Genomic DNA, 101,967 nt, shown 5'->3' on the forward strand with positions numbered 1-101,967 from the left:
CCCTTCTTCCAGGTCCGGTCGGCGTTCTCCTTCTCCGAGTGGGCGGTGACCAGGGTGGCGTCCAGATCGACCACCAGCGGATCGTCGCCCGACACCCCGGCGTGCGGGGCGTGCGTGCCAGCCAGCTCCCACACCCGGGCCCGGGCCGCCGCCCGGGCAGCGTCGAGCGCCTTCAGCGTCTTCTCCACATCGATGGCCAGCCGGTCGACCGTGCGAGACACCGTCGGATCCGAGGCCACCAGACCGAACACGGCCGGCTCGGCGCGCAGCAACGACACGTCCGCGAGGCAGTCCCCACCCAACGCCAGCGACAACGCCAGATCGCACAGCATCTTGCCCGGWTCGTGCACCGCCCGGCCAGGCCGCCACGGCGCCAACGCCACCGACAGCGTCTGCCCCAGCCCGCTGGCCCGGACCGTCTCGGTCAGCAGCAGCCCACCCGCCTGCGACACAACGCCACGCCCGGCGGCGTCCACGCGGACAGACGGATACACAGCGGTAGTCTTCACCGCGAAGGTGCTCCTTGGTTCGGTTGGATTCAGGCCCTCAGCAAGCCCGATCCTCCCAGCTCAGGAGCACTTTCCTCTTTCCGGCACCCCAACAGACGATCACCCCGGTGAAAGCCCGAGGCTAGCCGAAGGCGCGCACCGCGTCGTACATCACCTGGGCGGCGCGCTGGCACGGCATCATCACCCCGAACCAGTCCACCTGCGGCTCGCCCGCCGTCCCGCAGGTCGCGCGCAGGTCGGCGAGGAACTGGTTGTCGACAGCGAGCCGGCGCTGCTGGGTGGGATCGACCCGCGGGCCGTTCAGGTAGTTGCGGTAGCCGAAGTCGTGGCGCAGGCAGGCGTCGGCGAACAGGGCGTCCACCGCGGGCGGTGTCGGCCCGCTGCACCCGTCGGTCGTCCACACCAGGTCACCGTCCGGCGGGTCGGCGGCCCGGTCCCGCCAGACGACGGTGAAGTCCGCCAACGGGAGCCCGTACACGCTGGGAACGTCGACGTCGGGCACCTCCCCGCCGGGTGCCTCGTGAACGTCGGCGTCGCCGCCGGTGACGAACACGGCGCCACCCTGGAAGTAGCTGACGCTGTCCGCACCGACGGCGGGGCGCGGGTCGAGCAGCGGGTATCCGAGGGGACCGTCTCCCCCACCGGCGTCCTCCCAGGCGTCGGCGGCGGGCGCCGCCACGACGCGGGTGCCGGTCGACGGGCTGGCGGCCACCGCACCGTGCTCGAAGCGCTGGGAGGTGCCGCCGCCGGCCGCCGTCGCCCCGTCGACGGGACGGCCCAGCGCACCGGTCGGGCCGCCGGCCTGGGCGTACCGCTCGTAGATCGGCCCGCACACGTCGAAGCCGCCGACCCGGTGGCAGTCAGCCCGCGCCGCGGTTCCCGCGGGGGCCACCTCGGGCGACGCGGCGCCCGAGGGCTGCGGCGACGGACCGGCCGGCAGGCCGCCGCCGGCCGCCGGCGGTCCGCCACCACTCGACGACCCGACCTGCCCGGAGGGTCCGCCCGGGGCGGTCGGGGCGGTCGGGCCGCCGACCTGATCGATCGCCTCCGACCCGGCGAGTGTCAGCGCAGGGTTCGGCTCCGCGCCCGCGACCGGACCGGCGCCGGGCTGGCAGCCGGCGGTCAGCAGCGCGAGCGCCGTCGCGAGCGCCAGTGTGGTGACAGCAGCAGGACGGTGCGCCAGCAGAACCCAGGCGCTGGGGCCCCGACGGTCCGACATGATCTGGTTCCTCTCGACCAGTCGAACCTAGGCCAGGACGAGACCACCCGAAGCCTGCTCTGCTGTGCGATACCCGACCTGTCGGCTGTCGCACAGCCTGCGGTCCGGTGGTCCGACTCTCAGGCGGGCGCGGGCGCAGTGTCAGCTGCTCGTCCCGTCGGCGCAGACATGCTGGCGGTTGACCTCGAAATCGGTGCCGCCGGCATTGATCCGGACGAAGGCGTAGCAGCTGAGCGGCTGGGTGGGGTTGGTGCTCAGGTTGACGGGTTCGATCAGCCCACCCGCGTCGTAGGCGGACACCTTGCGCAGGGCCTGGATGAAACCGTCCCTGGTCGGGCACGCACCGGCCAGGTCGAGCCCACGCAGGAACATGTCGGTGTAGATGTAGGCCTGCAGGGCGAACTGCTGGTCCGGGTGGACGATCTCCGGTGCGAAGCGGGCCATGGCGGTGCGGTAACGGTCGAGAGCGGTGCCGCCGGCTTCGAAGGGGCGGGTGTACACGGGGAACGAGACTCCGGCGAGCGCCGTACCCAGGATGGGCAGCAGACTTTGGTCGTACCCGGCGAACGAGACGGTGGGTGCGAGTCCCAGATTCGCCGCCTGGGCGGCCTGCACGATCCGCGCGAGATCGTCGGGCGTCGTGAAGCTGACCAGCGAGTCGGCGCCGGCGGACGCCAGCTGCTGGACGACCCCGCTCGGGCTGTCGGTGCTCGCGAAGGGAATGGTGTCGGTCAGCACAAGTCCGACCGACTCGAAGGCGGCCCGGTATCGCCCGAGGTTCTCCGTCACGGCGGCCGACGTCCCGGTGGCGACGATGCCGACCTTCCTGCCGCCGCTGGCCCGGACATACTGGCCCACGGTCACCGGAGACGCCTCGTACATGTTGGAGAACATGTTGGGGAACCGGCTCCAGGACGGCAGCCCGAAGCCGACGACGGGCACTCCCTCGGCCGCCAGGGCCGGCAGTGAATCACCGACGCCGGTGCTGACCAGCATGACGCCGAGGACACCTCCGCCCCGGATGAGATCCTCGGTGACACGCGCGTTCTGCGAGGGTGAGCTCGCGTCGTCATGCCACTCGTAGGAGATCGTCCGGCCGTGCACGCCCCCCTCCTCGTTGGCCAGCCCGATCCTGGCGGCGGCGCCGGAGCGGGCCGAGGAGAACGTCGCGCTGCCCACGCCGGTATCAGAGAGCACCATGCCGAGATTCACCTTGTCGGGTGTCACCCCGGGTGCGTCGCATGCCGCCGCCGCGCCTTTGTCTGCCGATGTCGCGGTGCAGCTGGCGACGGCAGCCACAAGAACTGCGACCACCAGCCCTAACGGTCCTGCCGATCTACCTGAACGCACGTGTTCCTCCATGGAAGCCAAACAAAGACCGACGGGATCAGGGATTACGACGCACGAGACAGACCGCCCCGCCAGAGGCATTTCCACGGCCTCCGGACCTGCCGGTCCGCGGGTCTCCGATGCAGGTCAGGGCAGCCGGCGGCACTGCGGCAGCCGCAGCGGCCACGACCAGTTCGACATCGCGTCCAACCCCGGATACAGCCCTGCAGGCCCATACAGGGCCGGCGGCGCAGTGGTGCAATGTCCCCGTTTCAATTTTGAACTTAGTATAACTAACGACTCTCCCCCTTCCGCACCGGGTGACCAGGCACATCAGGCCGCGGGCGGGGAGCCGGCATGTCTGGCCGGCGAAGCGAAGAACCATCGGAGGTCTCTCGGCAGGAATGCGTTGCACCCCAGCGTGATCCGCCGTTTGTCGGCTGTCGATCAGGGGCGTCCGCGCGCAGGATGCCGAACCGGGTCTGCACGACGTCACCGGCGACGGCACGCCTGACCCCACGTGCGGCACCCAGGACTTCGGCGGCGGCCTGGTGYTGCGCCTTCCGTGCGGTGACCTCAGCGGCTACGCCCACACGCCAGAGGACGGCACCCGGCTGGTGCCGACGTCGCTCTACCGGCTGCCGGGGCCCGACGACGTCGATCTCACCGGCATCTCGGCCGAGAATCTCGCGGCCACACCGACGCGACGGGCACGGCCAGTGCGAACCAGACACTGCCCGAACGCCGGGCCGGCACCGTCCGGGAGTACCTCGCCGGGCATGGCATCCAGGCGGCGCCTATCACCTCCGTCGGGCTCGGCAGCAGCCAGCCGCTGGCCGAGGAGACGAACCCGGACGGCTCCCCCGACCCCGAGGGCCAGCGCTTCGACCGCCGCGTCGAGCTGATCATCCGCCTCCCCCGGTAGCGGCTGCCGGCCRCCCGGACGGCTTCCCGGTACCCGGGCAGCGAGGGCAAGCCCGGACGGGTGAGTCCTTCGGCAGGCCGACTCGGACGCCTTCATGCCACCGATAATTCGCTTGCCGTAGCTTGAATTCAACTGCATTAAATGTTAAGACTGTCGCATTGATACGGAGGAGTCGGCCATGAGTGTTGATCGCACCGTTCCGCCCGTGCACCTGCACATCGGCGGCCAGCTGCGCGCCCAGGGATCCGGCGGGGTGCATGAGCACATGTATCCGGCAGCTGGGGAGATCCAGGGCACGGTGCCGCCCGCCGGCGCCGAGGACGTCGACGCCGCGGCCCGCGCCGCGCAGGAGGCACTTCCCGGCTGGCGGGCGTGGAAGCCCGCGGACCGCAGCCGGGTGTTGATCCTCCGGACCAGAGCGGTGGCGATCGCCTGATGGATTCCTTCGACTTCGCCGGCACCGTCGCGGTCATCACCGGCGGCGGCAGCGGGATCGGCCGCGCCGCCGCGCTCTCCTTCGCCGGCCGCGGCGCCCGGGTCGTGGTGAGCGATCTCGTCGGCAGGCGGGCCGAGGCCGTCGCGGCCGAGGTCCGGTCAGCGGGTGGGCAGGCGGCCGGCATCGCCGTCGACGTGACCCGCGGCGAGGATTTCGCGGCGCTGCGCGACACCGCGCTGCGCGAGTTCGGGCGGGTGGACGTCGTGATGAACAACGCGGGCGTCCTCGCGATGGGGGCGCCGGAATCGCTTCCGGACGAGGCCTGGGAGAAGGTGCTCGACGTCAACCTGCTCAGCATCGCGCGCAGCAACCGGGTCTTCCTGCCGCTGCTGCTGAAGCAGGGCAGCGGGCACGTCGTGAACACGGCGTCCGCATCCGGTCTGCTGGCGTACGGATTCGACCGGCTGCCCTACGTGGCGAGCAAACATGCCGTCGTCGGAATGTCGGAGGCGCTCGCGCTCTATCTCGGTCCGCGGGGAATCGGCGTGACGTGTGTGTGCCCGTCCGGGGTCATGACCAACATCTCCGAGCAGATCACCGTGTACGGGCAGGCCTCGTCCTCCCCCCGTGCGCCGGCGCACGGGATTGTTTCGGCCGAGAAGGTCGGGGAGCTCACCGCCGAGGCGGTGACACAGCGCAGGTTCCTCGTTCTGACGGTTCCCGCCATCCAGGCCGAGCTCGTGGAGCGGGCGGCGGACCTTGACGCCTATCTGAACGCCCGCATCGCTGAGCAGGACACCCGCATCGTCGAGCAGACGCCGCCCGCATTCCACCGCGGCGCCCACCACCCGGAGGACGCAGCATGACCGCCGACGACATCTACCGCACCGTGATGGCCGTGGTGCCGCCCGCCACCGAGACGCCCTTCGAGCGGGCCAGCCGGGACTTCCTGTTCGACCAGGTGTGGAGCCGGCCGGGGCTCGGCATCCGCGACCGGCGGATCGTCTCCCTCGCCTGCGTGGCCGCCGCGGATGCTGTGAAGCCGATCGAGGACCACGTCTACGCCGCGTTACGCAGCGGCGATCTCACGATCGAGCAGCTGAACGAGATCACCCTGCACTTCGCGGTCTACTGCGGCTGGCCGAAGGCGTCCCAGCTGGAGGGCATCGTTCGCCGGCAGTGGCACCGCCTGTACGCCGAGCGCGGCGAGGAGGCACCCGCCTTCCCGGCGCTGCCCTACGAGGATCTCGGAACGACCGACCACGCGGAGCGGATCCGCCGCGGCCAGGAGGAGTTCGTCGCCGTCAACGCCGTACCGGCACCGCCGCCCGACTCGCCGTACTTCTTCGCCGGCATCCTCGGGTTCGTCTTCGGTCATGTCTGGCAGCGGCCCGCGCTCAGCCGCCGTGACCGCCGCCTCGTGACCGTGCCGTGCGTCGGCCTGTCCGACGCCGCGGGACCGATCGCCGCACACGTCGGCTCGGCGCTGGAGACCGGTGATGTGAGCTGGGACGAGATGCAGGAGGTCATCCTGCAGTTCAGCGCCTACTACGGCTTCGCCAAGGGTGAGGCGCTGCACGACGCCGCGCTGCGATGGCAGACGATGCAGACGTGACACGACCCCAGCCGTCCACCGCGACCGCGACCGCCCGGCAGTTGATGATCACTGCCGAGCGGTTGTTCGCCGAGCACGGGCTCGCCGGAGTGTCGCTGCGCCAGATCGCCAGCGAGGCCGGGTCGGCGAACAGTTCCGCCGTCCACTATCACTTCGGTTCGAAGGAGGGGCTGGTCGAGGCGATCGTTGCCCACCGGGTGGCGGACCTCGCGCAGCGCCGGACCCTGCTCAAGGCGCGGCTGGACCCCGATGACCTGCGCCAGCGGCTCGAGGCGCACCTGCTGCCGGTCATCGAGCTCGCCGAGTCGCCCGACAGCCACTACGTCTCCTTCCTGGACCAGCTGAACCGCGGGGGCAGGTGGCGGGACGTCCTCCCCCGCCAGCGGGAGGTCACGCAGGCACAGGAGGAGTTCCTCGCCGACATGCGCCGGTTGCTGCCCGAGGTGGAGGAACCCGTCCGGACCATGCGCATCGGTCAGGTCCAGGCATTCACCCTGAACGCCGCGGCCGAGCGGGAGCGCGCCAGGGCCGCCGGTGACGAGGTCATGCCGTTCGGCCTGTTCGTCACGACCCTGGTCGACGGGTTCGCCGGCTATGTCCGCGCGCCGGTGTCGGACGGGGCCCGCCGCTTCCTCACTCTGCCGCAGCCACCTCCGCAGCCACTCGTCCATTTCTGACCGGCCGGGAGCAGCCGCGGCAGCGTGCGGTTGCCGGCGTCGGCTCGGTGGCACAGGATCCGCCCAGCGGTGAGGCGTGATTCCTGGAGGCGCGGCATGGGCGATGCGATCTTTCCTTTCGAGGACCGACGGGACTTCGCCGACGCGGAGCGGGGACTRCTGGCGACCCTGGAACCGGCGACCGTCAGGGACGACGACGGCACGGTCGTGTGGGACAACGATTCGTATGCTTCCTTTCTGACCGGCGATGACCCGGATTCGGTCCATCGCAGCCTTTGGCGGCAGTCGTCACTGGTCACGAAGCAGGGCCTTTTCGAGGTGGTTCCCGGCATCTACCAGGTGCGTGGTCTGGACCTGTCGAACATCACGTTCGTCGAGGGTGCCGACGGGGTCATCGTGATCGACCCGCTGCTGTCGGTGGAGACGGCGCGGGCCGCGCTGGAGCTGTACCGGTCCCAGCGCGGGGAACGACCGGTCACGGCAGTGATCTACACACACAGTCACGCGGACCACTTCGGCGGGGTGAAGGGCGTCGTGGCCCAGGAGGAGGTCGACGCCGGCCGGGTGCCCGTGATCGCACCGCTGGGGTTCATGGAGCACGCGATCTCGGAGAACGTCTACGCGGGAACGGCGATGGCCCGCAGGGCCGGGTACGTCTACGGTGCCGCGCTCGCGCGCGGTCCCCGCGGTGGGGTCGGGGCCGGGCTGGGGCAGACGACCTCGACCGGGACGATCAGCCTGATACCGCCCACGGTCGACATCACACGGTCGGGCCAGGAGATGACCGTCGACGGGATCCGGATGGTGTTCCAGCTGGCGCCGAACTCCGAGGCGCCGGCCGAGATGCACTTCCTGTTTCCGGAGCAGCGGGCGCTGTGCATCGCCGAGAACGCCACCCACACGCTGCACAACGTGCTGACGCTGCGTGGGGCGCTGGTACGGGACCCGCACGCCTGGGCGCGCTATCTGACCGAGGCGATCGAGACGTTCGCGGTCGGCGCCGACGTCGTCTTCGCCTCCCATCACTGGCCCACCTGGGGCGCGGACAACGTCGTCGAGTTCCTGCGGCTCCAGCGTGACCTGTACGCGTACCAGCACGACCAGACCGTCCGACTGATCAACAAGGGCCACACCGGCACCGAGATCGCCGAGGCGTTCGAGCTGCCGCCGGGGCTGCAGCGCGCGTGGCACACGCACGGCTACTACGGATCGATCAGCCACAACGTCAAGGCGATCTACCAGCGCTACATGGGCTGGTATGACGGCAATCCCGCCCGGCTGTGGCAGCACCCGCCCCAGGAGGCCGCGCGCCGCTACGTGGACTTCATGGGCGGCGCCGACGCCGTGGTCGAGAAGGCACAGCGGTCGGCGGACGAGGGCGACCTGCGGTGGGCGGCACAGGTACTCGACCACGTCGTGTTCGCCGAGCCCGAGTACAAGGAAGCCCGTGCCCTGCTTGCCGACGTCCTGGAAAAGCTCGGTTTCGGCTGCGAGAACGGCACCTGGCGCAACTCCTACCTGTCCGGGGCGCGGGAGCTGCGCGAGGGCAGCTTCGGCACGCCGGCCGGGTCCAACTCCCCCGACGTGCTCGCTCAGCTGCCACCGGAGATGTTCTTCGACGCGCTCGCCGTCCAGGTGAACGGGCCGCAGGCGTGGGACCTCGAGCTGACGATCCGCTGGGTGTTCCCCGACCACGGGTCGGATTTCCGCACCACGCTGGTCAACGGCGTGTTCACCTACGTGCGTTCGGGGTCGGGCGACGTTTCGCTGACCATGACAGTGCCCCGGCCAGCCCTGGCCCCCCTGGCGTCGGGCAGCCTCGACGCGGCCCGTGCGGCCGGGCTCTCCCTCGACGGCGACGAAGGCACGCTGCGGCAGCTGCTCGGTGTCCTCGACCCCGGCGACCCGAACTTCAACATCATCGAGCCGTAGACGACCTGTCGATGACGGAGCCGCGGCCGGGATGGTTGTCAACGGCAGCCTCTCGTCCCGGCCGCACGTCGCCGAACTCGGCCGTGCTCCCGCCGCGGCCGAAGCCTGGGCCGCCCGGGAACGTCACCCTGGCCACGAACCGGTGCCGGGAGTTCTCGTCGTACGGCCTGAGCTGGTCGACCAGAGACCCGCAGCGGGGACGGCGAAAACACGTTCGGCGATCTGGAAGACCCGTGGGCCTGTGTGCACGAGCAGACCCACGCTGAACCGGAGCCCGAGCTGCGACCGAAGCCATTCCAGGTGTCGCGCGTCGGTTCGGGACGGGGCCGCGGACGCCTTGACCTCGATGGCGATGACCTGACCGTCGCGGGCTTCGAGCAGCAGGTCGATCTCACGGCGGCCGTTGGCGTCCCGCAGGTGGTACATGTCGGCGCCGACGACGCTCAGCGCGCACTCGGCACGGAACTGTGCGGCGACGAGGGTGTCGATGATGCGCCCCAGCAGGTCGCCGTCGCGAAGCGCGCGACGGTGGTCGATGCGGAGCAGGGGTGCGAGCAGGCCGGGGTCGATCAGATATCTCTTCGGCAGCCGGACCGCGCGACTCGTCCGGTTGTCCGCCCAGGCCGGAACCCGATGGGTGATCATGAGAGTGTCGAGGAGGTCGTCATAGGCCACTGCGGCTTCGCGGCTGATGCCCGCCGAGTCGTAGAGCAGCTTGTGGGTCGGCACGCCGGCGGTGTTGGCGGCGATCGCCTGGAGGTATCTACGCAGGCGCAGCGGGTCACGGGCGACGCCGAGCGCCGGGGCCTCGCGGGTCGCGAGATGGTCGACGTAGCCGGTCAGCCAACGGTCGCGTGCCCGGTCGGCTTCGGTTCGCAGCGCCTCCGGCCACCCGCTGCTGAGCGCCTCGGTCACATAGGTGTACAGGTCCCAGCCGCTGGGAGGATCCACGAACGCGTCCGCTCCGTCGTCGAGGATCCGGTCGACCAGCGACAGCGCGGCTGGATCACCATGGCGTTCCCGGCCGACGAGGGGATACATCGTCAGCCGGATGATCCTCCCGGTAGCGGGCCATCCGGAGGTGGTCAGGTCGGCCTGCGAGGACCCGGTGAGCACGAACCGCCCCGGGCGCGGGTCGTCGTCGACGGCCCGCTTGACCGCTCCGAGCACCTCGGGCACGACCTGCCACTCGTCGATGAGGATCGGCTCCGCGAGCCCGCGCAGCGCCGCGTCCGGGTCGGCGCTGACGACCGCGGCCTGTGCCGGGACGTCCAGGCGCAGAACCGACCGGCAGACACGCCGGGTGGTGGTCGTCTTTCCGCAGGCCCGGGGCCGACGACGAGGACAGCCGGGTGCGAGGCGAGCACATCCCGCAACTCCGTGTCGAGCAGACGGGGGACGTAGGAGCGCACGTACATCCGATCATGGAAATAGCACAGAGTTGACCATGAAGATAGCACGTAGATCACCGATGATCCAGCACACTCCCCCTGGTGTGCTGGACTCAGACAGACACGGCCTCCGCACCCGGGGAACCGTGCCGTGTTCCTGGACAGCCATGACCATGGCTGTGCGCCCCAGGCCTTCTCAGGCCTGGGGCGCACACGAACCAACGGGCTTCCGGGACGGCGTCAGGCCTTCGCCTGGGCGCTGGAACGCGCGGGACTGGCCTGCTTCGCGGCCTTCGGGTCAACCTCGGACTGCTTCGCGCGCACCGTCTCCTCGACGTGGTCACCGAGGTCCTTGTCGACGTTGCGCCAGTACTGGAACGCACGCAGCAGAACCGGCTCGCTCACGCCGTCGAGCAGGTGACCGGCGATGTTCTCGACGAGCCGGGCGCGGGCCGCGTCGTCGAGGACCTCCCGGACCATCGTGCCGGCCTGGCCCCAGTCGTCGTCGTCACGGCGCGAGGTGTACGCGGTACGGACCATCTCGCCGTCGGCGTACCAGTGGCCACCGTCGTCGGTCAGCTCCGGCTGCGCCGCCGGGCCGCCGTAGGAGTTCGGCGCGTACACCGGGTCGGAGACGTTCTGTACCCGCATCGCGCCGTCCTTGGAATAGCTGTGGACGGGCACCTTCGCCGAGTTCACCGGAATCTGCTTGTAGTTCACCCCGAGCCGGGCGCGGTGGGCGTCGGCGTAGCTGAACCCGCGGGCCAGCAGCATCTTGTCCGGCGACAGGCCGGTGCCGGCGACGAGATTGTTCGGCTCGAAGGCGGCCTGCTCCATCTCGGTGTGGTAGTCCGCGATGTTCCGGTTCAGCGTGAGGCGGCCGACCTCCTGCAACGGGTAGTCGCTGTGCGGCCACACCTTGGTCAGGTCGAACGGGTTGAAGCGGTAGGACTTCGCCTCGTCGAACGGCATGATCTGCATCTTGAGCGTCCAGCTCGGGAACTCCCCGTCGCGGATGTGCTCGTACAGGTCACGCTGGTGGTAGTCCGTGTCGATCGCGGCCATCTGGTCGCCTTCGTCCTGCGTGAAGAACTCGACCCCCTGGTCGGTCTTGAAGTGGTACTTCACCCAGAAACGCTCACCCGCCGCGTTGATCCACATGTAGGTGTGGCTGGAGTAGCCGTTCATGTGCCGCCAGGTCCGCGGGATGCCGCGGTCCCCCATCAGCCAGGTCACCTGGTGGGCGGATTCCGGCGAGAGCGTCCAGAAGTCCCACTGCATGTCGTGGTCGCGCAGGTTGTTGTCGGAGCGGCGCTTCTGCGACCGGATGAAGTGCTGGAACTTCATCGGGTCTCTGACGAAGAACACCGGCGTGTTGTTGCCGACGATGTCCAGGTTGCCATCCGGCGTGTAGAACTTCACCGCGAACCCTCGCGGGTCACGCCAGGTGTCCGGGCTGCCCCGCTCCCCCGCCACGGTGGAGAACCGGATCAGCACGTCTGTGTTCGCCCCCGGCTGGAACACCGCCGCCCGCGTGAAGGCGCTGACGTCCTGCGTCACCTCGAACGCCCCGAACGCTCCGCCGCCCTTGGCGTGCGGTTGGCGCTCCGGAATGCGTTCCCGGTTGAAGTTCGCCATCTGCTCGATCAGATAGTGGTCCTGGAGCAGCAGCGGACCGTCCGGGCCGACACTCAGCGAGTGTTCGTCGCTGGCGACGGGGATCCCAGCATCGGTGGTAGTCGGACGACGCTCCTGTGTTGTCACCGCAAACTCCTCATCCTGCCGCCATCACGATTCTCGGGTGGAACCCACCGCCCGTCCCCCGGCTCCGACTGGTGGGCCCGCCGCCGCCCGCCGAGCCAGGCACAAGCCAGGCGCGCGTCGTCCGGACCGGTGACCTGCGCAGACGCAGACCAGACCGGACCCGCGGACAGTGCCGCTCACTCCGCCTACCCGTCTACCGCCGCCACACACGCTCCTGCCCCGACCGATCGACCTCATCCGCCCGTACCTGCGCCGGCACCCGGCCCTTCCGGCGGTCCGGGTGCGGGATCCGGGCCCGGATCCGCCGGCGCGCGGTCCGGATGTCATGCCCTGTCGCACGTTCAAGGAATTTTCCGGCCTTCGGCAATGAAACTCCATGCCCTTACAGGAGGCCCGTTTTTCGGCCGGACGCACGCTACCTTCCGTTCGGGAACAAAGTCACGACAGTTCTCGACGTAGGTCCCGAAAACGCTTTCCGTCGGCTTTCTTCTGCCGTGGCGGCCCGTTCCCGACAGGTGCGGGAGGGAGCCTTCATGAAAATGTGGACACAACGCGTGGCTCGGTGCGCCGGTGTTCTCGCCGCCGCCGGGGCCTGACACTCGCACCCCTGTCGCCCGCCGCCGCGGCGGCACCGAACACAGCAGTCGGCCTCCAGGCGACCGGGCTCATCCCCATCAGCCCCCTTGCCRCCAGCACCTTCCCGGGCACATCACCGAACCAGCTGGCGGCCGTCGCGCCAGACGGCACCCTGACGGTCGACGCGCTGTCGATCAGCCTGCTCGGCGGTCTCCAGAACGTGATCGTCGGCACCGCGGTCTGCAACGAGGCCGCACTGACCTGACGGCCGGGAGCAGCGGGGAGCAGCGGGGAGCACGAACGCACCAAGCGGGTCTTCGAGCCCCKAGGGCCGGCGAGGCGGACGTCCGATGCGGCAGGCGACCCGCTGCGCGCACTCCAGCACCCCCTCGACGGATCATGGTTCCGGCCTTGACAGCTCTCGGCCCATAGTTAGACTCAGTCTAAAAAGTGGGCTTGAATATCGGGTTGCGAGCACCGAGAAGTTCACCGCGTTCGGGCGTCGAGAGAAAGCGCAGGAACCGTGCACAAACCACTCACCGGCATCAAGATGGTCGAGGTCGCCCAGTTCACCTTCACTCCCGCCGCCGGCGCGGTGCTGACCGAGTGGGGTGCCGAGGTCATCAAGGTCGAACATGCCGAGATGGGTGACGCCCAGCGAGGAATGCGCAGTCAGCCCAGGGCCGACTCGTGGCACCCGGTGATGGACCATCCCAACCGCGGCAAGAAGAGCATCGGGCTCGCCCTGGAGCAGCCGGYCGCGTACGAGGTCCTGATGGATCTCTGTCGCGACGCCGACGTGTTCCTGAYCAACTTCCTGCCCGATGCGCGCCGACGCCTGCGGCTGGACGTCGAGGACATCCGCAAGGCGAATCCGAACATCATCTACGTCCGTGGCAGCGCCCACGGGCAGCGGGGCCCCTGGGCCGAGCGGGGCGGGTTCGACGGCTCGTCGTTCTGGTGCCGGATGGGGAGCGCCTGGGGGGTCACCCCGACCGACAGCGACCGGCTGATCACGATGCCGGCCGGCGCCTACGGCGACACGACGGGCGGCATGGCGATCGCCGGCGGCATCGCCGCGGCGCTGCTCGGCCGGGCCCGGACCGGCGAACCGACAGTCGTCGACGTGTCGCTGATGAGCGTCGGCGCCTGGGCGTTCGCGCTGGAGGTGGGCAACGCCGATCTCCTGGGCCCGGACAATCCGCCCGAGCGCCTCAACGACATGATGGGCCGGATCAGCAACCCGACTGTCGGCAGCTACAGGACGTCCGACGGGCGCTGGATCAACCTGACCATCATGCAGTCGTTCCGGTACTTCCCCGACCTCTGTCAGCACCTCGGCCTTGACGAGCTCATCGACGACGAACGCTTCGACACCGCCGAGAAGCTGATGGCCAACGGGCCGGCGGCCGGGGGCCTGGTCGCCGAGGCCATCGGGGCCAGGTCGTACGCGTACTGGGTGGAGAAGCTGCAGACGCTGCAGGGCCAGTGGGCGCCGGTCCAGGGCCCCCTCGACATTCTCGAGGACCCGCAGATGACCGCCAACGGCTACCTCGTCCCGGTGGTGGACTCCGGCGGACACCAGCGGCGGATGGTGACCAACCCGGTCCAGTTCGACGAGACGCCGCCGGAGACCCGGCGGGGTCCGCTGTTCGCCGARCACACCGACGATCTGCTGCGTGAGCTCGGCCGGACCGAGGAGGAGATCCTCCAGATGAAGATCGACGGCGCCTGCACCTGAGCGCTGTCGGTCAGGAGGTCCCGGCGGCGCCGCGGCCTCGTCGCAGCAGGGCGAGCGCCGTCAGGGCGAGCAGACCGATGACGAACACGAACACGAACCCGGCGAGGCGCAGCGTCGTCAGTTCGGCAAGAACCCCGACACCGACGACCGGCAGCGAGATCGCGACATAGGCGACGACGAAGAAGGCCGATGAGGTCTCGGCGCGGGCGGGTGGCGGCGCGGCGGCCAGCAGCCCACCGAGGCCCGAGGCGAAGCTGAGGCCCTGCCCGATGCCGGCCACCACGGCACCCGCGACGAGCAGCGGAAGGGACGAGGCGGCGATGGCGCCGCCGACCAGCGCGACTCCGACCACGAGCGCCGCGCAGCCGGCCGGCAGCCCGACGGCGTGCCCGGTGCGGCGGGCGAGCACCTGGCCGAGCGCCGAGCCGGCGAACACGGCGGCGACGACCAGACCGGTGACCAGTGGGTTGTGCTCGTCGAGCGTCTGGGCGAGGAAGGCCGGGCCGACCGCGGTGAACAGGCCGAGGACCGCGAACCCGGCGAAGCCGGCGAGGGCCGCGCGCACGAACACCGCCCGGGCGGCGGACGGCACCCGCGGCCGCGAGAGCAGCCGGGCGCCGCCGGCGCCCTGCGCCACCGACGCCCGGGCCTGCCGGGACACCGTCTCGGGGGCCAACAGCACGCCCAGCACCGCCGGAACCAGCAGGGCGAGGTTGATGACGTAGGTCAGCTGCAGCGGGTCCGGACCATAGCGGGCGATGACGCCGGCGAGCAGCGGGCCCAGGCCCAGACCGCCCATGTTCGCGATCGTGGGCACGAGGGTGGCCCGGCCCGCGCTCCGCGGTGGGGCGAGGTCGACGAGGGTCGCGGTCGCGGTCCCGGTGAAGACCCCCGCGGACAGGCCGGAGAGCAGCCGGCCCGCCAGCAGCGCTGGCAGCCCACCGGCGAACAGGAACATCAGCGCGCTCGCCACCGCGGCCCCCAGACCCGCCAGCAGGACGGGACGCCGGCCGACCCGGTCGGACAGCCGTCCGAAGGCCAGCAACGCGATGATCACACCGACCGCGTAGGTGGCGAAGATGACCGTGATGGTCAGCTGCGAGAACCCGAACTCGGCGCGATAGCCCGGATAGAGCGGGGTCGGCAGAGTAGTGCTGGCCATGGCGAGGGTGAACGCGTAGGCAACGGCGGCGAGCCCCCCGGCCCGCCCCAGCGCCCCACCCCCCATGCCGTGGCCGGCCATGCCGTGGCCGGCGGTGGAGGGCTCGGCGGGCGGCGGCGACGGGGCGGATGGCCGGTTCACCACCCGCACGCTATTGCCGCCGGATCCTCCGACGCGAGGCCCACCCCCCCGTCCGCGCCGAGACCGGGCGGCCGCTACCTGGGGTCCGACAGGAACTGGCCGCGGCGGGCGAGCTGCTCAGGCTGCCGATCTGCTCAGGCTGGAGCGGGCATCGGCGCCGCCCTGACCCGGGCGATGGTTGCGACGTACAGAAGCAGACCAGCCGCGGTGAGGACGAAGCCGGCCCAGACGGTGGACAGGGTTCCCCAGCCGGCGTCGAGGGTGACCGCGCCGCCGATCGCACCGAGTGAGTTGGCCAGGTTCAGGGCCGCCAGGTTCAGGGCTCCCATCAGGGTCGGGGCACCCGGCGCGAAGCCCGTCAGCCGGACCTGGATGGTGGGGATCGCGAACATCATCGTTGCGCCGACACCGAACAGGCAGGGCAGCAGAACCACCAGATTGTCGCCGGCCACGCCGATCAGCACCAGGAGCCCGAGAACACCGCCGTAGCCCCAGATCAGGCCGCGGTTCTCGTACCGGTCGGCGGYACGTCCGCCGAGATGGTTCCCCACCGCCATGCCGAGCCCGAAGAYGGCGAGCGCGACGGGGATGAGGGACCTGTCCTGCCGTGCCGCGTCGGTGACGAACGGGCCGATGAACGTGTAGACGGCGAAGATGCTGGAGATGCCGAGCGCCGCGACGATGACCATCACCCAGACGTTGCGCTGGCGCAGGCCACCGAGCTCGTTCGTGACGGAGCCGCCCCGCAGGTCGTCGGTGCGTGGCAGCCAGGTCACCAGGGCGGCGCCGGCGATCAGGCCAAGGGCGACCACGGTCCAGTACATGGCCCGCCAGCCGGCGTTCTGGCCGATGAGGKTGCCGAGCGGCGACCCGGCGATGGTCGCGACAGTGAGCCCACCCATCACCGTCGCGAACGCCCTGCCGCCCCTGCCCGGGCCGTACACATACGCGGCGACGACGGCCCCGGCGCCGAAGAACGCACCCTGCACGCTGCCGGCGACGAACCGGAAGACGACCAGCAGCGCGATGTCCGGCGCCACGGCGGAGAGCCCGTTGCCGAGCAGGAAAAGCACGATCAGGCCGAGCAGCAGAGTGCGCCGATTGACTCGGGCGGCAAGCAGAATGATCGCCGGCGAGCCGATCACCACGCCGAGGGCATACGCGGTGATCGCATACGTTGCGACCGGGATCGACACGTCCAGATCGGATGCGAACAGCTGGATGACGCCGTTGCTGCCGAACTCGCCGGTGCCGATCGCGAAGGTACCGAGTGCCAGTGCGAACAATGTCGGGGTCGGATTTCTGATGGGCGTGTTCGCGGTCGTGTGCCGCCTTTCCTCGGCGGTGCACTGGCCTTCGAATGCGCGCTGATGCATCGTCCCGCCTTCGTCAGCGCGCGGCGCGCCTGATGAGGTCGACCGTCGCCCCGGGCTGCGCGATCATCGCGACGTGCGAGGCGCTGGCCTCGACGGTGCGCGCGCCGGCGCGCTGCGCCATGAACCGCTGCGCCGCGGCGGGAAGGACGTTGTCGTTGCGGGCGACGAGGTACCAGGAGGGGATGGTCTTCCACGCCGGGGCGCCGGACGGCTCCTGCAGCGTGCGCACGTCGCTCGGCCGCTGGCCGGCCCACATCAGGTCGGTGGTCGCCTTCGGTACGTCGCCGGCGAACACGTCGCGGAAGACCTCCTTCCTGATGTACCCGTCGACGCCCCCGCCGTAGGGACGGAAGTCCAGCGCCGCCTCACCGAGCTTGCTTCCCGGGTACCTCGTCTGCAGGCCCAGCAGCGTCTCGCCCTGATCGGGCACGAACGCGGCCACGTAGACCAGGGCCTTCACGTTCGCGTTGCCGGTCGCGGCGTTCGTGACGACGATTCCGCCGTAGGAGTGCGCGGCGAGGACGAGCGGGCCGCTCAGGGTGGCGAGGAAGCTGGCCAGGTAGGCGGAGTCGGCGGCAACGCTGCGCAGCGGGTTCGGCGGGGCGACGACCGGGTAGCCGTCGCGGATGAGCCGGGTGGCGACGTCGTTCCAGCCGGAGGCGTCGGCGAACTGGCCGTGGACGAGAACCACGGTGGGTTTCTGCCTGTCGTCGGGCCGGGTGTGTGCCTGCGCCGCGGTCGATCCGAGCACGGCCACGGTCGCGACCGCGGTGGATCCGGCGAGCAGTGTTCGACGGGTGTTCATCATCGGTGTAGACCTTCCGGTTTCCGCTGTTCTCGCAGTTCGCAGCTGCGAACGAGGATCAGCGTAGAACCGGACACTTGACGGGCACTAAACGATTCCGGATGCGCGCCGACAGCGGATCCACAGAAAGTTCAGTCACCATCAAGTACGTCGATCTAACCTGCGACAATGAGAGCGAACAAAACCGAAGGCCAGCTTGTATGGGGCCTACGGATCCACGTTGCCTGCTATTTGCTGGCTAATCTCGCCCAGGTCCTGGTGTGGGCCCTCGCAACCCCGGACCATTTCTTCTGGCCCCTGTGGTCGATACTGGCCTGGGGAATCGGGCTGGGTTTCCACATCTGGGCGGACCACCCGCCGGCCAGGTCGAAGGCCAGGCAGTAGGTCGAGTCGTTCCTCCGACCCGGCGGCCGCTCGATCCCGGCGAGCGGCGAACGGCGAGCACCTGCGCTCGGCTCCTCCGGTCAGTGGCCGTCGACGACGACCGTCCACCCCGATCCCGCGGCCGCGGGATCGGGGTGAGCCGAGTGCCTACGCAGCCTCCTCCTCGCTGATGCCGAGGTAGGCGCCTTCCAGGAGCTCGGGGGCGGCGGCCAGTTCCCTGGCCGATCCCCGCAGCACGATGCTGCCCCGGTTGAGGACGGCCGCGGTGTCGGCGACCTCGAGGGCGAGGTTGACGTGCTGCTCGACCAGGATCACCGCGCACTGATGGTCGGCGGCGATGCTGCTGACGGTGCTGAACAGGTCCTCGACGATCAGGGGAGCCAGGCCCATGCTGAGTTCGTCGATCAGCAGCACCCGGGGCTGCTGGATCAGGGCCCGCGCCATGACCAGCATCTGCTGTTCGCCGCCGGAGAGCGCCCCCGCCGGCAGATGCCACCGCTTCTCGAGCGCCGGAAAGGTCTCGAGGAGGCTTTTCGCCTTCGGACCGTTGCGACGGGCCGCGACTTTTATGTTCTCCTCGACGGACAGCGAGGTGAACAGGCAGCGGTTGTCGGGGACGAGTACCACGCCGGCCGCGTTCGCCGTGGCGGGTCGGCCGTTACGCAGCCGCTTGCCATCGACACTGACGGTGCCCTTCTGCGCCGGCAGCAGGCCGGCCAGGGTCAGCAGCAGCGTGGTCTTGCCGGCGCCGTTCGGTCCGAGCAGCGCCAGTACGGAGCTGGCCTCAACCGTGAGATCGAGGTTCCGGAAGGCGGTGGTGCTGCCTCTCCCGCCGCTGAGGTCGGCACATTCCAGCCGGGTGGTCATGTGGTCACCGCCGAGGATGTGGTCGCGGCGGCCGGAGCGACCTCCGCAGTTGGGGGGGTCGTCGTCTCCGCCTTCGGCGGTGGTGCCTGGGCCGCCGTCTCCGGGGATGTCTCCCCTGCTCCCTTCGTCAGTGGCGCCGGCGCCACCACGCCCGGGGACGTCTCCTCGACATCCTCCGCATCCCCCGCCGGCGACACCTCCGCCACCGGAGACGTCTCCTCCACACCCTCCGCCGGCGACACCTCCGCCACCGGAGACGTCTCCTCCACACCCTCCGCCGGCGACACCTCCGCCACCGGAGACGTCTCCTCCACACCCTCCGCCGGCGACGCCTCCGCCACCGGAGACGTCTCCTGCACGCCCGTCGCCGGCGGTGCCKCGTCCGCCGAGGAGTCGTGCACGGAGCCCAGGTAGGCGTCGGCGACCGCGCGGTCGGCACGGATCGCTGCCGGGTCGCCCTCGGCGATGACCTTGCCGAAGTCGAGGACGTAGATGTAGTCGCAGACCGACAGCACGAGGGAGACGTCGTGGTCGACGAGAACGATTCCCACTCCCGTGCGACTGATCGAGCGGATGCGCTCGCCGAGCCACACCGTCTCGGTGGTGTCGAGCCCGGCGGCCGGTTCGTCGAGGAGCAGGGCCCGGGGCTTGGTCGCGCAGGCCCGGGCGATGGAGACCAGCTGGCGTTCGCCCTGGCTCAGTTCGTCGGCGTGCCGGTCGGCCCGGTCGGCAAGGCCGACGAGGTCGAGTGCGGCGGCCAGGGCGCGGTGGCGTTCGTCGGCGTTCGCGCCGAACAGCGCCGCGCGGACGTTCTCCTCGACGGTGAGGTCGTCGTAGAGCTCCAGGGACTGGAACGTGCGGGCGAGGCCACGCCGTACCCGGGTGTGCGTCGGGAGCCCCTCGACGTTGTCGCCGCCGAGCTTGATGGTGCCTGAGGCCCGGGTGAACCCGGTCGTCGCGTCGATCACGCTGGTCTTGCCGGCACCGTTCGGTCCGATCAGACCGACGATCTGACCGGCGGCAACCCGCAGCGAGACCTCGGAGACAGCCGTCACGCCGCCGTAACGAACCGTGAGCCCGGTGACGTCAAGCACCGTGGCCGCCGGTTGCGCGGGTACCGCGGCCGGCGCCTCCGTCTGGTCGGTGGCTGCGGAGGTGGCGGTGGCCGCCGCGGTCGGAGTTGCGGACTCGGGCGTGATCGCCTTGGTCCCATCCGCCGGGCTCGGAGCCGGCCGGCGGCGATGGCGTAGTCGGTCGATGCGGTCGGCGAGCTCGTGGCCGCCGCTGGCGAGGCCTTCCGGGTGGCCGATGAGGGCGACCAGGAGGGCGACACCGGTGATGACCGGGAACCAGTCACCGAGATGGACCCAGCGGTCCATCGCGATGAAGGTGATGCCGGAGGACGCCATCACCCCGGCGAGGATGCCGCCGTAGACAGAGGTGACGCCGGCGAGGTACGCGGTCGACAGCAGGGCGAGCCCGCCGAGCGCCGTGAACGAGTCGAAGGTGACGACATCGCGCCGGTAGGCCAGCAGGCTTCCGCCCAGGCCCGCGATGAAGGACGCGATGGCGAAACTGGCGACCTTGACGGCGACGACGTTGATGCCGATGCCGGCGGCCGACTGCTCGTTCGCGCGGACAGCGAGCATGGCCGAGCCCAGCGAGCTGGTGCGCAGCCGGGCGACACCCCAGGCGACGGCCACCAGGACCGCCAGGCAGAGCAGGCCGAAGGGAATCCGTGGGAAGGCATGACCGGTACCGATACTGAGATCGAGGCCGAAAATCTCCGGCTGGGTGACCCGGGCCCCCTGGCTGTCGACGATCTGCGTGTTGCGGAACCACACGGCTTCGATCGTGTAGGCCAGCGCGAGCGTGACGATGCCGAGAGTCAGACCCTTCAGTCGCAGCGCGGGTAGTCCGATCACCACGCCCAGCACCGTCGCCACGAGCGCGGCCAGCAGTGGTGCGAACGGGAACGGGATGTGCCAGCTCTGGGTGAGGCCACTGAGCGTGAAGGCGGCGMTGCCGGCCAGCGCGAGCTGGGCCAGCGACACCTGCCCGGCGTAGCCGGTCACGACGACGAGCGACAGACCGATGATCGCGGCGATGAACGTTCCGATGACCGCGCTGCGCCAGGTCCCGCTGGTGACCAGCAGGCCGAGCACACCCACGCCGGTACCGAGAATCGTGGGCATCAGCAGGGACCGTGGTCGGGGGGCCCGGCCCAGCGGCTGTCGGACCAGTCCGCCCCGGACCGCGAGGCCCCGTCCGGTGACGAGCAGGGCCAGCAGGATCACCACCAGCGGAACGAGTTCCTGCGAGCCGCTCCTCGGTAGCCAGGACGCGCCGTCGGCGGCCAGCGCGGCAGCCTCAGACTGGACCATGCCGATCGCGATGCCGGCGACCACCGTCGGCACCAGGCTCTTGAAACCGCCGACCACCGCGGCGGCGAGCGCCGGCACCACGAACAGCGTGTAGGTGGTCGGGGACAGCGGGCTCAGCGGTGCGATCAGGATGCCGGCCGCACCAGCCGTCACACCACTGATCATCCAGTTGAACAGGGCGATCCGGTCCGGGGACACACCGCTGACGTAGGCGCCGGTCTGGGACTCCGCCACCGCCCTCGTCAGCAGCCCGAACCGGGTGAAGCGGTAGACGGCGGCCAGCACCAGCGTCAGGGCCACCACGGCGACGACCAGATAGAACCGGTCGGACAGCACCCTCGCGCCGCCGAAGTCCCACCGTTCCGCCGGGAAGATCGCCTCGACGCTGACCGGTGAGGTGCCGAGCCGGATCGCCATGACCGACTGGATGACCACCAGAACGCCAAGCGACGCCACCGCCCGGGCCAGCTGGGGAGCCTCACGCAGCGGTCGGAAAACCGCCACGTACAGCAATGCGCCCAGGAGTGCCCCGAGCAGCAGTGACAGCGCAGCCGCCGGCGCCAGCGGCCAGGACCCGCCGATGTCAACCGACGCGGGCAGGCCGGGTATCAGGACGAGTAGTTCGCCATCACGTAAGTATGCGTAGGAATAGGCGACGTAAAGCGCGACCGACCCAGTCGCGAAGTTGATGACTCCCGAGCTCCGATAGGTCAGCACGAGGGCAAGACCCAGCGCCGCGAATACCCCGCCGTTCCCGAGGCCGAGGAGCAGCGAACCTACATGTTCCATCACGATCTCCCGGCATCTTCCGGATCAGTCCTGCGAGCCATGAGGCTGGTTCGGCACCTCCGGCGGGACGGATGCCGAGAGGAGGTGCCGAACCCGCCGCCGAGGAGATTCCTCGGCGGCCGGTTCAGTTCTCGACCATCAATCCGGGATCGAAGTGTTTCCGAGCACCTTGAATGCGGCAGGCTGACCCTTGTCGTCGAGAGTCGTCGTCAGCCCACCCCGCACGCAGGCCGCCGGAGTTTCCGGGTAGGCCTTGCCGTTGCACCGGAACTTCAGGCCGGCAGCGCCGGGCAGTTCCTTCTCCGGCATCGCCTTGATGGCGGCGGTGACGGTAGCCGGGGTGATGTCACCCGAGATGTCCTCGAGCGACGCCGCGAGGCCGGCGAACGTGACGAACATGCCCCGGCCCGCGGACGAGCCGGTGTCGATGTCGTCCCCGTAGGTCTCGATCACCGCGTTGTAGAGGAGGCTGGACGCATCGTCCCCGCCGACCGGGACGGAAGCGCCGATGGTCATCCCCTCCAGCACGTTCCCGGGCACCGCCTTGCGGGTGGCGTCCGTGATGCACTGCGAGATGGCACTGACCTTGYCGTCAAACCCGACTGCTTCCAGGCCGTTGATCGCGCTGATGCAGAACGAGTCGTTACCGATGATGAACACGACACCGGGATCGACACCCTGCAACTGCGGCGTCATGTCGGCCGTACCCGGGGCGACCCGGATGAGCTCGTACTCGAGGCCCGCCTCCCGCATCAGGCCGGGGGCGACCTCCTCGGCGCTGTGCAGCGCGGCCGGCACGTCGATGACAATCGACGTCACCTTCTTGAGGCCCTCGTCCTTGGCCACGTTGATGGGGAGCTGCAGCGTCGCGAAGTTCGGGTCACCCACGGTGAAACTCGTCGGGTCCGAAAGAATCGCCGGGCTGCCGGCGCCGAAGAACATCGTCGGGATGTCCGCGTCAGCCAACGGCTGCCATACACCCTCGGCAACCGCGGACTCGCCGACCGCGACCGCGACGACGTCCTTCTCAACCATCTGGTTCCCGCAGTCGGCGCCCCTGGCCGGGTCCGCCTGCGTCTCGCACTTCACGATCTCGACGGGCCGGCCGCCGATGCCCCCGCGGTGCTCGTTCAGGTACTTGACCGTGGCGTCCGCGACGGCGAACTGCACGGAGTTGTCGATGGCAGCGGACTTTCCGTCCGAGATGATCCCGATCTTGACGGGCTCGCCGGCCGCTTTGTCGACCGACCCGAGCGCGTTGGCGGCCGCGGTCGGGTCCACCTTGGCGGGCTCATCCCCGTCGTCCGAACTACACGCAGCAGCGAACATGAGCAGGGCTAACGGGCATGCTAAGAGCGCCCTAGCCGACCGCCGCCGCGACCGCATCGACCGGTCGCGTGGGAGGACAACCCTGGACCGCATATACCTTCACCTCAAAGTTGTCGGAATCATCTGGGCCGTGGCGCTATCAGCCACGCGAAGACATCCTCGCCGGGGCAGGTTGCTTCCGCGAGGCCGCCCTGGATTTGCCAGGCCCACCCTCGCCTACGAGTGTGCGCATACTCTCAACCTTCGACGTCGACGTCAACATATTCCGGCAAGATCATCAACTGCTGCGAGCCAACCGCCCGCATCACCCGACCATCGGACCGTCGGCCGCGTCCGCCGCCCGCATCGCCCACGCACCATGCGAGATCCTCCTCTGGCCACGGAGCTCAAGTGGCCACCGATGGCCGCGGAGCTCAAGTGGCTGCCGAGGATCGCCGTCGAACCCCAAAAGCATCTGTACGCTCCGCTGCTGGCACCGACCGAGGCGACCCGTCCCTGCTCGCCTTGGGCGCTTCAGGATAGTGACCCCGGGAGGGAAAACAAGTACCCAGATCCAGCCACCACACATCGCGGAGTTCCGCCGACAATAGAAGATCTTGTCCGGCCGATCGGAGGCCGAGCATGTGGTTGCTACCTACATGCATTTAACGGAAGATCAATCTCCCGGGTGGCCGGTTGTCGGTCTTACCGACGGATTACAGAAGAACGATGATCATCTTGGTGTCGCCGTCCGGCACCGGTCCCCACGCTCCGGCGGGTCCGGCGAGTCCGGACGGGATGATGCCACCCGCGGCACTGCGGGAGCCAGCCTGGGCGCCGCTCCCGCCTGCGGTCCTCGCGGGGTTACGGAGTGATCGTCGGCCAGTCGCCGCCTGGCAGCGGGTGGCGGAACAGTCTGGCGGCGTTGCCACCGGCGATCATCACGGCCTCGTGCCGAGGGATGTCCGCGAAGCGCTTACGGAGCAGGTCCTGGGAGCCCGGCCAGGTCGAGTCGGCGTGCGGGAAGTCCGTCTCGAACAGGATGTGGTCGATGCCGATCAGGTGGCGCTGGTCGAGCGTGCCGGGGTCGTCGAGCATGCAGAAGTAGAAGTTGCGACGCAGCGCCTCACTCGGTGTGACGTCGTACGTCCACGGAGTACCACCGCCGCCGGAGTGCTCGAGGACGTAGTCGAGACGGTTGATCGCCATCGGCACCCAGCCGATGCCGCCCTCACTCAGAGCGATCCTGAGATTCGGGTAGAGGGCCGGAATGCCCGCCCACACCCAGTCGACGGCGGCGCAGAACGCCCCGGCGGGGAACAGCGATGTCTGGACGTTGAGGCCGCCACCGGGCGAGCCCTGGAGGACGAAGCCGCTTGCGCCGCAGTGCAGCGAGATGACAGTGTCGGTCTCCTCGCACGCCCTGAAGAACGGCTCCCAGTGCTTCAGGTCGGTGATCGGCGGAAGCTTCAGCAGGTGCGGTGACTCGAGGAACGACACCGACGTGAAGCCGAGCCCGGCGTTGCGGCGGATCTCCTGCGCGGCGACCTTCGGGTCCCTGAACCAGGGCAGCTGCATCGGGATGAAGCGCTCCGGGTAGGCACCGTGCCACTCCTCCAGCATCCAGCTGTTCCATGCCCGGACCGCGGCGAGGCCGACCTCCTCGTCCCGGTTCATCGACAGCACCCGGCCGGTGAAGCCCCACGCCCCGGACGGGAAGCACAGCGACGCCCAGACGCCGTCGAGATCCATGTCCCGCACGCGGGCGTGGACGTCCCAGGCGGACCTGCGCATCTCGTCGAAGTTCAGCGGGTCGAGGTTCCACTCGGACTTCGGGCGCCCGGCGACGACGCTCATCCCGTTGTCGCGGTAGAGCCGGTCGCGGTAGAGCCAGGCCTCCGACCCGTCCGGCGTCGTGATCACCCGAGGGGCCTGGTCACGAAGCTTCGCCGGGAACCGCCCGGCGAAGACATCGGGGGGCTCGGTGAGGTGATCATCCACCGAGACGATCGAGAAGCTGCGCTCCTGCGGTTCCGGGTCCGCGAGCAGCTGCCAGGTCGGTCTCGGCATCGTGCGCTCCTGGTGGTCGAAGGCGCCAGCGCTAGTTCGCGAGCGCTTACTCTCTTCGATCCTAGCCCCAATCCCGGCCCGGGTCCCCTGTCCAGCGCGGACCGAGCCCCAGTACCGCGCCGTGCCCGGCGGAAGACACGACCTTCGCGTGAAACCTTCGCGTGAAGGGGCGTCCGCCGGGGTACACGCCTGAGCAATGCGGACTTTTCTGACACATCCCTGGGAGGCCTTCGGCCGCCTCCTCGATCGTCGGCCCGGCGGTCGGGTGCTTCCACGGCAGCCGTCGGAGGCACCAGGCACCGGGTCGGCGCCGCCGACGGCCTGCCCGCCGGATCTGCCGCCCGCTGCCCCCGCGCCGCCGGCCGACGTCCCCGCGCCGCCGGCCGACGTCGACGGGCCCGACGTCGACGGGCCCGTCTTCCTCGGCGCGGCCGACGGCCCTGACCACCCTGATGGCCCTGACGAGGCTGACGAGGCTGACGAGGCTGACGAGGCTGACGAGGCTGACGATCTGCTCGACGCGGTGGCCTCCGCGGCGTTCGGTTTCGACGCTCTGCGGCCCGGCCAGCGCGCGGCGATGCGGGCGATCCTCGAGCGTCGCGACACGCTGTGCGTGCTGCCGACCGGAGCGGGCAAGTCGGCCGTCTACCAGATTCCTGCCCTGCTGCTGGAGGGGCCGACCGTCGTCGTCTCACCGCTGATCGCCCTGCAGCGGGACCAGGTGCGCGGGCTGACCGCGCGGCTCGACAGGGCCCGTGCACACGACGGGCCGCTGTCGACGGACGCGCCTGCCTCCGACAGCACAGCAGTGATGGCGAACTCGCAGGTCAGTGCCAAGGCCGTCGCCGAGGCGTTCGACGCGATCCGTTATGGCAACAGCGAGTTCCTGTTCCTGGCACCCGAACAGCTCGCCAAGCCGCGCATCCGAAAGCTGTTACGGGAGGCCACGCCGTCGCTCATCGTCATTGACGAAGCACACTGCATCTCGGCGTGGGGCCACGACTTCCGACCGGACTACCTGCGCCTGGGTGAGGTCATCGAGGATCTCGGCCATCCGACGGTGGTCGCGCTCACGGCGACCGCCGCACCGCCGGTGCGCCGCGAGATCGCCGAACGGCTGCGGATGCGGGAGCCGGCCGAGATCGTGCAGGGGTTCGACCGGCCCAACATCCACCTGGCTGTTCGTACCTTCGTCGAGGACAGCGACAAGCGCGCGGCCCTCGTCGAGTACGCGGCGACACAGGCCAAACCCGGCATCGTCTACGCGGCGACCCGGCGAGCCACCGAGGAGATCGCCGCGGAGCTCGCCGACCTCGGCCTGCACGCCCGGCCCTACCACGCCGGGCTCGCCGCCGGTGTGCGCCGGGAGACGGAGGACGACTTCCACTCCGGCCGCTGCGACGTCATCGTCGCCACCACCGCGTTCGGGATGGGCATCGACAAGCCGGACGTCCGCTTCGTCGCGCACGCCGACGTCCCCGACTCCGTCGACTCCTACATGCAGGAGATCGGCCGGGCCGGCCGGGACGGTCAGCCGGCGCTGGCCTGCCTGTTCTTCCGGCCACAGGACCTGGGCCTGCGGCGTTTCCTCGTCGCCGGCCCACCCGACCCGGCGGACCTGCGCCGGGTCGCCGTCCTGATCGCGCACGCCGAGGAACCGGTCACGATGCCACGCCTGGCCAAGGAGGCCGGGCTGCGTGACTCGGCACTGGTCCGTCTGGTCGACCCGCTCGCGGAGGCCGGCGCCCTGACGGTACGCGGCGACGGCACGGTGGCGGCCCCTCCGGACGCGCCCGAACCAGAGGTCGCCGTGGCGAGGGCGATGGAACGGGCCGAGGTGCGGCGGACGTTCGACCGCTCCCGCGTCGACATGATCCGGGGGTACGCCGAAACCCGCGGCTGCCGCCGACGCTTCCTGCTGTCCTACTTCGGGGAGCCGGTCGATCGCTTCGAGCCGGCCGGCTGCGGCGCCTGCGACACCTGCGACGGGCGTGACGAGCCTGCCGCCGGGCGGGACGGCGACCGGGCTTCCGCCGGCGCCGGGAGCACCGAGGGTGAGGGCGGGCAGCCCGCGCCGTTCGAGGCGGGCACCCGGGTGCAGCACGAGCGCTGGGGCGCCGGTCAGGTTGTCAGCGTCGACGGTGACCGCTTCACCGTCCTGTTCGACGACGCGGGTTACCGCACCCTGGCGGTCGAGGCCGTGCTGAACCGCGGGCTCGTCGTCCCGCTGCTACCCACCGCCTCGCAGCCGTGATCCGTGACCCATAACCCATAACCCATAACCGGCGCCGGTACTCGCCGAACTGCCCACCCTGTACCGGGTTCAGCCGAGGTTGATGTCGGACGAGTCACCGGCGCCAGCCCCGTCGAGGCTGCCGACGAGCGGTTCCGGGGCACGCATCCGCCACGCGTCGGTGACGAGCTCCCGCAGGCGGTCGACCTTCAGCTTCGCCAGGCGCACCATCACGAGGGGCGTGCCGCCATAGCCCGGGGCGGTGAAGAAGAGGTCGGGCTCGCCGAGCAGGAGCGCCTGTTTCTCCGCCTCGTCGCCGACGTACAGCACCGCGATGTCGGTCCGGATCACCCGCGGCTTTCCCGGCGTGCGCTCGGGATAGGACCAGACGAATCCCCTGTCCCCCACCCGGAAGTCAAAGCCTTCGCTCTCGACCTCCACGACGTTCGGCAGACCCAGCGCCAACCGACGCACGTCATCGGCGTCAGCCACCGAGACCCCTCCCTGTCAGCGCCATCGGGTGGCGCATACCTCCGAACGGTTCCGCATCGCCCGAGGATGGTACGCAACCTCGGCCGGCACCGACCGGGCTCCCTCGCCGGCCTCAGTTCTCCCGCTGTCCGGATGTCCGGATGTCCGCGGCGGGACCCTGCGGACATCCGCACCAGAACCGGCTGGAAACCGGATCGTGCGGCCGAGCCACCCTTCCTACGGTCGGTGACGCGCCCGGAAACGGGCGGGACGGGACGACTGGTCGTCCCCTCCCGACGGTGAGGAGCATCGTGTTCAGCAGGGGAAGGTCCAGAACGATCGTCGCGGCCCTCGTCGTGATCGCCGGGGTGTGGGTGCTCGTGCGGGCGGTGACCAGTGACGGCGACGGTGAGGCCGCCGGGTCGCCGCCGCCGGTCCCCCGGTACGGGCAGGCCGAGTTCCAGCGGGACCTGGACGCCGTCCGCGACGCCGGGGCGGTCGGGGTCATCGCGCAGGTGAACGGCTCACGGCAGCTGCGCGGATCCAGCGGGGTGAGCGACCGCGACGCGGGCACCCCGATCGATGTCGACAGCTACTTCCGGATGGGGAGCAACACCAAGACGTTCGTCGCGGTCGTCGTCCTGCAGCTGGTCAGGGAGGGCGCCCTGACCCTGGACGACACGGTCGAGCGGTGGCTGCCCGGTGTCGTCGCCGGCAACGGCAACGAGGGCGCGTCGATCACCGTCCGGCAGCTGCTCCAGCACAGCGGCGGTCTGCACGACTTCACCGATGATCTGCTCGCCCGGGTCGACTCCCCGGAGGCGTACCGCGAGCTGCTGCACACGACCTTCGCGCCGCAGGAACTCGTCACGCTGGCCCTGCAGTCGCCGCCGGACTTCCCACCGGGCGAGGGCTGGCACTACTCGAACACCGGCTACGCCGTGCTCGGGATGATCATCGAGAGGGTGACCGGCCAGAGCTGGGACGCCGAGGTCGCGCGCCGCATCCTGGAACCGCTGGGCCTGACCCGCACGTCGGCGCCGGGGACGGCACTGGTCCTGCCCGACCCGCATCCCAGGGCGTACGAGGTGATCGACGGCGTGTGGCTGGAGCATCCCGAGCAGAACATGACGTGGGCGGGCGCGGGCGGCGAGCTGGTCACCACGCTCGACGACCTGAGCCGGTTCTGGCGGGCCGTCGGCAGCGGGGAGCTCGTCACGCCGGAGCTGGCCAGGCAGATGCGCCAGACCGTTCCGACCGCGGGCGAGGGCGAGCCGGCGGGCGGCAGGTACGGCCTCGGCCTCGGCTGGAGGCCGCTGAGCTGCGGCGGGGGCGCCTGGACGCACGGCGGCGACGTGCCCGGGTTCAGCACTGTGGGGGCGGTCAGCGACAACGGCGCGACGTCAGCCGTTGTCTCGGTCAACATCACCGCCGAACCGCCCGTCCGGCAGGCGGCGTGGGACCTGGTCGACCACGCCCTGTGCAGGGGCGTGTGACCGCCACGCCCGCGCCGCTCACCCGTGCCCCGAAACGCCTCGCCGCCCAGTTCCCGGCAAGCCGCACCACCGCACGGGACTGATCGCTCACACGGGACTGATCGCTCAGACCGACGGGTTCTCGATCAGCGTGATCGTGTTGCCGTCGGGATCGGCGACCGACGCCAGCTTCGCGTTCCTGGTCGTCGTGGTGGCCTCTCCCAGTCTGACACCGCGGCCGGCCAGGACGGCGGTTTCCGCCCCGAGATCGTCAACGGCGAAGTTCAGGGCCGACCGCCCGGCGCGGTCCGCATCGTGGAAGACCTGCACCCAGGCGTCGTCCGTGACGTGCCAGTCCGCCAGCCCCGGCATCGGGCGCGTGTCGGCGGGCCGGCCGAAGAACCGCTCGTACCAGGCGGTGGACGCCTCGAAGTCGGCCACGGGGACGACAGACAGGACCTTGGTCACGGACACGGGATCACTCCGCTCGGGGTCGCGACATGCATGCGGCGGCAGACGCCAGGTGCGCTGTTCCTGCCCACCTCAGCACCGATGTCACCCTGTACCGCCGCCTGTTTCCGGCGGTCTGGAAGCTTCGGGGCATTCCGGCGCGAGGTGTGGGTACGTCTGGGTCCGTTCCTCGGAGGCAGGCCCGGAGGTTGTGATGACGGACGGAGTCGCCACGGCGTGGCGGAGGACGGCGGGGCCCGGGCGGAACCCGTTCGTGACGAGAGCGGCACTGTTCGCCGGGCTCGGTGGTCTGCTGTTCGGCTACGACACCGGCGTGATCGGCGGTGCCCTGCCCCTGATCGCCCAGGACTTCGACTGGGACAGCCCGTTCCTCAAGGGCGTCATCACATCGTCGCTGCTGCTCGGTGCGGCGGCGGGTGCGCTGCTCGCCGGCCGGCTGTCCGACCGGCTGGGGCGGCGGCGCCTGATCCTGATCACCGCGGTGGTCTTCGTCGTCGGCATCCTGGGGGCCTCGCTCGCCCCGGAGGCCATCTCCCTGGTCGCGTTCCGCGTGGTCATCGGGCTGGGAGTCGGGTCGGCCTCGGTGGTCGTCCCGCTGTACATCGGTGAGATCGCGCCGCCGGAGGTCCGCGGCGCCCTGGTGTCGCTGAACCAGCTGTCGATCACCATCGGCATCCTGGCCAGCCAGCTCATCGCCTACTTCCTCACCTCGTCCGGCCACTGGCGCTGGATGATCGCCATCGCGCTCGTCCCGTCGGTGCTCCTCGGCCTGGGCATGCTGCGTCAGCCCGAGAGCCCCGCCTGGCTCGTCGAGAAGGACCGGGACGAGGAGGCACGCCGGGTCCTGGCCCGCACCCGCGACGCCGGGGACGACATCGAGGGCGAGATCCGGGAGCTGCGCGACGTCTCGGCGGAACGGGCGGACGCCCGGGACGTCCTGAGCCGGGCGGTCCGGCCGGCGCTGGTCGTCGGCCTGGCGCTCGCCGTGATCCAGCAGATCACCGGCGTCAACACGGTGATCTACTATGCCCCGACCCTGCTGGAGTCGGCGGGGCTGGGCGAGCACGCCGCGATCGGCGGCACCGTCATCGTCGGCGTCATCAACGTCGCGCTCACCGTGCTCGCCATCGCCCTGCTGGACAGGGTCGGCCGCCGGGCGCTGCTGCTCGTCGGAACGGCCGGTATGACGCTCGGGCTGGTCGTGCTCGGTGCGGTCTTCGTCGGCCAGCCGGACACCGTCAGCTCCACCCGGGCCGTCGTGGCGATCGTGGCGCTGTGCGTCTACATCGGCTCGTTCGCCATCGGGCTCGGGCCGGTGTTCTGGCTGCTGATCTCCGAGATCTATCCGCTGCGGATCCGCGGCGCCGCGATGTCCGTGGCCGGGATCGCGAACTGGCTGGCGAACTTCGTGGTGGCGATCAGCTACCTGACGCTGCTCGACGCGATCGGCCGCGGGCCCACGTTCTGGCTGTACGCGGCGATCGCGCTCGCCTCACTGGCGTTCATGTGGCTCCGGGTGCCGGAGACTCGCGGGCGCTCACTGCCCGAGATCGAGGCCGACCTGAACATGAACCCCGAACAGGCCGAGCAGGACGTCGCTCCGGCACGTGCCCGTTCACGGCACCATCACCGGCACGCCCACTGACCGCGCCGGGGCGTTGGCGCTACTCGCGTGCGAAGCGAGGGAGACCCTCGCAGTTCCAGCCGGCCAGTCGGTGGGTGTCGGGGTCCGCGTGTCCGTAGGCCCTGGTCTCTCGGGAGATCTCCTGCCAGCCCGAACCCGCCCAGCCGAAAAGCACGCTCGTCTCGTCGTAGCCCTCGGCACCGGAGGGCCCGTCGATCCGCCGCGCGGAGGTGACCAGCAGAGTCGACGCCGGGCCCGATCGTCCGCAGGTGTAGCCGAGCCAGCCCGAATCCGCGCTGTCGACGACCCACCCCTCCGCCTGTCCCGCCTCAGCGGGCGGCGGGCCGAGCTCGGTCAGCTGGCCGTCGCGGTAGGTCAGCACCGTGAACCACATGGTGTGTGCCCCGAGATCGGTCAGCAGCGCGATCTCTGCTCCGGGAGCCCCGTCCACCACCGCGGCGCCGTGCCAGGGACTGGTGATGGGGGCCGACGTCGCCGTGTCGAACGGATACTCCGCGGCAGAGCCGTCGGCGACAAGGACCCGGAGAAGCCATCGTCCGGTGTTCACCTGCCCGAGGGCGATCTCGTCGTCGGCGCCGTCACCGTCGACGTCCGCCGTGGCGGCGGGTGTGCACCTTGCCATGGCCCCGCATACCGAGCTCGAACCTGCAGTGCCGTTCGTAGCCGGCGCAGTTGTCTGGTGCGGCTCGTCGGAACTGTCACAGGCCGCGAGTGACATCAGGACGGCGAGGACCGCCACCACCATGCCACTGGCGAGGGTCTGCCTGGGAACAGCTGCTGTCCGGCAGTGCGGCATCGTTCCCCCAGGATCTCGTGCCGCCGCGGGCGTACGACGGCTGTCGTGGTGGTGGCTCACTCGGCCGGACGGCGCTCCCGGCGGTCCTCCAGGCGGGCGACGAGGCGGGCCATCGCGGCGGCGGCCTGCTCGTGTGCGGTGTCGTGGCCGGCAGCCCGGTCGGCCACGACCGCGAACGCGAGCCCCTGCACCGCGGCGGCGACGAGGGCGGGCGGGAAGTCCTCCGGGTCGAGTCCGTACTCGCCGAGGATCGAGGCCAGGGCCTCCATCTGCAGCCGCCGCAGTTCCCGGGCCACCAGGCCGACTTCCGTCCGCAGCGCCGGCCGGTGGTTCGCCGCCGCCACGAACTCCACGATCAGCCCCGTTCCGCGTGGGTCGGAGACCAGCTCCCACCAGGCACGCAGCGGCTGTGGGGAGGACAGCGCCGCCCTGGTCCGCGCGAGCATCTGCTCCGCGCGCCGCCGCAGGACCGCCACGAACAGGTCGTCGATCGTCGGGAAGTAGTAGTGCAGGAGCGGAGCGGTGATGTCGATGCGGGCGGCCACGCTGCGGGAGCTCACCGCCGCGTAGCCCTCGCTCAGCATGAGCTCCTCGGTCGCGTCGAGAAGGCGACTCACCTTCTCCACGGTCGCCGCCCGGCGTCGACGGGGCTCGGCCATGCACCTTCCTCCGGTAGACGGCGCCGGGTTCCGAACGCCTGAAGACGTCCCATGATGGCGGACGCCCGGCTCGAAGGCGGGCTCCCCGCTCGCGGCGGGACTGTGGCGCAATCCCGACGACCACTGCCACCGCGCCCAATCCGCCACCCGGATTCGGCGCCAGGGCGGGTCGGTTGACACCGACCGCGGGCGAAGTTAGAACGACTGTTAAAAATTAGAACTGCGCCCCGGACGCATCAGCCCCTCCCGCCGGGACCCGCACGCAGCCACGAGACCCCGACGCCGCACCGCCCACGCCCGCACCACCATCTCCACCACCACCGCGCCATGCGCATGCCCACTCCATGCCATGCCATCTGACGTCACGTCACCTCAGGGAGAACTGATGGGAAAGCTCGACGGCAAGGTCGCCTTCATCACCGGCGCCGCCCGCGGACAGGGCCGCGCCCACGCACTGCGGTTAGCGCAGGACGGCGCCGACATCATCGCGATCGACCTCTGTGGTCCGGTCCGGTCGGTCGCCTACCCGATGCCCACGCTCGCTGACCTCGAGCAGACGGCGAAGGACGTCGAGGCCCTGGGCCGGCGGGTCGTCGCGAGGCAGGCGGACGTCCGGGACTTCGCCGGGCTCGGGAAGGCGTTCCAGGAGGGCGTGACCGAGCTCGGSCCGGTCCAGATCGTCGTCGCCAACGCCGGGATCGGCGCCGGCGGCGTGGCCACGGACGACGAGCAGTGGGAGGACGTCGTCGCCGTCAACCTCACCGGGGTGTGGAACACCGGTCGGGTCGCGATCCCGCAGCTGCTGGAGCTGAACCAGGGCGGCTCGATCGTGCTGACCAGCTCCACGGGCGGCCTGGTCGGCGTCGGCATCCCCACTGCCGGATTCCTCGGCTACACCGCGGCCAAGCACGGGGTCGTCGGCCTCATGCGGTCGTGGGCGAACTTCCTCGCTCCGTACAACATCCGGGTGAACAGCGTCGCGCCGACCGCGGTCCGCACGCCCATGGCCGGTGACGGGAACCTGGCGAAGATCCTCGAGCTCGCCCCGCAGCTGGCCAGCGCGCTCACCAACGCGATGCCGGTCGACCTGGTGGAGCCGGAGGACATCGCCAACGCCGTCGCCTGGCTGGTGTCGGACGATGCGCGGTACGTCACCGGCACGGTCGTCCCCGTCGACGCGGGCCTGCTGAACAAGCGGTAACCCGGCGGAACCAGCGGAGCCGATTCCACGGCGGCGGCCGAGCGCGTCAGCAAGAGCGCGGATCCGCCGCCTCCCATCCGTCCGACGTCCGACACATTGTGGTCACGGGTGCCGGCGTAGGCCCGCGACGAGGAGCGCGACCAGTCGGCGTGCGTCGTAGCGGGGGTTCGTGCCCGCGCCGATGCAGATGCCGCCCACGCCACGCATGAGCTCGTAGGCGCCCAGATCGGACTGGATCTCGCCGGAAACGGCCGCGGCGTCGAGCAGCTGAGTGCACACGGGCACCAGCCGGTCGAGGAAGTACGAATGCAGTGGGTCGAAGCAGGGGTCGTCGGACTGCAGCACGGCAGCGAGCCCCTGCTTGGTGATTACGAAGTCCACGAAGCGGTCGAGCCACTGCCCCAGTGCGGCGTAGGGAGTCTCGCTGCTCGCCAGGAGAGCCGGGCCGGCCTCGGCGAGGGCTTCGACCTGGTGCCGGTAGACGGCGATGATCAGATCCGCCCGGGTCGGGAAGTGGCGGTAGATCGTCGCCGTCCCGACGCCGGCCCTGGCAGCGATATCGCGGAGCGGTGCCTCCACACCGGACGTGACGAAGACCGCGGCGGCCGCGGCGAGCAGGATCTCCTCGTTACGTCGCGCGTCCGCTCGCCTGGACCGGACCACAGGTCCCGCATTCCGATCACCATCGGTCATCACATCCCCCTCCCTGCCAGCGACATTGCTAAACGGGACACCGTCCCGTATCGTCAAACGGGACGGCGTCCCGTTTCGACATGATGCCAGGCAGGTTGCCCGCCAGGCAGGCCATGCAGGGTCGTCCCACTCCACGCCACGGGCTGACGCCCGTCGCCGTCGACGACATCAGGCTCGAAGCAGCTGACGCGAAGCAGCTGGAAGGAAGGCCCCCGTGACCGAAACCGGATGGCGACCATGGACCTAGCCACGAACGAACCCACTCCCGTCGTCTCGGTGAAGCCGGTGACGCTGTCAGCGCCGGGCCGTGGCGAGGATCTCCGCGTTCGGGTGTCCGCGCCCGTCACCGGCCACGAGCTGCCTGTCATCGTCTTCTCCCACGGCTTCGGCTCGTCCCTGGACGGCTATGGCCCGCTGGTCGACTTCTGGGCTGCCCACGGCTTCGTCGTCATGCAACCGACTCATCTCGACTCGAGAACGCTCGGCCTTCCGCCCGATGATCCCCGGACACCGCGGATCTGGCGTTCCCGTGTCGAGGACCTGAAACGCATCCTCGATCATCTCGACCTCCTGGAAGCCGCCGTTCCCGGCCTGCACGGACGCCTCGACCAGAGTCGCATCGCCGCGGCCGGCCACTCCTTCGGCGGCCAGACGGCGGGCAACCTGCTGGGTCTGCGGGTCCTCGATCCGGAGACCGGGGAGGCGGCGGATCTCTCCGACTCCAGGATCCGGGCAGGTGTGCTGTTCGCGACGGCAGGCCAGGGCGGAGCCGACCTCTCAGCGTTCGCGGTCGAGAACTTCCCCTTCCTCAACCCGAGTTTCGCGGACATGACCACGCCGACCCTCGTGGTGGCCGGAGACCAGGACGACTCGCCGCTGACGGTTCGCGGGCCGGACTGGATGACCGATCCTTACTTCCTGAGTCCTGGCAGCAAGAGCCTGCTCACCCTTTTCGGGGCCGAACACTCGCTCGGCGGCATCGTCGGCTACGAGGCCAGGGAGACGACGGACGAGAACCCCGGGCGAGTCGCCCTGATCCAGCGGCTCACCTGGGCCTACCTGCGCCACGCACTCGACATCGACGGTTCCGACTGGCTGGCGGCGCAGAAATCCCTGGCGGACGACGACAGTCCCCAGGGCCGACTCGAATCCAGATAACGACCGGGTCACCGCTTTCCTGACCGCGCAGCGCCCTGGCCTGCAGGCCGACCCGACCCGACCCGACGTCGAACGTCTGGACGAACGCCGAACGCTAGACTTGGCCGCGATGCGCCTCATGCTGCTCCGTCACGGCCAGACCCCCTCCAACGTCGCCGGCGCCCTCGACACCGGGCGGCCGGGCGCCGGGCTGACCGCCCTTGGTCACGCCCAGGCACGGGCTCTCCCCGACGCCCTCCGCGGTGAGGCGATCTCGGCGATCTACACCTCGGTCCTGACCCGCACTCAGCTCACCGCGGCTCCCCTCGCCGAGGCCCGTGGGCTGGCGGTCGGAGTCGAGGAGGGGGTCGAGGAGATCGGTGCGGGTGATCTCGAGCTGCGCAGCGACAGGGCATCCATCGCGACGTATCTCGACGTCATCACCGACTGGCTCCACGGCGATCTGGACCGCACGATGCCGGGTGGGCAGAACGGTCACGTGTTCGTCTCCGGCTACGACGCCGCGATCGCGAAGGTCGCGGCGGCGCATGACGAGCGTGGCACCGTCGTGGTCGTCAGTCATGGTGCCGCGATCCGGGCGTGGGTCGGCCTGCGGGTCGACGGGGTCGGCTCCGTGGAGGACCGTTGGCTCTCGAACACCGGCGTGGTCACCCTCGAAGGCGACCTCTCGGCTGGCTGGAACCTCACGCAGTGGCACGGCGAGCCGCTGGGCGGAGCCGTCCTTCCTGACGTCGCCGCGCACGACGTCACCGGTGCTCCGGTGCGCGAGGCCGTCTCCGAGGCCGGCGAGGCCGGGTAGCCACCCGGGTCGGAGCCCTCGCCCCGGGTCAGGGCCCTCGCCGGTCACCCGTGCCGGTCAGCTGTCCTGGACCAGTACCCACTCCAGCTGCAGGTCGTCGATGGACGGAATGTTGCCGTCCGGGTTGTTGATGCGCATGAGCTCGTCGACGGTGGTGCCGTTCTGGCGGGCGATCTGCTCCCAGGTCTCGCCGACGCCGTCGGCGACGCCGAGAATCCGGTGCGCCCGGAATCCCGGCACACTGACCTGGAGATCCATCCCGTCGGGGACGAAATGGTCGGCCTCGCCGAGGGCGACGTCGGCGTTGAGCTTCGTGAACGTCGCCGCCGGGATCCCGGTTCCGCGGCTGATCCAGTCATGGCCACGGCGTCCGCTGGTCACGGGGAAGGGCAGCCGTCGCGTCCCGTCGGGGAGCGCGGTGACGGGCGGCATCGGGTACCGCTCCCCGGCCTGGCTGACGGCGGTACCGAGGAGCTCGGTGTGGCCCTGGAAGAAGGCCGCGTGGATCGCGTTCTCACCGACGTTCCGTATCGCCTCGGTGACGCGCTTCACGAACGGCGCGTAGTCGGCGGTCGGGCTGTAGTTGGGCAGCCAGGTGCGGGAGGGCCGGTGGTGGTCCTGACCGGTGATCCGGATGTTCAGATCCTTGGTCCTCTCGGCGGAGAAGGCGCCGACGTGACGGGTCGCCTTCACCGCCAGATACTCACAGAATCCCTCGCGGACGACGACGCTGCGCTGGGTCGCCGTCGGCAGCAGGGGGTGCTGCAGGACGTGGATGTACTCGTGGATCAGGAGGACGAACGTGTCCCACTTCTTCGTCGCCACGGCCATCGACTCCACCTCGGACTCCTCCGCGGCCCAGTCGAGAACCCAGGGCGTGATGAAGATGCGGGCCGTGTTCGGATCGGACATCGACATCTCGTTGGCCTCGTAGCGCAGGAGCGCCGCACGGTGCTCCGCGACGAACGGTTCGACGACCGAATTCTGGTAGAACTCCTGCTCCTCGGGCGTCCCGTTCTGATAGTGGAAGAAATGCTTCTCGGCCAGGGCCCCCACCGCGTCGGTGCTCATCAGGTAGTCGACCATGTTGACCGGCTCCGTCATCCGGCCGAGTCGTCGCCGGGTGGCCRTGTCGGTCATGGAGACGATGGTCGGCGATTCGCCGTCGACCGTGAACGTGAAGTTCCTCCTGGTGGCAGCGAGCTCCGTGGGGACAAGGGCGTTCCCGACCCACTCCGCGAAGAACTCGTCGACGACCTCCTTCGCTGCCGCGGCGGCCGGGAGAAGGTGTCTCAGGTCGATGACCCGGGCGTTCTCCTTACGGCTGATACTGGCTTCCTTGGCGTCGATAGTCGCTTTGAGTGCGGCCCGGAGGTCGCCGGCGAACTCATCCCGCGCCGTCTGCGTCGGATGAGCCTCCTTCCAGGCATGGCGATTGTCCTTTTCGGCCTTTTCGGCCTTTTCGGCGACGGCGGGTTCGGGTTCGGTGACCTCGGGCTCGGTCTCGGGCGGGAGTGGGAGTCCCAGCAGCGCGCGGACGGTCGTGGTCTCATCCGCCGTCAGCAGCCTGGTACCGGTTCGTTGCGACATGATCGACACCTATCCATCGGGGGCACGCGGGCCAGGCGTCGCAACATTTACACGAAACCGGCAGCGAGGATGACGAATCCTCGAACCCGATGAGCGACGCATGTCGGTTTAAGGTGAATAGCACGATTGCGAGGGATCCTGGCGCGCCTTCCGAGTGGATGCAGCCAGGCGACGGTCCGCCCGATCGAACGATCGGCCAGCTTTGGCCCGTGTCCCAGGCGTTGGCACTGCGCACCGGCCGACGCGCCCGGCACCGGCGCTGGGCCGTCCATCCTGGTTCATCAGGGACGGGTGGAGGCCGATAGGTTCGCCCCGTGGGCACTCCCCCGAGCTCGGTGCCCGGGGGTGGGACGCGCGGGTGCGCGGGTACGCGCCACCGCTGGTGGGAGGCGATCTGATGCGGGTCGAGGATCTTCGCGGACTCGACCTGTTTGCCGGCCTGTCCGACGAGCAGTTCGCGGAGCTTGCCGCGGGGGACAGCGAGGTCCGGATCGAGCCGGGTGCGGAGCTGTTCCGCGAGGGTGATCCCGCGGACTTCTGGTGGGTACTGGTCGAGGGTGCCATCGACCTGGTGCGTCAGCTCGGCGGTGAACCGTCCGTGGTCGGCCGGATGGATGCGCCGGGGCGGTGGGCCGGCGGCTTCCGGGCGTGGGACGAGCAGGGCGTATACCTGGCGACCGGGCGGGGTGCGGTGCCCGGCCGGGTGCTCCGGGTGCCCGCCGACGTCCTGCGGGCCCGGGTCGACTCCTGGTTCCCGTTCGGCAGCCACCTCATCCGGGGCGTGTACGGGACAGCGCGGTCCATTGAGGCGACGGCCCGCCAGCGTGAGTCGCTCGCCGCCCTCGGCACCCTCGCCGCCGGCCTCGCGCACGAGATCAACAACCCGGCGGCGGCCGCCACCCGCGCCGTCGGCGACGTGACGGAGACCTTCCAGACGGTGCTGGCCGCCGTCACCCGGCTTGCGTCAGGTGGGCTCACCGGGCCCACCGCCGACCGGTTCGCCGAGCTCGATGCGCTGCGTGCAGAGATCAGACCCCCCGCGGCACCCCTGTCCCCGCTGGCGGCGGCCGACCTCGAGGACGACCTGTCGGCCTGGCTCGCCGACCACGGCGTCGAGGACGAGTGGGCGATCGCGGCACCGCTCGCCGCCGCGGGGGTGGGCGTCGCCTGGTGTGACCGGGCGGCGGGCGTGCTCGGCGACGGGCCGGTGCTCCAGGCGGGTCTGCAGTGGGTCGCCGGCACCCTGGCCACCACCAGCATCCTGGCGGAGCTCGGCGAAGCGACCCGCCGCATCTCCGGGCTGGTCACCGCCATCACGTCCTACTCGCAGATGGACCGGGGCTCGCTGCAGCTCGTCGACCTCACCGACGGCCTCGACAGCACGGTGGCGGTCCTCGGGCACCGCCTCGGCACGGGCGTCACGGTCGTGCGTGACTACGCGCCTGACATGCCCCGCGTCCAGGTGCACGCGGGCGAGCTGAACCAGGTCTGGACGAATCTGATCGACAACGCCATCGACGCCATGAACGGCACCGGCACCCTCACCCTCACCACCCGCGCCGAGCCAGGTGCCGTTCTCGTCGACGTCACCGACACGGGCCACGGCATGTCCCCCGAGGTCGCGGCCCGCGCGTTCGAGGCGTTCTTCACGACCAGGGACGTCGGCCGGGGCACCGGCCTCGGCCTCGACATCGCCCGCCGCATCGTCACCGAACGCCACGGCGGCACCATCACCATCGCCGCCCGCCGACCCGGACACACCACCCTCCACGTCCGCCTTCCGACCAGCCGCGTCGAGGCGCGACACAGCTGACCCGGCCCGGACCGTGTGCACTCCCGCGGTCGGGGAGAAAGCAGCGCGCACGGCCCCGGATCAGGTCGTTGTCAGGTCAGGGTGCGTCGTTGCCAACGCTGGCAAGGATCGACAGGGAGACGGACGGTCCGGCGGCCGTGTTGGGTGCTGCCGCAGAGGCGGGCGTGCTGACGGAAACGGCGGCAGCGGATGCCCGACCCCTGTTCATGCCGCCAGAAGTGGCCGAACAGAGGGCTTTCGGGGATATTGCCGGGGATGGCGTCCATGTGACGGGTTCGCGCTTTCTCCGGCGCGACCGGCAGCCCCTGGAGGAWTCCATGAAATTACGTCGCCTGTTTGCGCCGTTCACCGGCCTGCTCGCCGGTTTCCTGGCCGTCGCCGTGCTGGTCGCCACGCCCGCCAGTGCGGATACCTCACCCCCGCCGGCACCCGTCGCCTACGAGGTCTTCCGCTTCAACCGGGCGACGATCGAGATCATGGCACGGAACGGAGTCGTCGCCTACGCCGAGGGCGGCACCACACGCCTCGACTTCCATCCGTTGGAGCTGGTCCTGACGATGCCGATCGTGAAGACGGAAACGGGTGCCGGTGTCTTCCGGACCACGATCGGCGGCCGGATGGTCTTCCGCAATCTCCGCACCGGCACGTCGGTCGGCTACGAACTGATGCACGGCAACGTCAGCGCCAGCCTCTTCATCACGACCAACGTCGACCTGCCCGGCGCGGAGCGCGTCCTGTTCTGGGTCGGCGGGGCCGACGAGAATGGTGTCCAGCCGATCACCCTGGCGAACCGCGCGCTTGTCGAAGGCCCCCTGGCCACCAGTGTCTTCCCGGCCGACTACCAGGTGGGCACCCTGCGGACTGTGGTCCCCTGACGGCCACGGGCCTCCCGGCGGGAGATCGACGCGGAAGCTTCGTCACGGATGGCGACGTCGGCGGTCTGTCGATCTGGGCCACAGCCCGCCCCAACCGGACCTAGCCTGGTACCAACCGGTTTGGACGGGGAAGGAGATCTCCCATGCCCAGGTGTCCGCACGCATACTGTCGACGGCCCCGATGAGCGCGCCGGTGGTCGTCGCAGTGGTGGGTGGCGGGGCAAGCGGCTGCCTCGCCACCGCCCACCTGGCAAGGTCCGTGGCGGGCACCGGCCGAAGGTTCACGATAATGCTCGTCGAGCCGGACGACGTCGGTGCGGGCCTGGCCTATCTGACCCGGGATCCACGGCACCGGCTCAATGTCCCGGCCGCGAAGATGAGCGCGTTCGACGATGACCCGCAGCACTTCCTGCGCTGGCTTCGCCGGCACGTCGCGGTCGACTTTCCGCCCGGTGGTTTCGCGCCCCGCCAGTTCTATGCCGAGTATCTCCGCCACACGCTGGAGGAGACGCTGCGGGCCGCGACCGGGGTGCAGTGCAGGCGGGTGCACGCCCGCGCGACGGATGTCCGCCGGCATGGGCGCCGGCTGCGCCTGACGCTCGACAACGGGACCAGCCATCCGGTCGACGCCGTCGTCCTCGCGCTCGGGCACGGCGCTCCGACGGCGGCGTGGGCTCCGCCGTCGCTGGCCCGGTCGCCGCGGTTCGTCGGTGATCCGTGGCGGGCGGAGACGCAGCCTCACGTCCCGGCCGGCAGCGATGTGCTGCTCGTCGGCGCGGGCCTGACCATGGCCGACATGGCCCAGCGCTGGAGCCGGGCTGGCGTGCGCCTGCACGTGACCTCGCGCCACGGGCTGCTTCCGCTGTCCCACGCGCTGGACCCGGCGCCGCCGCTCGCCGCCCCGGAGCTGCCCGAGGGACCGGTGAGCCTTGCCCAGGCCCGCCGGCTCGTCTTCGATCACATCCGCGCGGCCGGTGGCGACTGGCGGCGCGCCGTGGACTCGATGCGCCCGGTGACGGCCGAGCTGTGGTCACGTCTGGACCCGGCGGCCCGATCGAGGTTCGTCGCCACGACGATGCGGCGCTGGGACCAGGTCCGGCACCGTGTCGCCCCCGCCGTCCACGCCTGGCTGGAGCAACGCCGCGCCGAGGGATCGCTGGTCGTGCACGCCGCGCAGGTCGTCGACGCCCGGAACACCGCGGCCGGCGTCGAGGTCTCGCTGAGTGACGGCTCCCGGGTACTCGCCGCGGCCGTGGTCAACTGCACCGGTGCGGGCGCCGGCGTGCGGACCAGCCACGATCCGCTGGTCATGAACCTGCTCGCCGCCGGACTGGCGACCCCGGACGGCCTGGACCTGGGCTTCGCCACCGAGGGATCCGGGCGGCTGGTCGCGGCCGACGGGCCCCGGCCGGCGATCTGGGCCATCGGGCCGTTGCGGCGGGGCGAGCTGTGGGAGAGCACCGCGATCCCCGAGATCCGCGGCCAGGCGGCCTCGCTCGCCCGGGCCGTCATCGCCGCCCTGCCCGGGCCCCGGGTGGTCCGGCGGGTGCGCGACCCCTACGGCCTGCCCCTCACCGCCACCCCGGAGGCCGCCGGTCGCTATGTCGCCGGGCTCGGACGGATCCTGCGGGTGCGGTCCGGAGCCGAGATGCTGGTGGCCGAGGCGGTCGCGGCCGACCCGCAGTTCGCCCTCGGACAGGCGGTGCTGGCGCTGCTCGGCGCCGAGTGGGGCGCCGACGTCGACGTGGAGACGGCGCTGCTGGCCGCGCAACGCCAGGCGGCCCGGGCCGACGAGCGGGAGCGGCGTTTCATCGAGGTCGTCACCGCCCGCATCCGCGAGCCGGGAGGAGCCGGATCGGCCGCGGCCCTGCTGAGCTATGTCCAGGCCTACCCGGAAGACGCCCTGGCTGTCAGCATCGCCGTGCCGACGATCGCGTTCAGCGGCGCGACGGAGATTCCGGCTGAGGCCTGGGCTCTGGTCGAAGGACTGGCAGCCGTCTACCGCGACGACTGGTGGTACCGGGGGCTGCTCGCCTTCACCCGCCAGGAGCAGGAGAACTGGGAGGAGGCGGCCGAGCTCGCCGCACTGGCGCTCGCCGTCGAACCGACCGCGGGCCACGCCGTCCACGCGAAGACCCACGTCCACTACGAGACCGGCGACCACGAGGCCGGGCTCGCCTGGTTGGACGGCTGGATCTCGACCTGCGGGTCGGATTCGTCGCACCGGGCCCACTTCGCCTGGCACGCGGCGCTGCACGAGCTCGCGCTCGGTGACGACAGCGCGGCCCGGGCGCGTTTCTCGACCCAGCTCTCACCACCGGCCGTCTCCGGCGTCCGGGCGCTGGTCGACTCGGCGTCGCTGCTGTGGCGCGGCTTCACGGCCGGCGCCTGGACGTCGGTGGAACTCGGCCCGGTGCTGGAGACCGTTCCCGGCGCGCTGCTCGTCGATCCGCCGACGCCCTTCGTCGGGCTGCACGCGGCGGTCGCCCTCGCCGCCGCGGGCGACTGCCGCCGACTCGCACAACTGCGCCGGTCCGCGGCAGCCCGGAGCAGCGCGGTGTTCACCGACACCGTCGCGCCCCTGGCCGACGCCCTGATGCATCTCCTGCACGGCGACCCGGACCGGGCCACCGACGCGCTGATCGCGCTGCCCGGCGTCGAACGGCTCGGGGGCAGTGCCGCCCAGCGCGAGATCGTCGAGGACACCACGATCTACTGCGCCATCCAGGCGAACCGGCCGGACGTCGCGCGGTCGCTGCTGCAGGCCCGACTCGAGCGCCGCTGCTCCCCGCGCGACGTCCACCGCCGTGCGCACCTGCTCACCGCCCAGCAACCCGCGCGCTGACGCGATCAGCGCCGATCACCAGGTCGGCAGTCGCCATCGCACGGGGGCCTGTCATGCCACCGTGACGACGACCTTGCCCCTGGCATGGCCTCGTTCCACGTGGCGCAGGCCTTCGGCGACATCGGCGAGCGGGTACATCCGATCGAGAACGGGCGAGAGCGTCCCCTTCTCGACAGCATCGGTGACCGCGAGCAGAAAGGACCTCTCGCGCCGATCCGGCAGCGGAGTCAGCCGCTGCCGCACGACACAGTTGACCGCGACCGCCCGCAGCGTCGAGCCGACCGCGCCGAACACGTGGCCGGGCGAGCCGCCCGCGTTGACCACGAGGGTTCCGTTCCGTACCAGCGCGCCGCGCAGCTGGCGCAGCGGCCGGTTGCCGACGTTGTCGAGGATCACGTCGTACGGATCGTCGGTGTCGGTGAAGTCGGCCGACGTGTGGTCGACGACGGATGACGCACCGAGGGAGGCCACCAGGTCGACGTTCGCGGTGCCGCACACGCCGGTGACCTCGGCGCCCGACGCTGCCGCGAGCTGGACCGCGAAGGTGCCGACACCACCGGCGGCTCCGTTGACGAGAACGCGCTGGCCCGCCCGGACGCGGCCGACGTCCCTGATTCCGCGGAGCGCGGTCGTCGCCGCGATCGGCAGGGCGGCGGCCTGCTCGAAGGACAGGGCCGCCGGCTTGGGCACGACCATCTCCGGCGAGGTCAGCGCGTACTCGGCGAAGGCGCCCGGGCAGTAGCCGAGTACCTCGTCACCAGGCCGCAGCCCGGTGACGTTGCGACCGACAGCTTCGACGCGGCCCGCCGCGTCCAGCCCGGCCACCAGCGACTTCGGCCGGGTCAGACCCATCCCACCGAACAGCCGCGCGACGAGCGGATCGCCGCGGAGCATGTGCCAGTCGTACGGGTTGAGCGCGGCGGCCCGCACCGCCACCAGGACGTCGTCCGGGCCGGGTTCGGGGATGTCGACGTCGGCCAGCCTCAGGACGTCCGGCGGGCCGAACCGCTCCTGCACGATCGCCTTCACCGGGCGTCCCGGAATCGTCCGGTGGCGGCGGGCACCGAGACCGCGCCGGGCGCGGCGAGCACGGACAGGCCGGCGGACGCCGACGGCGCGGCCGACGCAGACGGCGCGGCGGACACAGACGGCGCGGCGGTCGGCCTGGTGGGCGCCGACCGGCCGATCACGGACCCGACCAGCATGGCGACGCTGATACCGATCTGGGCCACCCACCACGCTCCGATCTGATGGTGGTCCCACGCCGGGCACACCGCCGACACCAGGACGAAGCCGCCGCTGCCGTAGGCCGCAGGGGTGAATCCCCAGCGCCGGCCGGCCAGCAGAGCCAGGAAGGCGACCAGCAGGAGCAGCAGGGTGGCGACGATCAGTACGTCCGCCCAGGCCGGCTGCGTCGGAGGTCGTTCGTGCCGCGGTGGCTGGAGGGCCCCCACGGTCACGAATCCGGCGAACAGCGCGGCGGCCCACCCTCGGGGAAGCTGTCGGGACTGAAGTGCGTGCATGGGCCGAGGCTGCCGCGCCCGTGTTGTGTGATCCCCTCGAACGGGTCGAGTTTCTGTTGAGCCCGGCCGGCTGTTCCGGAGAGCGGGACAGCCGGGAAAGTCATACTGGGTCGGGAAGCCCGCAGGTCTCCTTCCCGTGATCTTCCGAGGTCTCCCCCGGGCGAGGACAGAGCAGGGAGCGGCGCGGTGCTGCAGATCCGTCTACTCGGTGGAGTCGGCGCCGTCACACCCGACGGCCGCCCGGCGGAGGTCGGGCCGGCGAAATGCCAGGCGCTGCTCGCGGCACTCGCCCTGTCGGCGGGCAGGGCGGTCCCGGTGTGGCGGCTGACCGAGCTGATCTGGGGTGACGCCCCGCCGAGGACGGCCGACCGCACGCTTGCGTCCTACGCGACGAGGCTGCGCGGCGCACTGGGATCCAGCTCGATCGAGCGCGCCGGCTCGGCCTACCGTCTGGCCGTCGACCCCRACGCGGTCGACGTCCTCCGGTTCCGGCGGCTGGCCGAGGCCGGCGAGATCGAGGCGGCTCTCGCCGAGTGGACGGGCACCCCGCTGGCCGGGCTGGTGGCACCGGGGCTGGCCGCCACGGTCAACGGCCTGATCGAGCAGTGGCTGGCGGTCGTGGAGGCAGATCTCGAGCATCGGGTCGAGGTCGACGCGTCCACCGTCATCGGCCAGCTGACCGAGCTGACCGCCACCCACCCGTTCCGCGAAGGCCTGTGGGCGCTGCTGATGACGGCGCTCTACCGGGTAGGCCGCCAGGCCGACGCCCTCGCCGCCTACCGCACAGCCCGTGGACGTCTCATCTCCCAGCTCGCTGTCGAGCCCGGGCCTCGGCTGCGGGAGCTCGAGGCCTCCATCCTCGGTCACGACGGACGGCTGGCCATGCCTGCGGCGCCAGATACGTCAGCATCGTCGTCGTCGTCGGCAGCAGCGGCAGCGGCAGCGGGCACGGCGGCGGCGGCGGCGGCGGCGGCGGCGAGACCGTCCGGGACCGTGACGTTCGGTTTCTGCGAGGTGGCGGACGCGGGCCGCTGGTGGGCGTCGCACCGGCACGAGATGCCGCTGGCCCTGGCTCGCCATGAGGCTCTCGTCCGGACCGCCGTCGACCGTCACGGCGGCCATGTCTTCGCCAGCGGCGGCGAGTCGTTCGGCGTGGCCTTCCACCGCGCCGCCGACGCCGTGGCGTGGGCGCTGGACCTGCAGGCGGCGGGCGACGAGGCCTGGCCGGCCGGCATGGCCATCCGTGCCCAGCTCGGCCTGCACACGGGTGAGACCGACGAACGGCGCCACGGCTACTTCGGACCGGCCGTGAACCTGGCCGCCCGGCTGGCCGCGGCCGGACACGGAGGGCAGGTGCTCGCCTCGGCCGCGACCGCGCTGCTGCTCGATCGTGACGACCTTCGGGATCTCGGTATCCACCGTCTCGACGGCGTGGTGTCCGAGCAACGCCTCTACCAGGTCGGCCACGGCGAACACCCGCCACCGCGGACGGAGGACGGTCGCCGCGGGAACCTGCCGCGCCGGCTGGGCCGCCTGCTCGGGCGGGACGCCCTTCTCGACACGGTCGAGAAGGCGCTGACCGCGGCCCCCGTCGTGACCCTGGTCGGCCCGGGCGGCATCGGCAAGACCCGGCTCGCCGTCGCGGCCGCGGCCCGCCGCTCCGATCTGGACGGTGCCTGGCTGATCGAGCTGGCCGAGATCACCACCTCCGACGACGTCCCGCGGGCGGTGGCGACCCCGCTGGGCATCACCGAGCTGGCCGGACGGGATCTGAACGACTCGGTCGTCACCGCGCTGCGACCACGCCGAGCACTGCTCCTGCTCGACAACTGCGAACACGTCGCCGCCGGGGCGGCGAAGCTCGCCGCGGCCATCGCCGAGGGCTGTCCGGACGTACGCGTGCTGGCCACCTCTCGGGAGGCTCTCGGCCTCGGCCACGGCCACGAACGACTCGTCGCGGTCGGGCCGCTGGAACCGTCCGGTCCCGGGGCGGAGCTGTTCGAGGAGCGGGCCACGGCCCTGTCGGTCGGGTTCGACGCCCCGGCGAACCGCCAGGCCGTCGAGGAGATCTGCCGCCGGCTCGACGGAGTGCCGCTGGCCATCGAGCTGGCCGCCGCCCGGACGACCACCCTCGCTCCGGCCGATCTGCTCACCCGGCTGGACGATCATCTCCGGCTGCTCGTCGGTGGGCCGCGCACCGCCGCCAGGCGCCACCGGACGCTGCGTGCCACCATCGCCTGGTCCTACGACCTGCTCAGCGCAGCCGAGCGCCGGCTGTTCCAGCGGCTGTCGGTGTTCGCGGGACCGTTCGACCTCAGCGGCGCGACGGCGGTCGCCGCAGGCGGCACCGGTGGAACCGACGTGGACCAGCTGGTGGGAACCCTCGTCGCGCGTTCGATGCTGGTCGTCGACTCCGGGCCGTTCGGGCCGCGGTTTCGACTGCTGGAGACGATGCGGCAGTTCGCGGCCGAACGGCTGGCCGAGACCGGCGAGACCGAGCTCGTCGCCGAACGGCACGCCCTGTGGTGTCTGGAGGCGGCCGCCCGGGTGCAGGTTCTGCTGGCGGGCCAGGCCGAGGTCGAGGGGGTGGCCCGCCTCGCCGAGCTCTGGCCCAACCTGCGGGCCGCCTTCGACTGGGCGTGCACCGCGAAGAGGCAACAGCTCGCCCACGCGCTCATCCGCCGCGTCGTCGTCGAGATCGTGCGCCGCAGCCGCAACGAGATCGGCGACTGGGTCGAACGGCTGCTGGCCATCTCGCCGCCCGACGACGAGCTCGTCGTCTTCGGACTCACCTGGGCGGCGCAGCGCTACAAACTGAGCCGGCGCAACGACGCCTATGAACGCCTCGTCGAGCGCTACGGCGAACCAGACCATCCGCTGGTCCACCACGCACGGGCGTCGGTCTACCAGGACTATGCGGCGCACGGCGTCTGGGCGGCTCCGGCCATCGCGGACCTGCGCCGACGAGGCGACGACGACCTGGCCGAACAGTTCGAGCTCGACGCCGGCGCGGCGCTGCTGTTCACCGGACGGTTCGCCGAACACGACCGGTTCACCACGGCTCTGGTGCACCGGTACCGGACCCAGGGACCTCCCACACTGCTCAACCTGACCCTGGTGATGCTCGGCTACTCCGCCTCGCTGCAGGGCGATCTCCCCCGCGCCAACCGCCTGTTCGACGAGGCCGTCGGGGTGACGGTGCCGCAGCGCACCCATTCCCCGAACCGGGTCGTCGAGGCGGGGGCGGTCTTTCGGCGCGGGGACCGGGCGCGGGCCTTCGGCATCCTGCGCGGCCACATCGACCAGCTTCTCGACGACGACAACATGCAGGCTGCCTGCGTCACCAGTGTCGAGTTCATCAACATGATGGCAGCCGTCGACCGGCTGTCCGACGCCGCACGGATGCTCGGCTTCCTCGCGACGACGGGCCTTCTCGACGCACCTGACTGGAACACCCTGGTGGACGGCGCCGCCACGGCGATCGCCGCGCAGCCTCACCTCGGTCCGGAGCGGGAGCAGGCGTGGGGGCGGGCGTTGRACGACCGCGAGGCGCTCGAGTACATGCGCGGGGTGCTGCGGACACTCACCGACGGCGACGGCGACGGCGACGCCGAACCCGTCGGTCACCCCGGGCCGGGCATCCGCCCGGGGCGGGGCACACCCCGGGCGAGATGCTGACGTCCAGCCCCGGTTTCCGGGTCTGCGTCGTTCCGGAGCTCAGACGGTGGTCGCCACGAGCGTCGCGAGGACGACGCGGACAACGTCGTTGACGGAGGCCAGGGAGAAGACGTCCTCGTCCTCGATCTCGATGTCGTAGGTGCGTTCGATGCGCGAGATCATGACAAGGACCTTCATCGAGTCAGCGCCCTGAAGGGTGCGAAGGTCGAGGTCGGGCGTGAGCGTCTCGGCCGGCGTGCCGAGCTCACGGGCGACGATGCCCGTGACGGTGCTGCGGACCTCGGATGCGGACGGCGTCATCGTGGCTCCTTCRGTCAGGACGAGAGCTCGGCCATGGCGTGGCGGATCGCCGAGTTCCGGCTGAGGTCGCGGCCGACCGCCGCCCCGAGCATGCGGCGGAGTTTGGCCTGCAGCTTCTCCTGCGCGTCCGGCGGGGAGATCTGGAGAAAGACGTCGATCACGTCGTCCACGGTCTCGTGGTCGCGCATCTCCTCGACCCGCTGGTGCTTGTAGACACCGACCGGGTGGTTCAGCCGCGGGTTGGTGACGTAGAAGTGGATGCGCTCCAGCACCGACTTCAGTTCGTGCGGATGGTCCGCGAGGCGGCRCTTCAGGTAGAAGAGGAACTCGCGGGCGTGGCCGGCCTCGTCGCGGCTCGCCCGGAGGAAGAGGTCGGCCAGGACAGGCTCCTCCACCCACTCCGCCAGGGCCCGGTAGGCCGTGTTGACGATGATCTCCGAAATGACGTTCGTGGTCAGCGTCGCRCTCGGCGTGATGCCGGCCTCGTACGGCTCACGCAGCGCCTCGATCCGATCCTGGTCGATGTGCACACCGACCGCCCTGAGCCACGCGCGGAAGGCGTAGTGGTGCTGCAGCTCCTGGTACGCCCAGATCGCGACGAACGCGGAGCAGTCGTAGTCGTCGGAGAACTCGCTGAGGAAGCCGTGCAGCCCCGGGAGCGAGGTCGCCTCGCCCACGACGACTCCTCGGACCAGGGCTATGTAGGCAGGCTGGACGAGCTCCCGCCGGACGGTGTCGAGACCGAGGTCGCAGACTTTCCACTGGAGCCGTTCGTAGTGCTCGAAGACGTCGAAACTGTGTGATCTCTCGGCGGTGGAAGACGGCATGGGCTGAGCTCCTCCCGGGCTTTCGCGCAGGCCCGCGCCGCTCCACGATGGAAGGCCCCCGGGATCACCACAACCTGGATTTGATCTCTCAATCGATCAATCCGCGCGGTCCTGTCCGGGGGCGTGGGCCCGCGGGCCCGGCCGGCCGCCGGTCCGGGCCGGGCTCGCCGCGAGGGCGGCGGCAGTCCTCGACGGATGTATTTATGCCACCAGACTGGGAACGTAATAGGCTCGCGCCCAGTTCGTACCAAGGGGTACGACAACCGGGAGGGACACCGCATGGACGTGGGAGACAAGGTCGGGGATCTGGCGGGAGTCGACGAGACAGGGGCCGAGCTGCGCTTCTCGGATCTGCTGGCGAAGGGCCCGCTGGTGGTTTTCTTCTACCCGGCCGCCATGACGTACGGCTGCACCAAGGAGAGCTGCCACTTCCGTGACCTGGCGGAGGAGTTCGCCGCCGTGGGCGCCGGGATCGTCGGTGTCAGCGCCGACGACGTGGCCAAGCAGGCGCAGTTCAGCGCGAAACACACACTCGGGTTCCCGCTGGTGGCCGACACGGACAGGTCCATCGCGGAGGCGTTCGGGGTCAGGCGCAGGCGGGGCCCGAACAAGCGGTCGACGTTCGTCGTGGGCTCCGACCACACCGTGATCGCACGTATCGACTCCGAGTTCGCGATGGGCCGCCATGCCGACCAGGCCCTCGAAGCACTGCGGTCGGCCACGAATCCGGCCTGACGCGGCGAACGACAGACGACGGGTGAGGGCCGGGGCGACGACGTCAGCCGACCTTGAGGGGAAGGCTTTCCCAGCCACGCATGGTCGAGGTGGAGGAAAGCGCCGCGTTGTCCCAGTCCACCTCCCACTCCTGGAACCTGTTGAGGAACTCGGCGAGCGCGATCCGGCCCTCGAGTCTCGCCAGCGCGGCGCCCAGGCAGTAATGGGTGCCGAGCCCGAAGGTGATGTGCTGGTCGATCCTGCGGCGGATGTCGTAACGCTCGCCGCCGTCCCACCGCCGCTCGTCGCGGTTCGCCGACGCGACCAGCATCATCATCGCGCTGCCCGCCGGCACCGTCTGGTCATGCAGCTGCACGTCGCGCGTGACGTAGCGGGCGACGGCGTGGCCGGTCGGCTCGAAGCGCAGTGTCTCCTCGATGGTGTTCGGGATCAGGTCGCGGTGCGCGAGAAGGTCGGCACGCTGGTCGGGGTAACGCGCGAGCAACGCGACGAGCCAGCCGATCAGACGCGCGGTCGTCTCGTTGCCCGCGCCGGCCAGCACCGTGACGTAGGTCAGGATCTCCTCGCGGGTGAGCGTGCGCCGGACACCTTTCTCGTCCTCGAACTCAGCGTTGAGCAGCTCGGTCATCAGGTCGTCGGAGGGATGCGCGGCCCGCCAGTCGATGTAGTTCGCGAACAGCTCGGTGTCCATGAGCGCGGCCCCCGACACCTTCATCTGCCCGCCGGACTCGGTGCGCAGCCTGGCGTCGGCGCGTTCCCGGACCGCCAGCTGATCCTCCTCGGGGATGCCGAGCAGCATGCCGATGACGCGCATCGGGACCTCGTTGGCGAAGGAGGTCATGAGGTCGAACTGGTCCACTCCCTCGAGCCGGTCGAGGCAGCGGACGCAGTACTCCTGGATCGCCGACTCCAGCGATAAGACCCGGCGGGGCGTGAACACCCGCGCGAGCAGGCGCCGGTGGATGTCGTGGATCGGCGGATCCTCCATGAGCAGCGTGCCCGGCGGAATCTCGACATTCGCCTTGATGATCTCCAGAATCGGCCCCCTCGACGAGGAGAAGGTGGACCAGTCGACGAGGCCGTTGTTGAYGTCGTCCCAACGGCTGAGTACCCAGAAATCGTGCTGGCCGTTGTGCCACAGCGGCGCCTCGGCACGCATCCGCCGGTAAACCGGATACGGGTCGTTGGCGATCTCACGGTCGAACGGATCCCAGTACACCGTGGTCGTGTCGGTCATCGGAACCTCCCAGGACGGCAGCGCCTGCGCGTTTCTTTGAACACGCATTCAAACTTCGGCGGCACCCGCCGTCAAGAAGATCGCCGGTCCGACCGGACGAGGCTGTCGGGCCGCCCGCGCGGAACGGCTCTGAGATGCTGGGCCGACGAAGCCCGCACAGAAGCCCGCGCGAAGGCCGACGGAGGCTCCATGCGCACCGAGAACATCGAGTACACGTGTCGGGACCTGCACCTCGTCGGTGAGCTTTCCCTCGACGAGAGCCGGCCCGGCCCGCGCCCGGCGGTTCTGGTCTGTCACGGCGGCGGCGGCCTGAACGAGAATGTCCGACGGCAGGCGCGCCGGCTGGCGGAGCTCGGCTATGTCGCCTTCGCCCTCGACTACTACGGCGGCGGGCGTGAGCTGCGGGCCGACGAGACCGACCGGTTCGCCGAGCTCTCCGCCGACATGGCGTTCGTCCGGTCGCTCGGCCGGGCGGGCCTGGAGGTTCTGCTCGCCCAGGAGGCGACGGCCCCGGGGCAGGTCGCCGCGATCGGCTACTGCTTCGGCGGTGCCCTCGCCCTGGAGCTGGCCCGGGACGGGGCCGACCTCCGGGCCATCGTCGGCTTCCACTCGATTCTCGCGACCCCCCGGCCGGCGGACGCCGCGAACATCACCGGCCGGGTCCTCGTCTGCCTCGGCACCGACGACCCGTACGTACCACCCGAGCAGCGCAGGGCCTTCGAGGCGGAGATGCACGCCGCCGGGGTCGCCTGGGAGATGCACCTCTACGGCGGCGTGGGCCACTCCTTCACCGACCCGTCCCACGACGGCCTGCGACCCGGCATCCGCTACGACCGTCGCTCCGACGAACGTTCCTGGAAGGCGATGATCGACCTGTTCGAGGAGGTGTTCCCGGCCTCCCGCTGAGCCGGTTGCCCATCGCGCCCGGTGACGCTGGTCGACGGGAGCCGCCTACGTGAGTCTGATGGAGACGGTGGCATCGTGACGACGCACCTCCCCGGCACGCCGGACCTCCCGGAAGCGGATCCCCCGCCCGCGGAGCCACCGGCGGGGTGGCCGCCCGACGACCTCCCGCTGAGCCGGTCGGACCTGCGACGGTTCCGGGCCGAACTGGCGACTGTCGCACCGGACCGGACGTCGGCGGAGATGCTGCTCGGCGAGCTCGGCGTACCACCGAGGCGCCTGCCGTCGTTCCACAGCACGTCGGAGCATGCCTGGTTCGAGGTGTTCCGGGCGCTCGAGGCCGGGATCGTGGCCCAGCCCTGTCGGCGACTGCTGGCAGCGGCCCTCGCCCGCTACCCGGCCAACGGTGTCTTTCGCGATCTTCATGACCGCTTCCTGGCCGGCCGGCCAGGTGATCCCGCCCTGTCGATGACGGGCGCAGGCCAGACATCGCCGCCACCACCACCCGCGCAGCCGGCACCGCCGCCGCACGCGCCGACGGTTTTCCTGGCACACGATCGAGAGGACCAGAGCAAGGTCCGGGCGTTGGCCGAGCTGCTGACAACGGCGGGCTTCACTCCGTGGGTCGGATCCGAGATGGTGACCGGCGGCTCTCGACGGGATCTGGTCGTGCGCCGCGCGGTGCTGGACTGCGACTTCTTCGTGCCGTGCCTGTCAGCCCGGGTGCTGGGTCGGCCCAGCCAGCTCCATCGGGAGATCAGGATCGCGCTCGACCGCGCGGACGAACTCCCCGACCATGTGGTGTTCATCGTGCCGGCACGACTCGACGAGTGCGACCTGCCATCGGATCTGCAGGAGTACCAGTGGGTCGACCTGTTCGCGGCAGGTGGGGTCGATCAGCTGCTCCGGGCCCTGCGCGCGTCGACTCCGAGCGCCCGGAACAGCCGTTCCGGGCCGTCGGGCCGGTAGAAGCGAACCGGTTCGAGATGGTCGAGCCGGGTGGGCAGGCCGCACTGCTCGTCGAGCAGGACCGGGACGACGAAACTCCGGCCTTCCGGCATCTCCTCGGCGACGTCGAGCGCCAGGCGCAGCTGCCGTTGCAGATCACCGGCCCGCCCGACGGACTCCGTCGACAGGCACACCACGACGTAGCGGCTCTGCCGGATGGTCCGCCGCATCTCGAGCCGGCGATCGGCCCCGCCGAGCAGATCGACGTTGGCCCGCCACGGGTCGAAACCCGCGAGCCTCAGGTGCCCGTCGACCAGGTCGGCGGCCCGTGCGTCGGACTCGTCATGGGCGATGACGACGGCGAAGGGAGCACCGACGCCGCTCGCCGCGGCCTGGCGTCGTCGCGGCCCGTCGAACAGCGGACGCCGATCGGCGACCTCGTACGGCAGCCGGAACACTGCAGCCGTCTCGGTCAGGTCCGCGATCTCAGTCAGGAAACGTTCGCCCGGGCCCAGGGCGCCCGACGGAACCCCCAGGTCGTAGGTACGGTCCAGCCAGTCGAGACTCATCGTCGTGATGTTGGCCCAGGCCGTGTGCAACTCGCCGTCCATCGGGCGAGCCACCGCCGCCCCGCCGGCGAATCCGGTACCCGTCGCCATGGGAGTGATGGTCGCAGCCACCCGCTCGCCCAGGTCCGGGTCAATCGGCGCGGCGGCGGCGAGTGAGATCCTGATGCGGAACACCCGGTCGACGTAGCGACGCACCGCGGCGTCGTACAGCGGCCGCGCCGCCGCCGCGAACGGGTCGGCGGGGAAGCGCACCGGGCTGGCCGCCGGAGTGGCGTCCCGGGAGAGGGCGGCGTACTGGCCGGCCAGCCCGGCCAACGCCGCCTGTTCGCCCGGTCCCAGGCGGTACGGCTCGACGCAGATGCCGAGCAGCGTGCCGTCCGGCCTGGCCAGCAGCTGTTCCCAGGTCGCCTGCCAGTCGCCACCGCCGGTGTACGGCGACACGGCGACGCACACCCTGCGTTCCGCCCGCCGGGACCAGGACCAGGCGACAGCCTTACGGATCTCGACCATTCCCTCGCTGCGCGGGTGCAGCGGAGCGAGCAACTGCACGACGGCCGCCGAGTCGAGCACGGGCGTGACACGAACGTGATCCGGAGCAGCGGCCAGCCGGTCCCGCAGCGCCAGTACTCGGCGCACGGCGGCACGCCGGTCAATGTCGTAGGCCTGCGCGAGCAGAACGCAGGTCAACCACTCCGAGCCGGGGAAGGTTATGTACCGCACCTCGAAACGAACGGGGTCAGCGACATTCCACAGCCCGGCCAGCCACACCTGTTCCGCCGTCGCCGCCTCGGAGGCACTCGCCCGCACCGGCCTGACCGGCTCGACCTCGACTGCGGCCCATGCCCAGTGACCGCCGCCAGCTCCTGAGACGACGTGGGTCCCGTCACCTGGTCCGATCGTCATCGCCGTCGCGCCCTCGATCGAACGGATAGCCGCCGCTGTCGGGCCCGCCCGGAGCTCCGGGCGGCCAGATCGAGGTGTGCTCGAAAGCCCACCCGGGCCTGGATTCCGGAGCCTCGGGCGGGACGGGTGGAACAGGCGGGGCGGGCGGGGGCTGGAACGGAGGCTGGTGCGAGAACGTCTGCTGGTCAGCTGCGGTGTGGGACGCCCCCGGATCGTGGTGCGGCATCGGAGCGTGCTGCGCCGCCTGGTGTGATGTGTCCAGCCAGCTCGGCCCCGGCGGCTGGGGCGCCCGGGGCGCCGACGCAAACGGATGTGGCGAGAAGGGGGACGGCGCCGTGCTGGGCGCCGACGGAATTCTGCTGCGTTCCTGCGGGTGCGGAAAACCGAACTCGAGAGGCACGTCGCGCTGCTCGTAGGCGACGAAAAGTCCTTCTCGGCAGGCGGAGTGGACGGCCTCGCGCATGGCCCTCGGACGTTCGGTGCGCAGCATCCGCAGCTCAGGACTGTTGCGCCCGAGCATGCCGCCGAGGATGTCGGAGAAGAACTGCCCGATGAGCTGCCACCCGCGACGCGAGCGCCACATCATCCAACCGAGATAGAGACTCGTGCCATAGGCGAAGACCGAGACGTACGCGACATAGAAGTTCTCGTGCAACACGAGACGGTAGCGCACACCGTCGCGCGGTGAGCCGGTGTCGACCGGCCGCACCTCGGGATGGATCGGCATCCGGCGCGTTCGGAGCGCACCGGCGATCTGGCTGTAGGTGGACGTCGCGCTGCCCGCCCGGTCACCGAGAAGCACCCGCCATTCCGCGACGGGTTCGGRCACCCTCATTCCCAGCAGCACCACGAAGAAGGCGATGGTGGACATTATCATCGCGACGACCAGCAGACCTCCGGCCGCCTCCTCACCGCTACTCGCCGACGCAAACAACACGAGTAGAAAGAAGACAAAGAAGACGAGTACGCTGGCGACACTTGCGCTCAAGAACATCAGAATAATCGTCCGGGGACTGACGCCCTCGTCGAGTGCGGTTTCGATTCCGCTGTGCCTGAGGTTCTTGTCCAGGTACGCCACGTCGACGTTGCTGCCGTCCCAGCCTGGGACCGACACCGCCCACTGTGGCGCCCCACCTGAGTGTGCCCCGTACTGATCGACCATTGTGGCCCCGTTCCACTTAGTCGTTTGACGTGCATCAACCGACCCGACCTTCGCCGAGTCGACCATCGATGCCAGGACTTTACGCCACGTCGCGACGATTCTCGACACCAGGGCAGAACCAGGGCATTCGTGTCTCGCGGCTCCGGTCGGACCGGTATCAGCGCACCCCGCACGTTCACCCCGCCAGGGCCCCGAATTTGTCGAGCAGCAGATCATTGGGAGCCCCGAGGGTCTCCGGTGATGCCGGATCGTCAGCGGAGATGCCGCACCCGCCAGGCCGAACGACGACCGCCGCCGCCGCCCACAATCATGAACCCAATTTGCTAGTCAGCAATTTCGCCGGCGCTCCGGGCGCGGCGCACCGGTGCCTTACTCTGCCGTCGGCGGCGCTCCGCGCTCTTTCGGGGAGATCCGTTCGAGCTTTGTCCAGCCGCGCCAGCCGCGCTCCTCGAGCAGTTTCAGGAGCCGGCGCGCGATCGGCATCGAGTCGAGGAAGACCGAGTCGAGGAGCTGCGCGAGCTCGTCGGGCATCACCTCGTCGTAGTTCTCCCAGCCCTCGGCGTCGGCCTCGATGAGGGCGACGAACCGGTCGGCGATGGCCTCCACTCGTGGGTCGTCCGCCTCCCAGCCGGCCGCGCCGATGAGATCATGGTAGAGCTGGAGCGTCGCCGGGTCGTCGAGCTGCTGCTGCTTCAGCGTCATGTACAGCGGCATGTGCTCCGGTAGCTGGGCGGCGACCAGGATCCAGGCGTCCCGCTCGCCCTCGATCATCTGCTCCGGCAGGCCGAGCTCGCGCATCCGGTCGAGGTAGGCCACCGCCTCCGGCGGCAGGGCCAGGCTGTCCCCGGCCGCCAGCTGCGCGATCCGTTCCCGGTGCCGCTGCCGCTCCCTGATCTCCGCACGCAGGCGCCGGTCGATGTCGACGATGGCGGCGTTGAACTCCTCCTCGCCCGCGCCCAGCAGCTCGCGGACCCGCGCGAGCGGGACGCCGGCGCTGGCGAGCGTACGGATCCTGATGAGCTCGACGACGGCCTGGGCGCCGTAGCACCGGTAGCCGGAGTGATCGCGCTCCGGCTCCGGCAGGAGACCCTTGGCGTGGTAATGCCGCACCGCGCGCACGGTGACGCCGGCGTACGACGCCAGCTGGCTGATCGTGAGCACGCGTCAGTCTCCTACTCCCCTACTTCGTGGGCACGCGGAGGAACAGCCGGCGCGACCAGAGGTAGCCGAGCAGCGCGATCAGCACGCACCATCCGATAGCGAGCCACAGGTCGGCGCCCGGTTCCGCGCCCGTGACGAGGGCGCGCAGAGTGTCGATCATCGGGGTGAACGGCTGGTGCTCCGCGAACTGGCGCAGGCCGGCGGGCATCGCGTCGGTCGGCACGAAGCCGCTGCTGATGAACGGCAGCATCACCAGGAACAGCGGGGTGTTGCTCGCCGTCTCGACGCTGTCCGCCGCCAGGCCCAGGCCGACGGTCAGCCAGGTGAGCGAGAACGCGATGAGGACCAGCAGCGCGACCGCGCCGAGCCAGCCGAGCGGGCCGGCGTCGGAGCGGAACCCGAGCAGGAACGCGAACGCCGCCACGACCACCACGGCGAAGCCGGTCCGCAGGACAGCGCCCAGCACGTGGCCGGTGAGCACCGACGCCCGGGCGATGTCCATCGTGCGGAACCGGGCGATGATCCCGGTGGTCATGTCGGTCGCGGTCGAGATCGCGGTGCCGAGCGCGACACTGGCGACCGTCATGATCAGAATGCCCGGCGTGATGAACACCAGGTAGTCGCCGCGGTCCCCGCCGCCGCCCTGGCCCGGCAGGCCGGCGCCCTGGCCCGGCAGGCCGGCGCCGAGGGTCCCCCCGAACACGTACACGAACAACAGCAGGAACACGATCGGCTGCGCGACCAGCATGATCGACAGCGAGGGGTAGCGGCGGATGTGCAGCAGGTTGCGTCGCAGCATCGTCGCCGAGTCACGGACAGTGTAGGCGGTGCTCATGCCGGGATCTCCTCTGCTGCGGGCGCCTCGGCCGCGCGGCCGGTCAGCGCGAGAAACACGTCGTCGAGGTCGGCGGACCCGACCGTCAGCCCGGCGACGCCCTCGTCGTCCAGGCCGTCGAGCACGCGGCGCAGCCCGGCGACGCTGCCGTCGGCCGGCATCTGCAGGGTGAGCGCGTCGACATCGGAGGTGGCCTCCGGATGTGCCGCCGCTGCCGCGGCCAGCGCCGCGGCGTGCGTGAACTGCACCGACACGTGCCCGCCGGGCACCCGCCGCTTCAGCTGGGCCGCCGTGCCCTCGGCGACCAGCCGGCCCCCGTCGAGGACCCCGATCCGGTCGGCCAGCTGGTCGGCCTCCTCGAGGTACTGCGTCGTCAGCAGCACCGTCACACCGTCGGCGACCTGCTCGCGCACGATCGTCCACAGGTCGCGGCGGCTGCGCGGGTCGAGACCGGTCGTCGGCTCGTCGAGGAAGATCAGTCGGGGCCGGGTGATGAGCGTCATCGCCAGGTCCAGCCGCCGCTTCATGCCGCCCGAGTAGGTCTGCGCCCGCCGGTCGGCGGCGCCGACGAGGTCGAAGCGCTCCAGGAGCACGGTCACGGCGGTGGCTGCGGCCGCCCGGCCGAGGTGCGTCAGGTCGGCCATCAGCCGCAGGTTCTCGCGGCCGGTCAGCAGCTCGTCGATCGCGGAGAACTGGCCGGTGACACCGATCGCGGCCCGCACCCCGCCAGGGTCGCGCCGCACGTCGAAGCCGGCGACGCGGATCTCGCCGGCATCCGGGGCCAGCAGGGTGGAGAGAATGTTGACGATGGTCGTCTTGCCGGCGCCGTTGGGCCCGAGGAGCGCATAGACGGTGCCCTCCGGGACGGTCAGGTCGACGCCGTCCAGCACGGTGTGGTCGCCGTAGGATTTGGTGAGTCCGACGACCTCGATCGCGGGCCTGGTAGCGGTCATGCCGCCATGCTGGGGCCCTGACGCAGGGTCAAGGTCAAGCCGCGTCACGGGAGACGCCGCGGTGCCGGGAAGCGGGGCGGGGCGGGGCGGCACCACGGTGAGGGGCGACACCACGGTGAGGGATACCGGCGGGGACTCCCACCCGCTCGGGTCCACGCCTACTGTCAGGCACATGGCAGGCAACACTGGTGACCACCGCAGCGAGGCGCGCGAGTTTCTGACCTCACGCCGCGCGCGGCTGTCCCCGCGACAGGCGGGCCTGGTCGCGTTCGGCGACAACCGCCGTGTGCCCGGCCTGCGCCGCGAGGAGGTCGCGGCTCTCTCCGGGGTCAGCGTCGTCTATTACACCCGCCTGGAGCGCGGGAACCTCGTCGGCGTCTCCGAATCGGTGCTCGGAGCGATCGCCGGCGCACTGCAGCTGGACGACGCCGAACGCGAGCATCTGTTCGACCTGGCCCGGGCGGCCAACGCCACCACCTCGGCCCGGTCCCGAGCGGGCGCGGGGCGGGCACGGGTGCCCGCCGGTATCCAGCGGGTACTCGACGCGATCACCGACGCGCCGGCGGATGTGCGCAACGGCCGCCGTGACATTCTCGCGTCCAACAAGCTCGCCCGCGCGCTGTACAGCGACATCCACGCCGAGACCGCCCGGCCGCCGAACGTCGCGCGGTTCACGTTCCTCAATCCGCGAGCGCGGGACTTCTTCGTCGACTGGCACACGGCCGCCAGCGACATCGTCGCGAGCCTGCGGATCGAGGCCGGTCGCCATCCGTACGACAAGCCGCTGTCCGACCTCGTGGGAGAGCTGTCCACCCGCAGCGAGGAGTTCCGCGTCCGATGGGCGTCGCACAACGTGCGACACCACACGGCGGGTACCAAGAGGATGCACCACCCGGTTGTCGGCGAGATCGAGCTCGCCTACCAGGCGCTGGTGCTGCCCGGTGACATCGGCATGAACCTCTACGTGTACACCGCCGCGCCGAACTCCCCGGCGCAGGAGGCGCTGCGGTTCCTGGCCAGCTGGGCCGACAGCCACACCCCGGCCGCCAGTCACACCCCGGCCGCCAGCCGCCCCACGGCCGACGACCACAGCGCGTCCGAGGGCCACAGCGCGTCCGACAGCCGCCCCCTTTCCGGTGGCGCCACCCCGTTTGACAGTGGCGTGGCCGGCGAGAGACGGCACACCGCCCGGCCCTGAACCATCCGAACCACCCACCACCGGGCCACCCGCGCGTCGCCGCGGGCGGGGCAGCGGCAGCGGCAGCGATCCCGGTCGTCCCACCGCCGCATGGATCGGCGTGGGCCATCCCAGCGAGGAGGCTCGTCCTGACCGCCACGACCCGCATCCGACGATGAGTGCGATCTCGACCCGCAGGGCGCTGCTGGGCGCGGCCCTGGCGGCAGCCACCGCGGGGCCCGCGCTCGGCGGCTGCTCATCCTCGTCCGACCCGGAGCCCGGCTCACGCGACGACGCCACCGCGCAGGGAAGCACGACCGGGACAGCCTCCCCTGACCCCGCACAGGCCGGACAGGCGGGACAGGCGGGACGGGTGCTACTGGCGTACTTCTCCCGGGCCGGCGAGAACTACCACTACGGCGGGCGCCGGAACCTCACCGTCGGCAACACCGAGGTACTGGCCCGCATGATCGCTGGTCGCATCGACTGCGACGTCCACCGCATCGAGGCCGCCGACCCCTACCCGGACGACTACGAGGCCACGGTCGCACGCAACGTCCGGGAGCAGAACGCCGATGCCCGCCCGGCGATCGCCGGCTCCGCGCCGTCCATCGACAGTTACGACGTGGTGCTGCTGGGCAGTCCCATCTGGAACGTACGACCACCGATGATCATGTGGACGTTCGCCGAAGCGCTCGACTTCACCGGCAGGATCGTCCATCCGGTCGTCACCTACGCCGTCAGCGGCCTGGGCCGCGCCGCCGATGACTACGGCCGCGCCTGCCGCGGAGCGGCCATCGGTGATGGTCTGGCCGTGCTCGGCGAGACTGTCGCCGACGCCGATCAGCAGGTCGCGACCTGGCTCACCCGCACCGGCCTTCACCGCGGCTGAGAGCAGCGGCAGAGGCCCGGGAGGGACACCGGCGCGGCGCGGCGCATGGCGGCCTGCCCGTCGTCGGTGACGTGGTGCAGGCTGCCCGCGAGGACGTCGAAGTAGCGGTGTCCCCGCCAGGCGGCGTGGTCTCCGACGACGAACAGCCGCCGCCGGGCTCGGCTGACGGCGACGTTCAGCAGGTTCGGGCTGCTGGCCGCCCAGCTCCGGGCGCCGGGACGGGAGCCACCCGCGCCCAGCACGATCAGGACCACGTCGGCTTCCTTGCCCTGCGTGGTGTGGACGGTGCCGACATGGTCCCGGTTCACCGTCCGACACAGGCCGCCGCGGAGCCCCGTGACGACGTCGCGGAACGGGCTGACGACGAACAGGTCCGTCGCGGGATTCAGCCCCTGGTCGACGAGGCGGTGGATGATGACGTTGGCCGCGTCCGCCTCGGCCGGATTCCATTTCCCCTGTGCGGTCGGCCCGGCTGGTACGTCCCACCACACACCGCGGCGGGCGATGGGGTAGTCGCCGCGGCTGACGCCGTGGACCATCAGCCCGTCGTAGGCGATGCGGTTGCTGATGTCGAACATCGGCTGGTCGCAGCGGCGGTGCACGCGCAGCGGTGCGCCCACCCAGACCTGGTCGACGCCCGACCCGTCCGGCGCCGGCAGGTAGGTGCCGTGCGGGTTCAACCGGTCCGCGACCCGCTGGGCGGACGTGTGGGAGGGCACCCACTCCTCGTCGACCCCGTAGGCGCGGCGCAGCGCCTGCTGGCCGGTGTGCGGCAGGGTGACCACCGGCTCCAGCTGCAGCGGGTCGCCGACGATGACCGCACGCCGGGTCCGCCAGAGCGCGCCGACCGGCATCTGCGGGGTCGCCTGGCCAGCCTCGTCGATCAGCAGCCAACCGAGCGCGTCCGCACCCAGGCCGGCGAACATCCGGTCCAGGGAGGCGAAGGTGGTGGAGACGACCGGGACGGCGAGGAAGAGGTTCCGCCAGGCGGCGAGCACCGCGCCCGGTGGGATGGTTTTCGGCGCGTCACCGCACAGGACGTCCATGGCCGCGTCGAGGTTCTTGCGCATCCGGTCGGCGGCGCCTTCGAGGAACGCCCGGTGGAGGTCCATGGCGGCGAGGAACAGCCGGGTGCGGGCGGCGGTGAACTCCGGATCGGACCACGGCGAACCCAGTTCCCCGGCGGCCTCCGCCTCGTCGCCCTGAGCGCCCTGAGCGCCGTGAGCACCGCTCGCGTCCGTCGTGTCGGCGGGCACGTGCGGGCCCCAGGTGGCCCGGGCCGTCGCCACGATCGCTTCGAGCGCGTCACGGTGGAGTTGCGCCCGCCGGGCCGTCTCCCACGCCGTCGCCGCCTCGGCATGCGCGGTGCGCCGGGCCTGCTCGTGGGTGGCCACCGTGTCGGCCTGCTGGTCGTGGGCGGCTTCGGCGGCGCGGTGCGCCTCGGCGAGGGGACGCTGGTGGGCACGCCAGTCACGTTGCGCGCCGCCCAGGGTGAACAGCCCCTGGCCGCGTCCGCCGGTGTTCGGCCTGCCGTTCGGCCCAGCGCCGCACGTCACCTTCCAGCGTGGCCAGTCGCTCCGTGGCGTCGGTCAGCGCCGCGAGGGTCGCGCGGTGGCGCTGGTCGGCGTCGCGGGCCGCGTCCTGCCCGGTACGCACAGCCCACTGTGCTCCGGGCAGCTCGCGCAGCGCCCGCGCGGCCGGCTGCCGCTCGTCACGCAACGCCCGCACGGCACGCTCCGCCTCGCGGAAGCGGTTCACGGCCGTCCGCCAGGCGCCCTGGTCCGGCGGTTGCTGCGCCACACGCTTCAACAGGTCGCGCATGCCCTGACCGGAGCCGGAGACCCGAGGGACAGTACCGGTGCGGGGACTGCCGTTGCGCGGGCTGCCGTTGCGCGGGCGGCCGTTCGCGGCGCTGGCCGACTGCTTCTCCCGGTCGGTTCCGAACCAGTACCTGTCGCGGAAGTCCTGACGGTTGCCTCTGTTGCCCAGCGGGGCCGCCAGCGCACCCCAGGCCTGCGCACCGTCGAGGATGAGCCGGCCCTGGTCGGGAAAATACGACGCCTGCGCACGCCAGGCCTCGTCCACCGACTCCAGCTCGGGGATCTGCCGCGACACGTTCTCCACCGCACCGTTGTTCGCCGACGCGACGACCATCTCGAAACCGACCAGGGTGGTGGCCGGCTCACACACGGAGCGGTGCAGGTGGCCCGTGGTCCACCGATGCGTCGGGCCGGTGAAGGCGGCGGTGGGATGGGTGAGCGTGGCCAGGCGCTGGGCGCGCAGAACGAGAACGCCGGCGATGAGGTCCCGCAGCTGAGTGGTCTTGCCAGTACCCGGCGGGCCGTTGACGGCGTAGACGCCGCCGTCGTCGGCAAGCCGCTCCAGAATGTCGTTGACCGCGAACTGCTGGCTGCGCACCAGCGGATGTTCCGTCTTCGCCGGCCAACGTCCCAGCGGAAACCGCTCGGGCTCGACCCCGGCGAGCACCGCGGCCGGGTTACGCCGCAGATCGAGGCGCCGGTCGGTACGAATGGCCGTGGACGCCGTCAGATAGTCACCCAGAGCCTTTCCCGGTTCCGAGGTGGCCAGTTGACCGGCCACGAGCGCGAGATCGGTCGCGATGAAACTGTTCAGGAAGTCCGCGCCCGTCGCCTTGTCGGCCCGTCGGAGGGAAACAAGCCTGCTCTGGACGCGGACAGCCGTGGGCATGAGGTCCGTGGTGACACCGAACCGGTCCGACAGCCAGCGGGTGACAGCGGACAGGTCCCGCACCGTCAGCTGCCGACTTCCGAGCCGCGGGCCGTCCTCCTCGTCCTCGTCGTCTCTGTCCTCGTGGCCGGCACCGGCCCGTCGGCGTTCGCGCAGCGCACGTTCGGCCGCAGCCTGCGCACCACCGACAACCGCCCCCGCCGCCGTACCAAGCAGCGGCGCCACCAGCGGCGCGATCGCGCCTCCAGCGGCACTGAGCACGATCTCGTACATCAGTCCGGCGAACGGCTGCTGGCTGCCGCCCCCGCGTTCCACAATCGTCAGCCGGCCATCCCCGACGTCGAGGACGACCTCCGCGCAGGACGTGGCATCGCCATCGAACCCGTCGAGCCATCCCGCCTTTGCCGGCCCCGGGCTACGGGCCTGGCCGACCGCCCAGGCACACGACGAGAACGTGATCGACTCACCGATGAGCCGCCCCTCGTCGGTGACCTCGAAGGCGAGGAGCGCACTGTCCCCGTCGACGCGGGTGTCATGGTCCTCCTCACTGCCGCCGAAGACCTCCAGCAGGACATCGCGGGCCGCGGAGGTCCGGAAGATCCCGCAGTACACGGTGTGCTGCCAGACCATGCCGGCGGGCACGGGCGCGTCCCGCAGTGCATGGCCCTGTTCCCAGGGCAGCGGCCGGCGAGCGTCGACCGGGAACATCCGCCGCTCCGGCGAGACCCTGCCGACCTGCTGCGGGCTGAACATCTCGATGGCCCGCCAGTACCGCACGATCCTCGCCCTGCGCTCCCGCTCCGCCAGCGTCGCGACCACCGGTGACAGCCCCGCCTCTCCACGCAGCAAGTAGAAATCACCCTATGCGGAGAGTGTGCGGACGGGTGCCGCTTGCCGTTGAACGACGAGCCAGTGGCCGGCGCATACGTTCACACGGGCACCGCGTCCACGATCCGGCCCACCTGGCTGGCAGGCGGGCCGGCAGAGCTCCGCGTCAGGCGACCGTCACGGCACGAACGAGCCCGGGCCGACCACGCGGAACGGCGCGGCGGGCGCGGCCCGGAAGGCAAGCCGGGCCCCGGCCGGCGAGGCCACGACCTGGAGTCGGGAACTACCCTGGCTGCACGCGGCCGATCTCGCCCGATCGCCCGATCGCCGCCACGTCCGAGGGCCGGCACGGGATGGCGCGCGTATCGATGGTGACCGGTGTGGCCACCACGTCGGCCGTGAGGGTCGCACCGGATCACGGGGACCGGGGATCGGGTGGTTAGGCTCGGAGCGAGCTGATTGCCCGTCATGTGAGGAGCCTGGATGCCGGCGGCRCTCGTCGCTTCCGACCCCGCCGTCGTGGGGCGGTACCGGCTCCGGGCGCGGCTCGGCTCCGGCGGGATGGGGGCCGTGTACCTGGGCGTCGACCCGGCGGGCCGGCTGGTGGCGGTCAAGATGATCCGGCCCGATCTGGTCGCCGAGGCCGAGCTCCGCGAGCGGTTCCGCCGCGAGGTGGCGGCCGCGCGCCGGATCCGCGGGACCTTCGTCGCCGCGTTCGTCGACGCGGACGCCGAGGCCGAAAGCCCATGGCTCGTGACGGAGTACGTGGACGGACTCAGTCTGACCGCCGCGGTGGGGCGGCACGGCCGTTTCGAGGAGGCCCAGCTCGTCGCGCTCGGCTGCGGCCTGGCGACCGCCCTGCTCTCGATGCACTCCGCCGGCCTGGTACATCGCGACCTCAAGCCGTCGAACGTCCTGCTCGGCACGACCGGGCCGAAGATCATCGATTTCGGCATCGCCCGCGCGCTCGACGGCACCGCCCACACCGGGACCGGCGCCGTTCTCGGCACGGTCGCCTGGATGGCTCCCGAACAGCTGCTGGGCGAACGGGCCGGGCCGGCGGCGGACATCTTCGCCTGGGCCATGTGCCTGCTCTTCGCGGCGCGCGGCCGCCATCCCTTCCCTGCCGAGGCACCCGCGGCGATGGCGATGCGGATGCTGYGGGACTCCCCCGACCTGACGGGCGTGCCGGGCCACCTCGTCCCGGTGCTCACGCGCGCGCTCGAGAAGAATCCGGCGCGCCGTCCCAGCGCGGACGAGGCGCTCTGCGCGCTGCTCGGCGTCGAGATCGCCAGCCTGGCGGCCGCGCAGGACGTCACGCTGGGCGCGATGGACCAGCTGTGGGTCCCGTGGGCACAACCGTTGCTGACCTCGCCCGCGAGCGGGATCCGGCCCCCGGCCCACCGCCGGGACGAGCCTGCGGAGATGGGCCCCACGAGCGTGCAGGTAGGCGCGCCGGCCGTCGGTCCCGGATCCATTCCCGGTCCCGGATCCGCTCCCGGTTCCGGGGAGCGGACTCTGGTCGAGCCTGGCCGCCCGGCCCGGCGACGGCGAGCCCGCCTGGCCGCCACAGCCGCCGTGGCCGCCGCCTTCGCCGGCGGTGCGTTCACCGCGTTCGCGGTGAGCGGCGGCCTCGGGGACCGGGGCGAGGATGGGACAGCCCTGCGTCCGCAGCTGGCCGGGACTGCCGCCCCGGCCAGCTCCGGCCGGCCCGCGCCGTCAGGCGACCCGGCGGACGGCGTGCGCATGGCGGCTCCGGCGAAGTCGCCCGGGGCGTCGGTGGTCTCGTCCGCCGGCCCTGGCCAGACGGGCGCCGTGCCGGCCGTCACCACGGCACCCACCACCGCCCCGGCGCCCTCCCCTGCCACGGTTGCCCTGGTCCGGTACTACAACGGCGCGGACCACACGGCACTGACGGGCCCCGCGCCAGGCGGCTACTGGGCCGAGAGCGTGCTCGGGTCGGTCTACCAGTCCGGTGACGTTCCGGGCACCCACCCGCTCTACGCCTGCTGGATCGGCGCCAACTCCTTCACCTCGGGCAGCGCGGACTGCGAGGGGCAGCAGGTCGCGGGCGTCCTCGGCTGGGTCTACGCCTCGCAGCCGGCCGCCCCGGCCACGAGGGCGATCATCCGCTGCCGCACAGGCGGTGGTGACCACTTCGTCTCCCCGGACAGCGCCTGCGAAGGCCAGATCGTCGAAGGCCTGCAGGGCTACGTCCTCACCGGCTGACCCTGACAGCGGTCCGGGCTGTTCTCCCGCCGGGAGCGGACGTCGGCATCGGAGCAGAAACCCAGGCCTGTACGTTTCAGCGCCAGCAGGCCCAGCACCATCCCGGACCCGTCCACGACAGCGAGCCTGCGCCGTCCCCGTATTCGCATCTCCTCCCAGACCGTGACCAGATCAGCAGACGCGGCAACCGTCCGGTCCTCGCATCGCCCGGCCGTGGCGGCCAGATCTCCGGCCTGCACGCCGGCGGCCAGGTCCGCGCGTTCCACCACGGCCAGCAGCCGGCAGTCAGCATCGACGACGATCGCCGCGTGTACGTGGTCGTCCTCGAAGTAGTCCCGTAGCTGGCCGACCGTCGTCCCCCGGCCATGCAGCTCTGGCTTGCGCAGCATTACATCCGCCACGCGGCGGTCCGTCAGTGCCCGTCGGGCGGCCCGCTCTCTGTCCACGTCCCGAACGGACCAGGTCGTGGCGGTCACCGCACGGCTCCCGCTGACGGTAGGACCGCGGCCGCGCGGCACCTCACGTACGGTACGCAAACAGGTCGGATCACGAGAGCCTCCTACGACCCAGTGGATCACGCCGCGGTTACCGGCTGCTACAGCGGTCGGTTTCCCCATTACGCTGATCTTTTTCAGCCTAGACGATCGTCAAGGCTCGGTCTGGACGTTCGTCAAGGAGGAGCCCGGACTTCGGCAAGGCCGAGATCCGCAGTGGGGGCCCGCGATCGCGCCCTGCCTCAACGACCAGAACTAAATGATCGCCTGAAGGTCTGTGCGCGGGTTGACCACCGGAAGTCGAGGCCGTGGAGCTCGAGCCGGTGGGTGACGGGCTGGATGGGTGACGGGCTGGATGGGTATTGCGGCCGCGATCCGCGCGGCGTAGGACTATGAGCGGATGGCTGGATCGTCCGTGGGCCGCCGGGGCGGGGTCGTGCTGGCCGGGGGAAGGTCTACCCGGATGGGGACGGCGAAGGCCGCGTTGGAGTGGCACGGATCGACCCTGCTGCGTCGGGCGGTGGGAATCGTCGGGCGCGCGGTCGACGGACCGGTGGTTGTCGTGCGGGCCAGCGGGCAGGAGCTTCCGGAGCTGCCTGAGGGGACGCTCGTCGTCGACGACCCGCGAGAGGGCCGGGGTCCGGTGCAGGGGATCGCGGTGGGACTGGCCGTGTTGCGCGACCACGCCGAGGTCGCGTTCGTCGCCTCGACCGATCTGCCGTTCCTGCATCCGGCGTTCGTCATAGCAGTGCTTCGGGCGCTCGGCAGACCGGATGGTCCGGATGTCGCGCTTCCGGTCGCTCGGGGCTACCGGCAGCCGTTGGCGGCGGGCTACCGGACCAGCCTCGGCGAGGTCGCCACGCGCCTCGTCGAACAGGACCGGCTGCGGCCGGCGTTTCTCTTCGAGGCCTGCGCCGTGACCCGACTGGATGACGCCGCGCTCACGGCAGATCCGGTGCTCGCCGCCCTCGATCCGGATCTGGACTCCGTGCTGAACGTCAACACTCCCGCCGACTACGCGGCGGCCCGTGCTCGTCCGGCGCCTGCCGTTACCGTGCGGCTGGCCGGCGCGGGCGGGGCGCAGGGCTCGTCCGCCGGCCGGTGGCAGGTATGCGCGGCGACCGTCCAACGGGCGGCCGACGCGGTCCACCTGCCGCTCAGTCGGACGGTGACCGTGGCGTTGAACGGTTGTCCGATCAGCTACGACGCCACGGCCCCGCTCGCGGCCGGTGACACGGTCTCCTTTCTGGTCGCCGACCGGAGCGGCTGACACCTCGGCGACGCGGCGGCTCGGGGATCGCCGTGCAGCGGCTGAGCCCCGGTCAGGCGTCGTCCACGCGGCGCTACGAGCCGGCGCCGTCACCTTGGCCAAACGCACCGCTGCTTGACAGCGGAGCCAGGGACACTCCCGCGGGCCATGCCGGGCCATGCCGGGCCGGTCGGCACAACGGTGTGCTTTGCCTGGCGGTGGATAGGCTTTCGGCGGTCGGGCTGGTCGTCAGCTCTGCGAGGCGGGGTGTGGCGGGTTCGTGACAGGTCAGCGGCGGGCGGGGGCGGCACGGGAGCGGGTGCTGGCCGTCGCGTTGGAGCTGTTCGCCCGTAACGGAGTCAGCGGTACGTCGATTCAGATGATCGCCGACCAGCTGGGTGTCACCAAGGCAGCTGTCTACTTCCAGTTCAACGCCAAGGAGGACCTGCTCCGGGCGATGGTCGCTCCGGCTCGCGAGGAGATGCAGCGGGTGATCGAGGCGGCCGAGGCCCGGCCGCGGCCGGCTGAGCAGGTTTCCGTCGCCCTCGTGGGCGTGGTCGATATGATCATCAAGAACAGTCAGTTGAACGCGGTCATGTTGGTCGATCCTGCCGTGAGCCGCGTGGCCCGGGAGGATCCGATTCTGCGTGATCTCGTGGCCAGGCTGGACCGGATCCTCGCCGGCCCGGAGCCGGATGTCGAGGCGCTTGTGTCCATGGTGATGGTCAGTGGCGCTCTGATGGCGGCGACGACGGATCCGCGGCTGGCCGGCCTCGACAAGGACGTTCTTCGGCGCCACCTGTTGAATAACGCGCGCCGCATGCTGGGCCTGCGGGCCATCCGTGACCACGCCTGAGGGCACATCCACGTTCGCGGTTCGCGGTTCGCGGGAGCGACTTCGCCGGGCGTGGGTGGGCCCCGAACTGGGTTACCAAACCCTCCGCAGTCAGGTACTGACAGGGTGGGGTCGCGGGTTCGAGCTCGTCTGACCTTGACGTTCATCTAGGCAGAACCTTGACGTTCGTCTAGGCTAGAAGAGGTCGGAAGGTCGCCGTCATCCTCGCCATCGTGGCTGATGGCACTTGCCGGTAGTCCTACGGTCGCCTGTCTCCGACGGTAGGAGGAGTCGTGATCAGAGGTGTTCGCTCACGTCGTCGGACGGTTCGTCGGGTGAAGCCGGCCTTACCCCCGCCGGTGGCCGTCGGCAGGGGTAACCATGACGTTCGGCGCCGGGCCGGCCACCGCGGACCATCGGGGATGGTCGGCCAGTGGAATGGGAATCCCTGACAGTGGCCACCGCTACTTCACATCTGGCCCGTGTTCCTGTAAACGAGGGTTGCGCGACTTTACGGAAAGTGGTCGTCGCGGAGATTCGGGATACTCCGCTGTCCGTCGACGAGTGCCTGACTGCCGTACGGGCGTCAGCGGTGGGTGGCGTCGCTCTGTTCGTCGGCATGGTTCGTGACCATGATGGCGGACGTCCGGTCGTCGAGTTGGATTATTCCGCTCACCCGTCGGCCCGGGTCGARCTGGCTCGAGTGGCCGGCGAGGTGGTCGCCCTCGACGGTGTGCGAACCGTCGCTGTGGTCCACCGTGTCGGCTTGTTGCAGGTGGGCGATCTGGCGGTGGTAACGGCGATCGGTGCGGCCCACCGGGCGGAGGCGTTCGCCGCCTGTCGGCGGCTGATCGACGAGGTGAAGGCGCGGGTTCCGATCTGGAAGCGCCAGCTCTTCACGGATGGTCCGCCGGAATGGGTGGGTGCCTGCTGTGAGTAGTCCTGGAAGCCCGGCGAGGACGGTCCTCCAGCCGGCGAAGTCACCTACGCCCATGGTGGACAGCGGCCGGGATGGCTGTTCGTACCGACTGTGATATCCGGAAAGTGAATTGATGTGTTCAATTACGCGGGAGTACCGTTCTCTACTGAGAGATCTGCGTACCGGATGGGGGGAACTTGATGTCGGTACACGACGTGCGCACGGTTCGCAGTTTCTGCCGGGTCTGCACCTCGACCTGCGGCATCCTCGTCGACGTCTCGGGCGAGGACGTGGTCYGGGTCCGCGGTAATCGAGACCACCCGCTGTCACAGGGGTACACCTGTTCGAAAGGACGGGCACTGCCCCAGATGCACCATCACCCGGACCGCATCGAACACCCGCAGATGAAAGTCGACGGTGCATTACGGCCGGCTACCTGGGAAGCCTGTCTGGATGACATCGGGACCCGATTGCGTGCCATCATCGACCAATACGGACCTGCATCAGTCGGCGTCTTCTTCGGCAGCGGCCTCGGCATGGACGCAGCCGGCTACCGGGTCGCGCAGGCCCTGCACTCAGCCCTCGGCACTCCGGCGAAGTTCAGCCCACTGACCATCGACGGCACCGCCAAAGTACTGATCTCCGACCTGGTCGGGGGGTCGGCAGCCCTGAATCCCCGCCCGGACTACGACAACGCCCGTCTCGTTCTGTACGTCGGTACCAATCCCCTGGTGTCACACGGTCACACCGTCGCGATGCCCAACCCGGTCGGGACGCTGCGGGAGCTACGGGAGCGGGCGCGGGTGTGGGTCGTCGACCCCCGGCGTACCGAGACCGCGCGGATGGCCCACGGGCACCTCGCGCCCAGGCCGGGCACGGATCACGCGATCCTGGCCTTCCTCGTGCGGGAGTTGCTGCAGGCCGGCGCCGACGGCGACGTGCTCGAGCATCGCACCGTCGATGTCGATGTGCTGGCCGCCGCGGTCGCGCCGTTCACCCTCGAACACACCGAGGCGGTCGCGGACGTCCCAGCGGCCGAGCTGAGCCGGCTGCTCGCCGAGGTGCGTACCGCGGGCCGCATCGCCGTCGAGACCGGGACCGGGGTCACGATGTCAGCCGGCGCGAACGTCACGCAGTGGCTGTCCTGGGCACTGATGATCCTCACCGGTTCGATGAACCGGCCCGGCGGTGTGTGGTTCCACCCCGGTTTCAGCAACCAGATCGAGAACTTCGACCTCCCCGTCTCCCCCGCTGAAGGCTCCTTCGGGCCTGGTCCACGCAGCCGCCCGGAAACACAGTCCTTCCTCGGCGAGTGGCCCTGCGCCGTCCTCGCGGACGAGATCGAGGCCGGCAACATCCGCGCCGTGCTGAACCTCGGCGGACATCTGGTCACCGCCTTCCCGGACACCACAACCCTGGTCCCGGCGCTGGCGAAGCTCGACCTGTTCGCCACGATCGAGATCATCGCGAACGAGACGACTGCGCTGTCGACCCACGTGCTGCCCACCAAGGACCAGCTCGAACGCGCCGACCTCACTCTCTGGGATCATCTGAGCCCGGTGGTCGCCGCCCAACACACGCCGGCGGTGGTCGCACCGGTCGGTGACCGGCGGTCGGCCTGGTGGGTACTGGCGGAACTGGGCCGGCGTCTCGGGTACGACCTCGCGGACACCAGCGGCGGGCAGGTCGACGACGACGCCAGGCTGGCGATGATCTCTGCCCGTGCCCGCCGGCCGCTGGACGAGCTCGTCGCAGCGGGCTGGGCGCAGACGCAGGAGGAGTTCCCGGCGGCGTGGGTGGAACGCCACCTGGACCGTCTCGGCGGCTGGCGGCTGGCCCCCCGGCTGCTCGTCGACCAGCTCGCCACCCTGACCTCGCCCGAGTCGCTGGTCCTCGTGCCCCGGCGGCAGAAACGCCATCTGAACTCCCAGTTCACCTATCTGGGAGACACCGCCGAGATCCTGCTCCATCCTGACGACGCGGCCACAGCCGGCGTGACCGACGGCCAGCCGTTGACCGTCCGCAGCGCGAACGGCGAACTGACCGGGGTCGCGAAACTGGATGCCTCGAACCGCCGGGGAGCTGTCTCCGTGCCGCATGGGTACCAGGGGGCGAACGTCAACCGGCTCACCGGTAAGGACGACATCGACCTGATCACCGGGATGGCGCATTACTCCGGCATCCCCGTCAGCGTCCACCCCGCTGCGGACGCCCCCGTCTGACCACGGCCTATACCGCCGACCGGCGGTGACGGAGATCCCCGGCCGACCGCGTTAGGCGCGGCGGCCGGGGGCCCCGCGGGCCTGGTTCTGGCTGGCAGCCATACAGACAGCGGCCCGTCGGCCCGGTCTCCAGCCGGGCCGGGCCCACCGAACGCCCCATGGTCCCTGGGGCGGTGGAACCCCCTCTGCCCGAATCACGGCTCGCTCAGCGTGCGGCCGTGCGTGGTGGACGTTTCCCCGGCCAGCGATTTCCGCAACCCCGCATTTCCGCATCCCCGCAGTTCCGTGCTCCCGCAGTTCCGTGCTCCCGCAGTTCCGTGTGCCCGCAGTTCSGTGTGCCCGCAATGCCGTGTTCCCGCAGTTCCGTGTGCCCGCAGCCCGGGTACGAGGGCTGGCCACCCGCGCATTCTCCCCTCTCTCCGGCCAGTCCGATTTCAATGAAAGGCAGAATTCGTGCGTAAGAGACGTTTTCTGGTCCCCACCGTCGCCAGCTGCGTGGCGGCGCTGGTCCTGGCGGCCTGCGGCGGCGGCTCCGACAGCCCCTCGTCCRCAGGGGCTTCCGGTGAGCCGGTGGCGGGCGGCAAGGCGACGGTCCTCATGCTGAGCGACCCGACGACCCTGGACCCGGCCCGGCTGGGCAACACGTACGCGATCACCCCGGTCCTGGGGAACGCCCTGTACGGGACGTTACTGACAGACGATGAGAAGACCGGTGAGATCCAGTACTCGCTGATCGAGTCGTTCGAGTCGGCAGACGGCGGCGCGACCTTCACACTCAAGCTGCGTCCGGACCTGGTCTTCTCCGACGGCACCCCGTTCGACGCCGAGGCCGTCAAGTTCAACTGGGACCGGATGYGCGACCCGGCCACCGGCACGAACAGCCCCGCCGAGGCCGCGATGGTCAGGTCCACCGAGGTGGTCGACGACCGCACCCTCACGGTCACCATGGCCACCCCGGTGCCCAACTACGCCTATTCCATCGTGACCAGCTCGATGAACTGGGTCGCGTCGCCCGCGGCCCTGAAGAAGGGCGTGCAGGCGTTCGACCAGAACCCGATCGGCGCCGGCCCGTTCACGCTGGAGCGCTGGAACAGGCAGGCCGATCTCCAACTGGTCAAGAACCCCCGTTACTGGGACGCCCCCAAGCCCTATCTCGACCGGCTCGTTCTGCGCGCGGCCGCCGACTCCAGCCAGCGGTACAACACGCTGGTCTCCGGCGGCGCGGAGGTCTCCGTCGACTCGAACTGGCTGAACACGGCGAAGGCTCGCGAGCAGGGCCTRGTGGTCGACGTGCAGGAGCTCAACGGTGGAATCTTCCTCGCGCTGAACATGCGCCGGGCGCCGTTCGACGACGTCCGGGCCCGGCGGGCCGTCTCCGCCGCCCTCGACCTCGAGGCCCTGAACCTCGCCGTCTACAGCGGTGAGGCAGAGATGGCTGACACCCTTTTCACCGACGGATCTCCGTTCTACTCCGCCACCCCGCTGCGTAAGCAGGACAAGGCGACCGCCCAGCGGCTCTTCGACGAGCTGGCCGCGGACGGAAAGCCGGTTTCGTTCACCTTCTCCGCCTACCCCAGCACCGAGAACCGCACGATGGCAGAAAACGTCCAGGCCCAGCTCAGCACGTTCAAGAACGTCAAGGTCGAGATCGCCACCATCGACTTCTCCCAGCTCGCGCGGGTTCGCTCGGAATACGACTTCGACATGATCGTCTCCGGCGGGTTCTTCCGTGACCCCGAGCCCGGCCTGTGGACCGCGTTCCACAGCACCTCGGTGGYCAACCAGACCGGCATCGACGACCCGGTGCTCGACGAGGCCCTGCTGACCGGCCGGACCGCGACCTCGCAGGAGGAGCGGGAGAAGGCCTACACCACCGTCCAGGAGGAGCTGACCGACCTGGTGCCGATGATCTACCTGACCCGCGTGTCGCCCAGCGTCCTCGCGAGGGAGAACGTCGGCGGCGTCGCCCAGTACGGCGCCGGCTCGCTGCGTCCCGAGGAGCTGTGGATCGAGCAGTAGCGGCCCTCCCGGTGCCCTTCTCCCGGCCGTGCGCGCGGCTGGGAGAAGGGCACCCCATCCGGATCCGGACCTACCGAGCAGAGGGGCCGCATGAGCCAGTCGTCGAACCTGGACCAGGACATGACCAAGGCGTTGGACGCGTATTTCCAGGAGCGTCTGCAGCAGGTACCGCTGCTGCAGAAACGAGCCAAGGAGGAGGGGATCAGCCAGATCCGCGGCGCGGCGGACGTGATCCCTCTGTTGTTCCCGCACATAACCTTCAAGAGCTACCCGGAGGTCCTCGTCTCGAAGGGGCGCTGGCCACAGCTGAACCGATGGCTGGACTCGCTCTCCACCTACCGGGTGGACAACGTGGACGTTTCCGGAGTCCGAGACCTCGACGGCTGGATGGAACGGCTGCACGCCGCCGGCCACCTGGTGTCGAGTTCGAGCGGCACCTCGGGGAAGAGCTCGTTCCTCAACAAGACGGCGCGCGATGTCGACCTCGCCCACGAGGACCTTCTCGCGTGCTTCACCTGGCTCGGTCTCCCGTCGTCGAACACGTGGAACGTGGTCACCACGATGYCCGACAACGGCATCCGCTCCTACCGGGTGACGCGTGACTTCATCGTGGAGAGCTTCCGCCGGCCGGACGGCATCCCTCTCCCCCCGGACGAGGAGCAGACAGTCGGGCATCACGCCTACATGTCACGGCTGTCCGCGATGCGGCGGGCGATGGCGGACGGCACCGCCCGCCCTGACGAGGTCGCCGCGTTCGAGGCCGAGGCCGCCGGGCGCCAGGTGGCCGGAGAGGCTCACCTGCGGTATTTCGCCGAGCGGATTCTGGCCCGGCCGTCGGAGCCGATGCTGTTCACCTCGATGTTCCCGGCGCTCTACCGGCTCTGCGAGATCCTGCGGGAGATGGGAGCGGCGGAGGGCACCCTCACCGCGGACAACGCGCTGATGGTGGCCGGCGGGCTGAAGGGGGTGGCCCTGCCGCCCGACTACCAGGACCAGATCTTCCGGCTGCTCAACATCGACCCCAGCCGGTTCCTGCACTTCTACGCCATGCAGGAGATCAACCTCAAGCTGCCCAAGTGCCTGCGGGGCCGATACCACGTGCCCGCCCGGCTCGCGCTGTTCGTGCTCGACCGCCCGGGCGAGGCCCTGGCGCCCGTCTCGGACGGTATGGCCGAGGGCCGCGCGGCCTTCGTCGACATCACGGTCGACGGCCGGTGGGGCGGCACCATGTCCGGCGACCGGGTGACCGTGGACTTCGGCCCGTGCGCGTGCGGACGTCCCGGCCCGACGGTCCTCTCCGAGATCACCCGCTACTCCGACTCCATCGACGGCGACAAGATCACCTGCGCCGGCACCATGGACGCCTATGTCCGCGGTTTCCTCGCCGACTGAGAGGAACTCATGACGGTCACCGCACCCGCCACGACCAGGATCCGGGTTCCGCACTTCGTGCGGGGCAGGCTGGAGTGGGGAGAAGACAACGAGTACCTGTCCCGCGATTTCGGGGTCCCGCTGGTCACCCCCAGGCTGCGGTTCGACGAGCTCATCCCGCCCCGTTCCGAGCCGGGTCCCGCGTTCGACGTCCCGGTCGCCGAGATCATCGACTACCTCGTCGAGCTGGGAAAGCACCTGGTGCTCGAGAAGAACGAGTACCTGCAGGAGTCGCTGGAGATGACCGCCCAGGTCAGCGCGCTGCCCCGGCGCGTCATCGAGAACACCTACCACCGGCCCGGTGAGTACCTCACCCGGGAGACGCTCGAGTACCGCGTGGCGCGGACCTTCGGCGGCCCGGAGATCCTCGACGGATGGGTCGAGCACACCGACCCGATGGGCCGGGTGAGCCGGGTCCGGGCGTTCCCGCCCCGGCTCGTCCACATGCTGGCGGGCAACTCACCGAGCGGCGCCATCACCTCGATCGCCGACGCCGCACTGGTGAAGGGCGTCCACCTGTTCAAACTGCCCTCGGGCGACCCGTTCACCACCGTCGCCGTGCTGCGGACGATGGCCGACATCGACCCGGACCACCCGGTGCTGCGCTCGATGTCGGCCGTGTACTGGCGGGGCGGCGACGCCTCCGTCGAGAACGTCGTCTACCGGTCGCAGTACTTCGACAAGCTGGTGGCGTGGGGCGGCGGCGCGGCCATCCAGAACGCCGCGAAGTACACCGGCCCGGGTTTCCACCTGATCGCCTTCGACCCGAAGGTGTCCATGGCGATCGTCGGCCGGGAGGCGTTCGAGTCCGAGCAGACCCTGCGGCGGGTGGCCGATCTGGCGGCCGCGGACGTCTCCATCTTCAACCAGGACGCCTGTGTGGCCCCCCGCCAGATCTGCGTGGAGGGGAAGCTGGACCAGGTCGACCGCTTCTGCGAGCTGTTGTGCGCGGCCCTGGGCGAGGACCGCGAGTTCGCCTCCGCGGTCGGCCCGAAGCCGCCGGCCGAGATCCGGGAGGCCGTCGACGGCCTGCGCTACCTCGAGCCCGACTACCGCGTCTGGGGCGGGTTCGACGGGCGGGGTCTCGTCGTGCGCTCGCTGGAGCCGGTCGACTTCCACCCCACCAACAAGACGGTGAACGTGCTGCCGGTGCGGTCCATCGTCGACGCGGCCCAGTACGCCACGGTGGCCACCCAGACGGTCGGCGTCTTCCCCACCCACCGCAAGGCAGAGGTACGCGATCAGCTGGCCACCGCAGGCGTGCAGCGGGTCGTGCGGCTCGGCAGCGCCCTGTCGGGAAGTGCCGGCAACCCGCATGACGGCATGTACCCGTTACACCGGTTCGTCAACTGGGTGGCCGACGACGACACCTGCTCCACAAGTCCGTGAGGCCCACCTCAGGCGGCACGCGTCTGCTCGACAGGTTCGGACGGATCTCGACCGATCTGCGTGTCTCGCTGACCGACCGGTGCACCCTGAGGTGCGCCTACTGCATGCCGGCTGACGGCCTGGAGTGGCTGCCCACCGCGGACACGCTCACCGATGACGAGGTGGTCCGTCTGGTCGGGATCGCGGTGGGCCAGCTCGGCGTGACCGAGGTCCGGCTCACCGGCGGCGAGCCGACGCTGCGTGCCGGCCTGCCGGAGCTGGTCGGCCGGCTGGCCGCACTGACACCCCGCCCGGAACTGTCGCTGACCACCAACGGCCTCACTCTCGCCCGCACCGCCGGGTCGGGCGGTGCGGCGGCACTGCGGGCGGCCGGGCTGGACCGGGTGAACGTCTCCCTCGACACGACCTGCCCGGACCGGTTCCGCGCGATCACCAGGCGTGACCGCTGGCACGACGTGGTGGACGGACTCGCGGCGGCTGCCGCAGCCGCGCTGGTGCCGGTGAAGGTCAACGCGGTGCTGCTGCGCGGAGTGAATGACGACGAGGCGCCGCGGCTGCTGCGCTGGTCCCTGGACCGCGGCTATGAGCTGCGGTTCATCGAGCAGATGCCGCTGGACGCCCAGCACGGCTGGGCGCGGGCGCGGATGGTCACCGCACCGGAGATCCTTGCCTCCCTGCGCGCCGAGTTCACGCTCGCCCCGCTGGGCGGCCGGGGCAGCGCGCCGGCCGAGCTGTTCGAGGTGGACGGCGGGCCGGCCCGGGTCGGCGTGATCGGGTCGGTGACGGCCCCGTTCTGCGCCGCCTGCGACCGGGTCCGGCTCACCGCCGACGGCCAGGTGCGCAACTGCCTGTTCGCCCGGGAGGAGAGCGACCTGCGCACGCCGCTGCGCGCGGGGGCGAGTGACACCGAGCTCGCCGAGCGGTGGCGGACCGCCGTCTGGGGCAAGCGTGCCGGTCATGGCATCGACGGCCCCGCCTTCCGCCAGCCCGACCGGCCGATGTCAGCGATCGGTGGCTGAGCACGCGAGTCGCCCGCACTTCCATCCGTCTCCCGAGAGGAGAAACACGTTCCCGATGAACGACGACAAGAACGAGAACGAGAACGAAAGCAGGAACGAGAACCGGACGGTGACCGCCAGAGCCGACGGCCGCCAGCCGCGGTACCGCGTCGCGCAGTGGGCCACCGGAAACATCGGCACGCGGKCGCTGCACGGGATCATCGAACATCCGGACCTGGCTCTGGCCGGGGTGTACGTCCACTCGTCGGCGAAGGCCGGCCGGGACGCCGGAGAACTGTGCGGACTCGGCCCGACCGRCATCCTCGCCACGACCGACGCCGACGAGATCATCGGTCTCGGCGCCGACTGCGTCCTGTACATGCCGGCCGCCTGTGACATGGACGAGGTGTGCCGGCTGCTCGCGGCCGGCATCAACGTCGTGACGACCCGCGGGGAGTTCCACCACCCGGCCAGCATGGACCCCGCCCTGCGCGCGCGGATCGAGGCGGCCTGCGAGCGTGGCCAGACCTCGATCCACAGCACGGGCAGCAGCCCGGGATTCATCTCCGAGGCCATCCCCCTCGCACTGAGCTCGATCCAACGCCGCCTGGACTGCCTCACCATCAACGAGTTCGCCGACCTCTCCCAGCGGGACTCACCCGAGCTGCTGTTCGACCTCATGGGGTTCGGCAAGCCACCGCAGGCCGTCAACGAGCACCGGCTCGCCCATGGGCGGATCAGCTTCGGGCCTTCCCTTCGCCTCGTCGCGGAAGCGCTCGGGATGCCGCTGGACACGGTCGAGGCCAGCGGGGGCGTGGCGAGCGCCACCAGGCCTGTCACGATCGCCGCCGGCACCATCGACACCGGCACCGTGGCGGCCCAGCAGCTGACCGTGTCCGGCGTCCGGGGCGGCCAGACGGTGCTGCGCTTCCGTGCGACCTGGTACTGCTCGACCGACATCGACCAGGACTGGGACCTGCACCCGACCGGATGGCATGTCGTCGTCGACGGAGACGCCCCACTCGACATCCAGATGCGGTTCCCGGTCCCCCTGGAGAAGATGGGCGAGGTCTCCCCCGGCTACACCGCCAACCGAGCCGTCAACGCCGTGCCCGTCGTCTGCGCCGCGGCCCCGGGAATCAGAACCACCGTCGACCTGCCGACCATCATCGGGGCGGCCCTCGCCTGAACCGGCGCCCGTCCGCCAACGAGTCGATCTGATGTGGTCCGCCGCCTGCGGTTCCCGATCCGTCGGGCGGCTGACCAGAGCGACGTCAGGTGCCGAAGTGAGGTGCCGAAGTGAGGTGCACAGTGGCACGCGTCATGGTCAGGTACTGGGCGGCAGCCCGGGAGGCGGCCGGCGTCGAGCAGGAGGAGGTCGACGCTCCGACACTCGCCGCGGTGCTGGAGGATGTCGCGCAGCGCCGCGGCGGGTCGCTCGCCACGGTGTTGGCACGCTGCGCCTTCCTGCTCGACGAGCTGCCGGTCGCTCGCCGCGATCCCCGGGATGTCGTCCTGCGAGACGGGTCGGTCGTCGAGGTCCTGCCCCCGTTCGCCGGGGGATGAGGCCGAAGCCGCCCCACGCCAGACTGTCCGGCCAGCAAGATCACACAGCGTGGAAGGGGAGGGAGCGTACCCGCACACGGTCCCGCAACAGCGTGACGACCGCGCCAGCCGTGAGATCGCCCTCCACCTGCCTGCAGCCGCCGTGCTACCCGGTCCGGCGATGACGTGGTGGATGAGGCGGGCGATTCCGCGGTAGGGGTCCTGAGCGCCGGCCACCCACGGCCGAGCCATACCAGAAAGGCATACCTGGACGTCGGCATTTGTATTGGCGACCCCGGCCGGCGACGTCCTAGCATCAGAGCCCCTGTCCGGCAGCTGTTGTCGTCGGACCTCGACGCCTGTTCTGAGCATCAAGGGTGAGGAGCGATCGCGATGACGTCTGAGGATGCCCAGCCGACCCGGCCGCGGCCGGTCCTGGCGACCGCGTCGCAGATCCTCGCCGAGGAGACCCTGCTGGAGATCCTCAGGGACGCCGAACTCAAACGCCTGCAGGCCGAACTGCGCGACCAGCTCGCCGCGACACCGCGCGGGCAGTCGCCGGCGGGCGCGGCCACCCTCGACGAGGCGGTCTCCCAGTGGTCCAACTCGCTGATCATGGCCGAGATCGGGAACTTCCTGCCGCTGCCCTCCCAGCTCTGGGTCACCGACGACACCCCCCGCGAATGGCTCGGCCACACCCTGCCCGGCGTCGGCACCTCCGGCGACAACCCGGACGCGATCTACCGGATCGCCTCCGTCGACGGAGACCGGCGCTTCGAGGTCCTCGGCCGGTTCGATCCCGCCCACCGGCCCGCGCAGCTCAACATCGAGCTGCACCGCGGAACCAAGGTCACCCCGCCGAACATGGTCAACAACACCGACCTGACCCCCCTCGCCAGCATCACCGACCGTGACCTGCAGATCGCGCCGGACGGGTCCTTCCGCATCACGATCGGCCCGAAGGAGGAGAGCCCCGTTCACCTCCTGTCGGCGCCCGGCCTGCTCTCCCTCGGCTCCCGGGACATGCTCGCGGACTGGGACCAGCGCCCGACCTGGATGGAGCTGCGCCCGCTCGACGACACCGAGCCGACCCCCCTGGACGTCGCCCAGATCAGGCAGGCGGTGTACCGCGACCTGCCGAACTACCTCCTGTTCTGGGCGAACTTCCCGAACGTGTGGTTCGGCGGTCTGCAGGGCAACCGGGTCAGCCCCGGGCACACCCGTACCGGCAGCATGGCCGGCTTCACCGTGGCGCTCAGCTGGGACCTCCGGCCGGGCCAGGCGATCGTCGTGACGACGGACCCGGTCGGCGCCGCCTACACGGGCTTCCAGCTCATGGACCCGTGGATGCTCGGCCCCAACGCCAAGGAGCACCAGGTCTCGCTCAACCTCGCCCAGACCATGCCGAACCCCGACGGGACGTTCACCTTCGTTCTCGCCCACGAGGACCCCGGGGTCGCGAACTGGCTCGACACCACCGGTCTCGGCGAGGGGCTGGGGCTCATCCGGTGGCAGGCGGCACCGCCCGGCGCGTCGATCGACCCGGCCGTGCTGGTGCGCGACTTCCGGGTCGTCTCCCTAGCGGACGTGGACGGCCTCGACCTCCCCCGGGTCACCGCCGAGCAGCGGACGGCCCAGCTCACGGCCCGGGCCGCCGGGTACCACTCCCGCACGCTCTGACAGCGGGACCGAACGCCGCAGGAATCCTCACACGGCCGGCCCACCGAGGTCCGCGCCGTCCCCGACGAGTTCTGGGACAGCCTCGTCGTCGAGCCGGGCCGCCCGCACTGGCAGAGGTACTGGCTCGCACCCCGCGGTGCCTCGTCGTGCGCCGGCGCCCCACCTGACCGATAGTTACCTGTAGCAATCGATTGGGCCCGCCATGTAGTCGATGCTCGAGCGCTGGTCGGCGGGCGCCCGCGATCAGTCTCGCGAACCGGGCGGAAGGAGCGGAAGGTGATGAAAGCAGTCGTGTGGCACGGCGTGGGCGACATTCGTTTGGAAAACGTCACCGAACCGAAGATCGAGCAGCCGACYGACGCCATCGTTCGCATCACCACCACGGCGATCTGCGGTACGGATCTTCACTTCATCCGAGGCACGGTACCGGGTCTGAAACCAGGCATCGTCCTCGGGCACGAAGGGGTCGGCGTGGTCGAGGAAGTCGGCCGGAGCGTGCGCAACTTCAGGCCCGGCGATCGGGTGCTGCTGTCCGCCGTCCTCGGGTGCGGCTCCTGCTCATACTGCCGCAGCGGCTACTTCGCCCAGTGCGACGACATCAACCCGTACGGCCCCAGGGCCGGATCCGCCTTCTACGGTGCCCCCCAGGACAACGGCTCTTTCGACGGGCTGCAGGCCGAGTACGCCCGCGTGCCCTACGCCCACACCAACCTCTTCCGGCTGCCCGACTCGATCTCCGACGACCAGGCGATCCCACTGTCGGACATCTACCCCACCGGCTACTTCGGCGCTGTCATCGCGGAAGTGTCCGAGGGCGACGTGGTGGCGGTCTGGGGCTGCGGGCCGGTGGGACAGTTCGCCGTGCTGTCCTCCCTCCAACGCGGCGCGGCGCGGGTGATCGCGGTCGACGGTCACGCCGACCGGCTGGAACGCGCCCAGGCACTCGGAGCCGAGACAGTCGACTTCAACGAGGAGGACCCCGTTGAGGCGATCCTGGACCTGACCCGCGGCGTCGGACCCGACCGGGCCATCGACGCCGTGGGAGTGGACGCGGAAAGCCCCAGGTCCGGCCCGGCCGCTGCCCGTGCCCGCGAACAGGACCACCAGCACCGCGAGGAGCTGCGCCAGATCGCCCCCGAGACGCACGAACACGACGGGCACTGGAAGCCTGGCGACGCGCCGACACAGGCCCACACCTGGGCGGTCGAAAGCCTGGCCAAGGCGGGCACGCTGGGCATCATCGGGGTGTATCCGCCGACCGACCGGTTCTTCCCGATCGGCACCGCGATGAACAAGAACCTCACCGTCAACGCGGGAGTCGGCAACCACCCGCGGTACATCCCGAAGCTGTTGGCCATGGTCGAATCGGGAGTCGTGCACCCGGAGCGCCTGGTCACCCAGCACGAACCGATGCGGGACGTGCTCACGGCCTACGAGGAGTTCGACCTGCGCCGCCCAGGCTGGCTCAAGGTCGCCGTGGACCTGACCAGCTGACCATTCCTCCACGAAGCGAGGCGCGCGCTGTTGCCTGCCGCGACCACAGGGCAGGCAACGCGTTCTGGTCTTGGTCAGGACGTTTCTGAAAGCCGGATTCTCGACGGTCACGACCAGGCCCGGGAAAGCGACGTCGGTACTCCGTAGATCCCTACCGGACCCAGCTCGTCGAGGTACGTGTACCGGACGCCGAGCCGCCGGGTTCGGGTCGCCGGGTCCGGGCCGCGCCGGCCCGGCTCTTGCCGCGCGCCGGACATGGTGGCATTCTGTCACCGCGCTGAAGTGGCGGGTTGTCACCTTGCTGTGGGAGGCGCGGCTCCCGGGCCCGATCGCCTCCGGTGGTCGCTCCGGTGGTCAGGGAGGAGCGAGATGCCGGCACAGATGGGCAGTGCGGATTCGGCGGACGCCGCCGCGCCAGCCGGCGGGACGCCCGAACACCGATTACCCGCCTTACCCGCCTTACTCGCCCTACCTGCGACACCCGCCTTACCCGCTGCGGCGGCCCGCCAGGGTTCCGGCGCACTGGCGACCGACGGCCCGCTGCCCGGCGTCGGCGGGCAGCGGCTGGGTCTGCGGGCCGCCGTCGGCACCGGCGGGGTCGGCCTGGTGGGCGTGCTCGGCGCGCTCAACCTCCTCGACAACGCCGAGCGAGCCGTCCTGATCGTGCTCGGCCCCGACATCCAGCGCAGCCTCGGCTTCTCCGACGCGGCGCTCGGCGGGCTGGTCGGGCTGTCCGCCGTCATCCTCACCGCCGGCGCCATCCCCATCGGGCTGCTCGCGGACCGCCGCCGCCGCACCGCCATCGCAGCCGTCGCCGCGGCCCTGGCCGGCGTGTTCGCGCTGCTCACCTCGGTCGTCGCCAACACCTTCCAGCTGGTGCTGGCCCGCATCGGCGCCGGTTTCGGTCAGGCCGCCGTGCTGCCGGTCCACAACAGCCTGCTCGCCGACGGGTACCCGCTGCACGCGCGGACCGCCGTCCTCACCCTGCACAACCTCGCCGGGCCGGTCGGACTCGTGATCGCCCCCGTCACGGCCGGCGGCGTGGCGGCGCTGGCCGGTGGGTCGGCCGGCTGGCGCTGGGCCTTCGTCCTGTTCGCCGGGGTGCTCCTGCTGTTCGCGGCGATCGCGGCGATGCTGCGGGAGCCGCCGCGCGGCCGGGGTGAGCGGATGGAGGTCCTCGGGGCGCACGGCGATCCCGCGGGGGTGACCGACCCGTCGGTGGACGCGCCGTCGAGCATCCCGCTGGAGATCGGCGCCGCGCGCCTCCTGAAGATCCAGACCCTGCGCTACCTGTTCGCCGCGATCGGCGCGCTCGGCTTCGCCCTCGTCGGCGTGCCCACCTTCTTCAACTCCCTGCTGGAGGAGCGCTACCACCTGGACGCGCTCGACCGCGGGCTCGTCGGCAGCGTCACCCAGGTCGGCGTGATGATCGGCGTCGTGGCCGGCGCCCGCCTCGGCGACGCCAGGTTCCGGCGCGACCCCCCGTCCGTCCTGCTGTTCATGGCCGTGGCGTTCGCCGCCCACGGCGTGCTGCTGACCGTCGCACTGACGATGGGCCCGCTTCCGGCGCTCGTCGGGTGCGTCACCGTCGCGGAGATCCCACTCGGGATGGTGCTCGTGCCGCTGTACAGCGTGATCTCGATCATCGTGCCCTACCGACTGCGGGCCCTCGGGTTCGCCGCGGTCGGCGTCTGCGTGACCCTGTTCGGCGGCTTTCTGGGCGGCGTCCTGCTCGGCGACGTCAGCGACCAGCACGGGCCACGGGTCGCGTTGCTCGCCCTCGCGGGCCCGGCGTCGCTCGCCGCCGCCGCGCTGACCGCCTACGCGGCCCGGTTCGTCCGCGCGGACCTCGCCGCCGTCGTCGAGGAGATCGCCGAGGAACGCGCCGAGACGCTGCGCGTCGCCACCGGTGGGGCGCAGCCGATCCTGCAGGTCCGCAACCTGGACGTCTCCTACGGACCGATGCAGGTGCTGTTCGGCGTCGACCTCGACGTCGAGCGGGGCGAGGTGCTCGCGCTGCTCGGCACCAACGGCGCCGGCAAGTCCACGCTGCTGCGGACCGTCGCCGGGCTGGAGGTCCCCCACCGCGGCGTGGTCCGCCACGCGGGCCGGACCATCACGCTCGACCCGCCGGAACGGCGGGTGCGCGACGGCATCGTGCTCGTCCAGGGCGGGGCGGGCGTCTTCGGGACCCTGACCGTCGCCGAGAACCTGCTGGTCGGCGCCCACGTCCTGGGCCGCGACGGTGCGCTGGTGGCGCGCCGCGCCGAGGAGGTCCTGGACCTGTTCCCGAAGCTGCGCGACCTCCTCGACGCGCCCGCGTCGACGCTGTCCGGCGGCGAGCAGCAGATGCTCGCCCTGGCGAAGGCACTGCTGACGCGCCCCGAGGTGCTGTGCGTCGACGAGCTGTCGCTCGGGCTCGCTCCGACCGTGGTGGCCGAGCTGATCGAGGTCGTCGCGGGCCTGCGCCGCGACGGGGTGACGGTGGTGCTGGTCGAGCAGTCCGTCAACGTCGCCGCGGCGGTCGCCGACCGCGCGGTCTTCCTGGAAAAGGGGCGGATCCGCTTCTCCGGGAGGCCGGCCGACCTGCTCGAACGCGGCGACCTCGTGCGCGCCGTCTTCCTCGGCACCGTCGGTGGCCCGCACGCCGCCGCGACCGCCGACGGCGGACCCCGGTGAAYGGGCCTGTGGGCGGCGCCGGTCCGGCCGTCGTCGCGCTGAGTCCGCTGATCGACGTCGCGGGCTTCGTCGTCTACCCGGACGTCCTGTTCACCGGCTTCGTCACCGGGCTGACCTACGCACTGCTCGGCGCGGGCCTCGTCCTCGTCCACCGGGCCAGTCGTGTCATCAACATCGCGCACGGCGAGGTGGGTGTCTTCGGCGCGTTGCTGACCGCACTGCTCGTGCTCAACACCGGCGCCCCGTTCCTCGTCGCGCTGCCGCTGGCCGTGCTGGCCGGTGCGGCCGTCGGCGCGCTCGTCGAGATCATCGTGGTGCGCAGGCTGTTCCGGACGCCGCGTGTGGTGCTCCTCGTCGCCACCATCGGCGTGTCCCAGGTGATGCTGCTCTGCTCGTTGGCACTGCCGGAGGTGGACGGGAACGCCTATCCGACGATCTCCGACTGGCGCGGCACCGTGGGCGGCGTCGAGGTCCGCGCGGCGGACCTCACGGTGCTGGTGGTCGTGCCCGTCGTGGTGATCACACTCGGGCTGTGGCTGGAACGCACCCGGATCGGCTCGGCCGTGCGCGCCGCCGCGGACAACGCCGACGCCGCCCGGCTGGCCGGCGTCCCGGTCGCCTGGATGTCGACGCTGGTCTGGGCGCTGGCCGGCGGGCTCGCCGTGCTGGCCGTCACCCTGAACGGGCCCGTCACCGGCCAGTCGGTCGCGTTGTCCACGGCTGGCTTCGGCCCGGCGATGCTGCTGCGGGCCCTGGTGGCCGGCCTCATCGGCCGCTTCGTGTCACTTCCGGTGACGCTCGCGGGCGGCGTGGCGCTCGGCGTCGTCGACGCCCTGGTCATCGCCAACCATCCGACGTCCGGCGGCCTCACCGACCTCGTGCTGCTCGCGACCGTGCTGCTCGTGCTGCTGCTCCAGCTGGCGGTGGGGGCCGGCGGTCGGCTCGCCGGCGCCGACGACGGCACCTTCACCCTCACCCCGCGGATCGCCGCGATGCCGGGCTGGACGGCGGCCGTGCCGTGGCTGCGCGCGCTGCGGCCGGCCGTCGTCGGCGTGGCGATCGTCGTCGCGGCGGGGCTGCCGTTGGTGGTCACCGGGTCGGCGCCGCTGTTCCGGCTGACGCTGATCCTCTGTTTCGGCCTGGTCGGGCTGTCGGTGACCGTCGTCCTCGGCTGGTCCGGCCAGCTCTCGCTCGGCCAGTTCGCCTTCGCGGGCGTCGGCGCGGCGCTCACCGCCATCCTGACGACGAACCAGGGCTGGCCCCTCCTGCCCGCCGTCGCGGTGGCGACCGTGGCCGGCGCGGCCGCGGCCGTGGTCGTCGGCACCCAGGCACTGGCGTTCCGCGGGCTCACGCTGGCGGTGGCCACCCTCGCGTTCGGTGTGGCCACGCAGACCTGGCTGTTCGACCAGCCGTGGGCGACGACCGAGTCGAGCGCGTCGGCGGTCGACCTCGGCGGGTTCTTCGGCGACTCGCCGCGCGCCTACTACCTGCTCTGCCTCGCCGTCCTGGTCGCCGCCGCCGCCGCGGTCGCCGCGCTGCGCCGGGGCCGGCTCGGCCGCGCTCTGCTCGCCGTGCGGGACAACGAGCGGGCCGCCGCCGCCGCGGGGGTCTCGCCGACGCGGACGAAGCTCACCGCGTTCGCGCTGTCCGGGGCGCTGGCGGCGGCCGGTGGGGCACTCTACGGCGGCCTGCTGGTGCGCTTCACCGACGTCGCGTTCAGCCCGGAACAGTCGCTGGCCGCGGTCGCGATGACGGTGGTCGGCGGGCTCGGCACGGTCAGCGGCGCGATCGTCGGCCCCGCCTGGGTGATCGGCGTGCCGCTGCTGTTCGGCGACAGCCAGGCCGCGCGGCTCGCCGCGTCCGGCATCGGCCTGCTCGTCCTGCTGCTCTACCTGCCCGGCGGCGTGGCGGGGCTCGCGGCCGGCGTCCGGGACGCGCTGGTGCGCCTGGCGGCGTCCGGCGGGCACGGCCCGACGCCGCCAGGCGCGACCGTCCCGGACCCGCAGGCTTCCGCGGCGGTATCGGCGGAGCCGGCGGTATCGGCGGAGCCGGCGGTGCCGGCGATCCCGACGGCGCTGGCCCGACCGGTGACGCCGGCGCTCCCGACGGCCGGTCCGCCGGGGCTCAGGCTCGCCGAGGTGACGGTGCGGTTCGGCGGCCGGACCGTACTCGACGCGGTCACGCTCGACGTGGCCGGCGGCGAGATCCTCGGGCTGATCGGCGGGAACGGCGCCGGCAAGTCGACCCTGCTCGACGTGGTGAGCGGCTTCGTCCCGCCGGAGTCGGGCGAGGTGTGGCTCGGGGACGTCCACCTGAGCGAGACGGCGCCGCACCGGCGGGCGGCCCACGGCGTCGGGCGGACGTTCCAGGACGCGCGGCTGTTCGGCGCGCTCACCGTGAGCGAGGCCACGCAGGTCGCCCTGGCCGGCGCGACAGAACCAGCAGCGGTGCCGGCGGACGACGGAGACGCGCGGCCGCGGGCACGGCCCCGGGCACGGCTGCGGCCGTCCCGTCGACTCGTGGCGGAGGCGGACGAGGTGCTGGCCCTGCTGGGGCTCGGCCGGTACGCCGACCGGTTCGTCGCGGATCTTTCCACCGGGACGCGACGGCTGGCGGAACTCGCGCTGATGTTCGCCGCCCGGCCGCGGCTGCTGCTCTTCGACGAGCCCACGGCCGGAGTGGCGCAGCGCGACGCCGAGGCGTTCGGCCCCCTCATCCGGGCGGTCCGGGCCGAGCTCGACGCGACGGTGCTCATCGTCGAGCACGACGTGCCGCTCCTGATCGGCCTGAGCGACCGGCTGGCCTGTCTGTCCGCCGGCCGGGTGCTGCGCGTCGGCACGCCGGCCGAGGTGATCGCGGACGCCRCTGTGGTCGAGGCCTACCTGGGCATCGACCCGCGGGCGGTCCTGCGGTCCGGGCCGTCGTCCCCGTCGTCGTCCCCGCCCTCCCCCTCGTCGGCCGGGCCGGCGAGCGCGGAGGCGGGGGCAGGGGCGGGGGCAGGCACGGCGCCGGGGCCCGTCCGGTAGCGGGGCGCGTCGCGGACGTCGCCCGGAGCGGGGCGGCGGGAGGTGTACGTCCCGCCGCCGACATCAGCGCTAGAGCGAGGAGAAGGCGATGGTGGGCAGTCCGCTGCGGCGGGGTGGTGGCAGAGCCGCCAGAACTCGGTGGTACCTGGGCGGCGCGGCCGTCCTGGCCGTGGTCGTCGTGGTCGTACTCGTCGTCGTCACCGGCGGGAGCTCCGGCACCTCGCCGGACGCGACGGCGACGTCGGCCAGCCCGCGGGGCGGCGGCGTCAACCTGCTGGCACCGCCCGGCCCCGCGCAGGCCCGGCCGCCCGAGGGGCCGCTGCAGGCGCCGGCGGACGCGACCGGCGTGACCGGCTCCACCATCAGGGTGGGCATCCAGGTGCTGGACGCGAAGGTACTGACGGCGGCCGGCCTGCCGACCGCCTCGGTCGACCTGGCCGGGATCCTGCGGTCCTTCGTCGACGACATGAACGCCCGCGGCGGGGTGAACGGCCGCCGCATCGAGCCGGTGTTCCGGACCACCAACCCCATCGACCAGACGGCGATGCGCGCCGACTGCCTGGCGTGGTCCCGCGACGAGAAGGTGTTCGCCGTCCTGACCGTGGCCGGGTTCAGCGGCCCGCCGGTCCGGTGCCTCACCGAGGAGAACGACACGATCGTGATCGCCGCCGACGGCCAGCCAGAGGCCTGGTACCAGTCGGCGCAGGGCATGCTGATCACGATGGCCACCGCCAAGGAGCGGGTGCTGCGCAACTTCGCCGAGTGGCTGGACCGGACGAACGTGCTCGAGGGCCGCACCGTGGGGCTGGTCAGCAGCGGTGGAACCGACGGCGACGCCGTGGAGGCGGCCCTCGTCCCGGAGCTGACCGGGCGCGGCCAGCCCGTCGCGAGCCGGTTCACCCTGTCGACCGACATCGCCGAGCAGTCGCGGCAGTACCGGGTGGCGATCGACGGCTTCAGGCGCGCCGGGGTCACCACCATCGTCGCCACCACCAGCTACTACCCGACGGCCGGTCTGATGGCCGCCGCGGAGCAGGCGGGCTTCCGGCCACAGTGGATCTTCTCACCGTTCGCCGCCGGCACCACCGACCTCTCCGCGGGCAGGTTCCCGCTGGACGTCGACGCGATCGGCACCGCGAACAACCGGGTCGGCGAGACCGTCGCCGGCCTGCCGCTCGCCGCCGACGAGAAGGCGTGCCTCGATGTCTACGCCCGCCAGACGGGCAACCCGGTCGACGAGAACGACCGCACGAAGGTCTCCACGGTGTCCGGCGCCTGTGCCCTGTTCAAAATTTTCGAGACTGGCCTGCGCAACGCGGGGCGGGACCTCGACCGGCGCACGTTCGCCGACGGTGTCCAGCGGATCGGCAGGGTCACCCTCCCCGCGGCGGGCGCCTCGTCGTTCCTGCCCGGCAAGCTCGACGGTGCGGACACCAGCCGGGTGGTGCGGTTCCAGCCGGACTGCAGATGCTGGGTTCCTGAACCGAACAGTCGACTGGAGCCGATGCCGCTGCTTTGACGGCACGGGTCGGGTCGATCGTCCGGATGGCCGAGCCCGCGGGGTCCGCACGCACGGACCCCGCGGGCCGGCGACACCGCCAACAGGCGTCGCGTCAGACACCGCCGTAAGACACCACCGGCAGGCATCGCCGTCAGGCGCCGTTCGGCACCGCGGTCAGGGCGCGGCGACGGCCTGCCGCCTGCCGATCAGCTCGACGAAGTTGCCGGCGTAGAAGAGCTCCCGCTCCGCCGTGCTCGCGGTGACGAGATTCGCCTCGAACCGGCTGATCGGGTCCGTCGTTCCCTCGGGGTGCGGGTAGTCGGACGAGAACATGAACAGCTCGGCCCCGGCGGCCTCGATCATCCAACCCACCGGCTCGTTCGGGAACGGCGTGAACTTCAGATGGCGGCGGACGTAGTCGGACGGCCGGTGCCGCAGCGCCCGCAGCGGCTCCTCCGTCCGGCTGAAGGCCTGCTGGGCGGCGTCCAGGTGCCGCAGCCAGGAGACCACCCAACCGGCGCCCTGCTCCATGCACCCGCCGCGCAGGCCGGGGAAACGGTCGAACAACCCGTCGAGGATCAACGCACCCAGGAACACCGCCGGCGAGTGATGGATCGCCAGATAGTCCTTCGACCGCAGGTTCTCGCCCCCGCCGAGGTGGTCGGTCACCGGCCTRCCGTTGTTGTGGAAGGCCCGGTCGATCATCGGGATGGCGCCGCCGCCGACGTGCAGCACGAACGGCACGTCGGCCGAGCTCAACAGGTCCCAGAACGGGTCCAGGTCGGGATGCGTCGGGGCACGCTCACCGGCCGGGGTGGACGGCACCATGACAGCCGCGCATCCCTGGTCGATCGCGGCCGCCGCGGTCGCGAGCGCCCGCTCGGGGTCGGCCAGCGGCACGTACGCAACCGGCAGCAGCCTGCTGTCCGCGGCGCAGAACGCGGCCATCGCGCTGTTGTGCGCCGCGCTTCCGATGTAGAGCCGGTCGAGGTCCGGGCCACGGAACAGCGACGTCRCGAACGTCGCGAAGACGAGCTGCCCGCGGAAGCCGAGCAGGTCCAGCGCCCGCGCCCGCTCGGCGGGGTCGAATCCGCCGAGCGCGCTCCATCCCTTGTCCTCGAGTAACCGTTCGTCGGCCGCCGCCGCGGCGACCGGGTCGTCGCGACGTGTCCGGGCTCCGGCGACGGCGACGGCGATGAGCGCCTGTCGGGCGGCCAGCGCGTCGCGGCGCATCGTGGCGCGCTGGTCCGCCGTGAGGAAGTCGTCGAGGAAGTCGGGCAGCTCCATCAGGTGGCTGTCGGCGTCGAAGATCTTCTGTTGACCGGAGTAGGTCATCCGCACCTCCCGAGCCAGGTGACATTTTGTCACCTAATGCGGGTGACAGAATGACACCATGACGGCCAGGGAAGCAAGGCACCCGAACCCGCCCGGCCCGTCCGCCGCCGCGGCAGGTACCGGGGCTGCGACAGGGCCCGCTGCCGTGGCAGGGCCCGCCGCCGTGGCGGAGAGAGCGGGTGGCGGCAGGACGCGGCGCTCCGGTGCCGACCGCCGTGAGGCCCTGCTCGACGCCGCCGCGACCCTGATCGTGGCGGCCGGCGCCGACGCGGTGTCGATGGACGCGGTGGCGGACAGCGCCGGGGTCAGCCGGGCGCTGCTGTACAAGCACTTCGCCAACCGGGGCACGCTGCTCGCGGCCGTCTACCGCCGCGAGGCGGTGCTCCTGCACGCCGAGCTGGCCACCGAGGTGCGGGCCGCGGAAACCGTCGAAGGCATGTACCGCGCACTCCTGCGTGGAGCGCTGCGGGCCTCCCTGGAACGCCGGGCGGTGTTCCTGGCCCTGCGCGCCGCCGGGGCGGTGAGCCTCGACCTCGACCGCGAGCGCGACGAGCGCGACGAGGCGACGGTCCGCGCCTTCGCGGCGCGGACGACGGCGGAGTACGGCATCGGCGAGGACCAGGCGACTGCCGCGAGCTCGATGYTGCTGGCGGCGATCAACCCGATCCTGCACCGGTGGAACCGTGCACCGACCGAGCAGACCGCGGCCCTGATCGAGGAGACCTTCCTCATGGTCGTTCGCGGTGCGCTGGCAGTACTGAGCAGCAGCACCGAGGCGCGCACGGCCTGAGCGCGGCGAACGGCCGGATGTGGCTCGGGGACATCCTGGGGGCGGTGTGGGGGCGCAGGGAGGCGGAGGGCGGYCGACTAGCGGCGGATGATCCACCGCTGCAGGATGTCGTCGGCGTCGCAGGTCACGGTGTAGGGGTATCCGGAGTCCACGCTGGCCAGACAGCGCCCGTTGCCGACGTTCACCAGGTCGATGGTGCCGCCGCCGCGTTCCACCACTCGCCACTGCTGGTGACGACGGGTGTCGGTGCAGGCCAGGCCGTAGATGTGGTTCTGGTCGTTGCTGTCCAGGCACAGGCCGTTGCCAGCGTTGACCAGCATGACCGAGCCGTAGCCGAACATGGTCCACTTCTCGGCGAGGGTCTTGCGGCAGTACTGGGTGCCCATGTTCCTGCCGCCCTTGTTGGCCAGGCACTTGCCGTTCGCGACGCTCGTGATCTCGAGCGGGGGTGGCGGCGCCGGTGCCGGCTTCGGCGCGGGGGTGGCGGCCCGGGCCGGCGCAGGCGCGACGGACCCGGCCGCCCCCAAGGGGACCGGATTCAGGCTGGGTGCGGATGTCGGGCGCCGAGTCGGCGGCGCGGTGACGGGCGGGCGGGCGGCGCCGGGAACCGGCGCGCTCGTGGCCTCGCCAGGACCAGCGCCAGCCCCGGGGGCAGCGGGTGAGACGGGCCCCGGAGCGGACGCGGCAGCGGCGGGGGCGGATGTCGTCGGCCGGCTCGCGGCGGGCCAGGACCGACCGGCGCCCTGCTGGCCCGGCGTCTCACCCGACGGGCCTGCCGCCGTCGACTGGGTCGATGTCTCGTCCCAGGAGAAGTACACCTGCGCGTTCTGCGCCGCCGCGCTACCCAGCAGCACTGACGTCACGCACAGCAGGACGGCGAAGAGGGCGATCACCTGCCAGCGACTGGGAGCGGTGCTGCGCCTMGGGGCCGACATCAGACGTCTCCTTCTCCGCCCCTGACCTGTTCCTGCCGTCGAATGCTACCGATACCGTCCGATTGGTACGAACTTATCGGTATCTTGTCAACTTTTACAAAACATGCGGGTATCCGTGGGGTTTAGGGCGGATGAATCCAGAGGGAACAGCCTGGTAAGCGCGCGCAATGCCGGCGGGGCCCTTCCCCTCACTTCGGGAGGGTGACGAAATGCCAGCAAGTACACGGTGACCAGCGCAGACGTAGAAGTGCCTGCGGGTTCCGCCGGCCCACCCACGATGGAGCCCGAGCGGCTCGGCATGGTGGCCGCGCCAGCAGGACGGTGGGCCTGCTGAGGGCCTGATCGATCCCGTCGGCCTTGCGCGCGACACCGCTCGCCCTGCACACCGCTGCGCCCGACGCGCCACGGCGGGGCTGCCGGACGACGTGCGTAGCACGTTTCTCGACCTCGCTGAGTGGCCAGACCTCGCCCCCAACCGGGCGTGGCCGGAGTACCCGGTCAGCCCGGCGACCGCGTCAGGCCGACCCGGTCGCCGGCTCGCGCTGACCGTTGTGCGCCGGCTCGACCCGGAGCTGGTCGGCCCGAGGGGTACCGGTGTGCCGCGGGCGACGACGGCTACCCGCGGCAGCATGGCGTCGAGTTCCGCGTTCTCCTGGCCAAGGGCCCGTTCCAGCTGACGGCGCAGGCGAGGCTGCGTGTCTACGAGCGTGACCAGCGAGGTGAGCTCGGCGGGGAGCGGCGCCCACCGGCTGAGCCGACCTACCGACGCCGGTGTCAGCGCTGCCGCGTCTGCGGCCAGGGCTGTTCCCGACCGGCGGACCGGTCCGGTGAAGTCGCCGGGCAGCAGGTCACCACTCGGCTCGGCCATCACCCCCTCCGGCTGCCTCACGGCGGCGGACGAACTCGCCCTTCGGCCGGCGACGCGGTCGCGCCGGCCGGGTTCCGTGCGCGGTTCGAACCGGTCGAGCAGGGGTGGGGTGAGGGTGTGGAGGACGGCGGCTGGCAGACGCCCTACCGATCAGCTACCCGGAAGGCGCATCCGCGGACCCCCTCGTCAGGCCGATGTACGTCAGCCCTCCTGTCAGCAGCACGACCAGCGCCGCTCCGACCGCTTCGACGACAATTCCGGCAATCAGGTGACCCACGACGCGCACCCTTTCCATGAGCAAACGCGTTCGCGGCGACCGTGAGATATCATCGTTAACTCTGGGTAGCGAAGAGGGCTCGGTCAGATGGCCACGAGACGAAGTGGCCGGGTGAGGTGTGGCGATGACACCACGGAGCGCCCGACGACCGCGGCACGTGACGTTGTTCCTGTGCGGCGACGTGATGCTGGGCCGCGGGGTGGACCAGATCCTGCCGCATCCCGGTGACCCGAAGCTCTCGGAGCCGTGGGTCCGGGATGCCTGTGACTACGTCGGGCTGGCGGAGGCGGTGAACGGCCCCGTCCCGTGGCCGGTCGACTTCACCTGGCCCTGGGGCGAAGCACTGTCCGTGCTCGACGAGGTCCAGCCCGATGTGCGGGTGGTGAACCTGGAGACGAGCATCACCCGGTGCGGCGGACCAGCCCCGGAGAAGGCGATCCACTACCGGATGAGTCCGGCGAACACGCCCTGCCTGGCCGCCGCCCGACCGGATGTGTGCGTGCTGGCGAACAATCACCTGCTGGACTTCGGACGGCAGGGGCTCACCGAGACCCTCGGCGCGCTGTCCGCCGCCGGGCTGACGCCGGTGGGAGCCGGTCACCATCTGGAGGAGGCGCGCCGCCCCGCGGTGGTTCCGCTCGATGGCGCCCGGCGGGTGGTGGTCTTCTCGTTCGCCCTGCCCTCCAGCGGCACCCCGCGGGCGTGGGCCGCGACGGCGGACAGGGCCGGCGTCGACGTCGTCCCCGAGCTGTCGGAGGCCGCCGCGGTCGAGATCATCGCCCGCATCCGGCCCGTGAAGCGCCCCGCCGACATCGTCGTGGCCTCGGTTCACTGGGGATCCAACTGGGGCTACGACGTCGGCGACGACCAGATCCGCTTCGCGCACCAGCTGGTCGACGGCGGCGTGGATGTCGTGCACGGCCATTCGTCCCACCACCCGCGGCCGGTCGAGGTGTACCGGGACCGGCTCGTCCTGTACGGCTGCGGAGACTTCGTCGACGACTACGAGGGCATCCCGGGCTACGAGGGCTACCGGGACGATCTGCGACTGGCGTACTTCGTCTCCCTCGATCCGGACACCGCTGCCCTGACCGGCCTGCGGATGGTGCCCCTGCAGGCACGGCGGATACGGCTGGAGCGCGCTGCGCCCGCGGACGCGGCCTGGCTGCGCGGAATCCTCGATCGGATCAGTGGCGGCTTCGGCACCCGGTTCGCCCTCGACCCGGACGGCACCCTGCGGCTGCGGCCGTGCGGAACCTGACACGGACCCGCCCGCGGCGACCTCCACGAGGCCGGCGGTGTTCTCCACGGCGATGACAGGGCGATGACAGGGTGCTGCAAGGCCCGGCCGGAGCTGGCCGCGACCACGCTGCCGCTGGAGATCAGGCTGCCGTCGCATCCAAACGGTGAACCAGCCTGACCGAGTTCGGGCCGGTGCCGGCGGCCCGTGGCCCGAACTCGCTTCAGGTCTCGTGACCCATGCCCTCACCGGGCTGTGACGAGCTCCTGGCCGACGAGCGTGGTGCGGTGCATCAGCCGGCGCGAGGTCGGCTCGAAGGGCAGGGCGCGGTGAAGCATGCCGGTGTTGTCCCAGATCACCAGGTCGCCGCGGCGCCACTGGTGCCGGAGGGTGAACCGGGGGCTGGTGGACCACTCGAGCAGACGGTCCAGCAGGGCCCGGCTGCGCTCTTCCGACCAGCCGACGACCGTGCCCGCGGTCGCCCCGACCAGCAGGGACTTCCGCCCGTTCGCACGGGTCCAGACCAGGGGGTGCAGCCGCGTCGGCACCCCCTCCCAGCTCGCCCGCTGCTTCTCGCCGGCGTCGGGGTAGGCGATCCGCTGGGCGGTCGCGAAACTGTGGACGACCTGCAGGTCAGCGATCTCGGCCTTGTCCTCGTCGGAGAGGGCTGCGTAGGCGGCGTAGGTGTTGGCGAACTGCGTGTCGCCGCCGGCGGGGTCGACCTCGCGGGCGGTGAGCAACGTCGCCCGCTGGGGAAGCTCGTCGGTCGCGCCGTCGATGTGCCAGAGGAAGTTTCCCTGCCGGTAGCCGGCCAGCACGCTCTTCTCCGGGTCGAGCGTGATGTGGGCGATCTCCGGATACTCGCCGGGGTCGTTGACCTYCGGCACCACGACCTCACCCAGCAGCCGGCTGAACCGGACCAGGTCGCCATCCTCGATGTGCAGCTCCGGGTACACGAGGACGCCGTACTCGTCCAGCGCGGCCTTGCACTCGGCGGCGACCGCCTCGTCAACAAGATCCCTTCCGGTGTAGCCGCTGATCTCGGCACCGATGTCGGGCGCCAGCCTGGTGACCGTGGGGGACATGATTTCCTCCGACTGGTGGGATGTGACGGTTCGCACGCTCCGGGCGCCCTTCGTTCGTACCACCCTCCATCCGCAGTTTGCAAGAATCTTCTTGCATTCAAAAAGGATCTTCTGGCGCACTAGGATGAGGCATGGCCCGGGATACCCGCGACCGCCTGATGGAGGCCGGACTCACCCTGTTCGCCCGCAACGGCCTCGCCGGCACCACGGTCTCCGACATCGAGGCCCGTGCCGGGCTGCGGGCCGGATCCGGCTCGTTCTACCGCCACTTCACCTCGAAGGAGGCGCTCTTCGGGGTCGTCGTCCGGCGGGAACTCGACCGGTACCGCGCCACGCTCCGCGACGCGGAACCCGGCGAGCCGGYCGTCGCGGATGTGAAGGTCGCCCTCGCACTGGAGTTCCACCAGACCCTGACGACGCTGGACCAGCTCGGCAGGCTGGAGGCGATCATCGGCCGGGACGCCCGCGCGATGGGCACCCTCTTCAACGAGGTGGAGGCCCTCTACAACGCCGCCCTCGACGCCAGCACCCACCGGTTGGACCAGCTCATGAAGACCGGGCARATCCCCCGGCGCGACCCGCAGGCTCTCGCCGAGACGATCAGGAGCACGCTCATCGGCTACCACCTGAACACGCAGTCGTTCCGAAGGTCCCCCCGCCGCGTATCACCAGCGGATCTGATCGCCACCCTGGTGGACCTGATCTCCTCGAGATGAGGGGCGGGCGCCGCACCGGCGGTAGCTGTCCCACTTCGCCGCCGGATTCTCGCCGCCCACACCAGGAATCTCCTGTTTGACGTCCTCCCCGACCTGAAGCTGAAGGCCGGGGATTCCTGCCGTGCGGCTTGCGCGGGGACGGGGCCACTCCGAGCCCCGTCACGGAGGTGACGACTCAAGTTCGGGATTCGTTCGGCAACGGCGAGATCTACACAGGCGCAAGGCATCCTGTGGATGCTGCGCAATGACGTTTCGCGCGCAGGTGGTTTGCCGATGATCGCGCAGGTGGTTTGCCGATGATGGAGCCGTTCGGGCCAGGTGTTGACGACCAGGCAATTTGTGACCGTCCGCGCCCACGAGGAGGAGGTTAATTCCGTTCAAGACAGCCTTCCTGGTAGCTCGTAGCGTGGCGCACGCCGCCCTCGCGCGACGCCGTGACCCCACGGCCCGAGGGAAGGGAGGAGCCGGGGGCGGGACCACATCCGACAGAGCCCCGAAAGAATCAGATTGGGGAACAACAGTGGACGAGACACTGATTCGCCGCGTCGTAGGAATTGCCGGAGTCGGCGCTGGCGTGCTCCTGTTGGCGCAGACGCCGCTGTACTTCATGTACTCCGGCGCTCCGCCCGACTGGAACGTCCTCACGCGTATTCTGCTGAGCCTGTTCGGTTGCGCTTTCCTGATCGCTTTCCTGGTGGGCTTCTGGAATATTCTCCGGCACGCGGACCCGACCCTTGACTGGGTGGCGACGACCGCGCTGTGCGCCGGTCTCGTGTACGTGACGGGCGTGCTGGTCTCGCAGTCGCTCGAAGCCGGTACTGTGATCGTCTCCGAAGTGCCCGTCGACCCCACCGTGGACGGTCCCCTCGCCCCTGGCCAATTCCTCCTGTACGGGGCCACCGGCCGGACGATGACGGCGCTGTTCCTGGTCGCGTCCGGCTTCGCGGTCTCACGTACACGGCTACTGCACTCCTGGGTGGGAGCGACCGCGTACCTCCTCGCCGCGGCCAACCTGGCGTTCGTGCCGTCGGTCTTCTTCGGCTCCGACGCCGCCGACTTCTACAGCGCGGTCGGCTGGGGAGCGACGGCGTTCGCGGCCAGTTTCCTCATGTTCTGGGTCCTCGCGGTGGGAATCGCGATCCTCCGGCTGGCGGGCGTCGAAGGAAAYGCCACCATGCCGGCCCCGGAACCAGAACACGGCCGAGCACCCGAACACACGCCCGTCGCTGGGCGGACGCGAGCCTCGGCCGCCGTCACCCCCCGCTAATGCCGGTCACGGAACTAGAACACCTCGTAGCCGGGTGTGAAGCAGCGCGAGGGATCGAATCGGCCCTTCGCTTCGCGGACCATGGGCCACGCGGAACCAAAGTGCTTCTCCCACTCCTCGGGCGTGAGAGGGAAGGCGCTCACAGGATACAGAACGCCGCCGGCGGTGAGTACGCGACGATAGAGTGTCCAGTTCTGTTCGAGCAGGCGCTCGACGTGCTCGGGTCCGGTAGACGCGAACCGGACGAGGTTGAACACGAAGACGATCTCTTCGTTGGGCATCCTCACCAGTGGTGTCGTGATCTGGCCCTTGTCCAGCGGATAGAATACGACGAATCCGTGGCCGCCGAGGTCTTCGGAAACGAGGTCTGCGATCACCTCGTGAGCGACCTTCACCGCGACCGATCCAGGGAGGAAAGTCATCCACCACGGATGTGGGTCTGCCCATTCACCGGTCGAACACAGGAGTTCGGTAAATCGGTCGAAGGCTTCGAGGTACTCGGCGTAGGACAGGTCGTCGATCTGAGCGTGCGACCGATCGTCGGCCAGACCGGCCAGGACGACATCGTCGTCCGGATGGTCGTCCGCTCCGAGCAGGACCGCGATCTCCAGCTGGTGCTGCCAGGCGTCGTCATCGAGGACGATCGAGCCCCGCAGATGGTCTACTCCGCCTCTGCGCAGAAGCAGTTGCTGGTCGGCCGCCAGGCCTTCCAGGTCGGCATAGCTGAGGACGTACGTGCGGGCCCGGTCGGGCGCGGGGACGAGCGTGAGCGTCGCGCGGATGATGACGCCGAACTGGCCGAGACCCGCTCGTACGCTGTTGAACAGTTCGGAATTCGTCTCGGGCGAGCAGATCAGGATCTCGCCGTCGCCGGTGACGACCTCGAGTTCACACACATTGTCGGTCTGCATACCGTACTGATGCGTGGACACGCCGATCCCGCCGACGGAAAGGGTGCCACCGACGGAGAGATCGAGGTAGTTCGGGAGAACGGGCGGCGTGAGGTGGTCGGGCAGGGTCGCGGCGACGACCGAGCGCCACGTCGTACCCGCGCCGACCGTCACGCGGTCGTCGCCGACGCGATGGATCTCGTCGAAGTACGCCATGTCGACGACGATGCCGGCATCGACCTGCGACCGGCCGAACGTGGAATGGCCTCGCCCCCGAGCGGCTACTTTCAGCCCGTTTTCGGCCGCCCATCGCGTGACGACGGCGACGTCCCGGGCCGAGGCGGGTCGAAGGACTCCCAGCGGCGTCTTCTCGACCACGTGGCCGAAGTCGTCCGCAGCGGCCGCCCGAACGCCGGCGTCGAGCGACAGCTCACCGTCGAGCGGCGGTAGTGCCCCGGTCGGGAACACGCGACCGTCCTTCATCGTGTCCTTACTCACGGGTCATGCCCCCTAATGAGGAGTCTAGGGATATGACTAAAAGTGTCGGATTTTCCGGTGCGGCCGGTGCATCTTCCGAGGTCGTACGCGGTGCTGTCCCCAGAATGGGCCCGGCGACACGCCTCCGACCTCGGTGTTGTGCGGTCACGAGGCAGGGTGCCTCCGCCGTGTCCAGTCGACGACCCCAGGGCACCTCGTACAGCCTGACGAACAAGTCGCCACCTTGTCTTGAAAGAATTTAACCCCGGCTCCCCCGCGCGGCGGCGGGTCCGGGCCCGCCCGCACGTGGCGGTGGTCCGAGGCCCAATGCCGTGAAGCTTAAGTCGATCTTGGATGGTTGATCTTCCGCTGGTGCTGGCTGGTGGGTTGGTACGGCGTGGCGGCGTGGCATCTGTGCTGGTGGGTGGTTTGGTCACGGTTCGTGGCTTCGATGGTGACCCCGGACCAGGTGTCGGTCGGGGTGTTGGTGACGGCGGTCCCGCGGGACGCGGTGGACGAGGCGGTCGCCGTCTGCGGGGTGAGGRCGCGGCGGGCGGGCGGGAAGCTGCCGCCGCATGTGACGGCCTATCTGACGTTGGGGATGTGCCTGTTCCCGGACGACGACTACGCCGAGGTCGCGGCGAAGGTGACCGGGTCGTTGGACCGGTTCGGTTGCTGGGACGCGGTGTGGGCGCCGCCGAGCGCGAGCGGGATCACCCAGGCGCGTAAACGGTTGGGCCCTCAGGTGATGGCCGAGGTGTTCGAGCGGGTCGCCGGCCCGGTCGCGACGCTGTCCACGCGCGGGGCGTGGCTGCGGGGGCGGCTGCTGCTCGCGGTCGACGGGTTCGAGGTCGACGTGCCCGACACCGAGGAGAACGCCGCCGAGTTCGGCTACGCCGGCTCGGGTGAGAAA

81 protein-coding genes are annotated in these 101,967 nt (G+C 70.8%); 46 read left to right on the forward strand and 35 right to left on the reverse strand.

Translation table 11 applies throughout. From position 1 onward, the window contains the following. The 3 genes from CC117_RS20300 to CC117_RS20310 all read right to left on the reverse strand — a co-directional run. Positions 1-509 (reverse strand): transposase (locus CC117_RS20300; RefSeq protein WP_198541920.1); only part of this gene is annotated, 509 nt, incomplete at its 3' end. 121 nt (positions 510-630) lie between these two features. Continuing rightward, positions 631-1,728 (reverse strand): phospholipase, encoded by a 1,098-nt coding sequence (locus CC117_RS20305; protein ID WP_071086536.1) that lies wholly within the window; start codon positions 1,726-1,728, stop codon positions 631-633. A gap of 141 nt (positions 1,729-1,869) precedes the next feature. Then, the gene (locus CC117_RS20310) at positions 1,870-2,928 is read right to left on the reverse strand and encodes an ABC transporter substrate-binding protein (RefSeq protein WP_241830275.1); all 1,059 of its coding nucleotides are present in this window, start codon (positions 2,926-2,928) and stop codon (positions 1,870-1,872) included. 862 nt (positions 2,929-3,790) lie between these two features. Between CC117_RS20310 and CC117_RS39225 the strand changes: the two genes are divergently transcribed. The 6 genes from CC117_RS39225 (at position 3,791) to CC117_RS20335 (ending at position 8,642) form a co-directional block, all read left to right on the forward strand. Then, positions 3,791-3,982 (forward strand): OmpA family protein, encoded by a 192-nt coding sequence (locus CC117_RS39225; protein ID WP_241830287.1) that lies wholly within the window; start codon positions 3,791-3,793, stop codon positions 3,980-3,982. A gap of 178 nt (positions 3,983-4,160) precedes the next feature. After that, on the forward strand, positions 4,161-4,418 hold the full coding sequence (locus tag CC117_RS20315) for an aldehyde dehydrogenase family protein (protein WP_071086540.1): 258 nt from the start codon (positions 4,161-4,163) through the stop codon (positions 4,416-4,418). Then, positions 4,418-5,284 carry an SDR family oxidoreductase gene (locus CC117_RS20320; protein WP_071086542.1) on the forward strand — a complete coding sequence of 289 codons (867 nt, stop codon included), beginning with the start codon at positions 4,418-4,420 and terminating at the stop codon, positions 5,282-5,284. Before CC117_RS20315 ends, CC117_RS20320 begins: the two co-directional genes overlap by 1 nt. Then, positions 5,281-6,033, forward strand: coding sequence for a carboxymuconolactone decarboxylase family protein (locus tag CC117_RS20325; RefSeq protein ID WP_071086544.1), 753 nt, complete (start codon positions 5,281-5,283; stop codon positions 6,031-6,033). Before CC117_RS20320 ends, CC117_RS20325 begins: the two co-directional genes overlap by 4 nt. Next, a complete protein-coding gene (locus tag CC117_RS20330; protein ID WP_071086546.1) occupies positions 6,030-6,710 on the forward strand; it encodes a TetR/AcrR family transcriptional regulator in 681 nt (226 codons plus the stop codon). Before CC117_RS20325 ends, CC117_RS20330 begins: the two co-directional genes overlap by 4 nt. Positions 6,711-6,806: 96 nt before the next feature. Further along, the gene (locus CC117_RS20335; protein ID WP_071086548.1) at positions 6,807-8,642 is read left to right on the forward strand and encodes an alkyl/aryl-sulfatase; all 1,836 of its coding nucleotides are present in this window, start codon (positions 6,807-6,809) and stop codon (positions 8,640-8,642) included. Positions 8,643-8,765: 123 nt separating this feature from the next. Here the strand turns inward: CC117_RS20335 and CC117_RS20340 are convergent, their stop codons facing one another. Next, positions 8,766-9,923 (reverse strand): ATP-binding protein, encoded by a 1,158-nt coding sequence (locus tag CC117_RS20340; RefSeq protein WP_321572626.1) that lies wholly within the window; start codon positions 9,921-9,923, stop codon positions 8,766-8,768. A 350-nt stretch (positions 9,924-10,273) separates the two neighbouring features. Further along, a complete protein-coding gene (locus CC117_RS20345) occupies positions 10,274-11,797 on the reverse strand; it encodes a catalase (RefSeq protein WP_071086550.1) in 1,524 nt (507 codons plus the stop codon). 541 nt (positions 11,798-12,338) lie between these two features. Here CC117_RS20345 and CC117_RS20350 point away from each other — a divergent pair. Then, positions 12,339-12,638, forward strand: a complete 300-nt coding sequence (locus tag CC117_RS20350; protein WP_241830276.1) for a hypothetical protein — start codon at positions 12,339-12,341, stop codon at positions 12,636-12,638. A 258-nt stretch (positions 12,639-12,896) separates the two neighbouring features. Then, positions 12,897-14,114, forward strand: a complete 1,218-nt coding sequence (locus CC117_RS20355) for a CaiB/BaiF CoA transferase family protein (RefSeq protein WP_071086555.1) — start codon at positions 12,897-12,899, stop codon at positions 14,112-14,114. 10 nt (positions 14,115-14,124) lie between these two features. Here the strand turns inward: CC117_RS20355 and CC117_RS20360 are convergent, their stop codons facing one another. The 3 genes from CC117_RS20360 to CC117_RS20370 all read right to left on the reverse strand — a co-directional run bounded on the left by CC117_RS20360 (position 14,125) and on the right by CC117_RS20370 (position 17,601). Then, complete coding sequence (locus tag CC117_RS20360) at positions 14,125-15,357, reverse strand: MFS transporter (protein WP_071086649.1); 1,233 nt, start codon at positions 15,355-15,357, stop codon at positions 14,125-14,127. A gap of 194 nt (positions 15,358-15,551) precedes the next feature. Beyond that, a complete protein-coding gene (locus CC117_RS20365; protein ID WP_071086557.1) occupies positions 15,552-16,793 on the reverse strand; it encodes an MFS transporter in 1,242 nt (413 codons plus the stop codon). Positions 16,794-16,806: 13 nt separating this feature from the next. Further along, positions 16,807-17,601, reverse strand: a complete 795-nt coding sequence (locus tag CC117_RS20370) for an alpha/beta fold hydrolase (RefSeq protein WP_071086560.1) — start codon at positions 17,599-17,601, stop codon at positions 16,807-16,809. 165 nt (positions 17,602-17,766) lie between these two features. Between CC117_RS20370 and CC117_RS20375 the strand changes: the two genes are divergently transcribed. Next, complete coding sequence (locus CC117_RS20375) at positions 17,767-17,982, forward strand: 2TM domain-containing protein (RefSeq protein WP_071086562.1); 216 nt, start codon at positions 17,767-17,769, stop codon at positions 17,980-17,982. A gap of 147 nt (positions 17,983-18,129) precedes the next feature. Here the strand turns inward: CC117_RS20375 and CC117_RS20380 are convergent, their stop codons facing one another. From CC117_RS20380 to CC117_RS20395, 4 genes are all read right to left on the reverse strand, one after another. Beyond that, complete coding sequence (locus tag CC117_RS20380; protein ID WP_071086564.1) at positions 18,130-18,849, reverse strand: ABC transporter ATP-binding protein; 720 nt, start codon at positions 18,847-18,849, stop codon at positions 18,130-18,132. Next, positions 18,846-22,022 (reverse strand): branched-chain amino acid ABC transporter permease/ATP-binding protein, encoded by a 3,177-nt coding sequence (locus tag CC117_RS20385; protein ID WP_071086566.1) that lies wholly within the window; start codon positions 22,020-22,022, stop codon positions 18,846-18,848. Before CC117_RS20385 ends, CC117_RS20380 begins: the two co-directional genes overlap by 4 nt. 138 nt (positions 22,023-22,160) lie before the next feature. Continuing rightward, entirely contained in the window at positions 22,161-23,408 is a 1,248-nt protein-coding gene (locus CC117_RS20390) for an ABC transporter substrate-binding protein (RefSeq protein ID WP_071086650.1), read from the reverse strand. A 786-nt stretch (positions 23,409-24,194) separates the two neighbouring features. Continuing rightward, positions 24,195-25,400: an amidohydrolase family protein gene (locus tag CC117_RS20395; protein WP_071086568.1), complete on the reverse strand. Its 1,206-nt coding sequence runs from the start codon at positions 25,398-25,400 to the stop codon at positions 24,195-24,197. A gap of 265 nt (positions 25,401-25,665) precedes the next feature. On the opposite strand from CC117_RS20395, the gene CC117_RS20400 reads away from it, so the two are divergent. Next, the gene (locus tag CC117_RS20400; protein WP_241830279.1) at positions 25,666-27,654 is read left to right on the forward strand and encodes a RecQ family ATP-dependent DNA helicase; all 1,989 of its coding nucleotides are present in this window, start codon (positions 25,666-25,668) and stop codon (positions 27,652-27,654) included. Positions 27,655-27,723: 69 nt separating this feature from the next. Here CC117_RS20400 and CC117_RS20405 read toward each other — a convergent pair whose 3' ends face one another. Beyond that, positions 27,724-28,125 carry an MmcQ/YjbR family DNA-binding protein gene (locus CC117_RS20405; protein ID WP_071086570.1) on the reverse strand — a complete coding sequence of 134 codons (402 nt, stop codon included), beginning with the start codon at positions 28,123-28,125 and terminating at the stop codon, positions 27,724-27,726. A gap of 290 nt (positions 28,126-28,415) precedes the next feature. On the opposite strand from CC117_RS20405, the gene CC117_RS20410 reads away from it, so the two are divergent. After that, a complete protein-coding gene (locus tag CC117_RS20410; protein ID WP_071086572.1) occupies positions 28,416-29,600 on the forward strand; it encodes a serine hydrolase domain-containing protein in 1,185 nt (394 codons plus the stop codon). A 105-nt stretch (positions 29,601-29,705) separates the two neighbouring features. On the opposite strand, the gene CC117_RS20415 is transcribed toward CC117_RS20410, so the two are convergent. Beyond that, positions 29,706-30,053, reverse strand: a complete 348-nt coding sequence (locus tag CC117_RS20415) for a VOC family protein (protein ID WP_071086574.1) — start codon at positions 30,051-30,053, stop codon at positions 29,706-29,708. 190 nt (positions 30,054-30,243) lie between these two features. On the opposite strand from CC117_RS20415, the gene CC117_RS20420 reads away from it, so the two are divergent. Then, a complete protein-coding gene (locus CC117_RS20420) occupies positions 30,244-31,695 on the forward strand; it encodes a sugar porter family MFS transporter (protein ID WP_071086577.1) in 1,452 nt (483 codons plus the stop codon). Between the two features lie 19 nt (positions 31,696-31,714). On the opposite strand, the gene CC117_RS20425 is transcribed toward CC117_RS20420, so the two are convergent. Both CC117_RS20425 and CC117_RS20430 read right to left on the reverse strand, forming a co-directional pair. After that, positions 31,715-32,317: a hypothetical protein gene (locus tag CC117_RS20425; RefSeq protein ID WP_071086579.1), complete on the reverse strand. Its 603-nt coding sequence runs from the start codon at positions 32,315-32,317 to the stop codon at positions 31,715-31,717. Between the two features lie 230 nt (positions 32,318-32,547). Next, positions 32,548-33,150 carry a TetR/AcrR family transcriptional regulator gene (locus tag CC117_RS20430; protein ID WP_071086580.1) on the reverse strand — a complete coding sequence of 201 codons (603 nt, stop codon included), beginning with the start codon at positions 33,148-33,150 and terminating at the stop codon, positions 32,548-32,550. 385 nt (positions 33,151-33,535) lie between these two features. On the opposite strand from CC117_RS20430, the gene CC117_RS20435 reads away from it, so the two are divergent. Next, the gene (locus CC117_RS20435; protein WP_071086582.1) at positions 33,536-34,351 is read left to right on the forward strand and encodes a mycofactocin-coupled SDR family oxidoreductase; all 816 of its coding nucleotides are present in this window, start codon (positions 33,536-33,538) and stop codon (positions 34,349-34,351) included. A gap of 102 nt (positions 34,352-34,453) precedes the next feature. On the opposite strand, the gene CC117_RS20440 is transcribed toward CC117_RS20435, so the two are convergent. Further along, the gene (locus CC117_RS20440; protein WP_071086652.1) at positions 34,454-35,044 is read right to left on the reverse strand and encodes a TetR/AcrR family transcriptional regulator; all 591 of its coding nucleotides are present in this window, start codon (positions 35,042-35,044) and stop codon (positions 34,454-34,456) included. A gap of 228 nt (positions 35,045-35,272) precedes the next feature. Between CC117_RS20440 and CC117_RS20445 the strand changes: the two genes are divergently transcribed. After that, on the forward strand, positions 35,273-36,202 hold the full coding sequence (locus CC117_RS20445; protein WP_071086583.1) for an alpha/beta hydrolase family protein: 930 nt from the start codon (positions 35,273-35,275) through the stop codon (positions 36,200-36,202). 109 nt (positions 36,203-36,311) lie between these two features. Beyond that, positions 36,312-37,001: a histidine phosphatase family protein gene (locus tag CC117_RS20450; RefSeq protein WP_071086584.1), complete on the forward strand. Its 690-nt coding sequence runs from the start codon at positions 36,312-36,314 to the stop codon at positions 36,999-37,001. A 57-nt stretch (positions 37,002-37,058) separates the two neighbouring features. Here the strand turns inward: CC117_RS20450 and CC117_RS20455 are convergent, their stop codons facing one another. After that, on the reverse strand, positions 37,059-38,591 hold the full coding sequence (locus CC117_RS20455) for a LysM peptidoglycan-binding domain-containing protein (RefSeq protein WP_131803101.1): 1,533 nt from the start codon (positions 38,589-38,591) through the stop codon (positions 37,059-37,061). 358 nt (positions 38,592-38,949) lie between these two features. On the opposite strand from CC117_RS20455, the gene CC117_RS20460 reads away from it, so the two are divergent. The 3 genes from CC117_RS20460 to CC117_RS20470 all read left to right on the forward strand — a co-directional run bounded on the left by CC117_RS20460 (position 38,950) and on the right by CC117_RS20470 (position 44,124). Continuing rightward, complete coding sequence (locus tag CC117_RS20460; protein ID WP_241830282.1) at positions 38,950-40,404, forward strand: sensor histidine kinase; 1,455 nt, start codon at positions 38,950-38,952, stop codon at positions 40,402-40,404. 317 nt (positions 40,405-40,721) lie between these two features. Continuing rightward, on the forward strand, positions 40,722-41,279 hold the full coding sequence (locus CC117_RS20465; protein WP_071086587.1) for a hypothetical protein: 558 nt from the start codon (positions 40,722-40,724) through the stop codon (positions 41,277-41,279). A 181-nt stretch (positions 41,280-41,460) separates the two neighbouring features. Continuing rightward, positions 41,461-44,124 carry an FAD/NAD(P)-binding protein gene (locus CC117_RS20470; protein WP_071086655.1) on the forward strand — a complete coding sequence of 888 codons (2,664 nt, stop codon included), beginning with the start codon at positions 41,461-41,463 and terminating at the stop codon, positions 44,122-44,124. A gap of 51 nt (positions 44,125-44,175) precedes the next feature. On the opposite strand, the gene CC117_RS20475 is transcribed toward CC117_RS20470, so the two are convergent. Together CC117_RS20475 and CC117_RS20480 are read right to left on the reverse strand one after the other, a co-directional pair. Then, a complete protein-coding gene (locus CC117_RS20475; protein ID WP_071086589.1) occupies positions 44,176-45,153 on the reverse strand; it encodes an NAD(P)-dependent alcohol dehydrogenase in 978 nt (325 codons plus the stop codon). Then, positions 45,150-45,647 carry a hypothetical protein gene (locus tag CC117_RS20480; protein WP_071086591.1) on the reverse strand — a complete coding sequence of 166 codons (498 nt, stop codon included), beginning with the start codon at positions 45,645-45,647 and terminating at the stop codon, positions 45,150-45,152. Before CC117_RS20480 ends, CC117_RS20475 begins: the two co-directional genes overlap by 4 nt. 186 nt (positions 45,648-45,833) lie before the next feature. Here CC117_RS20480 and CC117_RS20485 point away from each other — a divergent pair, with 186 nt between their 5' ends. Then, the gene (locus CC117_RS20485) at positions 45,834-49,325 is read left to right on the forward strand and encodes an AfsR/SARP family transcriptional regulator (RefSeq protein WP_241830283.1); all 3,492 of its coding nucleotides are present in this window, start codon (positions 45,834-45,836) and stop codon (positions 49,323-49,325) included. A gap of 39 nt (positions 49,326-49,364) precedes the next feature. On the opposite strand, the gene CC117_RS20490 is transcribed toward CC117_RS20485, so the two are convergent. Beyond that, positions 49,365-49,625, reverse strand: coding sequence for an acyl carrier protein (locus CC117_RS20490; protein ID WP_071086593.1), 261 nt, complete (start codon positions 49,623-49,625; stop codon positions 49,365-49,367). Positions 49,626-49,639: 14 nt separating this feature from the next. Beyond that, on the reverse strand, positions 49,640-50,452 hold the full coding sequence (locus CC117_RS20495; protein ID WP_071086595.1) for a ferritin-like domain-containing protein: 813 nt from the start codon (positions 50,450-50,452) through the stop codon (positions 49,640-49,642). Between the two features lie 279 nt (positions 50,453-50,731). Between CC117_RS20495 and CC117_RS20500 the strand changes: the two genes are divergently transcribed. Continuing rightward, positions 50,732-51,187, forward strand: a complete 456-nt coding sequence (locus tag CC117_RS20500) for a peroxiredoxin (protein ID WP_071086597.1) — start codon at positions 50,732-50,734, stop codon at positions 51,185-51,187. A gap of 43 nt (positions 51,188-51,230) precedes the next feature. Here CC117_RS20500 and CC117_RS20505 read toward each other — a convergent pair whose 3' ends face one another. Beyond that, entirely contained in the window at positions 51,231-52,424 is a 1,194-nt protein-coding gene (locus CC117_RS20505) for a cytochrome P450 (RefSeq protein WP_071086599.1), read from the reverse strand. Between the two features lie 189 nt (positions 52,425-52,613). Between CC117_RS20505 and CC117_RS20510 the strand changes: the two genes are divergently transcribed. After that, positions 52,614-53,330 carry a dienelactone hydrolase family protein gene (locus CC117_RS20510; RefSeq protein WP_071086601.1) on the forward strand — a complete coding sequence of 239 codons (717 nt, stop codon included), beginning with the start codon at positions 52,614-52,616 and terminating at the stop codon, positions 53,328-53,330. A gap of 75 nt (positions 53,331-53,405) precedes the next feature. Beyond that, positions 53,406-54,296, forward strand: a complete 891-nt coding sequence (locus CC117_RS20515) for a toll/interleukin-1 receptor domain-containing protein (protein WP_131803102.1) — start codon at positions 53,406-53,408, stop codon at positions 54,294-54,296. Here the strand turns inward: CC117_RS20515 and CC117_RS20520 are convergent. From CC117_RS20520 to CC117_RS20540, 5 genes are all read right to left on the reverse strand, one after another. Next, positions 54,224-55,747: a toll/interleukin-1 receptor domain-containing protein gene (locus tag CC117_RS20520; protein WP_071086605.1), complete on the reverse strand. Its 1,524-nt coding sequence runs from the start codon at positions 55,745-55,747 to the stop codon at positions 54,224-54,226. The genes CC117_RS20515 and CC117_RS20520 overlap by 73 nt on opposite strands. Then, positions 55,728-57,017 carry a hypothetical protein gene (locus tag CC117_RS36510; RefSeq protein ID WP_131803103.1) on the reverse strand — a complete coding sequence of 430 codons (1,290 nt, stop codon included), beginning with the start codon at positions 57,015-57,017 and terminating at the stop codon, positions 55,728-55,730. Before CC117_RS36510 ends, CC117_RS20520 begins: the two co-directional genes overlap by 20 nt. 261 nt (positions 57,018-57,278) lie before the next feature. Continuing rightward, complete coding sequence (locus tag CC117_RS20530; protein ID WP_071086609.1) at positions 57,279-58,070, reverse strand: MerR family transcriptional regulator; 792 nt, start codon at positions 58,068-58,070, stop codon at positions 57,279-57,281. A gap of 19 nt (positions 58,071-58,089) precedes the next feature. Then, on the reverse strand, positions 58,090-58,905 hold the full coding sequence (locus tag CC117_RS20535; protein ID WP_071086611.1) for an ABC transporter permease: 816 nt from the start codon (positions 58,903-58,905) through the stop codon (positions 58,090-58,092). Next, the gene (locus CC117_RS20540; protein WP_071086613.1) at positions 58,902-59,858 is read right to left on the reverse strand and encodes an ABC transporter ATP-binding protein; all 957 of its coding nucleotides are present in this window, start codon (positions 59,856-59,858) and stop codon (positions 58,902-58,904) included. Before CC117_RS20540 ends, CC117_RS20535 begins: the two co-directional genes overlap by 4 nt. A gap of 172 nt (positions 59,859-60,030) precedes the next feature. Here CC117_RS20540 and CC117_RS20545 point away from each other — a divergent pair, with 172 nt between their 5' ends. Continuing rightward, positions 60,031-61,056: a helix-turn-helix transcriptional regulator gene (locus tag CC117_RS20545; RefSeq protein WP_071086615.1), complete on the forward strand. Its 1,026-nt coding sequence runs from the start codon at positions 60,031-60,033 to the stop codon at positions 61,054-61,056. 154 nt (positions 61,057-61,210) lie between these two features. Beyond that, positions 61,211-61,927 carry a flavodoxin gene (locus CC117_RS20550; protein ID WP_071086656.1) on the forward strand — a complete coding sequence of 239 codons (717 nt, stop codon included), beginning with the start codon at positions 61,211-61,213 and terminating at the stop codon, positions 61,925-61,927. Here CC117_RS20550 and CC117_RS35090 read toward each other — a convergent pair. Then, positions 61,915-63,483, reverse strand: coding sequence for a DEAD/DEAH box helicase (locus CC117_RS35090; protein WP_084132467.1), 1,569 nt, complete (start codon positions 63,481-63,483; stop codon positions 61,915-61,917). The genes CC117_RS20550 and CC117_RS35090 overlap by 13 nt on opposite strands. Continuing rightward, positions 63,398-65,485: a DEAD/DEAH box helicase family protein gene (locus CC117_RS35095; RefSeq protein ID WP_131803104.1), complete on the reverse strand. Its 2,088-nt coding sequence runs from the start codon at positions 65,483-65,485 to the stop codon at positions 63,398-63,400. Before CC117_RS35095 ends, CC117_RS35090 begins: the two co-directional genes overlap by 86 nt. 462 nt (positions 65,486-65,947) lie before the next feature. Between CC117_RS35095 and CC117_RS20560 the strand changes: the two genes are divergently transcribed. Further along, the gene (locus tag CC117_RS20560) at positions 65,948-67,693 is read left to right on the forward strand and encodes a serine/threonine-protein kinase (protein WP_071086617.1); all 1,746 of its coding nucleotides are present in this window, start codon (positions 65,948-65,950) and stop codon (positions 67,691-67,693) included. Here the strand turns inward: CC117_RS20560 and CC117_RS20565 are convergent. Then, the gene (locus tag CC117_RS20565; protein WP_131803105.1) at positions 67,675-68,094 is read right to left on the reverse strand and encodes a CBS domain-containing protein; all 420 of its coding nucleotides are present in this window, start codon (positions 68,092-68,094) and stop codon (positions 67,675-67,677) included. The two genes, CC117_RS20560 and CC117_RS20565, sit on opposite strands and share 19 nt — an antisense overlap. A 493-nt stretch (positions 68,095-68,587) precedes the next feature. Here CC117_RS20565 and CC117_RS20570 point away from each other — a divergent pair, with 493 nt between their 5' ends. From CC117_RS20570 to CC117_RS20640, 15 genes are all read left to right on the forward strand, one after another. Continuing rightward, complete coding sequence (locus CC117_RS20570; protein ID WP_071086621.1) at positions 68,588-69,457, forward strand: molybdenum cofactor guanylyltransferase; 870 nt, start codon at positions 68,588-68,590, stop codon at positions 69,455-69,457. A 298-nt stretch (positions 69,458-69,755) separates the two neighbouring features. Beyond that, positions 69,756-70,292, forward strand: a complete 537-nt coding sequence (locus tag CC117_RS20575; protein WP_241830285.1) for a TetR/AcrR family transcriptional regulator — start codon at positions 69,756-69,758, stop codon at positions 70,290-70,292. A 454-nt stretch (positions 70,293-70,746) separates the two neighbouring features. Continuing rightward, a complete protein-coding gene (locus tag CC117_RS20580) occupies positions 70,747-71,211 on the forward strand; it encodes a molybdenum cofactor biosynthesis protein MoaE (RefSeq protein ID WP_071086657.1) in 465 nt (154 codons plus the stop codon). A gap of 179 nt (positions 71,212-71,390) precedes the next feature. Further along, entirely contained in the window at positions 71,391-73,412 is a 2,022-nt protein-coding gene (locus CC117_RS20585; protein ID WP_198541922.1) for a molybdopterin-containing oxidoreductase family protein, read from the forward strand. A 453-nt stretch (positions 73,413-73,865) separates the two neighbouring features. Continuing rightward, entirely contained in the window at positions 73,866-75,431 is a 1,566-nt protein-coding gene (locus CC117_RS20590) for an ABC transporter substrate-binding protein (protein WP_071086625.1), read from the forward strand. Positions 75,432-75,521: 90 nt separating this feature from the next. After that, positions 75,522-76,823: a hypothetical protein gene (locus CC117_RS20595; protein WP_071086627.1), complete on the forward strand. Its 1,302-nt coding sequence runs from the start codon at positions 75,522-75,524 to the stop codon at positions 76,821-76,823. 9 nt (positions 76,824-76,832) lie between these two features. Further along, positions 76,833-78,251, forward strand: a complete 1,419-nt coding sequence (locus CC117_RS20600) for an acyl-CoA reductase (RefSeq protein WP_071086628.1) — start codon at positions 76,833-76,835, stop codon at positions 78,249-78,251. Beyond that, positions 78,248-79,270: a GTP 3',8-cyclase MoaA gene (gene moaA, locus CC117_RS20605; protein ID WP_071086630.1), complete on the forward strand. Its 1,023-nt coding sequence runs from the start codon at positions 78,248-78,250 to the stop codon at positions 79,268-79,270. Before CC117_RS20600 ends, moaA begins: the two co-directional genes overlap by 4 nt. Positions 79,271-79,325: 55 nt before the next feature. Next, the gene (locus CC117_RS20610; protein WP_241830286.1) at positions 79,326-80,438 is read left to right on the forward strand and encodes an NAD(P)H-dependent amine dehydrogenase family protein; all 1,113 of its coding nucleotides are present in this window, start codon (positions 79,326-79,328) and stop codon (positions 80,436-80,438) included. 122 nt (positions 80,439-80,560) lie between these two features. Further along, positions 80,561-80,815, forward strand: coding sequence for a MoaD/ThiS family protein (locus CC117_RS20615; RefSeq protein WP_071086632.1), 255 nt, complete (start codon positions 80,561-80,563; stop codon positions 80,813-80,815). Positions 80,816-81,187: 372 nt separating this feature from the next. Further along, complete coding sequence (locus CC117_RS20620) at positions 81,188-82,474, forward strand: hypothetical protein (RefSeq protein WP_071086634.1); 1,287 nt, start codon at positions 81,188-81,190, stop codon at positions 82,472-82,474. A gap of 279 nt (positions 82,475-82,753) precedes the next feature. Beyond that, positions 82,754-83,968, forward strand: a complete 1,215-nt coding sequence (locus tag CC117_RS20625; RefSeq protein ID WP_071086636.1) for a zinc-dependent alcohol dehydrogenase — start codon at positions 82,754-82,756, stop codon at positions 83,966-83,968. A 369-nt stretch (positions 83,969-84,337) separates the two neighbouring features. After that, entirely contained in the window at positions 84,338-86,647 is a 2,310-nt protein-coding gene (locus CC117_RS20630) for an ATP-binding protein (protein WP_198541923.1), read from the forward strand. Next, positions 86,644-89,673, forward strand: a complete 3,030-nt coding sequence (locus tag CC117_RS20635) for an ABC transporter permease subunit (RefSeq protein ID WP_084132472.1) — start codon at positions 86,644-86,646, stop codon at positions 89,671-89,673. The genes CC117_RS20630 and CC117_RS20635 overlap by 4 nt, the downstream gene beginning before the upstream one ends. 88 nt (positions 89,674-89,761) lie before the next feature. Then, positions 89,762-91,192 (forward strand): ABC transporter substrate-binding protein, encoded by a 1,431-nt coding sequence (locus CC117_RS20640; protein WP_071086638.1) that lies wholly within the window; start codon positions 89,762-89,764, stop codon positions 91,190-91,192. 156 nt (positions 91,193-91,348) lie between these two features. Here the strand turns inward: CC117_RS20640 and CC117_RS20645 are convergent, their stop codons facing one another. After that, a complete protein-coding gene (locus tag CC117_RS20645; RefSeq protein WP_071086640.1) occupies positions 91,349-92,509 on the reverse strand; it encodes an amidohydrolase family protein in 1,161 nt (386 codons plus the stop codon). A gap of 58 nt (positions 92,510-92,567) precedes the next feature. Here CC117_RS20645 and CC117_RS20650 point away from each other — a divergent pair, with 58 nt between their 5' ends. Continuing rightward, a complete protein-coding gene (locus CC117_RS20650; protein WP_084132474.1) occupies positions 92,568-93,299 on the forward strand; it encodes a TetR/AcrR family transcriptional regulator in 732 nt (243 codons plus the stop codon). Between the two features lie 77 nt (positions 93,300-93,376). On the opposite strand, the gene CC117_RS35100 is transcribed toward CC117_RS20650, so the two are convergent. Continuing rightward, positions 93,377-94,234, reverse strand: coding sequence for an RICIN domain-containing protein (locus tag CC117_RS35100; RefSeq protein WP_084132476.1), 858 nt, complete (start codon positions 94,232-94,234; stop codon positions 93,377-93,379). 425 nt (positions 94,235-94,659) lie between these two features. On the opposite strand from CC117_RS35100, the gene CC117_RS37075 reads away from it, so the two are divergent. Next, positions 94,660-94,911 (forward strand): hypothetical protein, encoded by a 252-nt coding sequence (locus CC117_RS37075; protein ID WP_131803106.1) that lies wholly within the window; start codon positions 94,660-94,662, stop codon positions 94,909-94,911. A gap of 592 nt (positions 94,912-95,503) precedes the next feature. Then, positions 95,504-96,640, forward strand: coding sequence for a CapA family protein (locus tag CC117_RS20665; RefSeq protein ID WP_071086644.1), 1,137 nt, complete (start codon positions 95,504-95,506; stop codon positions 96,638-96,640). Between the two features lie 224 nt (positions 96,641-96,864). Here the strand turns inward: CC117_RS20665 and CC117_RS20670 are convergent, their stop codons facing one another. Continuing rightward, on the reverse strand, positions 96,865-97,704 hold the full coding sequence (locus tag CC117_RS20670) for a TauD/TfdA dioxygenase family protein (RefSeq protein ID WP_071086645.1): 840 nt from the start codon (positions 97,702-97,704) through the stop codon (positions 96,865-96,867). Positions 97,705-97,835: 131 nt separating this feature from the next. On the opposite strand from CC117_RS20670, the gene CC117_RS20675 reads away from it, so the two are divergent. Next, the gene (locus CC117_RS20675; RefSeq protein ID WP_071086646.1) at positions 97,836-98,420 is read left to right on the forward strand and encodes a TetR/AcrR family transcriptional regulator; all 585 of its coding nucleotides are present in this window, start codon (positions 97,836-97,838) and stop codon (positions 98,418-98,420) included. Positions 98,421-98,940: 520 nt separating this feature from the next. Next, positions 98,941-99,687, forward strand: coding sequence for a hypothetical protein (locus tag CC117_RS20680; RefSeq protein ID WP_198541924.1), 747 nt, complete (start codon positions 98,941-98,943; stop codon positions 99,685-99,687). A gap of 14 nt (positions 99,688-99,701) precedes the next feature. Here the strand turns inward: CC117_RS20680 and CC117_RS20685 are convergent, their stop codons facing one another. Continuing rightward, positions 99,702-101,045, reverse strand: coding sequence for an FAD-binding protein (locus CC117_RS20685; protein ID WP_198541925.1), 1,344 nt, complete (start codon positions 101,043-101,045; stop codon positions 99,702-99,704). Between the two features lie 460 nt (positions 101,046-101,505). Here CC117_RS20685 and CC117_RS20690 point away from each other — a divergent pair. Further along, a partial coding sequence (locus CC117_RS20690; RefSeq protein ID WP_198541926.1) for a transposase domain-containing protein occupies positions 101,506-101,967 on the forward strand: 462 nt, incomplete at its 3' end.

Origin of the sequence: Parafrankia colletiae, from assembly GCF_001854655.1 — a bacterium.
GTDB lineage: Bacteria > Actinomycetota > Actinomycetes > Frankiales > Frankiaceae > Parafrankia > Parafrankia colletiae.

Bases quoted from the DNA above. Each gene is read 5' to 3' on its own strand.
- CC117_RS20305 (WP_071086536.1), bottom strand. From the start codon at position 1,728: ATGTCGGACCGTCGGGGCCCCAGCGCCTGGGTTCTGCTGGCGCACCGT.
- CC117_RS20310 (WP_241830275.1), bottom strand. From the start codon at position 2,928: ATGGTGCTCTCTGATACCGGCGTGGGCAGCGCGACGTTCTCCTCGGCC.
- CC117_RS20315 (WP_071086540.1), top strand. From the start codon at position 4,161: ATGAGTGTTGATCGCACCGTTCCGCCCGTGCACCTGCACATCGGCGGC.
- CC117_RS20320 (WP_071086542.1), top strand. From the start codon at position 4,418: ATGGATTCCTTCGACTTCGCCGGCACCGTCGCGGTCATCACCGGCGGC.
- CC117_RS20325 (WP_071086544.1), top strand. From the start codon at position 5,281: ATGACCGCCGACGACATCTACCGCACCGTGATGGCCGTGGTGCCGCCC.
- CC117_RS20360 (WP_071086649.1), bottom strand. From the start codon at position 15,357: ATGGCCGGCCACGGCATGGGGGGTGGGGCGCTGGGGCGGGCCGGGGGG.
- CC117_RS20370 (WP_071086560.1), bottom strand. From the start codon at position 17,601: ATGATGAACACCCGTCGAACACTGCTCGCCGGATCCACCGCGGTCGCG.
- CC117_RS20375 (WP_071086562.1), top strand. From the start codon at position 17,767: ATGAGAGCGAACAAAACCGAAGGCCAGCTTGTATGGGGCCTACGGATC.
- CC117_RS20380 (WP_071086564.1), bottom strand. From the start codon at position 18,849: ATGACCACCCGGCTGGAATGTGCCGACCTCAGCGGCGGGAGAGGCAGC.
- CC117_RS20395 (WP_071086568.1), bottom strand. From the start codon at position 25,400: ATGCCGAGACCGACCTGGCAGCTGCTCGCGGACCCGGAACCGCAGGAG.
- CC117_RS20420 (WP_071086577.1), top strand. From the start codon at position 30,244: ATGACGGACGGAGTCGCCACGGCGTGGCGGAGGACGGCGGGGCCCGGG.
- CC117_RS20425 (WP_071086579.1), bottom strand. From the start codon at position 32,317: ATGGCAAGGTGCACACCCGCCGCCACGGCGGACGTCGACGGTGACGGC.
- CC117_RS20430 (WP_071086580.1), bottom strand. From the start codon at position 33,150: ATGGCCGAGCCCCGTCGACGCCGGGCGGCGACCGTGGAGAAGGTGAGT.
- CC117_RS20440 (WP_071086652.1), bottom strand. From the start codon at position 35,044: ATGACCGATGGTGATCGGAATGCGGGACCTGTGGTCCGGTCCAGGCGA.
- CC117_RS20445 (WP_071086583.1), top strand. From the start codon at position 35,273: ATGGCGACCATGGACCTAGCCACGAACGAACCCACTCCCGTCGTCTCG.
- CC117_RS20450 (WP_071086584.1), top strand. From the start codon at position 36,312: ATGCGCCTCATGCTGCTCCGTCACGGCCAGACCCCCTCCAACGTCGCC.
- CC117_RS20465 (WP_071086587.1), top strand. From the start codon at position 40,722: ATGAAATTACGTCGCCTGTTTGCGCCGTTCACCGGCCTGCTCGCCGGT.
- CC117_RS20470 (WP_071086655.1), top strand. From the start codon at position 41,461: ATGAGCGCGCCGGTGGTCGTCGCAGTGGTGGGTGGCGGGGCAAGCGGC.
- CC117_RS20480 (WP_071086591.1), bottom strand. From the start codon at position 45,647: ATGCACGCACTTCAGTCCCGACAGCTTCCCCGAGGGTGGGCCGCCGCG.
- CC117_RS20490 (WP_071086593.1), bottom strand. From the start codon at position 49,625: ATGACGCCGTCCGCATCCGAGGTCCGCAGCACCGTCACGGGCATCGTC.
- CC117_RS20500 (WP_071086597.1), top strand. From the start codon at position 50,732: ATGGACGTGGGAGACAAGGTCGGGGATCTGGCGGGAGTCGACGAGACA.
- CC117_RS20510 (WP_071086601.1), top strand. From the start codon at position 52,614: ATGCGCACCGAGAACATCGAGTACACGTGTCGGGACCTGCACCTCGTC.
- CC117_RS20520 (WP_071086605.1), bottom strand. From the start codon at position 55,747: ATGACGATCGGACCAGGTGACGGGACCCACGTCGTCTCAGGAGCTGGC.
- CC117_RS20535 (WP_071086611.1), bottom strand. From the start codon at position 58,905: ATGAGCACCGCCTACACTGTCCGTGACTCGGCGACGATGCTGCGACGC.
- CC117_RS20540 (WP_071086613.1), bottom strand. From the start codon at position 59,858: ATGACCGCTACCAGGCCCGCGATCGAGGTCGTCGGACTCACCAAATCC.
- CC117_RS20545 (WP_071086615.1), top strand. From the start codon at position 60,031: ATGGCAGGCAACACTGGTGACCACCGCAGCGAGGCGCGCGAGTTTCTG.
- CC117_RS20550 (WP_071086656.1), top strand. From the start codon at position 61,211: ATGAGTGCGATCTCGACCCGCAGGGCGCTGCTGGGCGCGGCCCTGGCG.
- CC117_RS20570 (WP_071086621.1), top strand. From the start codon at position 68,588: ATGGCTGGATCGTCCGTGGGCCGCCGGGGCGGGGTCGTGCTGGCCGGG.
- CC117_RS20600 (WP_071086628.1), top strand. From the start codon at position 76,833: ATGACGGTCACCGCACCCGCCACGACCAGGATCCGGGTTCCGCACTTC.
- CC117_RS20620 (WP_071086634.1), top strand. From the start codon at position 81,188: ATGACGTCTGAGGATGCCCAGCCGACCCGGCCGCGGCCGGTCCTGGCG.
- CC117_RS20630 (WP_198541923.1), top strand. From the start codon at position 84,338: ATGCCGGCACAGATGGGCAGTGCGGATTCGGCGGACGCCGCCGCGCCA.
- CC117_RS20640 (WP_071086638.1), top strand. From the start codon at position 89,762: ATGGTGGGCAGTCCGCTGCGGCGGGGTGGTGGCAGAGCCGCCAGAACT.
- CC117_RS20665 (WP_071086644.1), top strand. From the start codon at position 95,504: ATGACACCACGGAGCGCCCGACGACCGCGGCACGTGACGTTGTTCCTG.